At 69.6% G+C, this 115,343-nt stretch carries 100 protein-coding genes, 1 pseudogene and 1 riboswitch (2 of these 102 cut by a window edge); of the genes and pseudogenes, 46 read left to right on the top strand and 55 right to left on the bottom strand.

Annotated elements, in window-relative coordinates; translation table 11 throughout:
- The 3 genes from ATK30_RS25450 to ATK30_RS25460 form a co-directional block, all read left to right on the top strand.
- Positions 1-102: the end of a WXG100 family type VII secretion target gene (locus ATK30_RS25450; protein ID WP_101437730.1), read on the top strand. The gene continues 162 nt to the left of window position 1, outside the view; the window shows 102 of its 264 coding nt (coding positions 163-264); its start codon lies off the left edge, out of view; it ends in the stop codon at positions 100-102.
- 103 nt (positions 103-205) lie between these two features.
- On the top strand, positions 206-841 hold the full coding sequence (locus tag ATK30_RS25455; RefSeq protein WP_101437731.1) for a response regulator transcription factor: 636 nt from the start codon (positions 206-208) through the stop codon (positions 839-841).
- Positions 842-851: 10 nt separating this feature from the next.
- On the top strand, positions 852-2,174 hold the full coding sequence (locus tag ATK30_RS25460; RefSeq protein WP_101437732.1) for an amidase family protein: 1,323 nt from the start codon (positions 852-854) through the stop codon (positions 2,172-2,174).
- Between the two features lie 102 nt (positions 2,175-2,276).
- Here the strand turns inward: ATK30_RS25460 and ATK30_RS25465 are convergent, their stop codons facing one another.
- From ATK30_RS25465 to ATK30_RS25480, 4 genes are all read right to left on the bottom strand, one after another.
- Positions 2,277-3,425, bottom strand: coding sequence for a coiled-coil domain-containing protein (locus ATK30_RS25465; protein WP_101441064.1), 1,149 nt, complete (start codon positions 3,423-3,425; stop codon positions 2,277-2,279).
- Between the two features lie 119 nt (positions 3,426-3,544).
- Positions 3,545-5,536 (bottom strand): SDR family oxidoreductase, encoded by a 1,992-nt coding sequence (locus ATK30_RS25470; protein ID WP_101441065.1) that lies wholly within the window; start codon positions 5,534-5,536, stop codon positions 3,545-3,547.
- 216 nt (positions 5,537-5,752) lie between these two features.
- Positions 5,753-6,466, bottom strand: a complete 714-nt coding sequence (locus tag ATK30_RS25475) for a class F sortase (protein WP_101437733.1) — start codon at positions 6,464-6,466, stop codon at positions 5,753-5,755.
- 18 nt (positions 6,467-6,484) lie between these two features.
- Complete coding sequence (locus ATK30_RS25480; protein WP_101437734.1) at positions 6,485-7,972, bottom strand: MSCRAMM family protein; 1,488 nt, start codon at positions 7,970-7,972, stop codon at positions 6,485-6,487.
- Positions 7,973-8,291: 319 nt separating this feature from the next.
- Here ATK30_RS25480 and ATK30_RS25485 point away from each other — a divergent pair, with 319 nt between their 5' ends.
- From ATK30_RS25485 to ATK30_RS25500, 4 genes are all read left to right on the top strand, one after another.
- Entirely contained in the window at positions 8,292-9,149 is an 858-nt protein-coding gene (locus ATK30_RS25485) for a Bax inhibitor-1/YccA family protein (RefSeq protein ID WP_101437735.1), read from the top strand.
- Positions 9,150-9,296: 147 nt separating this feature from the next.
- Positions 9,297-9,914, top strand: a complete 618-nt coding sequence (locus tag ATK30_RS25490) for an LppU/SCO3897 family protein (RefSeq protein ID WP_208637424.1) — start codon at positions 9,297-9,299, stop codon at positions 9,912-9,914.
- A gap of 152 nt (positions 9,915-10,066) precedes the next feature.
- Positions 10,067-11,344: a YeeE/YedE family protein gene (locus ATK30_RS25495; RefSeq protein WP_463672409.1), complete on the top strand. Its 1,278-nt coding sequence runs from the start codon at positions 10,067-10,069 to the stop codon at positions 11,342-11,344.
- 185 nt (positions 11,345-11,529) lie between these two features.
- Complete coding sequence (locus tag ATK30_RS25500; RefSeq protein WP_101437738.1) at positions 11,530-13,062, top strand: DHA2 family efflux MFS transporter permease subunit; 1,533 nt, start codon at positions 11,530-11,532, stop codon at positions 13,060-13,062.
- Positions 13,063-13,125: 63 nt separating this feature from the next.
- Here ATK30_RS25500 and ATK30_RS25505 read toward each other — a convergent pair whose 3' ends face one another.
- Positions 13,126-14,346 (bottom strand): acetyl-CoA C-acetyltransferase, encoded by a 1,221-nt coding sequence (locus tag ATK30_RS25505; RefSeq protein WP_101437739.1) that lies wholly within the window; start codon positions 14,344-14,346, stop codon positions 13,126-13,128.
- 120 nt (positions 14,347-14,466) lie between these two features.
- Here ATK30_RS25505 and ATK30_RS25510 point away from each other — a divergent pair, with 120 nt between their 5' ends.
- From ATK30_RS25510 to ATK30_RS25535, 6 genes are all read left to right on the top strand, one after another.
- Positions 14,467-15,381 carry a pentapeptide repeat-containing protein gene (locus ATK30_RS25510; RefSeq protein WP_101437740.1) on the top strand — a complete coding sequence of 305 codons (915 nt, stop codon included), beginning with the start codon at positions 14,467-14,469 and terminating at the stop codon, positions 15,379-15,381.
- Positions 15,382-15,575: 194 nt separating this feature from the next.
- On the top strand, positions 15,576-16,946 hold the full coding sequence (locus ATK30_RS25515; protein ID WP_101437741.1) for a cystathionine beta-synthase: 1,371 nt from the start codon (positions 15,576-15,578) through the stop codon (positions 16,944-16,946).
- A 236-nt stretch (positions 16,947-17,182) separates the two neighbouring features.
- The gene (locus ATK30_RS25520; protein WP_167442222.1) at positions 17,183-18,538 is read left to right on the top strand and encodes a RodZ family helix-turn-helix domain-containing protein; all 1,356 of its coding nucleotides are present in this window, start codon (positions 17,183-17,185) and stop codon (positions 18,536-18,538) included.
- 227 nt (positions 18,539-18,765) lie between these two features.
- Entirely contained in the window at positions 18,766-19,311 is a 546-nt protein-coding gene (locus ATK30_RS25525; protein ID WP_244194721.1) for a hypothetical protein, read from the top strand.
- Positions 19,312-19,395: 84 nt separating this feature from the next.
- Complete coding sequence (locus ATK30_RS25530) at positions 19,396-20,046, top strand: hypothetical protein (protein WP_101437743.1); 651 nt, start codon at positions 19,396-19,398, stop codon at positions 20,044-20,046.
- Positions 20,047-20,148: 102 nt separating this feature from the next.
- Positions 20,149-21,306 carry a cystathionine gamma-synthase gene (locus tag ATK30_RS25535; protein WP_101437744.1) on the top strand — a complete coding sequence of 386 codons (1,158 nt, stop codon included), beginning with the start codon at positions 20,149-20,151 and terminating at the stop codon, positions 21,304-21,306.
- A gap of 855 nt (positions 21,307-22,161) precedes the next feature.
- On the opposite strand, the gene ATK30_RS25540 is transcribed toward ATK30_RS25535, so the two are convergent.
- Complete coding sequence (locus ATK30_RS25540) at positions 22,162-22,425, bottom strand: hypothetical protein (RefSeq protein ID WP_101437745.1); 264 nt, start codon at positions 22,423-22,425, stop codon at positions 22,162-22,164.
- A 95-nt stretch (positions 22,426-22,520) separates the two neighbouring features.
- On the opposite strand from ATK30_RS25540, the gene ilvA reads away from it, so the two are divergent.
- Positions 22,521-23,726, top strand: coding sequence for a threonine ammonia-lyase (gene ilvA / locus ATK30_RS25545; RefSeq protein ID WP_101437746.1), 1,206 nt, complete (start codon positions 22,521-22,523; stop codon positions 23,724-23,726).
- A 5-nt stretch (positions 23,727-23,731) separates the two neighbouring features.
- On the opposite strand, the gene ATK30_RS47530 is transcribed toward ilvA, so the two are convergent.
- The 6 genes from ATK30_RS47530 to hppD form a co-directional block, all read right to left on the bottom strand.
- Positions 23,732-25,498 (bottom strand): hypothetical protein, encoded by a 1,767-nt coding sequence (locus ATK30_RS47530; RefSeq protein WP_416332798.1) that lies wholly within the window; start codon positions 25,496-25,498, stop codon positions 23,732-23,734.
- 151 nt (positions 25,499-25,649) lie between these two features.
- Positions 25,650-26,207: a hypothetical protein gene (locus ATK30_RS25565; RefSeq protein WP_101437749.1), complete on the bottom strand. Its 558-nt coding sequence runs from the start codon at positions 26,205-26,207 to the stop codon at positions 25,650-25,652.
- Positions 26,207-30,106, bottom strand: coding sequence for a hypothetical protein (locus ATK30_RS25570; RefSeq protein WP_101437750.1), 3,900 nt, complete (start codon positions 30,104-30,106; stop codon positions 26,207-26,209). The genes ATK30_RS25565 and ATK30_RS25570 overlap by 1 nt, the downstream gene beginning before the upstream one ends.
- The gene (locus ATK30_RS25575) at positions 30,106-30,411 is read right to left on the bottom strand and encodes a type VII secretion target (protein WP_101437751.1); all 306 of its coding nucleotides are present in this window, start codon (positions 30,409-30,411) and stop codon (positions 30,106-30,108) included. Before ATK30_RS25575 ends, ATK30_RS25570 begins: the two co-directional genes overlap by 1 nt.
- Positions 30,412-30,440: 29 nt before the next feature.
- The gene (locus ATK30_RS25580; protein WP_101437752.1) at positions 30,441-30,986 is read right to left on the bottom strand and encodes a YbaB/EbfC family nucleoid-associated protein; all 546 of its coding nucleotides are present in this window, start codon (positions 30,984-30,986) and stop codon (positions 30,441-30,443) included.
- Between the two features lie 198 nt (positions 30,987-31,184).
- Entirely contained in the window at positions 31,185-32,384 is a 1,200-nt protein-coding gene (gene hppD, locus ATK30_RS25585) for a 4-hydroxyphenylpyruvate dioxygenase (protein ID WP_101437753.1), read from the bottom strand.
- A 117-nt stretch (positions 32,385-32,501) separates the two neighbouring features.
- Between hppD and ATK30_RS25590 the strand changes: the two genes are divergently transcribed.
- Positions 32,502-32,975, top strand: a complete 474-nt coding sequence (locus ATK30_RS25590; RefSeq protein ID WP_101441067.1) for an Lrp/AsnC family transcriptional regulator — start codon at positions 32,502-32,504, stop codon at positions 32,973-32,975.
- On the opposite strand, the gene ATK30_RS25595 is transcribed toward ATK30_RS25590, so the two are convergent.
- The 3 genes from ATK30_RS25595 to ATK30_RS25605 all read right to left on the bottom strand — a co-directional run bounded on the left by ATK30_RS25595 (position 32,959) and on the right by ATK30_RS25605 (position 34,991).
- Positions 32,959-33,762 carry an MBL fold metallo-hydrolase gene (locus ATK30_RS25595; RefSeq protein ID WP_101437754.1) on the bottom strand — a complete coding sequence of 268 codons (804 nt, stop codon included), beginning with the start codon at positions 33,760-33,762 and terminating at the stop codon, positions 32,959-32,961. The genes ATK30_RS25590 and ATK30_RS25595 overlap by 17 nt on opposite strands.
- 100 nt (positions 33,763-33,862) lie before the next feature.
- The gene (greA, locus tag ATK30_RS25600) at positions 33,863-34,363 is read right to left on the bottom strand and encodes a transcription elongation factor GreA (protein ID WP_101437755.1); all 501 of its coding nucleotides are present in this window, start codon (positions 34,361-34,363) and stop codon (positions 33,863-33,865) included.
- A gap of 187 nt (positions 34,364-34,550) precedes the next feature.
- A complete protein-coding gene (locus ATK30_RS25605) occupies positions 34,551-34,991 on the bottom strand; it encodes a DUF4307 domain-containing protein (RefSeq protein ID WP_101441068.1) in 441 nt (146 codons plus the stop codon).
- 195 nt (positions 34,992-35,186) lie between these two features.
- On the opposite strand from ATK30_RS25605, the gene mca reads away from it, so the two are divergent.
- Together mca and ATK30_RS25615 are read left to right on the top strand one after the other, a co-directional pair.
- Positions 35,187-36,101, top strand: a complete 915-nt coding sequence (gene mca, locus ATK30_RS25610; protein ID WP_101437756.1) for a mycothiol conjugate amidase Mca — start codon at positions 35,187-35,189, stop codon at positions 36,099-36,101.
- Positions 36,098-36,451 (top strand): hypothetical protein, encoded by a 354-nt coding sequence (locus ATK30_RS25615; RefSeq protein WP_101437757.1) that lies wholly within the window; start codon positions 36,098-36,100, stop codon positions 36,449-36,451. The genes mca and ATK30_RS25615 overlap by 4 nt, the downstream gene beginning before the upstream one ends.
- Positions 36,452-36,476: 25 nt before the next feature.
- On the opposite strand, the gene ATK30_RS25620 is transcribed toward ATK30_RS25615, so the two are convergent.
- The 5 genes from ATK30_RS25620 to ATK30_RS25635 form a co-directional block, all read right to left on the bottom strand.
- On the bottom strand, positions 36,477-37,196 hold the full coding sequence (locus ATK30_RS25620; RefSeq protein WP_101437758.1) for an ESX secretion-associated protein EspG: 720 nt from the start codon (positions 37,194-37,196) through the stop codon (positions 36,477-36,479).
- Between the two features lie 19 nt (positions 37,197-37,215).
- A complete protein-coding gene (locus ATK30_RS25625; protein WP_101437759.1) occupies positions 37,216-38,388 on the bottom strand; it encodes a PPE domain-containing protein in 1,173 nt (390 codons plus the stop codon).
- Positions 38,388-39,011 carry a DUF3558 domain-containing protein gene (locus ATK30_RS25630; RefSeq protein WP_244194722.1) on the bottom strand — a complete coding sequence of 208 codons (624 nt, stop codon included), beginning with the start codon at positions 39,009-39,011 and terminating at the stop codon, positions 38,388-38,390. The genes ATK30_RS25625 and ATK30_RS25630 overlap by 1 nt, the downstream gene beginning before the upstream one ends.
- Entirely contained in the window at positions 39,008-39,409 is a 402-nt protein-coding gene (locus ATK30_RS45105; RefSeq protein ID WP_158242500.1) for a hypothetical protein, read from the bottom strand. Before ATK30_RS45105 ends, ATK30_RS25630 begins: the two co-directional genes overlap by 4 nt.
- A gap of 231 nt (positions 39,410-39,640) precedes the next feature.
- Positions 39,641-41,119 carry a glycoside hydrolase family 55 protein gene (locus tag ATK30_RS25635; protein WP_244194723.1) on the bottom strand — a complete coding sequence of 493 codons (1,479 nt, stop codon included), beginning with the start codon at positions 41,117-41,119 and terminating at the stop codon, positions 39,641-39,643.
- 260 nt (positions 41,120-41,379) lie between these two features.
- On the opposite strand from ATK30_RS25635, the gene ATK30_RS25640 reads away from it, so the two are divergent.
- The 3 genes from ATK30_RS25640 to ATK30_RS25650 all read left to right on the top strand — a co-directional run bounded on the left by ATK30_RS25640 (position 41,380) and on the right by ATK30_RS25650 (position 45,974).
- Complete coding sequence (locus tag ATK30_RS25640) at positions 41,380-43,371, top strand: thioredoxin domain-containing protein (protein ID WP_101437762.1); 1,992 nt, start codon at positions 41,380-41,382, stop codon at positions 43,369-43,371.
- 94 nt (positions 43,372-43,465) lie between these two features.
- Positions 43,466-44,020 carry a hypothetical protein gene (locus ATK30_RS25645; RefSeq protein WP_101437763.1) on the top strand — a complete coding sequence of 185 codons (555 nt, stop codon included), beginning with the start codon at positions 43,466-43,468 and terminating at the stop codon, positions 44,018-44,020.
- 58 nt (positions 44,021-44,078) lie between these two features.
- Positions 44,079-45,974 carry an acyl-CoA dehydrogenase family protein gene (locus ATK30_RS25650; protein WP_101437764.1) on the top strand — a complete coding sequence of 632 codons (1,896 nt, stop codon included), beginning with the start codon at positions 44,079-44,081 and terminating at the stop codon, positions 45,972-45,974.
- A gap of 75 nt (positions 45,975-46,049) precedes the next feature.
- Here the strand turns inward: ATK30_RS25650 and trhA are convergent, their stop codons facing one another.
- On the bottom strand, positions 46,050-46,724 hold the full coding sequence (gene trhA, locus ATK30_RS25655) for a PAQR family membrane homeostasis protein TrhA (protein ID WP_183123907.1): 675 nt from the start codon (positions 46,722-46,724) through the stop codon (positions 46,050-46,052).
- 105 nt (positions 46,725-46,829) lie between these two features.
- On the opposite strand from trhA, the gene ATK30_RS25660 reads away from it, so the two are divergent.
- A complete protein-coding gene (locus tag ATK30_RS25660; RefSeq protein ID WP_101441070.1) occupies positions 46,830-47,588 on the top strand; it encodes an isoprenyl transferase in 759 nt (252 codons plus the stop codon).
- A 94-nt stretch (positions 47,589-47,682) separates the two neighbouring features.
- On the opposite strand, the gene ATK30_RS25665 is transcribed toward ATK30_RS25660, so the two are convergent.
- Positions 47,683-47,931 (bottom strand): hypothetical protein, encoded by a 249-nt coding sequence (locus ATK30_RS25665; protein WP_101441071.1) that lies wholly within the window; start codon positions 47,929-47,931, stop codon positions 47,683-47,685.
- Between the two features lie 735 nt (positions 47,932-48,666).
- On the opposite strand from ATK30_RS25665, the gene ATK30_RS25670 reads away from it, so the two are divergent.
- A complete protein-coding gene (locus ATK30_RS25670; RefSeq protein ID WP_101437765.1) occupies positions 48,667-49,953 on the top strand; it encodes a PhoH family protein in 1,287 nt (428 codons plus the stop codon).
- Positions 49,954-50,006: 53 nt separating this feature from the next.
- On the opposite strand, the gene guaB1 is transcribed toward ATK30_RS25670, so the two are convergent.
- Positions 50,007-51,446: a GMP reductase gene (gene guaB1 / locus ATK30_RS25675; RefSeq protein WP_101437766.1), complete on the bottom strand. Its 1,440-nt coding sequence runs from the start codon at positions 51,444-51,446 to the stop codon at positions 50,007-50,009.
- Between the two features lie 67 nt (positions 51,447-51,513).
- Here guaB1 and ATK30_RS25680 point away from each other — a divergent pair, with 67 nt between their 5' ends.
- Entirely contained in the window at positions 51,514-51,981 is a 468-nt protein-coding gene (locus tag ATK30_RS25680; RefSeq protein WP_101437767.1) for a DUF309 domain-containing protein, read from the top strand.
- Between the two features lie 255 nt (positions 51,982-52,236).
- Here ATK30_RS25680 and ATK30_RS25685 read toward each other — a convergent pair whose 3' ends face one another.
- Positions 52,237-52,860 carry an MBL fold metallo-hydrolase gene (locus ATK30_RS25685; RefSeq protein WP_101437768.1) on the bottom strand — a complete coding sequence of 208 codons (624 nt, stop codon included), beginning with the start codon at positions 52,858-52,860 and terminating at the stop codon, positions 52,237-52,239.
- Between the two features lie 94 nt (positions 52,861-52,954).
- Between ATK30_RS25685 and ATK30_RS25690 the strand changes: the two genes are divergently transcribed.
- Complete coding sequence (locus ATK30_RS25690; RefSeq protein ID WP_101437769.1) at positions 52,955-54,175, top strand: NADH:flavin oxidoreductase/NADH oxidase family protein; 1,221 nt, start codon at positions 52,955-52,957, stop codon at positions 54,173-54,175.
- Here ATK30_RS25690 and ATK30_RS25695 read toward each other — a convergent pair.
- The 6 genes and pseudogenes from ATK30_RS25695 to ATK30_RS46350 form a co-directional block, all read right to left on the bottom strand.
- The gene (locus tag ATK30_RS25695; protein ID WP_101437770.1) at positions 54,135-54,782 is read right to left on the bottom strand and encodes a Pr6Pr family membrane protein; all 648 of its coding nucleotides are present in this window, start codon (positions 54,780-54,782) and stop codon (positions 54,135-54,137) included. The two genes, ATK30_RS25690 and ATK30_RS25695, sit on opposite strands and share 41 nt — an antisense overlap.
- 135 nt (positions 54,783-54,917) lie before the next feature.
- Positions 54,918-56,219 carry a S53 family peptidase gene (locus ATK30_RS25700; protein ID WP_244194724.1) on the bottom strand — a complete coding sequence of 434 codons (1,302 nt, stop codon included), beginning with the start codon at positions 56,217-56,219 and terminating at the stop codon, positions 54,918-54,920.
- A 157-nt stretch (positions 56,220-56,376) separates the two neighbouring features.
- Positions 56,377-57,966, bottom strand: a complete 1,590-nt coding sequence (locus ATK30_RS25705; protein ID WP_167442002.1) for an ATP-dependent DNA ligase — start codon at positions 57,964-57,966, stop codon at positions 56,377-56,379.
- Positions 57,967-58,035: 69 nt separating this feature from the next.
- The gene (locus tag ATK30_RS25710) at positions 58,036-59,721 is read right to left on the bottom strand and encodes a PstS family phosphate ABC transporter substrate-binding protein (protein WP_101441073.1); all 1,686 of its coding nucleotides are present in this window, start codon (positions 59,719-59,721) and stop codon (positions 58,036-58,038) included.
- 90 nt (positions 59,722-59,811) lie between these two features.
- Positions 59,812-60,807: pseudogene (locus ATK30_RS25715) on the bottom strand (aminotransferase-like domain-containing protein); the annotation flags it as partial.
- Positions 60,808-60,840: 33 nt separating this feature from the next.
- Entirely contained in the window at positions 60,841-61,173 is a 333-nt protein-coding gene (locus tag ATK30_RS46350; RefSeq protein WP_244194725.1) for a GntR family transcriptional regulator, read from the bottom strand.
- Between the two features lie 87 nt (positions 61,174-61,260).
- On the opposite strand from ATK30_RS46350, the gene ATK30_RS25720 reads away from it, so the two are divergent.
- Positions 61,261-62,175, top strand: a complete 915-nt coding sequence (locus ATK30_RS25720; protein ID WP_244194726.1) for a DMT family transporter — start codon at positions 61,261-61,263, stop codon at positions 62,173-62,175.
- A 4-nt stretch (positions 62,176-62,179) separates the two neighbouring features.
- Here ATK30_RS25720 and ATK30_RS25725 read toward each other — a convergent pair whose 3' ends face one another.
- On the bottom strand, positions 62,180-63,577 hold the full coding sequence (locus ATK30_RS25725; RefSeq protein ID WP_101437771.1) for a class II fumarate hydratase: 1,398 nt from the start codon (positions 63,575-63,577) through the stop codon (positions 62,180-62,182).
- Between the two features lie 169 nt (positions 63,578-63,746).
- On the opposite strand from ATK30_RS25725, the gene ATK30_RS25730 reads away from it, so the two are divergent.
- Positions 63,747-64,718, top strand: a complete 972-nt coding sequence (locus tag ATK30_RS25730; RefSeq protein WP_101437772.1) for an NAD(P)/FAD-dependent oxidoreductase — start codon at positions 63,747-63,749, stop codon at positions 64,716-64,718.
- A gap of 1 nt (position 64,719) precedes the next feature.
- Here ATK30_RS25730 and ATK30_RS25735 read toward each other — a convergent pair whose 3' ends face one another.
- The 6 genes from ATK30_RS25735 to ATK30_RS25760 form a co-directional block, all read right to left on the bottom strand.
- Positions 64,720-65,481, bottom strand: a complete 762-nt coding sequence (locus tag ATK30_RS25735; protein WP_101437773.1) for a S1 family peptidase — start codon at positions 65,479-65,481, stop codon at positions 64,720-64,722.
- A gap of 19 nt (positions 65,482-65,500) precedes the next feature.
- Positions 65,501-66,559, bottom strand: coding sequence for a class II fructose-bisphosphatase (gene glpX / locus ATK30_RS25740; RefSeq protein ID WP_167442003.1), 1,059 nt, complete (start codon positions 66,557-66,559; stop codon positions 65,501-65,503).
- A gap of 89 nt (positions 66,560-66,648) precedes the next feature.
- Complete coding sequence (locus tag ATK30_RS25745) at positions 66,649-66,873, bottom strand: exodeoxyribonuclease VII small subunit (RefSeq protein WP_037367840.1); 225 nt, start codon at positions 66,871-66,873, stop codon at positions 66,649-66,651.
- A complete protein-coding gene (locus ATK30_RS25750) occupies positions 66,870-67,334 on the bottom strand; it encodes a hypothetical protein (protein ID WP_101437774.1) in 465 nt (154 codons plus the stop codon). Before ATK30_RS25750 ends, ATK30_RS25745 begins: the two co-directional genes overlap by 4 nt.
- Entirely contained in the window at positions 67,334-68,599 is a 1,266-nt protein-coding gene (gene xseA, locus ATK30_RS25755; protein WP_101437775.1) for an exodeoxyribonuclease VII large subunit, read from the bottom strand. The genes ATK30_RS25750 and xseA overlap by 1 nt, the downstream gene beginning before the upstream one ends.
- A complete protein-coding gene (locus ATK30_RS25760; RefSeq protein ID WP_101437776.1) occupies positions 68,596-69,228 on the bottom strand; it encodes a lipid droplet-associated protein in 633 nt (210 codons plus the stop codon). The genes xseA and ATK30_RS25760 overlap by 4 nt, the downstream gene beginning before the upstream one ends.
- Positions 69,229-69,378: 150 nt before the next feature.
- On the opposite strand from ATK30_RS25760, the gene ATK30_RS25765 reads away from it, so the two are divergent.
- Complete coding sequence (locus ATK30_RS25765; RefSeq protein ID WP_167442004.1) at positions 69,379-70,389, top strand: 4-hydroxy-3-methylbut-2-enyl diphosphate reductase; 1,011 nt, start codon at positions 69,379-69,381, stop codon at positions 70,387-70,389.
- Between the two features lie 286 nt (positions 70,390-70,675).
- Here the strand turns inward: ATK30_RS25765 and ATK30_RS25770 are convergent, their stop codons facing one another.
- Together ATK30_RS25770 and rmuC are read right to left on the bottom strand one after the other, a co-directional pair.
- Complete coding sequence (locus ATK30_RS25770; RefSeq protein ID WP_167442005.1) at positions 70,676-71,578, bottom strand: DUF6542 domain-containing protein; 903 nt, start codon at positions 71,576-71,578, stop codon at positions 70,676-70,678.
- 1,547 nt (positions 71,579-73,125) lie between these two features.
- Positions 73,126-74,040, bottom strand: a complete 915-nt coding sequence (rmuC, locus tag ATK30_RS25775) for a DNA recombination protein RmuC (RefSeq protein ID WP_101437778.1) — start codon at positions 74,038-74,040, stop codon at positions 73,126-73,128.
- Between the two features lie 229 nt (positions 74,041-74,269).
- Between rmuC and ATK30_RS25780 the strand changes: the two genes are divergently transcribed.
- Entirely contained in the window at positions 74,270-75,424 is a 1,155-nt protein-coding gene (locus ATK30_RS25780) for an exonuclease SbcCD subunit D (protein WP_167442006.1), read from the top strand.
- Positions 75,421-78,384, top strand: coding sequence for an AAA family ATPase (locus ATK30_RS25785; protein ID WP_101437780.1), 2,964 nt, complete (start codon positions 75,421-75,423; stop codon positions 78,382-78,384). The genes ATK30_RS25780 and ATK30_RS25785 overlap by 4 nt, the downstream gene beginning before the upstream one ends.
- A gap of 908 nt (positions 78,385-79,292) precedes the next feature.
- Here the strand turns inward: ATK30_RS25785 and ATK30_RS25790 are convergent.
- Both ATK30_RS25790 and ATK30_RS25795 read right to left on the bottom strand, forming a co-directional pair.
- Positions 79,293-79,796, bottom strand: a complete 504-nt coding sequence (locus ATK30_RS25790) for a methylated-DNA--[protein]-cysteine S-methyltransferase (protein WP_101437781.1) — start codon at positions 79,794-79,796, stop codon at positions 79,293-79,295.
- 11 nt (positions 79,797-79,807) lie between these two features.
- The gene (locus ATK30_RS25795) at positions 79,808-81,217 is read right to left on the bottom strand and encodes a DNA-3-methyladenine glycosylase 2 family protein (RefSeq protein ID WP_101437782.1); all 1,410 of its coding nucleotides are present in this window, start codon (positions 81,215-81,217) and stop codon (positions 79,808-79,810) included.
- A 114-nt stretch (positions 81,218-81,331) separates the two neighbouring features.
- On the opposite strand from ATK30_RS25795, the gene ychF reads away from it, so the two are divergent.
- Together ychF and ATK30_RS25805 are read left to right on the top strand one after the other, a co-directional pair.
- On the top strand, positions 81,332-82,414 hold the full coding sequence (gene ychF / locus ATK30_RS25800) for a redox-regulated ATPase YchF (protein WP_101437783.1): 1,083 nt from the start codon (positions 81,332-81,334) through the stop codon (positions 82,412-82,414).
- 466 nt (positions 82,415-82,880) lie between these two features.
- Entirely contained in the window at positions 82,881-83,825 is a 945-nt protein-coding gene (locus ATK30_RS25805; RefSeq protein WP_101437784.1) for an alpha/beta hydrolase, read from the top strand.
- Between the two features lie 63 nt (positions 83,826-83,888).
- On the opposite strand, the gene ATK30_RS25810 is transcribed toward ATK30_RS25805, so the two are convergent.
- Positions 83,889-84,479 (bottom strand): cysteine hydrolase family protein, encoded by a 591-nt coding sequence (locus ATK30_RS25810; protein WP_101437785.1) that lies wholly within the window; start codon positions 84,477-84,479, stop codon positions 83,889-83,891.
- A 101-nt stretch (positions 84,480-84,580) separates the two neighbouring features.
- Between ATK30_RS25810 and ATK30_RS25815 the strand changes: the two genes are divergently transcribed.
- On the top strand, positions 84,581-85,558 hold the full coding sequence (locus ATK30_RS25815; RefSeq protein WP_101437786.1) for a GlxA family transcriptional regulator: 978 nt from the start codon (positions 84,581-84,583) through the stop codon (positions 85,556-85,558).
- Between the two features lie 277 nt (positions 85,559-85,835).
- On the opposite strand, the gene ATK30_RS46930 is transcribed toward ATK30_RS25815, so the two are convergent.
- Positions 85,836-85,958, bottom strand: a complete 123-nt coding sequence (locus ATK30_RS46930) for a hypothetical protein (RefSeq protein ID WP_279630019.1) — start codon at positions 85,956-85,958, stop codon at positions 85,836-85,838.
- 395 nt (positions 85,959-86,353) lie between these two features.
- A complete protein-coding gene (locus ATK30_RS25820) occupies positions 86,354-86,644 on the bottom strand; it encodes a 4a-hydroxytetrahydrobiopterin dehydratase (protein ID WP_101437787.1) in 291 nt (96 codons plus the stop codon).
- A gap of 24 nt (positions 86,645-86,668) precedes the next feature.
- Positions 86,669-86,780: riboswitch (TPP riboswitch) on the top strand.
- A gap of 31 nt (positions 86,781-86,811) precedes the next feature.
- On the opposite strand from ATK30_RS25820, the gene ATK30_RS25825 reads away from it, so the two are divergent.
- From ATK30_RS25825 to ATK30_RS25835, 3 genes are read left to right on the top strand one after another with little or no spacing between them, the layout of a single operon-like run.
- Positions 86,812-87,879: a thiamine ABC transporter substrate-binding protein gene (locus tag ATK30_RS25825; protein WP_101441076.1), complete on the top strand. Its 1,068-nt coding sequence runs from the start codon at positions 86,812-86,814 to the stop codon at positions 87,877-87,879.
- Entirely contained in the window at positions 87,855-89,492 is a 1,638-nt protein-coding gene (locus ATK30_RS25830) for an ABC transporter permease (protein ID WP_244194727.1), read from the top strand. The genes ATK30_RS25825 and ATK30_RS25830 overlap by 25 nt, the downstream gene beginning before the upstream one ends.
- The gene (locus ATK30_RS25835) at positions 89,492-90,496 is read left to right on the top strand and encodes an ABC transporter ATP-binding protein (protein ID WP_101437788.1); all 1,005 of its coding nucleotides are present in this window, start codon (positions 89,492-89,494) and stop codon (positions 90,494-90,496) included. The genes ATK30_RS25830 and ATK30_RS25835 overlap by 1 nt, the downstream gene beginning before the upstream one ends.
- Positions 90,497-90,505: 9 nt before the next feature.
- Here the strand turns inward: ATK30_RS25835 and ATK30_RS25840 are convergent, their stop codons facing one another.
- Genes ATK30_RS25840 through ATK30_RS25850 form a run of 3 tightly spaced genes read right to left on the bottom strand, consistent with a single transcriptional unit; the run spans position 90,506 to position 93,517 of the window.
- The gene (locus ATK30_RS25840; RefSeq protein WP_101437789.1) at positions 90,506-91,384 is read right to left on the bottom strand and encodes an ABC transporter permease; all 879 of its coding nucleotides are present in this window, start codon (positions 91,382-91,384) and stop codon (positions 90,506-90,508) included.
- A 34-nt stretch (positions 91,385-91,418) separates the two neighbouring features.
- On the bottom strand, positions 91,419-92,426 hold the full coding sequence (locus tag ATK30_RS25845) for an ABC transporter ATP-binding protein (protein WP_101437790.1): 1,008 nt from the start codon (positions 92,424-92,426) through the stop codon (positions 91,419-91,421).
- Positions 92,423-93,517 carry a LolA family protein gene (locus ATK30_RS25850; protein WP_101437791.1) on the bottom strand — a complete coding sequence of 365 codons (1,095 nt, stop codon included), beginning with the start codon at positions 93,515-93,517 and terminating at the stop codon, positions 92,423-92,425. Before ATK30_RS25850 ends, ATK30_RS25845 begins: the two co-directional genes overlap by 4 nt.
- Before the next feature lie 145 nt (positions 93,518-93,662).
- Between ATK30_RS25850 and ATK30_RS25855 the strand changes: the two genes are divergently transcribed.
- From ATK30_RS25855 to ATK30_RS25865, 3 genes are read left to right on the top strand one after another with little or no spacing between them, the layout of a single operon-like run.
- A complete protein-coding gene (locus tag ATK30_RS25855) occupies positions 93,663-94,373 on the top strand; it encodes a response regulator transcription factor (RefSeq protein WP_167442007.1) in 711 nt (236 codons plus the stop codon).
- On the top strand, positions 94,370-95,695 hold the full coding sequence (locus ATK30_RS25860) for a sensor histidine kinase (protein ID WP_101437793.1): 1,326 nt from the start codon (positions 94,370-94,372) through the stop codon (positions 95,693-95,695). The genes ATK30_RS25855 and ATK30_RS25860 overlap by 4 nt, the downstream gene beginning before the upstream one ends.
- Before the next feature lie 23 nt (positions 95,696-95,718).
- Positions 95,719-96,120 carry a (deoxy)nucleoside triphosphate pyrophosphohydrolase gene (locus tag ATK30_RS25865; protein WP_101437794.1) on the top strand — a complete coding sequence of 134 codons (402 nt, stop codon included), beginning with the start codon at positions 95,719-95,721 and terminating at the stop codon, positions 96,118-96,120.
- A 21-nt stretch (positions 96,121-96,141) separates the two neighbouring features.
- On the opposite strand, the gene trpS is transcribed toward ATK30_RS25865, so the two are convergent.
- A complete protein-coding gene (gene trpS / locus ATK30_RS25870; protein WP_101437795.1) occupies positions 96,142-97,107 on the bottom strand; it encodes a tryptophan--tRNA ligase in 966 nt (321 codons plus the stop codon).
- Positions 97,108-97,283: 176 nt separating this feature from the next.
- On the opposite strand from trpS, the gene ATK30_RS25875 reads away from it, so the two are divergent.
- Positions 97,284-97,583: a YciI family protein gene (locus ATK30_RS25875; RefSeq protein WP_101437796.1), complete on the top strand. Its 300-nt coding sequence runs from the start codon at positions 97,284-97,286 to the stop codon at positions 97,581-97,583.
- 328 nt (positions 97,584-97,911) lie between these two features.
- Here the strand turns inward: ATK30_RS25875 and ATK30_RS45390 are convergent, their stop codons facing one another.
- Positions 97,912-98,070, bottom strand: a complete 159-nt coding sequence (locus ATK30_RS45390; RefSeq protein WP_167442008.1) for a hypothetical protein — start codon at positions 98,068-98,070, stop codon at positions 97,912-97,914.
- Positions 98,071-98,290: 220 nt separating this feature from the next.
- Here ATK30_RS45390 and typA point away from each other — a divergent pair, with 220 nt between their 5' ends.
- Positions 98,291-100,222, top strand: coding sequence for a translational GTPase TypA (typA, locus tag ATK30_RS25880; RefSeq protein WP_101437797.1), 1,932 nt, complete (start codon positions 98,291-98,293; stop codon positions 100,220-100,222).
- A gap of 243 nt (positions 100,223-100,465) precedes the next feature.
- Entirely contained in the window at positions 100,466-102,163 is a 1,698-nt protein-coding gene (locus tag ATK30_RS25885) for an ABC transporter family substrate-binding protein (RefSeq protein ID WP_463672428.1), read from the top strand.
- Positions 102,164-102,478: 315 nt separating this feature from the next.
- On the opposite strand, the gene ATK30_RS25890 is transcribed toward ATK30_RS25885, so the two are convergent.
- The 5 genes from ATK30_RS25890 to ATK30_RS25910 form a co-directional block, all read right to left on the bottom strand.
- Positions 102,479-103,510: an ABC transporter ATP-binding protein gene (locus tag ATK30_RS25890; protein WP_101437799.1), complete on the bottom strand. Its 1,032-nt coding sequence runs from the start codon at positions 103,508-103,510 to the stop codon at positions 102,479-102,481.
- On the bottom strand, positions 103,507-104,604 hold the full coding sequence (locus ATK30_RS25895) for an ABC transporter ATP-binding protein (RefSeq protein WP_101437800.1): 1,098 nt from the start codon (positions 104,602-104,604) through the stop codon (positions 103,507-103,509). The genes ATK30_RS25890 and ATK30_RS25895 overlap by 4 nt, the downstream gene beginning before the upstream one ends.
- On the bottom strand, positions 104,601-105,560 hold the full coding sequence (locus ATK30_RS25900; RefSeq protein WP_244194728.1) for an ABC transporter permease: 960 nt from the start codon (positions 105,558-105,560) through the stop codon (positions 104,601-104,603). Before ATK30_RS25900 ends, ATK30_RS25895 begins: the two co-directional genes overlap by 4 nt.
- Positions 105,553-106,533: an ABC transporter permease gene (locus ATK30_RS25905; RefSeq protein WP_101437801.1), complete on the bottom strand. Its 981-nt coding sequence runs from the start codon at positions 106,531-106,533 to the stop codon at positions 105,553-105,555. The genes ATK30_RS25900 and ATK30_RS25905 overlap by 8 nt, the downstream gene beginning before the upstream one ends.
- Before the next feature lie 187 nt (positions 106,534-106,720).
- Positions 106,721-108,469, bottom strand: coding sequence for an ABC transporter family substrate-binding protein (locus ATK30_RS25910; RefSeq protein WP_101437802.1), 1,749 nt, complete (start codon positions 108,467-108,469; stop codon positions 106,721-106,723).
- A gap of 658 nt (positions 108,470-109,127) precedes the next feature.
- Here ATK30_RS25910 and mshB point away from each other — a divergent pair.
- From mshB to ATK30_RS25925, 3 genes are read left to right on the top strand one after another with little or no spacing between them, the layout of a single operon-like run.
- A complete protein-coding gene (gene mshB, locus ATK30_RS25915; protein ID WP_101437803.1) occupies positions 109,128-109,955 on the top strand; it encodes an N-acetyl-1-D-myo-inositol-2-amino-2-deoxy-alpha-D-glucopyranoside deacetylase in 828 nt (275 codons plus the stop codon).
- Positions 109,952-110,353 (top strand): hypothetical protein, encoded by a 402-nt coding sequence (locus tag ATK30_RS25920; protein WP_101441079.1) that lies wholly within the window; start codon positions 109,952-109,954, stop codon positions 110,351-110,353. Before mshB ends, ATK30_RS25920 begins: the two co-directional genes overlap by 4 nt.
- The gene (locus ATK30_RS25925) at positions 110,346-111,137 is read left to right on the top strand and encodes a hypothetical protein (RefSeq protein WP_101437804.1); all 792 of its coding nucleotides are present in this window, start codon (positions 110,346-110,348) and stop codon (positions 111,135-111,137) included. Before ATK30_RS25920 ends, ATK30_RS25925 begins: the two co-directional genes overlap by 8 nt.
- Before the next feature lie 4 nt (positions 111,138-111,141).
- On the opposite strand, the gene ATK30_RS25930 is transcribed toward ATK30_RS25925, so the two are convergent.
- Positions 111,142-111,900, bottom strand: coding sequence for a site-2 protease family protein (locus ATK30_RS25930; RefSeq protein WP_101437805.1), 759 nt, complete (start codon positions 111,898-111,900; stop codon positions 111,142-111,144).
- Positions 111,901-112,123: 223 nt separating this feature from the next.
- On the opposite strand from ATK30_RS25930, the gene ATK30_RS25935 reads away from it, so the two are divergent.
- Positions 112,124-112,447: a WhiB family transcriptional regulator gene (locus ATK30_RS25935; protein WP_037355639.1), complete on the top strand. Its 324-nt coding sequence runs from the start codon at positions 112,124-112,126 to the stop codon at positions 112,445-112,447.
- A 480-nt stretch (positions 112,448-112,927) separates the two neighbouring features.
- Positions 112,928-115,343: the 5' portion of a glycosyltransferase family 2 protein gene (locus ATK30_RS25940; RefSeq protein WP_101437806.1), read on the top strand. 890 nt of this gene lie beyond the right edge of the window; 2,416 of the gene's 3,306 nt are visible here — the first part of the coding sequence; it begins with the start codon at positions 112,928-112,930; its stop codon lies beyond the right edge, outside the window.

Below are 115,343 nucleotides of genomic sequence, written 5' to 3' on the forward strand. Positions count from 1 at the left end.
CGGGAGTGGGCCACCGCGCTGGACCGGATGCCCGAATGCCTCGACCGGGCCGCGCAAGCGGTCCGCGAGATCGCCGCCGAAGACCCGAAAAGAGCTCGCTGAACAGCGAAAACCTTGGTTTTCTTCACTGGCCTTCACGAGCGCGCCAGAAAACGTGAAGTTTCGCCCGACACACTGCCTCCAGGCAATGTGGAAAGGGGCAGTCGTGAAGCTCGTCAAGGTCGCAGTGCTCGCCTCGGACCCGATCACCCGGGCCGGAGCGGCGAGCCTGCTCGGCTCGCGCCCGGAGATCGCTCTGCTCGGCCAGGACGCGGCGAGCCAGGCGGACGTGGTCCTCGTGATGGAGGAGCACGTGACCGACCGGGTGCTCTCGCAGGTGCGGGACCTCGGCAGGAAGTCCGAGCAGCTGGCCGGACCGCATCTGGTGATCGTCGTCGACCATTTCCGCGAGAGCGACCTGATGACGGCCGTCGAATGCGGCGTCGTCGCGATCCTGCCGCGCCGCGAAACCGGCGGCGGCGAGCTGGTCTCGGCCGTGCTGGCCGCCGGGGACGGCACGGCGACGCTGCCGCCGCGGCTGCAGGGCGCGCTGCTCGCGCAGGTGCAGCGGATGCGCCGCGACGTGCTCGAGCCGAACGGCCTCACGCTGTCCGGGCTGGCGTCGCGCGAATGCGACGTGCTGCGGCTGGTCGCCGAGGGCTACGGCACCGAGGAAATCGCGACAAAGCTCTGTTATTCGGAGCGGACGGTCAAGAACGTGCTGTACGGCCTGATGACCCGGTGCGGCCTGAACAACCGGGCGCACGCCGTGGCGTATGCCTTGCGCGCCGGCGCGATCTAATGTTCTGACCATGGCACAGACGGCGGTGGAGATCGCTCGCGGAGTGCGGGCAGGAGAGCTGGACCCGGTCCAGGTGACCGAGGAAGCCCTCGCCCGGCTAGCAGCGGCGGACGGCGTCGTCGGGGCTTTCCGCCGCGTGCGCGCCGCCGAGGCGCGGGCCGAAGCCGCCGAAGTCGCGGCCCGCCCGGATCTGGCTTCGCTGCCGCTGGCTGGCGTCCCCGTCGCGGTCAAAGACGTCACCGAGGTCGCCGGCGAGTACCAGGGCTGGGGCTCGGAAGCCGGCCCTCGCACCCCGGCCGATGCCGACGGTTTGATCGCCGCCCGCCTGCGCGCGGCCGGCGCGGTGATCGTCGGCCTGACCCGCGTGCCGGAGCTGTGCATTTTCCCGACCAGCGACGATCCGGACGGCATCGCCCGCAACCCGCGCAACCCGTCCTTCACCGCGGGCGGTTCCTCCGGCGGAAGCGCAGCCGCGGTAGCCGCGGGCCTGGTCCCGATCGCGCACGGCACCGACGGCTTGGGTTCGATCCGCCTGCCCGCCGGAATGTGCGGGATCGTCGGCCTGAAACCCGGCCGGGACGTGGTCCGCGAAGAAACCCCGGGCTGGTTCGGTCTCTCCACCCACGGCCCGCTGGCCACCACGGTCGCCGACGCCGCCCTCCTGATGTCCGTTCTGGCCGACCGCCCGGAATGGGCGACGCTGGCCCCGTCGGGCCCGCAACGCGTCGCGACCTCTACCCAGGTCCCCTTCACCCGGGCCCCGCTGCCGCGCCCGCTTCGCGCCGCCGTCGACCAAGCCGGAGCTCTCCTGGGCTCAGCTGGCCACTCGGTCGCTTCCGCGACGCCCGCCTACCCACTCCGTGCTCTCGGCGGCCTGCTCGCCCGCTGGTTCGCCGGTCCGGCCGAGCAGATCGAGGGGTCCTTCGATCTGTCCCGTCTCCAGCCGCGCACGCGATTCCACGTCCGCCTGGGCCGCTTGACGGCGCGCCTGGTCAACGACCGAGCCCGCGACGAATGGCAGGCGATCGCGGCGCGGTTCTTCGAGTCGCACGACGTGCTGGTGACCCCGACCTTGGCGACGCTGCCGTTGAAAGCCCGCCGCTGGCACCGGGAATCCTGGCTGGCGAACGCGGTCCCGTCGGTGCGGGTGGCCGCGTTCACCGGCCCGTGGAACCTCGCCGGATACCCGGCGCTGTCGGTTCCCGTGGCCCGCCATCCCGTCCACGACCTGGCGATCTGCGTGCAACTGGTGACGCGCCCCGGCGGGGAACCGGTGCTGCTGGGATTGGCGGGCGAGCTGGAATCGGCGAACCCCTGGCCGCGGACGGTCTAGGACTCGCCTGCCTCAACGCCGTGAAGGGCTCCTTGCGGGAATCAGTTTCCCGCAAGGAGCCCTTCACGGACTTCGTTCCAGAACCGCGGTGAGCCGCTTGGGTCAGCTGCTCGGCTTGCCCGCCGTCTGCGGCTGAGACTTCGCGCCGTTCCCGGTCGAACCGTTCTTCGCGCCGTTCCCGGTCGAGGTTTCGGCCGATCCGCCCTTCGCCGACGAACCGTTCCCGGTCGGCGCCTTGGCCGCGGAACCGTTCTCCGGCTTCGGCTTAGGCGACGGTGACGGCGCGGCCTTCGTCTCGACCGGCGCGGGCGAGGGGTCCGGCTTGGCCGGGTCGTCGCCGCCGACGAGCTTCGAGGCGGAAGGCAGCACCGATTCCGACGGCAGCGCCGTCAGCAGACTTTCGCTCCGGCCGAGGATCTCGTCCGCCAGCGCGAGGTTCTTGCGCGCCTGTTCGCGGATCTCGGCGAGCCGCTCGACCTTCCGCGTCGCCGCGGTGGTGCGCTGGGCCGCCTGCGTGGTCGCCTCGTCGAGACGGCGCTTGGCCTCCGCCGTCGCCTCCTCGACGCGCCGGGTCGCCTCCGCGGTGGCTTCCGCGATCCGGCGCTCGGCCTGGTTTTTGCTGGCCGTGCGCTGGTCGGCGATCATCTTCTCGTGCGCGGTGCGCTCGGCGGTGATCTTCGCGTCGAAATCGCGCTCGATCTTGCGGCGCTTGCGCTCGGCTTCGTTGTCGAGGAGTTCCCGGCGCTGCGCCGCCTCGACCGTCAGCCGCTGCACTTCGGCGCGGGTCTCCTTCAGCGCGGCCTCGTGCTCCGAGTGCAGCGCGTCGGCCTGCTTGTCCAGCTCCTCGACCAAGCGGCGGTACCGCTCGCGCAGCTTCGTGGACGCCTCGGTCGACGACGCCCAGTGCTTCTCGGCCGCCACCTCCGCGCGCTTGGTGATCTCCTCGGCCCGCGCCTGCGCCAGCATGACGGTGCGCTGCATCCGCTCGTCCAGGTCCTCGAGCCGCTCCGGCGGCTTCATCAGTTCCTCTACGCGGGCCTGCAGCTTCGCCGTCTCGCCGCGCGCCGCTTCGAGTTCCCGCGACAGCGTGGCGACCTGAGTCGCCGCCGCGTCGCGGTCGGTGATCAGCCGGTGCAGCTGGGCCTCGAGGTGGTCGAGGTACTGCCGCACCTCGGTGCGGTCGAAGCCGCGCCAGGCTTCGGTGTACTCGCGCCGCAGCGGGAGGAGGCCATTGTCTCGCTCGGGAACCATGTCCACGACCGTACCCGCGCACCTGGCGTGCGTGCCGCCAGGAGTGGTGAATCACCGCCCCGGGTCGAATCTTGGCGATGATCTCGCCTGAACGGCCTCACCCCCGCGCGAAGCCGTCACTACCAGTGGAACCCGCGCGAAAGCCGGGCCAGCGCCATCGCCGCGCGGGACAGGTGTTTCTCGCCCCGCCCGATCTTCAGTTTCCCGCTGCCGCCCGCCGCCGCGGAGTCCGGGAAGATCCGGAAACCCTGGTAGGCGATCGCGTCCGTCAGCCCGGGCGCGAGCGTGTAGGTCAGCCCGATCGCCTGGCCCGCCGGGGTGCCGATGTGTTTCGGCCGCCGGACCAGCGCTTTCATTACCATGTCCGCCGCCTGCTCCGGCGATTTCGTCGGGAACGCGTCGTAGATCTTCGTCGGCCGGATCATCGGCGTGCGCACGAGCGGCATGTGGATGGTGGTGAAGGTGATCCCGTCGCCGTGCGTTTCGGTCGCCGCGATCCGGGAGAAGTAGTCCAGCGCGGCCTTCGACGCGGCGTAGGCGGAAAACCGCGGCGCGATTCCCTGCACGCCGATCGAGGAAACGTTCACGATGTGCCCGAATTTCCGCTCCGACATGTGCGGGAGGACCGCCAGGATCAGCCGCACCGCGCCGAAATAGTTGATGGCCATCGCGCGCTCGTAGTCGTGCATCCGGTCGTACGACAGCTTGATCGACCGCCGGATCGACCGGCCGGCGTTGTTCACGAGCATGTCGATCCGGCCGTGTTCGGCGAGCATCGCGTCCACGGCCTTGTGCACCGAATCCTCGTCGGTGAGGTCAGCCGGGTACACCGACGCGGTGCCGCCCGCCGCGATGATCTCGTCGCGCACTTCTTCCAGTTCGTGCTGCCGCCGCGCGACCAGAAGCGGCACCCCGCCCGCAGCGGCGACCTTCAGCGCGGTGGCCCGTCCGATGCCCGACGACGCGCCGGTGATGATCACCCGGCGGCCGTCCAGCTCGCCGCGCGGACCGTGCTTGCGTGCGCGGAACGGGTCGAGGTGTTCGCGCCAGTAGCGCCACAGCGTCGGCGCGTATTCCTCGAGCCGGGGCACCTCGACGCCGCTGCCGGCCAGTGCCTTCCGGGTTTCCGCGGACGCGAACACCGACGGGAACGCCATCGTTTCGAGCAGCACCGGCGGAATGCCGAGCCGCTCCAGCACCGCGTCGCGGGCGATGGTGAATCCGGGAATGTGCTCGCTGAGCTTGACCAGCCCGACGATTCCCTTCGACACCTTGTCGCCGAGCTGCACGGTGATCGTCGGCGCCCCGGCGGCGCGGGCGAACGCGTTGTAGACCGACACCACCGGCTGCGGCTCGGGGTTCACGAGGTGGAAGGCGCGGCCGTCGAGACCCGGCGTGGTGACCAGTTCCAGCAGGGCCTTCGCGACGTAGTCGACCGGAACCACGTTGGTGTCGCCCAGATCCGGGCCCGCGGTCGGGAGGTCGGGCAGCCCGGCGAGCCTGCTGATCGCGGGGAAGAGGTAGTACGGGCCGTCGACCTTGTCCATCTCGCCGGTCTGCGAATCGCCGACGACGACCGCGGGCCGATACACCCGCCACGGCACCTCGTGCTGTTCCCGGACGAGCTTCTCCGCCTCGAATTTGGTGCGGTGGTACGGCGTGATCAGCCGCTGGCCCACGTCGAACATGTCCTCGGTGAACAGTCCCTCGTGGTCGCCCGCGACGGCGACCGACGAGACGTGGTGCAGACAACCGGCGTTCAGGTCCGCGGCGAGGTCGAGGACGTTCTGCGTACCCTCCACATTGGCCCGGATGCTGGTTTCGTCGTCGGCGGTGAGGTCGTACAGCGCGGCGAGGTGGATGACGTGGTCGACGCCGCGCAGCGCCTCCCGGTCCGCTTCGGACACTCCCATCAGCGGTTCGCCCAGGTCGCCGGTCACGAGCGTCACGCGGTCTGGATGCGGCCATCCGTCGACGAGCGCGGACAGCTTCTCCCGCGACGACGCGCGCACCACGAGCGCGACCCGTTCCACGTCCGGCCGGGTGAGCAGCTGCCGGGTGACCTGGCGTCCGATCAACCCGGTCGCACCCGTCACCAAGAACTTCGCCATCTCCATCACCCTCCGCCGTGCCGCCGCCTGGACCCATGGGCATTCTGCTGCATGGACGCCGCCCTGACCACAACGCGGCAGGGTGATGTTACTCGCAAGTAACTTAGCATCGGCAAGGATTTTCGCAGGTGACGCGGATTTCCGCGCGCGCCGGGCTCGGCGGATACTGCGCGAATGGACCCCTCGCGCGTTATCCGCGGGGCTTGAGGGGACCCCTCACTCCGGGTCCGCGATCACCACGCGGTTCTCCTCGTACCCGTCGCTCCCGCCGATCCACCGTCCGCCGCAGGTCACCAGGACCACCCGATGCGGCCCGGCCTGCCCGAAGAGATCGTCGGCGCGGCTCGGCAGATCGTCCTTGTGCACGGTGACCAGCTGCGAAATCCGGTACCGGCTCGTTTTGCCCGCGCGGTCCACGATCGTGACCACGCCGCCGATGCGTTCGCTCCACAGCTCCGAAAACGGGCCGGTCGCGCCGCGCCAGTTCACGTGGCCGGCGAACACGCTCGCGCCGCTGACCGCGTCCAGATCCGCACCCCACCAGGCTGCCTGGCCGATGTCCGACGGCACCGGAAGCGTGTTGCCGGGTCCGAGGTCCTGCCGCACCATCGCCGCGGTCCCGCCGCCGGGCAGCCGGATCGTGCCCGGCGCCTGCGGTCCCGGTTGCGGAGCTTCCCGGTGCTCCGCGGGCGCGGCGGGCGGTGCGGCCGCCGAACTGCTGGGCGGCGGGACCGAACTGCTCGACGGCGGAGGCGGCGCGGGAGCCAGCTGCTGCGGGGAAGCGGCCGGAACGGCGGCGGTGGCCGGGGACGCGCTCCCGGCCACCACCGTCGTCGGCGGCGAACTGATCACGACCGTCGCGAGTTCCACTGCCAGCACGCTCGCCGCGCCGAGCACGAACCCGCCGATCAGCCGTCCTTTTCCGCTCATTGCCCTTGCTGCTTTCGATTACCGCCGGGCCGACCGCCGAGCGGCGAACCCGACCAGCGCCGACCCGACGAGCACCAGCGCCGCGAGACCCGCGATGCCGGAGGGGGAGAAGCTCGTCTCGACAGTGCCCTTCGCCATCGTCACCGGCAGGTCGCCGGCGGGAATCGCGTGCGGCACTTCGTTCGGCGTGTTGGCCACCGTCAGCGCGAGTGTGCCGCCCGGCGTCAACGAGCCGCACGCAGCGGGCGGGTTGTTCGGGTCGAACGCGTTGGTGTAGCCCGGCGGCGCGTTCACCTCGACCACGCAGACCTCCTGCGGGGCCAGCAGGTTCTCGACGGTCGCGGTCCCGTTGTCGCCGCTGGTGGTGACCACCGCGGGCTGTCCGTCGGGTCCGGTGAGGGGCTTGCCGTTCTGGCTGGTGGCCGCGGTCTTGCGGTCCTTGCCGGTGACCCGCAGCGTCGCGCCGCCGATGCCCTTGCCGGTCTTGGCGTCGGTCTTGGTGACCTGCACCTTGCCCGGCTTCGCCACGGCCACGACGCCCTGCGCGGTCAGCTGCTTTTCGCCGCCCGTGCCGACGACGCTCTGGATCCCGTCCTTGGTGTTGACCGGGTTCTGCACGGTCGGCTTGTCCGCGGGCGCGGACAACGACGCGACGAGCTTCGGCTGGTCACCGGTAGGCGTGACCTTCACCGAGACCGTGCCGTTCGCATCGGTCTTCAGCGTCGTGTCTTTCTGCGCGGCCTGCGGCGCGGAGTTGCCGGACGAGGAATCCGCTGTCTTCTCCACGTCCGGCTGCTTGTCCGCTTGGCCGACAGTCCCGTCGGTGGCGGTCAGCTTCACCGGAACGTCCGGGATGCCCCTGCCCTGGGAGTTCTTCACCGTGACCGTCCAGGTCGCGGGCTGGCCGAGGCGCTGGTCGCCCTTCGGCACGACGACCGACGCGGTCCACGGGCCGCGGTTCGCCTCGGCCTCGGCCTTCATCTTGGCCACGTCGTTCTTGGCGTCCGGGGTAAGGGCGTCGAAGTATTTCTGCTCGGGATAGGCGGCCTTGTCCGGGGGCGTGCCGAAGTTCGTGTCGCCGGGCGTGTGCGTCGGGGCGGTCCACGAGTGCAGCAGGTGGGCCAGTGCGGCGGCCTCGTCGTCGTTCGTGGTGCTGCCGTAGCGCAACAGCAGGTACGAGATGTTGCCCGCGACGTCGGGCTTCAGCTTGTCGCCCCACTTCGTCAGCAGTTCATCGCCCGGCTGGTACGCCTCGTCGCTGCCCGGCGCCTTCAGATGGAACCGGACGCAGAACACGTTCTTGCCGCCCACCTGGTACGAACCAAGCCAATCCTCGTACGTGGTGCCGTTCTCGGTGTGCTCGATGTTCCGGCCAGGGCCTTTCACCGGGCTCGCGGCAGCCGAGGCAACCCCCGGCGTGGTTACGGAGAGTGCGCCGAGCAGTGCGGTCGCGACCAGCCCGGTGGCCGCGCGCCAGCGAGCGCGCGGGCGTGAGATCCACCCCATGGTGTGTTGGCTCCTTCGACGTGCCTGCCGACGCCTCAGCGGCGTCCTCGCAGTTCACCTGATCGAACAACTCCCCGACACGCGTTCGGTCACTTCCCGGACACGCGATGTGAAGGTTCGCGGGTCACCATGGGGGTTGTCTAGAGACCATCGGGTGACCTGCGGTGAACGGTCGTGACCTTCATCGCCTACGGTGGCCGTAACGGGGGTCGCCCACCCGTGCGGGTGATGAGTAAAATCGGCTTTACCCGAACGGGAACCAGCGAGCCGTCGCGGTCGTTGAACCCGATGCAAGGTGCCAGAAAGTCCAGGAGGACAGGTGCGTTCCAGCAGCAACCCGGCGTTCCGCAATCTCCCGCGCGGCGGGGCCGCGACCGGGCAGTACGGGCCGAACGTCGGCTTCGACCAGCCCTACGGCCAGCCGCAGGGCCAAGCCGTCCCGGGTTACGGCCCTGGGCAGATGGGTGCCGCCTCCGCCGACCGTCCGATGACGGTCGACGACGTCGTCATCAAGACCGGCATGTCGCTCGGCGTCGCGCTCGTCATCGGCGTGCTCACGGCGATCTGGGCGCAGACCCAGCTCGTGCGCGATGCGCTCGGCAGGCTCACGCCGACCGGTCCGCTCCTCGGCGCGCTGCTCGGCGGGTTGGTGGTGGGCCTCGTCGTCTCGCTGGTGATCATCTTCAAGCAGAAGCCGAGCGGTCCGCTCACGCTCGTCTACTCCGGCGCCGAGGGCCTCTTCCTCGGTGCGATCAGCGGCCTGCTCGAGGTGTTCCTGCCGGGCATCGCCCTGCAGGCACTCATCGGCACCGCCGGCGTGTTCATCGCGATGCTGGTCGTTTACAAGACCGGCGCGGTGAAGGTCACGCCGAAGCTCACCAAGTGGATCGTCGGCGCGGTCGCCGGCGCGGCGATCCTGATGCTGGTCAACCTGATCACCGCGCTGTTCTTCGGGTTCAACCCGCTGCGCGACGGCGGCCCGCTCGCCATCGTGTTCAGCCTGGTGGTCATCGGCATCGCCGCGTTCAGCTTCCTGCTCGACTTCGACCAGGCCGACAAGATGATCCGCGCCGGCATGCCGTCGAAGTGGGCCTGGTACGCCGCCTTCGGCCTGATGACCACGCTGGTGTGGCTGTACCTGGAGATCCTGCGCCTGCTGTCTTACCTGCGCGACTAGCCGTCGTACAGGTTTCCCGGGAAGGGGCGCTCCGCGTTACGCGGAGCGCCTTTTCTGTTTTTCTGCCGAGAATCTCTGCGAGCCCCCTCGGCCGTCGTGTTGGATATGCCCGGTCGGAATCTTTCTTTCGGGTTTTCGAGGTACCACGTGAGCGTCCCCCCGCACGGGCACGGACCGCAGCCGGGCTACGGCCAGAACGGCCCGTCGCCGTTCCAGCAGCACTACGGCCCGGGCGGGATGCCGCCGCAGCCAGGCCCGCGGCGCAAGTTCCCGACCCGGATCGCGGTCCTGATCGCCGTCGCGGTGGCAGTCGTGGTCGCGGGCGTCGCCATCGGTTTCTTCACGTTCGGCAACTCGACCAGCAACACCCACGCGAGCGACTGCATGCACATCGAGAAGTCCGGCTCGACCACGACGACGAAAACCGTCGACTGCACGGACCCCGGCGCGAACGTCAAGGTCGCGGTCACCCGCGCCAACCGGAGCGGAAGCTGCCCGCGCGGCGACTACTACCGCTACACCACGGGCGGCAAGAACCGCCGCGTGCTCTGCCTGATTCCCAACGTCCAGCAGGGGGATTGCCTCTCCGGGCTGCAGACGGCCACGACGACCTACCAGAAGGTCGCCTGCGCGGACCCGCAGAAGAACGCGGAAATAGTCAAGGTGGTGCCCGGCGCGAAGGACCGTTCGGCGTGCGAGGGCAGCGGTTCGACCGCGGCCCGCTGGTACTCCGACCCCGAGGAAGCCATCTGCATCAAGAGCTGACCAGGGCGGTACAAAGGGGCCGTCCGGACGCCCGGTTTCGGCCGTTCGTCGCACTCCGTGAGACAGGCTGCGTCGGGGCCGCACCGGGACCTAACGTGGATCGCCGCCCGCTGCCGGGCGGGCCCCGTTAATCCCCGACACCCCCAGGAGACGTGGTGGCGACCACTGATTCCCCTGTCGACGAGCGAAAGCTCCTCGATTTTCCAACCTCCTGTGCGGCTCCGGCGCCTAAACCGGAAGAGCCGGTCAAGGTCGTCCCGCTGGTCGTCGCCGCGGTGCTCGCGGTCGGGCTGACCGCCTACGTCTGGGCCGCGCACGGCGCGAAGTTCGGGGTCCTGCTCGTGCTGGGGCTGTTGCTCGGCCTGGCTCTTTTCCACTCCCGTTTCGGTTTCACGTCCGCCTGGCGGCAGTTCATCGCCGTCGGCAACGGCCAGGGCCTTCGCGCGCACACCCTCCTGCTCGGCACGGCCGCGACGCTCATCGCCCTTATCTGCGGCACCGGCGCGGGCCTCTTCGGCAGCAAACCGCTGCCGGTGGCGAACGTCGGGCCGATCGGGCTCGCGTTGTTCGTCGGGGCCACGCTGTTCGCGATCGGCATGCAGCTCGGCGGCGCGTGCGCGTCCGGGACGCTGTTCGCGGTCGGGGCCGGGCAGTCGACGATCGTGCTGACGCTCGGCGGGTTCGTCACCGGCTCGGTCCTCTACACGTGGGGCTATCCGCTTTTCACCGGCTGGCCGCAGGTTTCCGGTTTCCTGCTGTCGGACCACGTCGGCTGGTTCGGGTCGTGGGCGATCACGATCGCGGTGCTCGTCGCGATCGTCCTCGTGACCCGGCTGGTGCAGAAGCGCCGGGTGCCGCCGCCGGTCGACACCGTGCCGACGGCACGCGGGTTCGCCCGGATCTTCCGCGGCTCGTGGCCGATCCTCGTCGGCGCGGTCGTGCTCGGCGTGCTGGCCGGCGCGGTGTACCTGGTTTCCGGCGGCATCTGGGGCGTGACGAGCGCGTTCAGCCTGTGGGGCGCGAAAATCCTCCAGGTGTTCGGGCTGCACCCGGAGCACTGGGAGTTCTGGCGGCTGAAGGCGAACGCGGTGTCGCTGTCCAAGCCGATCTGGCAGGACAAGACGAGCCTCACCGACATCGGCATCATGATCGGCGCGTTCGTCGCCGCCGCGGCCGCGGGCGCGTGGAAGATCCACAGCTCGATCCCGTGGCGCACCGCGGTCGCCGCGATCCTCGGCGGAATCCTGATGGGCATCGGCGCGCGACTGGCGAACGGCTGCAACATCGGCGCGTACCTCGGCGGCATTTCCGTCGGCAGCCTGCACGGCTGGCTGTGGGGCGCGTTCGCGCTTTTCGGCACCTGGATCGGGCTGAAACTGCGGCCGTTGTTCGGTTTGGGCAACCCGGTGCGCACGGACAGTATCTGCTGACTCGCGCGGGGACTTTTCGCAGGTCATCGCGGCTGCGCGAAAAGTACCCACGCGGTTCGTCCGCCAGCGAAAAAGGCTGCGTCGCCGCTTGCCGCTCGGCTAGTCTGGAGCGTGCGCAAGGGGGAACCGCGGTCGTATTGTCGCGTCGCGGGCTTGCGCTTCACCACTCACAGATGGGGTTCCGCATGTCCGCACCAGCGGATCCGGCCGTGCCGGATGCCGGTGACAAACTCGACCGGGGAGTGCTGAAGGTCGCTTCCGTGGTGGTGCTCGGCGCCATCATGGCGATCCTCGACACCACCGTGGTCAACGTCGCTCTCCAGAAGCTCACCATCCAGTTCACCACGTCGTTCGACACCATCCAGTGGGTCGCGACCGGCTACATGCTGGCGCTCGCGACCGTCATCCCGGTCACCGGATGGGCGTCCGACCGGTTCGGCACGAAACGGCTGTACCTGCTCGCGATCGGCACCTTCCTGGTCGGGTCGATGCTGGCCGGGCTCGCCTGGAACGTCGAATCGCTGATCGCGTTCCGCGTCGTGCAGGGCCTGGGCGGCGGCATGCTGATGCCGGCCGGCATGACGATCCTGACCCGGGCGGCCGGTCCGCAGCGGATCGGCCGGGTGATGGCCGTGCTGGGCGTCCCGATGCTGCTCGGCCCGATCTGCGGCCCGATCCTCGGCGGCTGGCTGGTCGATTCGGTGAGCTGGCGCTGGATCTTCTACATCAACGTCCCGATCGGCGTGATCGCCTTCGTGCTCGCGCTGCGGCTGCTGCCGAAGGACAACCCGGAACCGGGCAACCCGTTCGACTTCCTCGGCATGCTGATGGTGTCGCCGGGGCTGGCCGCGCTGATCTTCGGCGTCTCGCGGATCCCGTCCACCGGCACCGTCGCGGACCTCGAGGTGTGGCTGCCCGCATTGGCCGGGCTGGTGCTGCTGGTCGCGTTCGTGCTGCGGGCGCGGACCATGGAGCATCCGCTGATCGACCTGAAGCTGTTCCGCAACCGGTCGTTCTCGGTCGCGATGATCACGATGTCGGTGTTCTGTATCGGCTTCTTCGGCGCGATGCTGCTGCTGCCCACGTATTTCGTGCTGGTGCGCGGCGAGACCGCGCTCAACGCGGGTCTGCTGCTGGCCCCGCAGGGCCTGGGCGCGATGCTGGCGATGCCGGTCACCGGACGGCTCGCGGACAAGATCGCCGCGCGCAAGATCGTGCTGCCCGGCCTCGTCTTGATCGCGCTGGGCATGGTGGTGTTCACGCAGGTCAGCGCGACCACGCCGTACTGGCAGCTGTTGTCCGCGCTGTTCGTGATGGGCATCGGCATGGGCTGCACGATGATGCCGATCACCTCGGCCGCGCTGCAGACCTTGCGGCCCAAGGACATGGCGAAGGCCTCGACCGCGACGAACATCCTGCAGCAGACCGCGGGCGCGATCGGGTCCGCGGTGATGTCGATCATCCTGGCGGCGCTGCTCGCCGGGAAGTTCGGCGTCCCCACGAGCCAGGGCCAGCTGGTCGCCACCGCGGCGACGATGAACCCGGCGACGCACGACGCCGCGGCCGGCCTCGCGGGCGAGTCGTTCGCGACGACGTTCCTGTGGGGGACGATTCTGCTGGCGCTGTGCCTGGTGCCCGCGTTCTTCCTGCCGAAGAAACGCGTGGTGCCCGAGGCGGCGGAATCCGGCGAGACCGCTCCGCCGGTGCTGATGCACTGACGTTCTATCCGACGAGAAGGGCCGCCCGCGAAACCCCGCGGGCGGCCCTTCTCGTTGCCGGAACTAGGAAAGCCGCTCCAGAACCATCGCCATGCCCTGTCCGCCGCCGACGCACATCGTCTCGAGGCCGAACTGCTTGTCGTGGTGCTGAAGGGAGTTGATCAGCGTCGAGGTGATCCGCGCGCCGGTCATGCCGAACGGGTGGCCGACCGCGATCGCGCCGCCGTTGACGTTCAGCCGGTCCAGGTCGATGCCGAGGTCGCGGTAGGACGGGATGACCTGCGCGGCGAACGCCTCGTTGATCTCGACCAGGTCGATGTCCGAAATGGACAGACCGGCGCGGGACAGCGCCTGCTTCGACGCCTCGACCGGGCCGTAGCCCATGATCTCCGGCGACAGCCCGGTGACGCCGGTGGACACGACGCGCGCCAGCGGCGTCAGGCCCAGTTCGCGCGCCTTCGTGTCGGACATGATCACGACGGCCGCCGCGCCGTCGTTGAGCGGGCAGCAGTTGCCGGCGGTGATCCGGCCGTCGGGGCGGAAGACCGGCTTCAGCCCGGACACGCCCTCAAGCGTGACGCCCGCGCGCGGACCGTCGTCCTTCGACACGACCGTGCCGTCCGGGAGCGTGACCGGCGTGATGTCCTTGGCCCAGAAGCCGTCCGCGATGGCCTTCTCGGCGAGGTTCTGCGACCGCACGCCGAACTCGTCCATCTCCTCGCGGGTGATGCCCTTGAGCCGCGCGAGGTTCTCCGCGGTCTGGCCCATCGCGATGTAGACGTCCGGGAGCTGCCCGTTCTCGCGCGGGTCCTGCCAGCTGTCCGCACCGGACTCGGCGGTGGCCTGCGTGCGCGCCTCGGCCTCGGCGAACAGCGGGTTGTGCGTGTTCGGCCAGGAGTCGGAGCTGCCGTTGGCGAACCGCGACACGGTCTCGACGCCCGCCGAGATGAAGACGTCGCCCTCGCCCGCCTTGATCGCGTGCAGCGCCATCCGGGTGGTCTGCAAGCTGGAGGAGCAGTACCGGGTGATCGTGCAGCCGGGCAGGTGGTCGTAGCCGAGTTCGACGGCCACCGCGCGGCCCATGTTGAAGCCGGACTCGCCGCCGGGCAGGCCGCAGCCGAGCATCAGGTCGTCGATGTCGGCCGGGTCGAGCTGGGGCACCTTGTCCAGCGCCGCGCGCACCATCTGCACGGCCAGGTCGTCGGGACGCATCCCGACCAGCGAGCCCTTCCCGGCGCGTCCGATCGGGGAGCGGGCGGTGGAGACGATGACAGCTTCGGGCATGACAGACACATCCTCGGGTCGGCGGCACTAAGCGGTTGCTCACCATCTTGCCGCGTCCGGCGTCCGATCGAAAGCCGAAGGCGACATGCACCACCTTGCTCCCGTGGGAGGATTTCCGCCGTGACAGAGCGCAACCGGGTGTTGTCCACGCGCACCATCGCGTGGTGGGGGACCGGCATCGTGCTGCTCGCGGCCGTCGCGGCGGCTCTGCTGCTGTGGCTGCTCGGCGGCGGCACCCCGGCGGATTCGTCTCGGCTCGACGCGTTGCGCACGGCCTCGAGCATCGTCGTCGGCACCGGCGGCGCGGCCGCGCTCCTGCTCGCCGCGCGACGCCAGCGGTCCGCGGAACTGAATCTGGAACAGAAGGACCACGACGCAACCGAGCGCCGGATCACCGACATGTACGGCAAGGCCGCCGACCAGCTCGGCAGCGACAAGGCCCCGGTCCGGCTGGCCGGGCTGTACGCGCTCGAACGGCTCGCGCAAAGCCACGCGGACCAGCGGCAGACCATCGTCAACGTCCTCTGCGCGTACCTGCGGATGCCGCTCGACGGCACGGACGAAGAGGTCCAGGTGCGCAAGGCCGCGCAGCGGATCCTGATGCTGCACCTGCGCCCGGGCGCCGGGGAGGAACCGAACGGGTCGTACTGGCCGGACATCGACCTCGACTTCTCCGGAGCCAAGCTCATCGCGCTGACCCTGTCACACTGCCGGATCCGTTCCATTGTTTGCTATCAGACCGAATTTCAGGAAATCGCGACCTTTCGCGGTACGGAATTCGGCACCAAAGCCGATTTTCATGAAGCCACGTTCCACGACCGCGCGGACTTCCGCGGCACCGTCTTCGGCGGCGAGCGCGACGTTTTCCGCGGCACGAAGTTCGAACAGCACGCGGAATTCGGGATGAACTCGGAAGCCCGGCTGGCCGGAGCGCTCGCGAAGCCCGGATACAAACGCTCCTGGCCGCCCGGCTGGACCGAGGAACCCGGCGACGACGGCTGGCTCCGCGTGGTCCCTTCGAGCGTTCCGGAATAACGGCGGAACCACCAAGATTCGTGGAGAGTCAACGCGCAGTGGATCCCCGACCAGGAGGTGAACCGGCAACGGGGGCCATCAAGCGTTGGGGTGCGGCACCGCGGGCCGGGACGGATCTCCGGGACGGGATCACGGATCGGCGTGCGGCGGTCCCGAGCTAGCCGGTCCGGCACCCGCCTGTTTAGGCTGGCCGGGTGGAGTACGCAGAACACATCGTGGACCTCGTGGGCAACACCCCGCTGGTCAAGCTGAATTCGCTTACGCGGGGGCTCAAGCCGCTCGTGCTCGCCAAGGTCGAGTACGTCAACCCGGGCGGCAGCGTGAAGGACCGGATCGCGCTGCGGATGATCGAGGCCGCCGAAGCCTCCGGCGAACTGCGCCCTGGCGGCACGATCGTGGAGCCCACCTCGGGCAACACCGGGGTCGGGCTCGCCATGGTCGCCCAGCGCAAGGGCTACCAGTGCGTGTTCGTCTGCCCGGACAAGGTGAGCGAGGACAAACGCAACGTGCTGCGCGCGTACGGCGCCCGCGTCGTCGTATGCCCCACCGCGGTCGCTCCCGAGCACCCCGACTCCTACTACAACGTGTCCGACCGGCTCGTGCGCGAGATCGAGGGCGCCTGGAAGCCCAACCAGTACGCCAACCCGGAGAACCCGGCCAGCCACTACTACTCCACCGGCCCCGAGCTCTGGCGGCAGACCGACGGCAAGATCACCCACTTCGTCGCGGGCGTCGGCACCGGCGGCACGATCTCCGGCACCGGCAAGTACCTGAAGGAGGTCAGCGACGGCCGCGTCCAGGTCATCGGGGCCGATCCCGAGGGCTCGGTGTACTCCGGCGGCAGCGGCCGGCCGTACCTGGTCGAGGGCGTCGGCGAGGACTTCTGGCCGGAAACCTACGACCGGAACATCGCGGACCAGATCATCCCGATCAGCGACGCGCACTCCTTCGAGACCACGCGCCGGCTCGCGACCGAGGAAGGCCTGCTCGTCGGTGGTTCCTGCGGGATGGCCGTGGCCGCCGCGCTGAAGCTGGCCGAGGGGCTGACCGAGGACGACGTCGTGGTCGTGCTGCTGCCCGACGGCGGCCGCGGCTACCTCACCAAGGTGTTCAACGACGGCTGGATGTCGTCCTACGGCTTCCTCCCGCCGGACTCCTCCGGCGCGACCGTCGGCGACGTGCTGACCCGCAAGTCCGGTGCGCTGCCCAGCCTCGTGCACTCGCATCCGAACGAGACGGTCGCCGAAGCGGTGGCGATCCTGTCGGAATTCGGCGTGAGCCAGATGCCCGTGGTCAGCGCCGAACCGCCGGTGATGGCCGCCGAGGTGGTCGGCGCGGTCAACGAGCGCGATCTGCTCGACGCGCTGTTCACCGGCAAGGCCCAGCTGGCCGACCGGCTGGAGACGCACATGTCGCCGCCGCTGCCCACGATCGGGGCCGGCGAGCAGGTGAGCGCCGCGATGAAGGCGCTCGAGGGGGCCGACGGCGCGCTGGTGCTGATCGACGGCAAGCCGGCGGGCGTCGTCACCAGGCACGATCTGCTCGCGTTCCTCGCGGGCCGGTAGGCCGGACCTCGCGGAAGGCCGGCCGGGGCGTCTGCGAGCGTCCCGGCCGGGCATCCGATAGCGTTACGGCCGAATAGAACTTTTTCGCGTCCTCGTCAAGGGGGTTCAAGACCCACATGAGTGCTCCGCAGCCACCGAACCAGCCCTGGGACGGCGGCCAGCAGCCGCCGCAGGGCCCGTCGAGTGGTCCTACACCGCAGCAGGACAGTCCCTTCGGCGCGTCGGAGCCGACCCAGGTGGTCCAGCCGGGCCAGCCGCAGCAGCCCTCCCATGGCGGCGGCACCTTCGGCGACACCCCGGAACCGACGCAGGTCGTGCAGCCGGGACAGCCGGCTGACTCGAACGCCACCCAGGTGGTCAACCCCGTGAGCGCCGAGGGCAACGCCGAGTCGACGCAGCTGGTCCCGCCGAGCCAGCAGCCGCAGAACATCCCGTACGCCCCGCCGCCGAGCGCGGCGGACAACCCGGCCGCGGTCGCCGGGTTCGGCGCCCCGCAGGGCTTCGGCCAGCCGGGTCAGCCCGGGCAGCCGGGACAGCCGGGACAGCCGCCGCAGGGCTTCGGCCAGCCGGGCGGCTACGACCAGGGCGGCTTCGGCGGCCCGCCGCAGGGCGCGTTCGGCCAGCCCGGGCAGCCGGGTCAGCAGGGCTTCGGCCAGCCCGCACAGTTCGGCGCGTCCCCCGCGCAGTCCTCGGGCGGCGGCAACGCGCTGTACGGCTACATCGCCGGCGGCATCACCGCGGTGCTCGGCCTGGTCGCGCTGATCGTCTCGTTCGGCTACATGAGCGACACCAGCGACTACTCGAAGATGTACGACAGCTCGAGCCGGTACCAGAAGCTGTTCGACGAGGCCGGTCTCGCGTCGCCGGGCACGCTGTGGTTCTACGTGATCATGATCCTGGTCGGCGCGGTGATCGCGCTGGCAGGCGGCGTCGCGCTGGCGCTCGCCTCGCGCGCCGCCGTGCTGCGCAAGCTCGCCCCGATCGGCGTGCTCGTCGGTGGCGTGCTGCTGCTGCTGTTCTCGATCCTGGCGAAGTCCGGGACCTCGGTCAGCAGCTCCTTCGCCGACAAGTACGGCGGCGCCGGCTCCAGCGCGACGAGCGGCGGCGGCATGCTGACGCTGATCCTCGGCATCATCATCCTGATCATCGGCGTAGTCGCGATCATCCCGGCCACCTCGCAGTACGTCGGCCTCGGTTCGTCCTCGGGCGGCTCCGGCGGTCCGGGCGGCCCCGGTGGGCCGGGTGGCCCTGGTGGCCCGCAGCAGCCGGGCGGCTTCGGCGGACAGCAGGGCTTCGGCCAGCCGCAGTCCGGCGGTTTCCCGCCTCCGGGCGGACCCAACCCGGGCAGCGGCGGCTTCCCGCAGCCGGGCCAGCCGGGCGGTCCGAACCCGGGCAGCGGGGGCTTCCCGCAGCCGGGCTTCGGCCAGCAGCCGCCTCCCGGTTACGGCCACCCGGGCCAGCAGCCGGGCTACGGCCAGCCGCCGCAGCAGCCGGGCGGTTTCGGCCAGCCGGGCCAGTACCCGCCGCCGGGCGGGCAGCAGCCCCCTCCGGGCTACGGCCAGCCGGGCCAGCAGCCGCCGCAGCAGTGGTGACTCGCTGAATCTCCGCGAAGGGCGTCTCCGTCTCGCGACGGCGGCGCCCTTCGTCGTTTCCGGTCCGTTTTTCGCGGGATTCGCGAAAAGGTGGTGGCCTTTTCCCGGCGGTTCCGGCAGCCGGGGGAATTGCGGCGCCCATGCGCTCGCGCCGGTCCCTCATCGCGCATTTCCGGGCTAGGGTGGGCGCCGTCCGAATCGCCTTTCCAAGCCAGGGGGGATCTGCCGTGAGCGGCCTGCACGGACTTCCGGCACGGCAGCGGGAACGGGAATCCTCCGAGGCCGAGCCGGTGCCGTACCGGCCGAACGGGAGCACCGCGATCGCGGCCGGGTTGTTCGGGCTCGTCGCCGCCGCGACGTCCGGGTACCTTCCGGCAAAGCTGTTCCTCGACATTCCGTCCGGGTTCAGCCTCGGCGACCTCCCGCCGTTGACGCTCGCCGATCTCGCCGCGTACCTGGCCGCTTCGCTGGTCTTGCTGCTCGGTGCGATCGCGACCTTTTTCCGCGCCACAGCCGGCGCGGTGCTGCTTATCGCGGGCTCGTTGCTCGCACTTAGCGCGCTTCTGCTGGAGCCCGCGCAGGGCGGTTCGCCGGCGTATCTCGCCTACTTCCGGACGCTGCTGCGGTTCGAGAATTTCGCCGCGCTCGACCGCGTCGCGCTGGCGGCGGCGGTGCTGCTCGTGCTGGTGCTGGCGGGCCTGCCGCGGACCTTCGGCTACTTGCGCTATCGCGTACCCGTCGTACCCGTTTCGTCACCCTCGCGACAGTGGTAATTCCGCCCCGAAAACGGGGCGGACCTGGCACGATACAAGCACTCCACCCGCCGCCCGGCGGGCCCGATGCACCGAGGACTCCCCGTGACTTACCCCCAGAACCCGCAGGGCCAGCCCCAGCAGCCGCAGAGCGGCCCGTTCCCCGGGCAGCCGTATCCGGCGAGCCAGCCGTACCCAGGCGCGCCGCAGCAGCCGTTCGCCCCGCCCGCCGCAGGTCAGCAGTACCCGGCGTACCCGGGCGGGCCTGGCGTGTACCAGCAGAAACCGAACGGCGCGACCGCGATCATCGCGGGGATTCTCGCGATTCTCGGCGGGATCTTCGCGATCATCGGCGTGATCGCCTCGGTCGTGGTGATCGCGAACGTCCACACGACGATGTGGCAGTTCTACCTGACGCTGGTCGTCGACGCGGTCCTCGTCGGCCTGCTGTTCTTCGGCGGCATCGGCCTGTTCCTGCACAAGCCGGCCGCTCGGCTGTGCACGATCATCGGCTGCGGGCTGACGATCGCGCTGGGAATCGTGTCGGTCATCGCCGCGTCGGCCATGACCTCGAGTCTCCACACCAGCAGCAGCGCGCAGATCCTGGGCGCGGGCATCGGCGGTGCGTTGGTCGGGATGATCCCGCCGGTCGCGACGCTGGTGCTGGCGATCGTGAAGCCCACCGCCGACTGGGTCAACTACCGTCCGGGTGCGCCGGCCCAGCAGGGCGGCTACCCGGCGCCGCAGGGCTGGTGAGCGACGGGCTGCCGGTGCGGGTTTTGTGCCGGCAGCCCTCCCGCATGGTGAGTTGCCTCCCATCTGATGGGATTGTCGGGGGTGCCCCGTACCCTGGGAACCATGGCCGACGACTACTCCGTCCTGGGTTTTGAAACACGCGCGATCCACGCCGGGCAGCAGCCCGATCCCCGCACGGGTGCGGTCATCGTGCCGATTTACCAAACGTCCACGTACGCGCAGGACGGCGTAGGCGGCACCCGCGAGGGCGGCTACGAGTACTCGCGCACCGCGAACCCCACGCGGACCGCGCTGGAGGAAGCCCTCGCGTCGCTCGAAGGAGCCCGGCACACGCTGGCGTTCGCGTCCGGCATGGCCGCGTCCGACGCGGTGCTGCGCACGGTCCTGCGCCCCGGCGATCACCTGGTCCTGGGCAACGACGCGTACGGCGGCACGTTCCGGCTGATCGACAAGGTGCTCAGCCTGTGGGGCGTCGAGCACACGGTCGCCGACCTGAGCCGCAACGACGAGGTCCGGGCCGCGATGCGCCCGGAGACCAAGCTGATCTGGTGCGAGTCGCCGACCAACCCGCTGCTGGGCGTCGCGGACATCGCCGCGCTGGCCGGTGTCGCCCACGACGCGGGCGCGCGGCTGGTCGTGGACAACACCTTCGCCACGCCGTACCTGCAAACCCCGCTGGCCCTCGGCGCGGACATCGTGGTGCACTCGACCACCAAGTACCTGGGCGGCCACTCGGACGTCGTCGGCGGTGCGGTCGTCACCAACGAGGACGAACTGCGCGAGCAGCTCTTCTACCTGCGCAACGCCGCCGGTGCCGTCCCCGGTCCGTTCGATGCGTGGCTGACCCTGCGCGGTCTCAAGACGCTGGCCCTGCGGATGGAGCGGCACAGCGACAACGCGGATCTGGTCGCCCGCACCCTGGCTAAGCACCCGAAGGTCACCAAGGTCTACTACCCCGGCCTGCCGGAACACCCCGGCCACGAGGTAGCGGCGAAGCAGATGCGCCGCTTCGGCGGAATGGTGTCGTTCCGCGTAGCCGGCGGCGAGAAGGCGGCGCTGGAAGTCGCGTCTCGCACGAAGCTGTTCGTACTGGCGGAGTCGCTCGGCGGCATCGAAAGCCTGATCGAGCACCCAGGCAAGATGACGCACGCCTCGACGGCGGGCTCGACGCTGGAAGTCCCGGAGGACCTGATCCGCCTGTCGGTAGGCATCGAAGACGGCCGCGATTTGGTAGCGGACCTTACCCAAGCGCTGGGCTGACCCCGGCTTGGTGATGGGGCGCTGGTTTCCGGAGTCCCCGTCACCGCCGAGAGGAGCCAGCGGGCCGATCTTGCCCTCGTGTTGGTGAGGCGCTGCCTCTTCGTGAGCCGATTCGGCGTGGCCGGGGCGCGCTTGCCGGAGCTTCCGAGCTGAATGGGTGCGAATCTGTCCGGTGGCGTCGCCGGGATTGCTCAGCTGGGCCGATTTCCGGTGCGGGCTTCGCGCTGGGGTCGTTTTGTGTGGTTGGCGCGCTGGCAGCTTTGCTGGTGAGGCAGCCTGCCGATTGAGGCGGGTGGGCCCGGTCTGTGTGATCGCGTGCGGGTGCTTCCGAGCTGGACGGCTGCGAATTTGCCCGGTGGCGTCGGCCGGGCTGCCCGGCTGTGCCGATTCGGGTGCGGGTTTCGCGCCGGGGTCGATTTCGCGTGGTGCGCTGGCTGCTTCGGGGGTGAGGCGGTGCGCGGTCGGGTTGCCGGTTGAGGCGGGGTCGGCCCGGCCTGGGTGATCGCGTGCGGGAGCTAGTGAGCTGGCCGCGTGGGAGTCGTCATCGCTGGGCGGCCTCGGCCGCGGGAATCTGCCGAGCGGCGTCGGCTGGGGCCGATTTTCAGCTCGGAGGGCGCGGACTTCGCGCTCGGGATCGAATTGGTCTGGTTAGCGCGCTCGCGGCTTTGGGCTCGAGCTGAAGCCACGCGGCCGTTCAGCGTTACGAAGATCCGAGCTTGCCCTGGTCAGAGCCGTTCGGCGCAGGGAGTCCAGTGCCGCCCCATCGGCTCGAATCCCGCATAATCCGCCACCCGGCGAACCGTTTCCCCGACCGAACTCGCCGAAACCCCTTGCCGTCCAATGGCCCAGCGCCGCTCAGGGTTTGCTGTTCTCCGGGAGCGCGTTGGACGACCGGGTCCCGGTCGTTGCCGGGAGTTCGCTGCCGCTGATGCAGCCGCCGATCAGCTCGATGTGGTTGTCGTGCCGGATGTACTGGGCGGGGCCGGTGCAGGCGGCCGCCTCGACGGTCGCGAAGGCGGCTCCGGTGAGGGCCACGGCGGACAGGATTCCCGCGGCGAGCGGCAGCAGACCGGTGCGGGACTTCGCCCGTGCGGTGGTCCCGTGCTGCGCGCGTGCCATGGTCGCACTCCCTGATCATGTGTGGCTGCCGTTATCAGGGTACCGGTCCGGCGGGCGGCGCACCCCGGCCGTCCGTCGGTGGCATCATCGGCGCCATGGAACTGGTCAGCGTCGAGCGCATCCAGGAAGCTCGGAAGCTTCTCGAGGGCATCACCCGCGTCACGCCGATGGAGCACGCCCGCGACCTGCGCCGGCTGCACGGCGGCCCGGTGTACCTCAAGTGCGAGAACCTGCAGCGCACCGGTTCCTTCAAAATCCGCGGCGCCTACACCCGCATTCACGGCCTGACCGCCGAGGAACGCGCCCGCGGCGTCGTCGCGGCCAGTGCCGGCAACCACGCGCAGGGGGTCGCGCTGGCGTCGTCGCTGCTCGGCATTTCCTCGACCGTCTTCATGCCGCTGCGCGCTCCGCTGCCGAAACTCGCCGCGACGCGCGGTTATGGCGCGGAGGTTCACCTCCACGGCGCTGTCGTTGACGAAACCCTCGCCGAGGCCATCGCGTTCTCGGAGCGCACCGGCGCGGTCTTCATCCATCCCTTCGACCACGTCGATGTCATCGCTGGTCAGGGCACCGTCGGCCTCGAGATTCTCGAACAGGTGCCGGGGGTGAAAACAATCCTTGTGCCGACGGGCGGCGGCGGGCTGGTCGGCGGCGTCGCGGCGGCGGTGAAGGCGGCGCATCCGGAGATCCGGGTGATCGGCGTCCAGGCGGAGGACGCCGCCGCGTACCCGCCTTCGCTCGCGGCCGGCGCGCCCGTCCGGCTGCGCGACGTGCACACGATGGCGGACGGGATCGCGGTCGGCGAGCCGGGCAAGATCAGCTACGCGCACATCCAGTCGTTGGTCGACGACGTCGTGACAGTCACCGAGGAATCCCTCTCGCGCGCCGTATTGCTGTGCCTGGAGCGGCGAAAACTGGTCGTGGAACCCGCCGGTGCCGCGGCAGTGGCCGCGCTCCTGCAGCACCCCGGCGCTTTCGAACCGCCGGTGGTGGCGATCCTCTCCGGCGGCAACGTGGATCCCGTGCTGCTGCAGCAGATCATCCAGCACGGCATGACCGCTGGCGGCCGCTACCTCAAGCTGCACCTGCGCGTGCCGGACCGGCCGGGCTCGCTGGTTTCGGTCCTGTCGTGCGTCAAGGACCTGGGCGCGAACGTCCTCGACGTCGAGCACTCCCGCATCTCCGGCAGCCTGGCCCTCGGCGAGGTCGACGTCGCCCTCGCCCTGGAAACCCGCGGCCCGGAACACTGCAAGGAGGTCGAGGCGGCCCTCGCCGACGCCGGGTTCACGATCGTCAGCTGAAAAGTCTACTGTGGACTGTTCGGCAGCCGGGCGCTGAACCACGGCGGCAGATAGTCCTCGTCGCGCGGGTAAAGTTCCTGGTCCAGCGCGTAATCCTCGGGGCGGGGCGGCGTGTGGAAGGCCGGTTCGTCGTCCTCGTTGAAGCTGGCCCGGTAGTGCGCCGGCGGGTCGATGACCAGCGAGAGCGTGTACCAGGTGCCCCGGCCCTGGACGTATTTGCTGCGTCGCAGTTCAGCCAACGGCCTCGACAGTTCCCGCGGAACGGAAACCTGCTGCGTGCTCCCGTCCGCCATCAGTGCGCCGCACGCGAGGTTCGCGTGCCTGCCCAGCGCCATGAAATCGAAGACGATCCGCTGCCATCCCTGCGGAGCCGCCGCGACGAGTGTCGCCGAGATTTCGCTCAGCAGCTGCTCTGGATCTTTCGGCTCCGCCTCCCGGGGACGGCTCTCCTCGGCGGGCGGGCTGGTCATCGCCGCGAGCATCCGTGCCTGCGTCGCCTCGTCCACCTCCGGCACGGCGTACCCGGCCGTCCGGATGTGCTCGACCAGTTCCGGATCCGGCGAAATCCCGTGCTCACGCAGGTAATAGGCGACCGCGCCGGGCCACACCCAGCGGCCGTCGGTCCGGAAGTTCAGCGGGACAGCGTCCGTGCGGGACGGATCGAAAGCGTCGGTGTCTTTGCTGCGGGACGCCAGGATGACCGGCGCGCTGTCGAGATAGGCGAGAACTCGCTCGCGCTCCTCCTGCGGCAACACTTCCCGTTCGACGACCGGATTCCCCGCCTCGTCGAACCCGTCGTACACGCGCGGAGTACGCAGCTCGACAGCGTCGCTCGCTGAATCTCCTTCGGAGACAGCGGCTTCCGGTTCAGGAGCGGCCGGTTGTGCTTCCTCGGGAACCTCTTCCGCCCCGGAACTCTCGGGAGCGATCTCGGCCGCCGCGGCTTCACTGGGCTCGGATTGCGCCTCGTCGCCAGCAGATGCCGACGCGGCCTGGTCCAGGTCGGGCAGCGGCGGAGGAGTGGCGGGCAAGGGAGGAGGCGTCCCCGGCTCGTCGACGGGGAGCGCCGGAACAGCGTCCGAGGCCTGCTCTGGAGGTGTGGCAGGCCCAGCCGAGGACGGCGGGTTCTCCGCGCCCGGCAACGGCGGCGGCACCTGCCCCGAGCCCGGCGCCGGCGGGGGCGTCGCAGGGCTCGCACCAGGAACCGGCGGGGGTGCCGCAGGGCTCGCGCCAGGAACCGGCGGGGGTGCCGCAGGGCTCGCGCCAGGAACCGGCGGAGGTGTCACAGGGCTCGCACCAGGAACCGGCTGTCCAGGAGCAGCCCCGGGCGGAGGAACCGCACCAGCCCGCTGCCGCAGCCACGGCGGAATGAACCGGTCCTCACGCGGGAAGAACCGCAGCTCGTCCTGGAAGCCGATCGGCGGAGGCATCTGCCGCCACCGCGGTTCGACGTCCGGCTGATAGTCCATGAACGGCGGCCGCTGCGGCGAGAACACCAGCGTCGCGGTCAGCCACGTGCCGCGACCCGGCTGGTACATGCCGGTGCGCAGCACGCCGAACAGCCGCGGCAGCTCCGGATGCGGCTGGACCGGGTACGTCCGGTTGTCCGGGGCGAGCACGGTGACGTCGACTTCGACGTGCCGTCCCGCGGCGCGGCAGACGACCTGCAGCTGCTGCCAGCCCGCGGGCAACGCGGCCGCGGCCGCCTGGCCGATCTGCTGGACGAGCTCCTGCTGCTGAGCAGCGGTGAGCGGCACCGGTGGCCGGGTCATGAGTTCAGTGGCTCCTCGCCGGGCGAACGCGTCATTTCGATCAACCGTTCCGCGGAGTGGCCGCGAGCAGGTCGGTCGGTGGCCAACCGTACTGCGCGTCGAACGTCAACGCGACCGTCCGGACCGGTGGCGCGACACACGACGTCGGCGATCATTCGCCGAGGACGATGTCCTGCGCCCACGGCGGCAGGAAGTCGGACCCGGTCTCGCGCATGATCTCCAGCCGCTCCCGGTAACGCTCGACGTCCGGTGTGATGGCCTTGAACCACGCGCTGACCGAAGTCCAGGCGACGCGCGCGGGCTCGTCCTCGGTGACCAGCCAGACCGGCGGGTCGTCCTGGTCGGTGTCGGACCCGTCGACCACGTGGTAGGTGTACCCGCCGTGCGCGGCCAGCACCAGTGCGCCGTCCACATCGGACAGTTCGGCGTTCTGCGCGTTCGCGGTGGCCGCGGCGTGGTTCTTGGCCTCGCCGCGCACCGCGTGCACGCCCAGCGAACTTCCGGGCAGCCACAGGCCGTGCGTCGTGCCGATGAGGCGCAGCACTTCCCTGGCGGCGGCGGGCACGGCCCGGGCGCGCTGGTCTTCCGCCATCGCGTCGATCTCGGCATCGGACGCGCCGCGCACCGATTCCGCGCGCAAACCGGCTTCGACCGCACCGGCGAAGATCGCGCGAACCAGTTCCGCGCCGTCGCCCGCAGACGCCGTCATCACATCAACCTTTCACCGGCGAGGTTGACGACCTCGACCCGGACATTCGGGAAAAGCTGCTTGTACTGCAGGATAACATCGGTACAGGAGTCGCAGATCTGGTACTCGTTCGGAATCATGTCCCGCTTGGCGGACGGCAGGTCCACGACCATCCGCAGGTCGCCGCTGATGTCCTCGCGCGTGACCGGCGTATAGGTCCGCCCGTTCTGGTGCGCGCGTTCCGCGCCGCGCCGGTTGATTTCCTCGAGGGCGCCGTCCATTCGGTCCCGGGCGCGCGCCGTATCGCCGCGAAGTCCTTCGCGGTACATGCTTTCGTTGTTGTTCTTGAGGTACGCGGCTTCCTCGCGCCGGGATTTCTCGATTTCCTTCTTGACGATGTCGTCGATTTCACCGCGGTCGAGACCGGAGCGTGACGCGAAATTGTGCCGCACCATTTCTTCGAGCAGTTTCGGTTCCGAGTCGTGGGTGCGGCCGAACTTGCCCTCGGGGTCGGGCATGCCGAGTTCGGGCCGGTACGGACCGGCGTCCTTGGTGCCGAACAACCGCTCGGACTTGGGCCACTCGGGGCCGTCCTTCGCCGGCGCCCAGTCGTGGCTCTTTCCGCTGAAACTGTAGAGATCGACAGTTTCGCCGTTCGCGTCGCGGAACCTCGCCGTGGTGAGGGCCCGTTCGTGCGGACGGCGCACGTCGTCGATGAGCGGGTTGCGATTGCCGTTGAGCTCTCGCACGCCGTCGAGACCCTCGGCGCGGCGGTCGCGGTTCTCCTGCCGGAGGTCGCGCACGTCCTGGTCCCGCTGTTCCTGGTTGAACGGCGGCTGTCCGCGGTCGACGGCACTGTCCGCGTCGATGTCGTGCGGGTCGTGGTGCTTGCCGTCCGGGGCGAACCCGTCGTCGCCGACGTGGTGCGACGTGCCGTCCGGGCGGTGCACCGACCATTCGCCGTCCGGCGGGATCCGCGGCCGCATCCGTCCGTCGGGGCCGATTTCGTAGTCGGTAGAGAAGACGCGGCCGTGCGAATCGGTCCACGCCGGTTTGCTCGGGGCCATCACCTCGGTGTCGAGCTCACGCGACAACCGGTGCGCGAAGTCGTTCGACCCCGCGTCGCAGCCGATCAGCCGGATCGGCCTGCCGTCGTAGTTCCCGTTGCGCCGCAGGATGTCCGCGAACTCTTCCGGCGTGTACCGCCGGTCGCCGATGCGGGCGTGGCCGTCCGCCGTGACGTGCACGTCCACCGTGTAGCGCCCGTCCGGGTCCGGCTGGACGCGGTGCGGCAGGTCGCCGAGTTCGGGGTCGCCGCGGTGGTACGAGCTGCCTGCCGGGGTGTCCTCGGCGTGCCGGTGGTTGACGTCGTCCGGCGACAGCGGCTCGTCGTGGTGCGGTGGGGCACCGTCGTGGCCGGGGTTGTCGTGGTGGTCCGACCCTTCCGAATCGTGGCGCTTCGGATCCTGGTGCTCCGGGTCGGCGTGGTCCGGTTTGTGGTCGGGGTTGTCGTTGCCCGGCTTGTTTTCCGCCTCGCTCTGCTGCCCTGGCTTCTTCTCCGGGGCACCGTCCTTCGGCTTGCCCGGCTTGGCGCCGTCCTTCGGCTTCCCGGATTCGTCGGCGTTCGTTTTGCTGTTCTGCGCCGGGGATTCCTTTCCCGTCCGTTGTGGACTGTCGCCGGGTTTGGCGGGCGGCGCGTCAGTACGAGCGCCGCCGCGTGCGACGGGCTCGGGTGAGCCGTCGGGACGCCCCGCGCCGCGCTGGCCTCCTCCGGGACCGGTCGCGACGGCCGCCGCGGCCGGGGGCGCGTCGCCGGATCCGCGGTTGCCCGACGCGGGCGATCCGCCGCCGGACGCCGGTGCTGGCTCCGTACGGCCGAGACCTGGTTCCGTACCAGGCCGTTTGGGCTGCCCGACGTCGCCGCCGTCACCGGGGCGCTGCGGACCGCCGCTGGACGAATCCGCCGGACGCTGCGGCGAAGAACCGCCGCCACCGGGGCGTTGCGGGGCGGAGTCGCCAGTGCGGTTGGGTGTCGAGCCGCCGTCCGAGGGCCGCTGCGGAGCGGACGCGCCGCCGCCACCGCGCGACGGGGTCGAGGAACCGCCGTCGCTGGGCCGCTGCGGGCCAGGCCCGGATCGGTCCGGAGTACGAGTCGGCCCGCCGCTGTCGGCCGGACTCGGGCCGCCGCTCGGCCGCCGGCCCGAAGGACCGCTGTCGGGAACCCGGTTCGGCGCCGCCTCGGGAGCCCGCGTCCCCGGCGTTCCGGTCCAGCCGCCGCCGCTGGGCCGAGGCGCCGGACCGCCGCCGCCAGCCGGGGCATTCGTCGGACCGCCGCCGCCACCCTGCTGCGGGAATCCTCCGCCCGCCGGACTCTGGTTCGGTGCCGAACCGCCGCCGTCATTCGAGCGGAGGTGCTGCGGGGGCGCGGATTCCGGAGCGGGAGCGTCCGTGCGAGGCGGCGCGTACCCGCTCGCCGACGTCGAGTCGTTGCTGCTCGCATGATGCGGACTCGGCTCGTCGCCACCGGTATGCGTGCCGCCGCCCGGCGACGAGGACCCGCTGGAGTGCGGAGTACTGGGCGGAGCGCTGACCGAGGACGGGGCGTCGCTGTGCGGAGAGCTTTGCGGCAGGTAGGTGCTGTCCGGGGGATTGCTTCCCCCGCCGGACGTCGGGCTCGAATCACCGGCGAGCGTCGACGGGCTGGAGTCGGTGTGGCTCCCGCCCAGACTGTCCGACACGCGCCGGGTCGACGACGTCGCAGTGTCGATGGTGGACGGTCCCAGGTCGTCCGTCAGCACCGAAGGCGAGCCGGGCGAAGACGGACTGTCGCTGCTCGGGCTGTCGGATCCGTTGGAGCCGCTGGAATCGCCCGAGTGGTCACCGGGTGCGTCGGGGCTGTCCGAACCGTCGTGGCTGCCGTTCGGGCCGTCGCCGCTCTCAGGATCCTCCGATCCGGGGGAGCGGCGCGAACCGGCCGGCGAGCCAGGGTCCACGTCTCCTTCGCCGGATCCGCCGTGCGGGCCGCCGCCGGAACCGCCCGCACCGCCGCCGGAGCCGCCGCGGTGGAAGAAGCCGCCCGCCTTGATGTTCTTCGTGCTGATCACGTCGAGTCCGGTGGCCTTGCCGGCCAGCTTGCCCAGCACCTTGATGATCTTCGTGAAAACCTCGGCGAGCTTGCCGAGCAGCGGCGAGACCCGGCGCATCGTCTCGCACAGCTTCGTCAGCAGCTCGCTGATCTTCTCGCCCCATTTGGAGATCGCCGTGACGGCCTGCGCGACCACCAGCGGCGTCCCGAACCCGAGCGAGAACACCGCCTCCATGACCCAGGAGATCAACTTGCCCACCAGGTCCGCGATGAGCTGGCGCACCAGACCGCGCACGAAGGCGACGACCTGGCCCATGATCATGGTGACGGTGCCGATCGCGCTCGCGACCGTCGCCGCGCCGCCGATCGCCTCGGCCGCCTCCGCCGCGGACTTCCGGTAGGCGTCCGCGCCGTCGCCCTTCCACTCCGCGGTGCCGGTCTTGACCGCGTTCTCGAGGTCTTTCTGCCGTTCCTGCAACGACTTCGCGACGTTGCCCCAGGTGTCGGCATAGGACTGGATCACCGGCGGGTTGCCCGCGACCGAGTCCAGCATGTCCTTCAGCGGCTGCACGTGCTCCATCAGGAAGGACGCCACCGACGACATCAGGTAGCCGAACGGGTCGATCGCCGCGCCCGCGATCTCGCCGGCGAGGCTCGCGACGCCCAGTCCGCCGGAAACCCAGTCGCCGTCCGCGATCCCCTTGAACGCGTCGGTCGCCGATTCGGCGATGTTGATGCCGGTGGCGTAGCCGTAGTCGCCGTTGCCCTCGGTGAACGGCCCGGGCCCGTCACCGTCCTTTTTGGACTCGGCGACCAGCGGATTGGCGTCGGCCATTAGTCGCTCGCCTTCATCGAACCGGCGGCTTCGCCTTCGTAGCTGTCGTACGCCTTCGCCGCGTCGCGCACCTTCTGCGCCTGCGCGTCCATCGCGGTGACGGTGTTCTGCAATGCCTCGATCCCGTAGTTCTCCACCGGATCCAGCATCATCCGGAACGGCTGGCAGAGAATGCCGTACGCGTCGGTGGGCATGCTGACCTGGTGCGCGGCGTCGGCCGCCTGCTTGAGCCCGTCGGCGAGCGCGTCGAGCTGGCGCGCGTGTGCCTCGAGATCGCCGCCGATCTCATAACCCCTGGGTGCCATGGTTTTTCTTCCCCTGGAACGGCTTCCGGTCAGGACAGGATCGATCCGCCGAAGTCGTCGTCCTCGTCCGACGAGTTCCGGCGGCGGCGTTGCTGCTGAGGCGGAGAGGGCGGGCCCGCCGGGGGCGGTGCGGCGGCACCGGTTTCCTCGACGTCCTCCGGAAGGAACCGGCGCACCCGGTCGGAGGCGGACTCGGCCGGTTCCTCGGGCGGCGGAGCGGGAAACGTCCGCTGCGCGTCGGCCACCAGCGTTTCGGTGGTCTCGTCGCCGCCGACGGTCTCGGCCGCGGCCTGCTGCAACAGTTCGGGGATCCGGGCCTGCGCACGCTGCACGAGCCGCATCACCTCGGCGGAGACGTCGGCCATCTTCTTGCCTGCCGCGGAATCCGCGAGCACCAGGTTCTTCAGCAATCCCTTGGCGTCCACGGTGACCTCGACCGCGCCGTCCTTCGACCGCTCGGTGACGGTCTGGCCCTGCATGCGCTCGGCCATGGCCTGGTAGCGGGCAGCGGTCTGCTGGAGCTGCTTCGTCCAGCCCTCGATCATCTGCTCGCTGGCGTCGATGCTGTCAGGCATCGGGCCCCTTTCTCCGCGGTGACGTCTTCAGAATGACGGACGCGCGACCCCGTCGGTTCCGCGCGGTTCCGAATTGTCCGCACGGCGCGGTTTCCTACCTGATGTCGACTACTGTACGCGAACTTCCGGTAGCGCGCCGTAATATAAACGGCCCGCCCGCGAAGTTCGCGGACGGGCCGGAGAAAGGGAGGAAGCGGGTCAGAGGTTGCCGCGGCGCTCCTGCTCCCGCTCGATGGCCTCGAACAGGGCCTTGAAGTTGCCCTTGCCGAAGCCGAGCGAACCGTGCCGCTCGATGAGCTCGTAGAACACGGTGGGCCGGTCGCCGATCGGCTTGGTGAAGATCTGCAGCAGGTAGCCGTCCTCGTCGCGGTCGACCAGGATCCGGTGCTCCTTCAGCGTCTCGATCGGCACGCGCACCTCGCCGATCCGGGCACGCAGCTCCGGGTCGTCGTAGTAGGAGTCCGGGGTGTCGAGGAACTCGACGCCCGCCGCGCGCATCGCGGTGATGGTGGCGATGATGTCGTTGGTGGCCAACGCGATGTGCTGGCAGCCCGCGCCCTCGTAGAACTCGAGGTACTCGTCGATCTGCGACTTCTTCTTCGCGATCGCCGGCTCGTTGAGCGGGAACTTGACCCGGTGGTTGCCGTTCGACACCACCTTGCTCATCAGCGCCGAGTAGTCGGTGGCGATGTCGTCGCCGACGAACTCCGCCATGTTCACGAAGCCCATGACGCGGTGGTACCAGTCGACCCAGTAGTCCATCTTGCCGAGTTCGACGTTGCCGACGCAGTGGTCCACCGCCTGGAACAGCCGCTTCGGCGCGCCCTCGGGCCGCTTGACGGTGCCCTCGCGCGGTTCGAAGCCGGGCAGGTAGATGCCGCTGTAGCGGGACCGGTCGATGAGCGTGTGCCGGGTCTCGCCGTAGGTCGCGATGGCCGCGCGGCGGATCGTGCCGTGCTCGTCGGAGACGTCGTGCGGCTCCTCGAGGATCGTCGCGCCCTCCTTGCGGGCGTGCTCGACGCACTTGTCGACGTCGGTGGTCTCCAAGGCGAGGTCGATCACGCCGTCGCCGTGGCGGCGGTGGTGGTCGAGCAGCGGGGAGTCGGGCTTCACGCCGCCGGTGATCACGAAGCGCGCGGAACCGGACTTGAGCACGAAGGCCTTGTGGTCGAGCTGTCCCGTTTCGGGACCGGAGTACGCGACCAGCTGCATGCCGAACGCGACCTGGTAGAACCACGCGGTCTGGGTGGCGTTGCCCGCGATGAACACCACCGCGTCGAGGGCCTTGACCGGGAACGGGTCGGTCGAGGCGTCGTGGTCCACCAGTCCGACGAGCTGGCGGAGCTGGTCATAGCTGACGTCGTCGAGTGCGCCGTGCGGATCCATCGTGGAGGTCATGCACTGAGCATGAGTCGCGCCCGGCAAGCTGCGCAACGGTTTCCGTTTCAGCTGGACAATATGTTCAGCATATCCTGGAGAAGCTCGGTCATCTTGGACAACCTGCGCAGGGAGAAACTGGTGCTTGACTCGCTCGACGCGCGGCTGCTGTTGTTGCTCACCGACTCGCCCCGGCTGGGCGTGCTCGAATGCGCGCGCCGGCTCGGCGTCGCGCGCGGCACCGTGCAGGCGCGGCTGGACCGCCTCACCGAACGCGGCATCCTCGGCGGTTTCCCGCCGGAGCTCGATCTGGCCGCGATGGGATACAGCCTCACCGCGTTCGCCGTGCTGGAAATCGCGCAGGGCAAACGCGCCGGCGTCGCGGAGGCACTGGCTGCGATCGACGAAGTGTGCGAAGTGCACGCCACCACCGGACAAGGCGACCTCTTCGTACGCCTTGTCGCGCGGGACAACGATGATCTGCAACGCGTCATCGACGAAGTGGTCAGCGTGCCGGATGTCTTGCGTACGTCGACTTCGATCGCGTTGTCGACACCAGTGCCGCCGCGAGTGCGGCCCTTGCTCGAACGGACGGCTAGGACACGTACGTGAGGTAGCGCTTCGCGGAGCGCTGTACGACGTTGTGGCCGTCTGTACGCACGATTGCGTTCCACCACGCGCCGTAAATGGCTTCGAAGGCGTACGGCTCCAACAGTTCCGCGGCGTGCCGTACGACGCTCGGCCGCTCTGGGATGAAGTTCGGGTAGCTGTACATGAAACCGACGTGCGTACGGTCCGGCACGACCTGCACGATGTCACCGGACAACAGCGCTCCGCGGCCGTCCTCGCCGTCCGGCCAGTGCATTACGGTGCCGCCGGCGAAATGCACGCCGAGGTTGATCAGTTGCAGATCCGGCGACACGTCGAGCGTCGTCCCGGTCCACAGCTGGATCGACGGGTCCGGCCTGCCGATCCACTGCTGATCGTTCTCGTGCAGGTAGACCGGTACGTCGAAGGCGTGCGCCCACTCGACCATCGTCGTGTAGTAGTGCGGGTGGCTGATCGCGATGCCGGTGATGCCGCCGAGTTCGGTGATCTTGCCGATCAGCTCGTCGTCGAGGTAGGCGGCGCAGTCCCAGAGGAAGTTGCCGCTCGCCGCGCGGACCAGCAGCGCGCGCTGGCCGATCGCGAATTTCGGATCCGAACCGACGCCGATGAGGCCCGGCCCCTGCTCCTCGACCCGCGGTTTGAGCTCGCCGTTCGAGCGGAGCGTGGCCAGGTCGGTCCACTGCTGCCCGCCCGGCGGCACGTACTGCCGCTCGTCCTCGCAGATCGGGCAGTCCGCTCGCGGGGCGGCGTACTGCGTCCCGCAGGTCAGGCAGAGCGGTTCCGTGCTCATCGGTGTCCTCCCAGTGGTTTCGCTGGTAGACACGCTAGACCGCCGAACGCGCGCCGGGCCACGGAGAAAACCGGGCGGGCGCGCGTTCGGCGGAGACGAGTCAGGACTCGCTGTAGGGCACCGCCTTGATCAGGGTGACCTTCATGGTCTTGCCGTTCGGCAGCTCGTACTCGCGGGACTCGCCCTCCTTGGCGCCGAGCAGCGCCTTGCCGAGCGGCGACTCGGGGGAGTACACGTCGAGCGCGCCCTCCGCGCCTTCCTCACGGGTGGCGAGCAGGAACTTCTCCTCCTCGTCGTCCCCGTCGTACTTGACGGTGAGCACCTTGCCGGGGCCCGCGGTGCCGTCGTCCTCCGGCGCCTCGCCGACCTTCGCGTTGCGCAGCAGCTCCTGCAGGTGCCGGATGCGGGCCTCGGCCTGGCCCTGCTCCTCGCGAGCTGCGTGGTAGCCGCCGTTCTCCTTGAGGTCGCCCTCTTCGCGGCTGTCGTTGATGCGGGCGGCGATGACCGGACGATTCTCGATCATTTCGTCGAGCTCGTGCTTGAGCCTGTCGTAGGCATCCTGGGTCAGCCAGGTCACCTTGGTGTCGCTCACGGTCACCATCTCCTCGTAGGGCCTGCCAGGCTTGGGTGTACAAGCCGGCCACCGCGTACGCACGCGGCTGAGATAAAGGAAAAACACGGCCCGTCGGGGGCCGTGCTGGTAAACGAGCGTATCACGGCAGGACAGGTCGACGCCGGTCCATTTCACGCCGCGCGGACGCTCGCCGCGCATTTCACTCCGTTGGCCGCTACGGGGTTGACAGATAGCGTGGTATGGAATACGAGCAGCCGAACACGTCGGCGGTCACCGGTGTCCCGATGCTCTTCACCACTGTGTTCACCCTGCTGTGGCTGGCCCCGGCGGGAACCAGCACCTCCCGGCGGCCGCTTTCCGCGCCGGACTTGTCGCGCACCCGGACGACGCATACGCCGGGCTTGCTGTCGTCGTCCCGGGTGACGTTGAGGGTGACCTCCATCGCGTCGCCGGGGAGCTCCTGGAAGCCGATGCGTTCCGCGTCGATCGGAGTCTTGCCGAGGTTGAGGTAGTAGACCCAGGCGATCGCGCAGCTCACGACCAGCGCGACGGCCACGAAAAGCCACCTCCGCCAGCGCTTCGGCGCCTTGCCCTTGCCCGCGGTGCCGTACCGGTCCTCGGGCCGCGCCGGCACGGCGCCGCCCTCGGCGGTCACGGTCTCCCCGCTCTGCAAATCCGGGCCTCCGGTCAAACTTGTCGTACCCCTGGGGACAATAGGCAGTGCGGCCGGTCCGGGGCACCACCCTGGTCGAGTATCCGCGACCCGTTCCGGCGGCGCGGAGCCGGGGCGGTTTACCGCGGCGCAACCAGGTGTCACGGAATAACAGGACAGGAAAGGGCCGTTCGGACCATGGTGGGAGCCGACGAGCTGACAACAGAAGACCGCAAGCAGCGACTGCGCCTGATGGCGGTGCACGCCCATCCCGACGACGAGTCGAGCAAGGGCGCCGCCACGATGGCCAAATACGTCGCCGAAGGGCACGAGGTCATGGTGGTGACCTGCACCGGAGGCGAGGCGGGCAGCATTCTGAACCCCGCCATGGACCGGCCGGACGTGCTGGCGAACATGAGCGAGATCCGTCGCGAGGAGATGGCGCGCGCGGCGAAGATCCTCGGCGTGAGCCACCGCTGGCTGGGGTTCATCGACTCCGGGCTGCCCGAGGGCGACCCGCTTCCGCCGGTGCCGGAGGGCTCGTTCGCGGTGGTTCCGCTCGAGGAGTCCACCGAGGCGCTGGTCCGCGTGATCCGCGAGTTCCGCCCGCACGTCATGACGACCTACGACGAGAACGGCGGGTACCCGCACCCGGACCACATCCGCACGCACGAGGTGTCGATGGCGGCCTTCGACGCGGCGGGCGATCCGGAGCGGTTCCCGCAGGCAGGCGAGCCGTGGCAGCCGCTCAAGCTGTACTACACGCACGGGTTCTCCAAGGCCAGGATGGTGGCGTTCGACACCGCGCTCAAGGAGGCCGGGCTGAAGTCGCCGTACGAGGAGTGGCTCAAGTCCTGGGACCCGGACCGCGCCGACATCATGGAGCGGGTGACGACCCGGATCGAGTGCGGGGAATACTTCGAGGTGCGCGACGAGGCGCTGAAGGCGCACGCCACGCAGATCGACCCGACCAGCCGCTGGTTCGCCGTTCCGCTGGAGATCCAGCGCGAGGTGTGGCCCACTGAGGAGTACGAGCTGAACCGCTCCCTGGTGGACAGCACGCTGCCGGAGGACGATCTGTTCGCAGGCATCAAGGAGAAGGTGAGCCCATGAGTTTCGGTGTGCCGGCCGTCGCGGTCGTCCCGCTCACCGCGTCGGCGCTGGTCCTGGCCCAGCAGCCGGACAGCGGGGACAACGGCGGCCAGGGCGAGGACTTCGGCAAGTCCTCGCCGGTCGGCCTGCTGGTGCTGATCCTGTTCCTGGTCGCGGTCGTCTTCCTGGTCCGGTCGATGAGCAAGCACCTGAAGAAGGTGCCGCCGACGTTCGACCAGGAAGAGGCCGGAGCCGAGACTGGCGCTGAGGCTGGTTCCGAGCCGACTGCCGAAGCCGGGTCGGAGACCGCGCCGGAGGCGTCGGCCGCGGAGAAGAAACCGGACGCGGCGGCGGCCAAGAAGAGCGACTGACCTCCGGCGACGGTGACCGCGTGGGCTAGCGAGCCAGCCCGTCGCGGAGGGCAGCGAGCTTGTCCGTGAGCAGGCTGTCCTCGCCGGGCAGCACTGTGAGGTACCGGTTTCCCTCGGGCCCGGAAACCTCGAACGCGACGCGGCCGTCGGTGAGGTCGAGATAGCTCAGCGGTCCGGCTTCCGCGCGCCCTGGCCGGGCCCGTTCGCGCACGACGACGGTCATCTCGCCGACGCCGAACCAGGTCTGCTGGAACAGGGCGTCGACCGCGCGGGCGGCCGGGCCGCGGTTGTCGGCGAGGTCCTCCCGGAAGTCCTCCTGAGGCAGGGAGAAGGCGGTCAGCCGGGCTGGCCGGTACCGCGGCAGGCTCGCGACCAGCGCACCGGCCGGGGTACGGGCTCCGTCGAGCACCTTCAGCCGCACCCGGTCGCCGGAACACAGCGCCTTGACGCCGGTCCGGCCCCGGACGGCGACCAGCACGCCGTAGCGGACGTCCTGGTTCTCGACGTGGGCGACGTATTCGGTGTCGGCGCGGCCCAGCGCGTAGAGAATGTCCTCGAATTCGTCGACGAACCGTCCGTGCTCGGTCAGGCCCAGCCAGGCCAGCTCGGCGCGGACATCTTCGTCGAGCCGCCGGTCGTCGGGCGTGAACCGGAGCCGACCCGAGAACACCGGATGCGGCTCGTCGAACCCGGCTTCCCGGAGCGCTCCGAGGAGGGCGTCGAGGGAGAGCTCGGTCGCGCGCACCGCTGATCCGCCCGACGGCCTAGCGGGCCGGCCGGTCCCCGATCACCGGCGGCGTTGGTTTGAGGTCGCTCCCGCCGAACACGTCCGGATCGGTCTCCCGGAGATAAGGCGGAGCGGTTTTCTCCTTGTCGTTTTCCTTGCTCTTGCCGGGAATTCCGCCGCCGAGCATGCTTCCGGGTTTCCCCGCCGCGCCTGGACTGCCGGCGCGGCCGCCGCGTGCTGGCATCTGTTCGCCGGGGCCCCGGGCTCCGAACCGGTTTCCCGCGCCAAGACCGCCGTTGGTGCCGTTGAGCCCGCCTGGTCCCGGCTCGAAAACACTGGTGCCGAGAGGGTTGGTCGGCTGGCCGGACGGACCGAATTGATATCCGGGCGGCAATACGGGTGAGCTGGGGCGGTACGAACTGGTGCCCGTCGAATCCGGTCGCGCGGCCGGTTCGGACAGCACCGTTGAGGGTCTGCTCTCCGTCGCGTCAGGCGCGCGGCTGCCGGGATGCTTCTCTTCGTGGCTGCCTGTCCCTGGCCTTGGCTCCCGTGGTTCGGGAACCGGGCCGACCGGTCTCGCTGCACCAGGAGGCGGCTCGACCACGCCAGGTTGGCGGCCGTCGGGCGGTTTGCCGCTCGCCCCGCCCGGACCCGCGACCGGTTTCCGCGGAGCGCTGGTACTCGCGAGTCGGACCGACGCATCAGTGCCGCTCAGCTCGGCGTAACGCGCCGGAATCCGGTCGGAGTTCGTCCTCGTCGTGGAGTGATAGCAGGTGTAGGCATCGATATTGTGCTGGGCGTCGGCCTGCCACTGGTCAAGTCGGGCGAAGTAGCCAGGCTTTCCGTTGAGCAGGTCGTACACGTCTTGCGCGGTGATTTCCGGTCGGTCGCCGATCGGTTTCACCGTGTTCTTGACGGTCTGGAAGGCGGACATTTGCGCGTCCGCCGCGGTCTGGGCGAACACAAGGTTCGCGCTGTGATCCGCTGCGGCAGCCATCAGCGGGGAAGCCGAATTCGCGGCCGCCTCAGCGGAGACGCCATGCCAGCCCGCGCGCACCTTCTTCACGAGCCGGGCGATTTCGTCGACCCGGTCAATCAGCCGCGCGCTGAGGTCCTTCGCGCATTTCTGAGTCGCTGCCAGGGATTCCATGCCTTGCCCGCCGGTGACCTGGTGGTAAATCTCCGCGGGGGTCATCGACTGATCGGCCATCAGTGTCCTCCTCGCAGATTGCCGAGTACTTTCTGTGCGACGTCCCGGGCGGAATCGCACGGGTCCTTCTCGCCTTGATGCGCCGGCGACTGCCTGATCGACACGACTACCGTTTCGCGGTCGCTGATTCCCACCGCGATATCGCATTCGCCGCGACTGGCCCGATTGTCGTCTTCGCCGTAGGCCACGGCGGGATACCCGTCGACCGGGGCCAGGGCCAGGAAGAACCGGTAGATCCGGTCCTTGGCGCGATAGAACGACGTCAGGCCGAGGTTGTTGATGTCCGGGAACACGACCGCCACCTGCGCCTGGGCGAACCAGCCGCATCCCGGCCCGCCCGCGCCGTGCGGCTCCGGTTTGACGCGCGGATTGTCGCCGAGGAGGTCGGTGATCTGAGCCGAGGTCAAGGATTCGCAGGGATTCTGCTTCAAGCGGGTGGCATCGAGCGGGCTCGGCACTTTCGGCACGCCAGGGCCGGGCACTTCTTCGGCCGCGGGACTGTTCGGTGCTGAGGAGGCTGGCCGGCCGGCCTGCTCGCTCGGGCTGGCGCGGCCGGTTGTCGTGCTGGAACAGCCGGCGAGCGCGCACAGGCCGAGCGCGGCGAGCGTGAGCGCGCGTCTCACAGACTTCCCCCGGCACGGTGGAGGTCGGCCGAGTGCGTGTCCTCCGCGGCCGAGTATTTTGTGAGCGCGGTGCGGTATTGCGCGGCCTGGTCTCGGCAGTACTGCTCGCATTGCTCCAGCGACTTGAGCAGTGCTCGTCCGGAACCTTGGAACGCGGTCGCGTTGCCGACGCTCGAAAAATCCAGGCCGGGTGACCCGGTTTGCGCGATGATGCGTGCGCGGACTTGGTCCAGGCGAAAATTGTCGGCGAGGCTTTCGTAGGTTTCCGCGATTTCTTTCAGCGTCGCTTTGTCGTACGAGTACCCGTCGCCCAGCAACGGCGCGATCGCGATCGTCTCGATCGACGCGCCGCCGTATCTCCGAACCGGAGGCAGGCTGGACTGCTGATTGTCGGCCACGATGTACGCCTCCCCGTGCGTAGACCGTCCCGGGTCCGCTGGGCCCAGGTGTGGTTCGTCACCCTGTGGAGCCGGGTAGTTACTCTAGTCGCCGCGATTAAGCCTGTCTGCATTTGCTAACTGCAACTCGCAGGGGAGTTCGCGTTTTACCGACTTGAGCAGGGCGACTGTCCTGGTGTCAACGGCAAGTATCACTCGAATGTCTTAAGCCGCTGACAGGGACAGAACGGGTCAGCGCCGTTCAGCAAGTTGCTCGTCGTAAAGGCTTTCCGGCGGCAGATGCTTGCCGGGCGAGACGATCTCGCCGGTCCGATGGCCTGCCGGCGGCTTGCTCTGCGTTCCCGTGCACCCGAGGGCCCAGTTGTGCGCGGTCGGCGGGTTTTCCACGAGATACGAGCCGGTGCCGCAGTTCCACAGCACCGAATTCGCGCCCGCCCAGCCCTGGCCGCTGCCCATCCACTGCCGGTCGGAAAGCTGAAGATGACCGGACGGCGGGCTCACCGTGAGGTCGTCGTACAGAGTGCCGCTGGCCCAGCGCTGGTGCGGGCCGGCGTCGAGGATCCGGGAGCCGGTGTTGGTCGCGGTGCAATGGCTGATGACGTTGGGGCCGGGCACCCTCGCCTGCGTGATCCAGGCGTGCACGTTGCTGCCGGTGACCACGCATTGCCGCACCAGGGTTTCCTGGCCGCTGATGGTGTAGGCGGCCGGCTGGTCGTGGATGTCCTGGGGCACGGATTCGTCGAGGGACGAGGTGTTCAGCAGGCTGATCCGGAGCGCGTTCTCTCCGGTCCCGAAGGCCGAGCCGAAATGGTCCGCGACCACGTCGTTCACCCAGCTGTCCTCGGCGGCGTCCACGGAGACCAGCTGGGATGTGAAGAAACCGTCGTTGTGCCAGGCGGGATCCTGTTCGAACTCGGAGCCGTCCGCGGACAGGTGCGCGAGGCCGGAACCGCTGATCCGGCCGGGATACGAATAGCGCGTGACGGTGGCGTGGGTGTACTGGCTTTCCAGCGCGTTGGTGAGCGGCACGTCGAAGCGCACCGTTTTGCCGTTGACGGCGGTGATCGTCCGGTCGAACTGCAGGCCGGCGTTCGGCGTCCACTGCTTGCTCGGCGTGCCGTCCGGCCGGGGCGGGATCTGGTCCATGCCGATCGCGTGAATCCACGCCTGTTCCTGCGGACGCTGCACGATGACGTGGTCGCCGACGTGCAGGGCCGAGGCATCGCTCACGTCCAGCTGATCCGCGCCGACCGGGACGTACCCGCTGGCGACCGGGACCGGCGAACCGGCGGAGACGCGCGAGCCGGTTCCGGCGATCGTGACCAGCGTGTGCAGTTTCCCCGCCGCGACCAGCCTGGTCCCGTGCGCTCCGCTGCCCGCGCCGCGCAGCTCGACGTTGCTGGTGCTGATCCGCAGCGTGCCTTCGAGCCGGTAGTCGCCCGCCGCCAGTTGCACCGCACCGGGTTTGCCGCTGTTCGCCACCTGGTCGATGGCCTGCTGAATGCGCGCGGTGTCGTCGCCGGACAGCTGCGGCCCGACGGTCGTCGCGACCGGCAGTTCAGGCGGCGGAGCGTCGCCGTTGCGGTAGCCGACGCGGGAGAAGTCGGGGATCCGGTTGCCCTGCGCATCGGTGCCGTAAGCGAGGCGGCCGTTGGCGAAGCTGATCCAGTCCGGTGCCGTGGATGCCGCATGGGCGCTGCAACCCGACAAACCAAGACATCCGATGAATATGAGCGCAGGAAGATTTTTCAAGGGGCCAGCACCACCGGATCGCCTCATGGAAGCGGACTGTAGCGATCTTCCTGCCGTGCAGCCAAGGACAATGGTCGGATTTCTCAGCATTCCTTCAGCGGGTCGGTGCGGGCGAGCCGAGGTCTCGCGCGCTAGGCATCTTCCGGTCGCGTTGCGCGGCGTTACCGGCGGTCGGCCGTCTTCGGTGTCGGCTGCCGGAATGAGGCACACTCGGCACCATGTCGAACCGCCTCGCCGAAGCGACGTCTCCGTACCTCCTGCAGCACGCCGGCAACCCGGTCGATTGGTGGGAATGGGGGCCGGAAGCGCTGGCCGAGGCGCACCGGCGCGGGGTGCCGATCCTGTTGTCCGTCGGGTACGCCGCCTGCCATTGGTGCCACGTCATGGCGCACGAATCCTTCGAGCACGAAGGCACCGCGGCGCTGATGAACGCGCACTTCGTCAACATCAAGGTCGACCGCGAGGAGCGGCCGGACATCGACGCCGTCTACATGGCCGCCACGCAGGCCATGACCGGCCAGGGCGGCTGGCCGATGACGTGCTTCCTCACGCCCGAGGGGGAGCCATTCCATTGCGGCACTTACTATCCGCCCGCGCCGCGGCCTGGGATTCCGTCGTTCACGCAACTGCTGGTGGCGGTCGCGGAGGCGTGGGAGGAGCGGCCGGACGATCTGCGCGAGGGTGCGAAACAGATCGTCGGGCATCTGGCCGAGCAGAGCGGTCCGCTGAAGGAGGCCGCCGTCGACGCCCGCGCTTTGGCGGAAGCGGTGTCGAAACTCGCGCAGGAGGCAGACTCCGTGCACGGCGGTTTCGGTGGCGCGCCGAAGTTTCCGCCGTCCATGGTGCTGGAGTTCCTGCTGCGCCACCACGAGCGCACGGGATCGGCGCAGGCGCACGCGCTCGCCGAGTCCGCAGCGGACGCGATGGCGCGCGGCGGCATTCACGACCAGCTGGGCGGCGGGTTCGCGCGCTACTCCGTGGACGCGGAGTGGATCGTTCCCCACTTCGAGAAAATGTTGTATGACAACGCGTTGCTGCTTCGAGTGTACGCGCATCTCGCGCGTCGCGGCTCGACGTCGGCACGGCGGGTGGCGGAAGGGATCGTCCGGTTCCTCGAGCAGGATCTTCTTACGCCACAAGGAGGTTTCGCGGCTTCACTCGACGCGGACACCGAAGGCGTCGAGGGGTTGACCTACGTGTGGACTCCCGCGCAGCTCAACGAGGTTCTCGGCGAGGACGGCCCATGGGCGGCTGAGCTGTTCAGCGTCACCGAAGAGGGCACGTTTGAAGAAGGCGCGTCGACTCTCCAAATGCGGACAGATCCAGACGACTTCGACCGCTTCGAGCGCGTCCGGCAGGCGTTGCTCGAAGCGCGGGCCGAGCGTCCGCAGCCGGGACGGGACGACAAGGTGGTCGCGGCGTGGAACGGTCTCGCGATTTCCGCGCTGGCCGAAGCGGGCGTCGCATTGGAGCGTCCACAGTGGATCGAACTCGCCCGTGGCGCGGCTTCTCTGCTGCTGGACCTGCACATCGTGGACGGACGGCTCCGCCGCAGCTCGCGCGACGGCGCGGTGGGCGCTCCGGTCGGCGTGCTGGAGGACTATGCCTGCCTCGCCGACGGTCTTCTCGCCCTCCATCAAGCCACCGGCGAGCCTCGCTGGCTCACCGAAGCGACCCGGCTGCTGGACGTCGCCCTGAGGCATTTCGCGTCGGACTCCGCGCCGGGTGCGTATCACGACACCGCTGACGACGCCGAAGTCCTGGTGCAGCGCCCATCCGATCCGACGGACAACGCGAGCCCGTCCGGCGCTTCGGCGCTGGCCGGTGCATTGCTTGCCGCCTCCGCGCTGGCCGGACCTGACCAGGCGGCGCGCTATCGGGACGCTGCTGAACTCGCGCTGCGTCGCGTCGGTCTGCTGGCCGCGCGCGTGCCGCGGTTCGCTGGACACTGGCTGTCGGTGGCGGAAGCGGCGCAGTCCGGGCCGGTGCAGGTCGCGGTGGTCGGCGCGGACCGCGCGGAGCTGGTGACCGCCGCTGCGCAGCACATCCATGGCGGTGGCATCGTGCTCGGCGGCGAGCCGGACGCGCCCGGTGTCCCGCTGCTGGCCGACCGGCCGTTGGTCGACGGCAAGGCGGCGGCGTACGTCTGCCGCGGCTATGTCTGCGAACGCCCGGTGACCGCGGCGGACCAGCTCATCGCCCAGCTCTGACGAATTCCGCCCCTGGTGAACGCGCTACCCGCCTAGATGAAATGGGCGTAGCTTCAGTAGTGACGTAATTATGTAATCAAGGACGGTGGACGTCATGGGGCGAGGTTGGAAAGGCCGGGGCTGGCAGCAGGCCGAGGCTCCGTCGGCGGACGACGCCGCGGCGTGGTTCGGCGGACGGCTCCCGGACGGCTGGTTCACCGGCGACCCGGAGATCACCGTCGACCGCGAAGAGATCCTGGTCGTCGGCGAGCTGCCCGCGCTGACCGGCGATTACGCCGACGAAGCGGCCCGCGCGGCCGCTGAAGACGGGCGGATCAGCCGGTTCCGCGAGGAAACCCGCGACGAGCGGATCGAGATCGCCCGGCAGGCCGAGCATCGCTACCAGCGCAAGGTGGCGTGGGGCGCGAAGCTGGGCGGCACGACGGTGCATTTCACGACGCTTTCCGTGCCGGTGATGACCCGGCTGCGGCAGCCCGAACGGCTGGTTCTCGACACGCTCGTGGACGCCGGCGTCGCGCGGTCGCGGTCCGAGGCGCTGGCCTGGGCGGTGCGGCTGGTCGGCGAGCACGCGGACACGTGGCTGACTGAACTGCGCGAGGCGATGACCAAGGTCGACGACCTGCGGTCCAAGGGGCCCGATTTGGGCTGAGCTGCGGGACTTCCTCCGCTGCGGCAGGCTGGTGGCAGCCTGCTGTATCGGAGGAACCGTGGACGTCCCTGCTGTGCCCGACAAAGTGGATCCGGACGCGCTGACCGCAGTCCTCGACGGACGCTGGGCCGGCCTGAAGCGCGACGTGCGCGCGCAGATGAGCGCGGAGACGTTCCGGGACACGACCGGTCTCGACGTCGAGGCGCACCGCGTCCAGGTGCTGGACCAGCTGCGGAAACTCGCCGAGACAGACCGTCCCGCCCTGGGCTTCGACGCCGCGTACGGCGGGCTGAGCGACGTCGGCGGGTCGGTGATGTCGTTCGAGATGCTCGGCTACGGCGACCTGTCGCTGATGGTCAAGGCCGGGGTGCAGTGGGGCCTGTTCGGCGGTGCGGTGCAGCTGCTGGGAACTTCGGCGCACCATGAGAAGTACTTGCGCCGCATCATCAATCTGGACCTGCTCGGCTGCTTCGCGATGACCGAGCACGGCCACGGCTCCGACGTCCAGCACCTGCGCACCACCGCGACCTACGACCCTTCGACGCACGAATTTGTCGTGCACAGTCCGGATCCCGGCGCCACCAAGGAATACATCGGCAACGCCGCCCGCGACGGACAACTCGCGGTGGTTTTCGCGCAGCTGATCACCGGCGGCGAATCCCGTGGCGTACACGCGTTCCTGGTCCCGATCCGCGACGATTCGGGAGCTCCGGCCCCCGGCGTCACCATCGCGGACTGCGGCCTCAAGGCTGGTCTGAACGGCGTCGACAACGGACGATTGACCTTCGATCAGGTCCGCGTGCCGAGGGAAGCGCTGCTGAATCGATTCGGCGACGTAGCCGAGGACGGCACCTACACGAGCCCGATCGAAAGCGACGGCCGCCGGTTCTTCACGATGCTGGGCACGCTCATCCGCGGCCGCGTGAGTGTCGGCGGCAGTGCCGGATCCGCCACCCAGCGAGCACTGACGCTGGCGGTTCGGTACGGCGATCAGCGGCGGCAGTTCCAGCGTCCGGAAGGCGACGAGGTAGTCATCCTCGATTACCTGGGACACCAGCGGAAACTGCTGCTCGCGCTGGCGAAGACCTACGCTCTGCACTTCGCGCAGGAGGAACTGGTTGCCGCACTGCATGACATCGCTCCCGACGCGCCGGAAGAAGAACAGCGCGAGCTCGAATCCCGCGCCGCGGGCCTGAAGGCGTTGAACACCTGGCACGCGACCTCGACCATCCAAACGGCCCGCGAAGCGTGCGGTGGCAGCGGATATCTGTCGGAGAACCTGCTGGCCGGTTTGAAAGCTGACACGGACGTCTTCACCACCTTCGAAGGCGACAACACGGTGCTGTTGCAGCTGGTCGCGAAGGGCTTGCTGACGCAGTACAAGGAACACTTCGAGGACCTCAGCCCCCTGGCGACCGCCCGCTTCGTCGCCGAACAGCTGGTGGACACCGTCATGGAACGCTCAGCCGCGTGGCGGTTCCTGGAACGCCTCACCGAGTCCGACGACGCTTCGGTGCTCTTCGACCGCGAGTGGCAACAGCGTCTCTTCGAGGACCGCGAAGAGCACGTACTGAGCGGCGTGGCCAACCGACTTCGCCGTGCTGCTTCGGATCCCTTCGGTGTCTTCAACTCCGTACAGGATCATGTGCTGCTCGCTGGCCGCGTACACGTGGACAGGGTGATTCTCGACGCCTTCGCCCGGGCTTTGGACACCTGCAGCGACCCGGACGCGAAGGTGCTGCTGGACCGCGTGTGCGACCTGTACGCCCTGTCGACGATCGAAGCGGACCGCGCATGGTTCCTGGAACACGGTCGGATCTCCGCAACCCGCTCGAAGGCAGTGACCGCGGCGGTCAACGCACTGTGCGGTGCGTTGCGCCCACACGCGCGGACGCTGGTGGACGGGTTCGCGGTACCGGAGCAGTTCCTGGCAGCCCCGATGCTGAACGGCTGAGCCTGCACAAAACGACTCAGGCCGTGCCCAGGCCGCATGACGGCCTGGGCACGGCCTGAGAGGGTAAAACCGCAGCTAGGCGTACATGGCCAACCAGATCGCTATGTAATGCGAAACCGCGGCCAGCACCGTGCACGCGTGGAAGAACTCGTGGTATCCGAACGTCTCCGGCCAGTGGTTCGGCCACTTCACCGCGTAAAAAACCGCCCCGACCGTGTAAAACAGGCCGCCCACGCACAGCAGCACCAAAGCCGCGACTCCGGCGTGGCTCAGCAGTTCCGGCAGGACGAACACCGCGACCCACCCGAGTGCGATGTAGATCGGCACTCCCAGCCAGCGCGGTGCGTGCGGCCACAGCATCTTCATCGCCACACCGAGGACCGCGCCGCCCCAGACGATGCCCAGAACGATGTATCCGGTCGGCTTCGACATGGCCAGCAGGGTGAACGGCGTGTAGGTGCCGGCGATGAAGAGGAAGATCATCGAGTGGTCGGCGCGCTTCATCCACTTGTACGCGCGCGGGCTCCACAGCCTGCGGTGATACAGCGCGCTCACGCCGAACACGCCCAGCACGGTGAGGCCGTACACGGACGTCGCCAGCGCGGCGACCGGCGAAACCGTCGACGCGGCGAGGCTGATCAGCGTGGCGGCCGCGGCCACCGCGCCGAAGAACGACCAGAAGTGGATATGGCCGCGCAGCCGGGGGCGGGTGTCCTCGGGGAGGGCTGGGGGCTCGATCGTCACGCTCACCGTCCCAAGGTTACGGAACCGTAGGTTTTTCGCCAGCCCCCGTGGCGCGTCACACCCCTGATTCGAGGGTGCGTACGCTCGGGCGACGTGAGCCTCCGGTCCTTCATGTCCGACGTCGTCTACAGCATCTACAGCCGCCGGCTGATCCAGCAGTCCGCCGGCCGTCATCCTCGGCATATCGCGATCATGCTAGACGGCAATCGCCGCTGGGCTCGCGAGGCCGGGTTCGCCGACGTGGCCGACGGGCATCGCGCCGGGGCCAAGAAGATCGCCGACTTCCTCAGCTGGTGCCAGGAGGCCGAGGTCGAGGTCGTGACGATGTGGCTGCTCTCCACCGACAACCTCAACCGCGATCCGGACGAGCTCACGCCGCTGCTGAAAATCATCACCGACGTCACCGACGAGCTCGCCGGGGCCGAGGTGCCGTGGCGGTTGCGCATCGTCGGCGCGCTCGACCTGCTGCCGCTCGAGGTGGCGCAGAAGCTCACCGCCGCCGCGGCGCGCACCGAGAACCACTCGGGCATGGAGGTGAACATCGCGGTCGGCTACGGGGGCCGTCAGGAGATCGCCGACGCCGTCCGCAAACTTCTCCTGCAGCACGCCGACGAGGGCACTTCGATTCGCGAACTCGCGAAAATCCTCGATGTCGACCACATCTCGGAACATCTGTACACGTCAGGTCAACCGGATCCGGATCTGATTATCCGAACGTCCGGTGAACAGCGGCTTTCCGGATTTCTGCTCTGGCAGTCCGCGCATTCGGAATTCTGGTTCACCGAGGCTTACTGGCCGGCATTCCGGCGCGTCGACTTTCTCCGCGCGCTGCGCGACTACGCCTGGCGGCACCGCCGGTTCGGGGCCTGACGCGGCGAACCGGCCCGGCGGACCCACCCAGCCGGGCCGGAAGACGCCGCGAAGGCCCCGGAGCCGCGCTCCGGGGCCTTCGCGTCAAGACGGCTCAGCCGTGGTGGTGCTCCATCGAGTGGGCGATCAGCGCCGGCGTCGTGGCGATGCCGGTGTAGGCACCGGCGACCAGCGAAGCGGCACCGTAGCCCAGCGCGCCGCCGCCCTCGATGAAGGTGGCGTAGGCGTCGCCGAACGTCGGGTCCGGAGCGCCCTGCGTCGCGGCCGGGGAGGCGAACGCCGTCCCGCCGATCATCATCAGGCCCGCGGCCGCACCGGCGACAATTCCAGCCTTCTTCAGCACTTCGCACACTCCTAGGTAGAGATACTGGGATTCGGGGCACCGGAGTGTTCCGGTGGTGTGTCCCGCAGTAAGGAAATTACCCCCGAATGGCCTCTAGCGAATGGTGCGTACGCCCATTGTGTGAGCGCTGGAAGGCCCAGTTCACTCGGTCCGGTTCAGTGTCCAGGACGCGAAATGCATTCCGGTCTGCGTCGTGGTACAAGGCCCTTTACCTGGGAATTGCCTGCACTCGGTGATTAATTTTCCAAGATCATTCGTCCGCGTGACCCCCCGATCGCCGGACCCCGTGACGCTGAGTGAGCACTGTGGACACTCTGTTTCGGGCGACCGACGGTGGGATGACGAATCGGCGAATCACCTGTGTGGCTGCCTGCACGACCGGGCCGACGTAGGTACCTTCCGGAATAGAGGGCTCGCGTTCCGTGCGGGTCCTCGCGGGAGGCCCTGGTCGTGGCGTTGATCGAGGGGGCGGCTCAGCCGCCCACGAGATGCACGAGGGGGCCGGCACCCGGCCCTCGTGGCCGTGCCGCCTGACGCAGCCAGCGTCAGGGAGTGCGGACCCAGCCAGGGAGGTGCCCGGCCCAGCGAGTGCGGGCGTGGGGTGCACACGCCCTCGAGGGAGATGCCGTCGTGACTGCGCAGCGTTCACCCCGCAAGGCCTCAGGCCGTTCTTCGACCGGTGCTTCAGCGCCGGAGAAAGCCTCGATCTCGCCCGAATCCCCACGCATCACTTATGTGCTCGACACGTCGGTGCTGCTCTCCGACCCGTGGGCGGTCACCCGGTTCGCCGAACACGCGGTGGTTCTCCCGCTGGTCGTCATCAGCGAACTGGAGGCCAAGCGCCACCACTCCGAACTGGGCTGGTTCGCCAGGGAATCCCTCCGGCTGCTGGACGACCTCCGGCTCAAGCACGGCAGGCTCGACGCCCCGATCCCGATCGGCGACCAGGGCGGCACCCTGCAGGTGGAACTGAACCACACCGATCCGTCCGTCCTCCCGGTGGGCTTCCGCACCGACTCGAACGACCACCGCATCCTCGCGTGCGCGCTCAACCTCGCGACGGAGCGTCCGGCGGTCACCTTGGTGACGAAGGACATCCCGCTGCGGGTCAAGGCGGGTGCGGTCGGGCTCACCGCGGACGAGTACCGGGCGCAGGAGGTGACGCCGTCGGGCTGGACGGGCATGGCGGACGTGGACGCCCCGCAGGAACTGATCGACACGCTCTTCTCGGGCGGTTCGGCGGATCCGGCGGAGTTCGGCCTCGGCGAGGTGGGCGAACTGCCGTGCCACACCGGGCTGCGGCTGCTCGCGGGCAGCTCCAGCGCGCTCGGCCGGGTCACGGCGGACAAGCGGGTGCGGCTGGTGCGCGGCGACCGCGAGGCGTTCGGCCTGCACGGCCGCTCGGCTGAGCAGCGCGTGGCGCTCGACCTGCTGCTGGACTCCGACGTCGGCATCGTGTCGCTCGGCGGACGCGCGGGCACCGGAAAGTCGGCGCTCGCCTTGTGCGCGGGCCTGGAGGCGGTGATGGAACGCCAGCAGCACCGCAAGGTCGTGGTGTTCCGCCCGGTCTACGCGGTCGGCGGCCAGGATCTCGGCTATCTGCCCGGGTCCGAGAGCGAGAAAATGCAGCCCTGGGCGCAGGCGGTGTTCGACACGCTCGGCGCGCTGGTCAGCCAGGACGTCCTGGACGAGGTCTTCGACCGCGGGATGCTCGAGGTGCTGCCGCTGACTCACATCCGGGGCCGCTCGTTGCACGACACGTTCGTGATCGTGGACGAAGCGCAGTCGCTGGAGCGCAACGTGCTGCTGACCGTGCTGTCACGGCTGGGTTCGGCGTCGCGGGTGGTGCTCACGCACGACGTGGCCCAGCGGGACAACCTGCGGGTCGGCAGGCACGACGGCGTCTCGGCGGTGATCGAGAAGCTGAAGGGGCACCCGCTGTTCGCGCACGTGACCCTGACCCGCTCGGAGCGCTCGCCGATCGCGGCGCTGGTGACCGAGATGCTGGAGGACCACGGCTGACCTAGTAGTGAGCGGCGGCACCGGTTCTCTCCGGTGCCGCCACTCACCAGGTCTCACCAGCCAGCAGGCAGTGGGCGTCCCTCAGCGAAACCGGCCGCCGACTGCACGCCCAGGACCGCGCGCTCGTGGAACTCCTCGAGCGTGCGCGCGCCCGCGTACGTGCAGGACGAGCGGACGCCCGAGCAGATCGAGTCGATCAGGTCCTCGACGCCGGGTCGCGCCGGGTCCAGCGCCATCCGCGACGTGGAGATGCCCTCCTCGAACAGCGCCTTGCGCGCGCGGTCGAAGACGTTGTCCGTGCGCGTGCGGGCTCCGACGGCGCGCTTCGACGCCATCCCGAACGACTCCTTGTACGGGCGGCCCTGCTCGTCGTACCGCAGGTCGCCGGGGGATTCGTGGGTGCCGGCGAACCACGAGCCGACCATCGCCGCCGACGCGCCCGCGGCCAGTGCCAGCGCGACGTCCCGCGGATGCCGGACGCCACCGTCCGCCCACACGTGTTTGCCCAGTTCACGGGCGGCGGCAGCGCATTCCGCGACCGCGGAGAACTGCGGTCGGCCGACGCCGGTCATCATCCGCGTGGTGCACATCGCGCCGGGCCCGACGCCGACCTTGATGACGTCCGCGCCCGCGTGGATGAGGTCGCGGGTGCCTTCGGCGGTCACGACGTTGCCCGCGACGACCGGCACCTTCGGCGACACCGAACGGACCGCCTTGAGCGCGGCGATCATCTTTTCCTGGTGCCCGTGCGCGGTGTCGACGACCAGCGTGTCGACGCCCGCGGCCAGCACCGCTTCGGCCTTCGCCGCGACGTCGCCGTTCACGCCGATCGCGGCCGCGACCCGCAGCTTGCCCTGCGCGTCGGCGGCCGGGGTGTAGATCTCCGAGCGCAGCGCGCCCACCGCGGTCAGGACGCCGGCGAGGCGACCGTCGGCGTCGAGACCGAGAGCGAGCCGTCCGCCGTGGCTGTGCAGGAGCTCGAAGACCTCGCGCGGCGGCGTGTCCAGCGGCACGGCGACGACGGCGGGCTCGGCGACGTCGGCCAGCCGCGCGAAACGGTCCACGCCGGCGCAGGCGGCCTCGTCCACGACGCCGACCGGCTTGCCGTCACCGTCGACGATGACGACCGCGCCGTGTGCTCGCTTGTGCACGAGGTTGAGGGCATCGGCCACCGCGTCGCCGCCGGTGAGGACCAGCGGCGTGTCCCAGACGACGTGGCGGGACTTCACCCAGGAGACGATTTCGGCCACCGCGGCCGTGTCGACGTCCTGCGGAAGCACGACGAGCCCGCCGCGGCGAGCCACCGTCTCGGCCATCCGCCGCCCGGCGACGGCCGTCATGTTGGCCACCACCAACGGGATCGTCGCGCCGGTGCCGTCCACAGTGGACAAGTCGACGCCGAAGCGGGATTCCACGTCCGAACGGTTCGGCAGCAGGAACACGTCGTCGTAGGTCAGGTCGTGAGCGGGCACGTGCCCATCCAGAAAGCGCACGAGTCACCAGGCTACGTGGCTTGCGCGCGGGACGCTAACCCGGCGTGGCCCGTGGAACAATGGCCAGGTGGACAGCCGTGATCGCGACGACCAGGGGCGGGCCCGCAACGCCCGCCCGCGTGATGGTCTGGGCCGCCCGCTGCCCTATGGCGCCGACGGCGTGCCGCGCCAGCCCGAGGGCGTGCAGCGGACCCCGGAGGAGACCCTGGCGGAAGCGCAGGACCTGCTGGACGCCGGCCGCCCGTTCCACGCCCACGAGGTCTTCGAAGACGCGTGGAAGGCGACAGACGGGCCCGAACGGGAGCTGTGGCGCGGCCTGGCCCAGCTGGCGGTGGGGCTGACGCACGCGTTGCGCGGGAACGGCAACGGAGCGGTCGCCCTGCTGGAGCGGGGCGCGGAGAACATCGCGCCGTTCCGGGAGAAGCCGCCACACGGGGTGGACGTGGCCGGGTTGGAACGGTGGGCGCAAGCGCTTGCGGCGGAGGCCCGGGAACGGGCTCGGGTGATGCCGGAGGTTCCTCGGCTGGCCCGATAGGGGTTTCTGGGCTGCGGGGTTCCCGATCTTGCTGAGTTCTTGCCTGCGCCGAGTGGTTTCGGTGGGTTGCCAGGCGCTCGGCTTATGCGGTGCGGATGGTCTCGAAGTCTCGGCGGCGCGGGTCGGGCATCGAGCGGCGAACTAGCTGGTCTAGTCACCCGCAAGCGCTTGCGGACCGGCCTGGCAACCCGAATCCGGACCTCGCCGGGCGGGCCGGCAACGGTGCCGACTCGCCCTGGCGAGGTTCGGGGCGGGTCAGGCGGCGGGCCAGTCGGCCGACGCGGCTTTTTCCTTGCCGATCGTCGTCGCTTCGCCGTGGCCGGTGCGGACGATCGTCGCGTCGGGGAGGGGGAAGAGGCGGTCGCGGATGGATTGCACGATGGTCGGGTAGTCGGAGTACGAGCGGCCGGTCGCGCCGGGGCCGCCGTTGAACAGGGTGTCTCCCGTGAAGAGGACTTCCAGGTCGGGGCTGTGCAGGCAGATCGCGCCGGGCGCGTGGCCGGGCGTGTGCAGCACGGTGAGGTCGGTGCCGGCGACGGTGAGGACCTGTCCGTCGGCCAGGTCGCCGTCGGGGGCGCGGTCCGGGTGAGTCAGGTCCCAGACGACGCGGTCGGCCGGGTGCAGCAGGATCGGCGCGCCGGTGCGGTCGGCCAGCGCGGGGGCGGCGTTGACGTGGTCATTGTGCGCGTGGGTGCAGACAATCGCGCGGACCGTGCGGTCTCCGACTACGTCCGCGATCGCGTCCGCGTCGTGCGCGGCGTCGATCACGATCACCTCGGAGCCGTCGCCGACTATCCAGACGTTGTTGTCCACGTACCAGCTGCCGCCGTCGAGCTCGAACACGCCCGACGTGACCAGGTTCTGCACTATCGCCGTCATGCCGCAGACCCTAGTGGCCCGCGAGGCATACCGCCGGTACTTACTTTCGAGTATTCTTACTCACGGTAAGTTAGCCGCGACGACGGGACTGCACATGACCGATCCCCGGGATCTGCTCGCCGAACCGCTCAAACTGCAGTGCGGGGCCGTGTTGCCGCATCGCCTCGCGAAGTCGGCGCTCAGCGAGCAGCTTGGCGACCGTCGGAACGCGCCGTCTGCCGAACTCGCGCGGCTGTACCGGACCTGGGCGCGCGGGGGTGCTGGCCTGCTGGTGACCGGCAACGTGATGGTCGATCCCACCGCGCTCGGCGAACCGCGCAACGTCGCGATGCCTGCCGTGCCAGATCCGGCGGCGTACCGGTCGTGGGCGCGGTCCGTGGACGGCACGGACGCGCAGTTGTGGGTGCAGCTCAACCATCCCGGTCGGCAGAGCCCGCGGTACTTGTCCCGGCAGCCGGTCGCACCGTCGGCGGTGCCGTTTGGCGATCGAGGGGTGCGGACGGCGTTCGCGACGCCGCGGGCGTTGACCGGGGACGAGATCGAAGCGGTGGTGGCGAGGTTCGCGTTATCGGCGCGGACGTTCGTCGACGCTGGGTTCGCCGGGATCCAGATCCACGGCGCGCACGGGTATCTGATCTCGCAGTTCTTGTCTCCGTTGGTGAATCGGCGCGACGACGAGTGGGGGCGCGACCGCAGCCGGTTCCTGCTTGAGGTGGTGCGCGCCGTCCGGGGTGCGGTGGGGGATCGCGTGCCGGTTTCGGTGAAGCTCAACAGCGCTGACTTCCAGCGCGGCGGGTTCGACGAGGACGAGTCGCTGCAGGTGGTTCGCGCGCTGGGCGAGGCCGGGATCGATCTGCTGGAGATTTCCGGCGGCACGTACGAGCGAGCCGTGATGATGGGATCCGGCCGGGCGAGCACGCAGCGGCGGGAAGCGTATTTCCTGGACTACGCGGCGAAAGCGCGGCAGATCAGCGACGTCGCGCTGATGGTCACCGGCGGGTTCACGACGGCGGCGGGGATGGCGGAGGCGCTGGAATCCGGTGCGCTGGACGTGATCGGCATCGGCCGTCCGTTCACGGTGGACCCTGCGCTGCCGGGGCGGCTGCTCGCGGGCGAGGACGTCCGGGCCGAACGGCGGTGCCCGCACACGGGAATCCGGCTCGCCGACAGCTTGCTCGAGATTCAGTGGCACACGCAGCAGATGCACCGCGTCGCCGCGGGCAAACCGGTCGACCTGAAGCGCGGCGCGTGGCGGGCGCTCGCTCAGGCCGGGCTCAGCGATCCGCTGAACGCGTTTCGCCGGGTGCGCGCGTGAGCCGCCGGTCGGCGACCTGCGCTCCGCTGGCGAGCACGATGAAGAAGACGCCGATGAGCAGGCAGTTCAGCGCGACCTGTCCGTAGCCGAGGTGGTCGGCGTTGACGAACGGGTACGGGTAGTAGCCGTCGATTGCACCGCGGACGAGCGTGAAAACCAGCCACACCAAGGGGTAGACGAGCGACCACCAGACCGTGCGCCATTCCAGCACGCGTGGAGCGAAGATCAGCCAGCCGAGCACGCACAGCACCGGGCTGACGCGGTGCAGCAGGATGTCCGCGGCGAGGCCGAGCCCGTGCAGCTCGTACAGCCCGGCGAGCGCGACCTGGTAGACCACGCCGGTGACCACGATCCCGACCAGCGCGTCGAGCCACAGCACGCGCATCAGCCGGGAGCGGCCGCGCCCGCGGGCGAAAGCCGCGCTGGTGACGAGGACGAGCACGTTCGAGAGGATCGTGAAGTAGGTGAACAGGTTCGCCACCCGCCCGCCGAAGCTGGCGTACCGACCCTGCGGGGCCACCAGCGCGACGATCTGGATCACGAGCGCGGCCAGCACGACGACCGCGGTCACCCCGAACCACAGCCGGGCCAGCGCTTTCGAGGACATGCCGCTGACATTACGGCTCGATTGGGGTCCGCCCGGCCCGACACGACCAGGATCGATCGCGCCGGGCCGAGTGAACTTGCTCAAGCCGAGAGCCGCCTGCCCTCCGGAGGCAGTGCTCGGGCGTTGATTACCGCATCACCGCACCGCCTTCACCAAGGCCGGGACGAAGACCGACGCGTCGACCGTGCCCCAGCCGCTCGCGATGTCGTAGCCCGGACCGGCCTTGAAGCCCTCGACGCCGTACTGGCTGTTGTCGCCCTTGGTGACGTCGACGATCCCGGCCGCGGTGCCCTTCGGACCCAGCTTCGAGTACAGCGCCGGGTTGATCTGGCCCAGCCGGCCGTGGTTGGCCTGCACCGCCAGCGCCAGCACCCCGGCGAACAGCGGTGCCGACTGCGACGTGCCCTGGACGCCTTCCATGCTGATGTCCGGGTACGCCCGCATCGTGCTGCCGGTGATGTTCTTGACGCGGTTCTGCCAGGACGGCCGCGCGTACGCCTTCGACAGGCCCGCGCCTTCGCTGAATCCGTTGTCCGCCACGTTGACCAGGTCGTCGGGCTGGGTGCGGTTGCCGTTCGCGTCCAGGTGCAGCTGGGTGCCGCCGAGCGCGGTGACGTTCGGGTCGCTCGCCGGCCAGCTCGCCACGCGGTACGGGTACTTGCCGGGCCCTTGCAGGTACGACCCGGACGGCCCGTCGTCGCCGGACGACGCGACCAGCGTGACGCCCGCGCGGCTCGCCCGCTCCAGCGCCGGGTCGAGGGTCTTGATGGACTCGAACGACGGGAAGTTCTCCTCGGTGGTGCCGAAGCTCATCGAGACCACGTCGGCGATCCGGTGCTCAGTCAGGTAGTCGACGGCGTGCATCATTTCCGGCAATCCGGCGAAGCCCTGCGTCTCGGCGACCGGCGTGGCCGCGACGACGATCTTCGCGGCCGGAGCCATCGCGTGCATCATCGTGACGTCGAGATCGGTCTCCCCGCCCCAGGACTGGCAGGTGGCGGTGTCCACCCCGGGGTCGGTGCACGCGGGCACCGCACCGGACGGCTGCAGCACCTCGACGTTCGCCGGCGGCAGGCCGTGCTGCCGCGAATACTCGTCCAGCACCTGCTTGACCTTGTCGTCGCCGAACGACACCAGCGTGGCCACGGTGGACCCGGCGCCGGTGATGCCCTGGTTCCACAACTTCGTGGCGTTGTACGCGCCGGCTTCCTTCGGCAGCTTGGCCATCGCCGCGTTGAGTCGTGCCACCCGCTCGGGCACGGTGGTCGCGCCGACGAACGACTGCGCGGCAGCCGAGAAGTGGTGTCGCGACGGCTGCGGCGGCGCCGGCGCGGCACTGGCCGGTGCCGCCACCACGGTGGCGGCGAGCGCCACGCCCGCCAGCAGGGTCATCGGCCGCCCGAATCCCCGGACGGCTGATTTCACCCGGAACGTCATGCTTTTCTCCCATCGACACAGGCCAGTGCTCCCACTCTCGGGCACGCGGCCACGGGCGCGACATCGACTTTCGTCGGGCGTTTTCCCGAGTACGGCGGGGAAAACTGCCCGATGTCCGTAATGTGCCCACTCATTCCGACGGCGGGTGCGGCGATCGTCATCCGGACGCCTCCTCGGAACCGGGCTGGTCTTCGGCACCGGACTGCTCCGCTTGGCCGGGTCCTACCGCCGGACGGCTGCCGCGCAGCAACCCCCGGACGGTGTCGATGGTGTCGGCCTCGCCAGGGTCCTTGTCCGGCCGGTACCGCACCACCCGCGCGAACCGCAGCGCCAGCCCGCCCGGATACCGCGTGCTGACCTGTGCCCCGTCCAGTTCGATCTCGACCACCAGCTCCGGCCGGACATGGACGGTCCACCGGTCGCGGTGCGTCTCGATTTCCTGGAACCGCTCGGTCTGCCAGGCCAGCAGTTCGTCGGTGAGGCCCTTGAACGTCTTGCCCACCATGATCGGCGGTCCACCGTCCGGATCACGCGCGCCGAGGTGCAGGTTGGACAGTTTCCCGGTGCGCCTCCCGTGGCCCCATTCCGCCGCCAGCACCACCAGGTCGATGGTGTGCACCGGTTTCACCTTCAGCCACGCCCGGCCGCGCCGCCCGGCCGCGTAGATCGAATCGAGGTCCTTCACCATCACGCCCTCGTGCCCGGCGTCCATCGCCGCGTCGAGCACCGCCGCCGGGGATTCCGGCCGGACCGAACCGGGGATCACGTGCTCGCCCGCCACGCGGCGCAGCGCCTCGTTGCGTTCGGACAACGGCGCGTCGAGCAGATCGACCCCGTCCAGATGCAGGCAGTCGAAGAAGTACGGCCGCAGCAGCAACGCCCGCACCTGTTCGTCCCGCGTGCTGCCGAACCGGCTCATCGTTTCCTGGAACGGCCGCGGCCTTCCTTCGTCGGTGAGGGCTAGGGTTTCGCCGTCCAGCACCACCGATTCGCACGGCAGCGCACGCACCAGTTCGACCAGTTCGCCTACGCTGCCGGTGATTTCCCGCAGCGTGCGCGTGTACACGTGCACTTCCGAACCTTGCCGGTGCACCTGGATGCGCGCACCGTCCATTTTGTACTCGACGATCGCGTTCCCGTGCTCGGTCACCGCTTCCTCCAGCGATTCCGCCGGGGACGCGAGCATCGGCCGCACCGGACGGCCCAGCTCCAGCCCGAATTCCGCGAGCGCCGCCGCGCCCCCGGTCAAGGCCGCCTGCCCGGTGACCGGCAGGCGTCCGGACAGCATGAAGGCGCGCCGCACCTGGTCGACCTCCACCTCGGCCGCCGCCGCGACCGCGTCGACCATCACCCCTTCCAGCGCGCCTTGCCGCAGCTCCCCGGTGACGAGCCGGAACACGAACTCCTGCTCGGCACGGGTCAGCCGGGAGAACAGCGCGGTGAGCGCCTCCGCTCGTCGCTTCACCGAACCCGCGCCCGCCGCGGCCGCGACTTCGGTGAGCGCGACGTCGACCTCCGCCACGGAGACGGCGGGCACGGCCGCGGGTTCGACGGCGAGGTCGGCGAGCGTGCGCCAGCCGGCGCCGAGCCGGTCCTGCGCCGTCTGCCCGGTGAGATACGCGATCACCGCGGGCAGCTCGCCGGGCTCGGCCGCGCGCAGCACCTTGGCCAGCACGGCGATCTTCGTTTTCCGTGACCGCGTGGCCGCCAGTTCGGCGGAGGCGGTGACGAGGTCGGTGAACAACACCCGGCCATCATCGCCCCCGTCACCGACAAAAACTCCAGCCCCAGCCTCGACCGGGTGAAAAAGAGCTGGTCAGGCATCCGGACGAGTGCAGTACTGGTCCAGCAGCCCCTGTTTCGTCACACACGGCGTGTACCCTGCGTCCTGCAGTTCCGCCCGCGCCGTGCTGCTGCGCAGATAGTCGATGAACTGCTTCAGCAGCGAATCGTTCTCCGGCACGCCCTTGGTGTAGAGGTACTCCACCGTCCAGAAGCGATAACCGGCGTCGATGCTGGTCACGTCGGGGTAGCGGTCGTCGAGTTTCGCCATCGCGACCTGGCCGCCCGCCGCGGCGATCTTGGCCGCGGGCACGTCGGCGTAGCCGATCGCGCCAGGTGTTTCGCCTACGGCACGCAGCAGATCGTCGGTCGTGCCGCGCTCGCAGCGCACCACCGCGGCGTGCGGGTCGCGGATCGGCGTCCGGCAGTCGTCCGACGACAGCCCCGGTTCGGCCGCACCCAGCACTTTCTCCTCGAAAGTCTTGCGCGTGCCCGATTCCTGCCCGCGCCCGACGACCCGGATCGGGACCGACGGGCCGTCGCGCAGCTGAGCCCAGTTGGTGTACTTCCCGCTGAAGATGCCGCGGACCTGCTCGCTCCTCAGATGGTCGACACCGACGGATTTGTTCACTACCAGGCTGTACACGAGCACAGCGACCGGTTGCATGACCAGATCCGGCCCGGCGTCGGGAGCCTTGCCGTCGGACAGCACTGCCAAACTGTCTTTTTGGTCTGCTGGCAACGGCCCCAGTTCGCGCACCGCGGACACGCTGCCCACTGCTTGCGTCGTGATCGTCGCACCAGGACACTGCCCGTGGTACTCCGTCGCGACACTGTTCATGATCCGCGCGAACGCGCTGGATCCGTGCACCGCAAGGGTTCCGCTGCCGCAGCCGGGCGCGGGACCGCGCGACGCGGCCACGATCAGCGTGCTCAGCAACACCCCGCTCAGCAGTACTCCGATCGCCACGGTCACCACCGGCCACGACAGCCAGCGCTGTTTGCGTTCGTCCTTGATCCGTCCGCCGCTGAGCCGTCCGACGACGTCCAGTTCCTTGGACAACGACCCGCCGCGCCAGTCGTCCGGCTCGCGCAGCACGACGACGAGTTTGAACTTTTCCCTTCGCTTCAACGAAAGCTGTTCGAGCCGGACACCGTGCCATTGCGGGGTCTGCACCGCCGGAACCGGGGATTCGGGCTGGCGCAGGAAACCGGACAGCCGCTGCGACAGCAGGGCTCGCACACCGGACAGTCGCGCGGTGTCGGATTCAGGCGTAGGCTGATCATGAGTGAAGAATTCAAGGCCGTTCCGGACCACCTCACGCAGCCCGTCCTTGGCGTCAGACACGCGCGCGTCCCACACCACCCTCCGGCCGAAGGTGAACTGCAGCGGGTGTTCCCAGTCGTCCGGGCCGATGTCGAAGCTGCCCGTGTTGCGGATGCGGATCACGACCACGCTGAGCGGTTCCAGGAGCCGCACCGTGCGCACGAGCTCCGGATCCGCTTGCACCGCGCCGTTTTCCTGATCGCTCAACGTCACCGGGTTGAGGCCGATCTTGGAGTTGTACAGCTCCCGGTAGATGACGCGCCTGCGGCGGACCACGTAGCGGTCGACGATCGGGGCGAGGATCGTCGCGCCCGCGACGACCGCGATGGGCACGATGCCGCGATCGGACGTGAGCACCTCGGCGAGCGCTCGCAGGACATCTCCGAAGCTCACGGTCGCCTCCCCCTTGCCGCTCCCGAGAATGTCCACCCTAAGCGTCCGCCACGGGACCCTTCCCCGGTGCACCAGGTGTTCACCAGCGCTTCAACCCGCCGATGCGATCCGCTCGACGGCGGCGCGGAGCCGGTCCGGCGGGAGCGCGGCGTACCCGAGCACGAGGCCCGGATATCCCGCTGAGGCATGGGAATAAGTCGACAAAGCCGGAGCATGCACGCTTGCCGCGGCGAGCTTTTCCTGCAGCCGCAAGTCATCGGTGCCGTCCGGGAGCCGGACGACCAGGTGCAGTCCGGCTGCGATCCCGACCGGCTGCCACTGCGGCAACCGCTGGGCGAGCGCTTCGATGAGCGCGTCACGACGGGCGCGATACAGGCGCCGGGTGCGGCGCAGATGCCGGTCGTAACCGCCGGTGGCGATCAGATGCGCGAGTGCGGCTTGCGGGAGCGGCGGGCATCCCAGGTCGTGCATTTCCTTGACCCGGGCCACGGCGTCGCGCAGTCGTCGCGGTGGAATGAGCCAGCCGATCCGCAACGCTGGCGCGAGCACCTTGCTGACGCTGCCGATGTACGCGACGTGATCCGGCGCGAGCGCGCGCATCGCGCCGAGAGCGGGACGGTCGTAGCGATGCTCGGCGTCGTAGTCGTCTTCCAGGATGAGCCCGCCGGTTTCCGCCGCCCACGCCAGCAGTTGCCGACGGCGTTCCGGATGCAACGCGACGCCGAGCGGGAACTGGTGCGCAGCGGTCACCAGCACGACGGAGCAGTCTGAAGTGGACAGTGCGTCGACGTTGATGCCTTTGTCGTCGACCGGAATCCCGATCGGACGCAGTCCGTGGTCTCGCAGCAGGTTCGCTTGGCCGTGGTGGCTCGGGTCCTCGACCGCGATGCGCTGGTCCGGCAAGGCCTCGGCCAGCAACGACAGTGCTTCGGCGGCACCGCTGGTGATCACGATGTCATCCGGGTTCGTCGGCAAGGCCCGGACCCGCCCGAGGTAGGCGGCCAGTTCCGCGCGCAACGCCGGATGGCCGGTCGGATCGGGGTAGCCGAGACCGAGATCAGGCGTCGCGTTCAGGGCTTCTCGTTCGGCGGCAAGCCATTCGGCTCGCGGAAACGCTGACTACGCGGGCAGTCCGGGACGCAGGTCGAACTCCCAGGCCGGAGATTTCGCCGCACTGACCTCGGGTTTCGGCGCAGGACCGTCGATCGGCGCGACGCGAGTGCCCGAACCATGCTTGCTCAGCAGGTAACCCTCGGCGGTGAGCTGCTCGTACAACGCGGTGACGGTGCCGCGCGCGACTCCGAGCTGGCGCGCGAGATCGCGACTCGACGGCAGCCGGGTGCCGACAGCCAGCCGTCCAGTGCGGATCGCATCGCGCAACGCGGCTTCGACAGCGCGACCCCGGCGTCCGCCAGTGGCAGCAGGCAGGAGCAGCTCACGGATGGTTTCCACGGCCCGACAGTACGGCAAAGTGGTCCAATTAGGCCAGTGTCGAGTGGTCCTTCTGAATGGACCACTCTCCGCTGAAGACTGAGCGGCGTGAAACGGTCGATGGTGCTTTCAGGGGTGGCCGGCGCGGTGCTGGTCGGCGGATCGGTGCCGGTCACCGGCATGCTGGACGGGTATCCGGTGATCACCGGGCAGGCGCTGCGGTACGCGCTCGGCGGCCTTCTGCTGCTGGGCTGGGCGAAGGTCACGCGCAGTCCGCTGCCGCGGCCGAACCTGGCCGATCTGCCGACCCTGCTCGGTCTCGCCGCGACCGGGATGATCGGGTTCCAGGCCTGTCTGCTGCTGGCGCAACGCTACGCGGAACCCAGTGCGGTAGTGGCGTTTCTCGGGGCCAGTCCGCTCGTGCTCGCGTTGATCGCGCCGATGCTCGACGGTCGCCGTCCGTCCGCCGCTCCAGTCGTGGGATCGGTACTGGCCGGACTCGGCATCGTGGTGCTGTCCGGTGGCGGATCCGCTTCCGCGCCAGGGCTGTTGCTGGCTGCGCTGGCGATGTTGTGCGAAGCGTCGTTCACCCTGCTCGCGGTGGGATTGCTGCGCCGGCTCGGACCGTTGGCGACCTCGACGTGGGGCTGTTTCACTGCTGCGGCAAGCGGTTCCGTGGTCGGGACGGTCGTCGATCCAGCCGGAGCGTGGCGGTGGCCGAACGCACGCGAACTCGTCGCGTTGCTGTTGCTGGCGATCCTGGTGACCGCGGTGGCGTTCGTGCTCTGGTACAGCTGCGTTGTCGGGCTGGGCGCGGACCGGGCGGGCGTGTTGATCGGGCTGATGCCGGTGTCCGGACTGGTCGTGGCGGTGCTGATCGGCGCGCAACGGTTCGAGTTGGCGGACCTGGCCGGGGTCACGCTCGTCGCCGCGGGTGTCGCATGCGGACTGCGCCCGGAAAGGTCCGTGAAGGACTCCTTGGGGGAATCAGGTTCCCTCAAGGAGTCCTTCACGGACAGCTGAGGCGTTACTTGCCGCCGCGTGCCATCCGCAGCACGTCGAGCGCCTCGTCCAGTTGGGCTTCGGTGAGCTTGCCGTCGCGGACATACCCGCGCTCCAGCACGACCTCGCGGATCGTCTTGAGTTCCTTGAGCGCCTGCTTCGCCACCGCGGCAGCTTCCTCGTAGCCGATGTACTTGTTGAGCGGCGTGACGATCGACGGCGACCCCTCGGCGTACTGTCGCGCGCGCTCGGCGTTCGCGGTGACCCCGGCGAACACCTTGTCCGCCAACAGCCGCGAGACGGCCGCGAGCAGCCGTGCCGATTCGAGCACGTTGCGCGCGATGACGGGCAGGTTCACGTTGAGCTGGAAGTTGCCCGCCGCACCGGCGAACGCGACTGCCGCGTCGTTGCCGACGACCTGCGCGACGACCTGCAGCGTCGCTTCCGGGATGACCGGGTTGACCTTGCCCGGCATGATCGACGAACCCGGCTGCAGGTCCGGCAGCGCCAGCTCGGCCAGCCCGGTGCGCGGGCCGGATCCCAGCCAGCGCAGGTCGTTCGCGATCTTGTTGAGCGACACCGCGACCGTGCGCAGGTGCCCGGAGGTTTCGACGACGCTGTCCTGCGTCGCCTGCGCCTCGAAGTGGTTGCGCGCCTCGGTGAGCGGCAACCCGGTGATCTGTGCCAGCTCGGCCGACACTGCCGCGCCGAACCCGTCGGGCGCGTTGAGACCGGAGCCGACCGCGGTGCCGCCGATCGGCAGTTCGCCCAGCCGCGGCAGACCGGACTGCAGCCGCTCGATGCCGAACCGGATCTGCGCGGCCCACGCGCCGGCCTCCTGGCCGAGCGTGATCGGCACGGCGTCCATCAGGTGCGTGCGGCCGGACTTGACGACGTCCTGCCACTCCTCGGCACGCGCCTCGATCGCGCCGGCGAGGTGCTCCAGCGCGGGGATGACGTCGGTGAGGACGGCCTCGGTGGCGGCGACGTGGATCGTCGTCGGGAAGGTGTCGTTGGACGACTGCGACGCGTTGACGTGGTCGTTCGGGTGCACGTCGCGGCCGAGCGCGCGGGTGGCCAGCGTCGCGATGACCTCGTTCGCGTTCATGTTGGACGACGTGCCCGAGCCGGTCTGGAAGACGTCGATCGGGAAGTGCTCGTCGTGCTTGCCCTCGGCGACCTCGTCGGCGGCCTTCGCGATCGCGTCGGCGACGTCGGCGTCGAGGACGCCAAGACGCGCGTTCACGCGGGCGGCGGCGGCCTTCAACAGGCCCAGCGCGCGGATCTGGGCGCGCTCGAGACCGCGGCCGGAGATGGGGAAGTTCTCGACGGCACGCTGCGTCTGCGCGCGGTAGAGCGCGTCGACCGGGACGCGGACCTCACCCATCGTGTCGTGTTCGATCCGGTATTCCTGTTCAGCCATACCCCCGATTCTGGCCCCGTTTCGCGCACGTGGCCGGGTGTTGTCGCCCACCCCGGCGACTAACCCGCGCCCGCCCCGCCACCACCCTCAACGGAATGGCTACGCCATACTGGTTACGACCAATGTGTTCTCGATCACCGCCACCCACCACTGGCATGGAGCGAGCCTCATGGATTACGACCTCGTCGTCATCGGAGCCGGTCCCACCGGCCTCTTCGCCGCCTACTACGCGGGATTCCGCGGCCTGTCGATGGCCGTCGTCGATTCGCTGCCCGAACCCGGCGGCCAGGTCACCGCGATGTATCCGGAGAAGATGATCTACGACGTCGGCGGGTTCCCCGCGGTTCGCGGCCGCGACCTCGTGCAGGGCCTGGTGGACCAGGCCGCGCCGTGGAAGCCGGACTACCTGCTCGGCCGCAAGGCGGAGAAGCTGGAGAGCGTCGACGGCGGGCTGGAGCTGACCCTCGACGGCGGTGACGTGCTGCGTGCGGGCGCGGTCCTGATCACCGCGGGCATCGGCGAGTTCACGCCCCGTCCGCTGCCCGCCGGGGACGGCTGGCTCGGCCGGGGGATGGTCCATTTCGTCCCGTCGCTCGCGGCCCACGCGGGCCAGCACGTCGTCGTGGTCGGCGGCGGGGATTCGGCGTTCGACTGGTGCCTGGCGCTGCACCCGGTCGCGGCGAGCGTGACGCTGGTGCACCGCCGCGCGAAGTTCCGGGCCGCGGAATCGATCGTGCGGCAGGTGCGGGAGCTGGGCGTGCGGCTGGTCACGGACGCCGAGGTGTCCCGGTTCGTGGAAGCCCCGGACGGTTCGCTGACGGCGGTCGACGTGACGGTAAAGGGCGGCGGGGAAGAGCAATTGCGCGCGGACGCTGTGGTCGCGGCGTTGGGATTCACCGCGGATTTGGGCCCGATCGAAAGCTGGGGGCTGGAAATCGATCACCGCGCGATTTCGGTGGACTCGACCATGGCGACGGCCCGGCCGCGCGTTTACGCGGCGGGGGACGTGGCGGCGTATCCGGGAAAGGTGAAGCTGATCGCGACGGGATTCGGGGAGGCGGCGACGGCGGTGAACAACATCGCGGTGGCGTTGAATCCCGAGGCGCATTTGTTCCCCGGGCATTCGAGCAACGTCGAGTGACTCAGCCGGTTTTCTCCGCCAGCCAAGGCTGATACGCCACCGCCGAGGTCGCGATCGACGGTGCCGATCCGCAGGCCGACGACCGGTTTCCCGGGCGGCTGACCATCCCGGCCAGCACCCACCGGTCGCCGTCGCGGAGCAGCTCTGGGCCTCCGGAATCGCCGTAGCACGAGCCGGATCCGCCGGGGCTTTCCGTGCACAGCTCGGAAGTTCCGTCGAACGTCGACGTGCATTTCGCGCCCGGCACCAGTTGCGTGTCGAGCTGGCGCAGTGTCTTCGACACCGGGCCGCAATTCGGCGTCGCGCATGTCTGGCCCCAGCCGATTACCCGGACCGCCGTGCCTGGTGCGGCCGAACCGGCGATCGCGATAGGCGCGGCTTTCACCGGAGCGGTCAGCCGGATCAGGCCGATGTCGCCCGTTTGCGTTTCGGCATTGAAATGCGGGTGCAGTACGAATTCCGCCGCTTTCGGAGTTTCCCCGCCCTCGTCCGCGTCGTTGCTGCCGACGCGCAACCCGAGCGTCGCCGGGTCCTTCGCGGACAGGCAATGCGCCGCGGTGACCACCCACGTGGGCGCGATCAGCGAGCCGCCGCAGAACAGCGCGCCGCCCGAAGTGTGCAGGGACACCGCGAACGGGTACGGCTGGTCCGCGTCGGTCCCGCCGACGATCGACGGCGCAGCGGGCCCGGCCGAAGCGCTGCCCGCGCTGAGCACGACTCCGGTGAGGACAGTCAGCACCAGCGCGAGCAGCCGTTTCGACACCGGGAAACTCCTTGGCAGATCAGGGCAGCGGAGGCACCACGTGGTCGTCCTCGTCGAGGTCGAGGTTGCCGTCGAAGTTGACCGACGAGTACGCCCGCAGCTTCTCGAGCCGGTGGTAGCCGTCGATCATTCTGACCGTCCCGGACTTCGACCGCATGACGATCGACTGCGTCGTCGCGCCGCCCGCCCGGTAGTGGACGCCGCGCAGCAGGTCGCCGTCGGTGACGCCGGTCGCGCAGAAGAACACGTTGTCGCCGGTGACCAGGTCGTCGTTGAGCAGGATCCGGTCCAGATCGTGGCCCGCCGCGAGCGCCTTCTCGCGCTCCGCGTCGTCCTTCGGCCACAGCCGGCCCTGCAGCTCGCCGCCGAGGCACTTCATCGCGCAGGCGGCGATGATGCCCTCGGGCGTCCCGCCGATGCCGAGCAGCATGTCGACGCCGGTGGTCGGCCGGGCCGCGGCGATGGCCCCCGCGACGTCGCCGTCCGAGATGAACCGGATCCGGGCCCCCGCCTCGCGGACCTCCTTGACCAGCTGCTCGTGCCGCGGCCGGTCGAGGATGCAGACCGTCACGTCGCTGACGCTGGAGTTCTTCGCCTTCGCCACGCGCCGGATGTTCTCCGCGACCGGGGCGGAGATGTCCACCTTGCCCGCCGCGTCCGGGCCGACGGCCAGCTTCTCCATGTAGAACACCGCGGACGGGTCGAACATCGCGCCGCGCTCGGCGACGGCGAGCACGGCCAGCGCGTTCGGCATGCCCTTCGCCATGAGCGTGGTGCCGTCGACCGGGTCGACCGCGACGTCGCAGTCCGGGCCGTCGCCGTTGCCGACTTCTTCGCCGTTGAACAGCATCGGCGCTTCGTCCTTCTCGCCCTCGCCGATGACGACGACGCCGCGCATCGAGACGGTGGAGACGAGCTGGCGCATCGCGTCGACGGCAGCACCGTCGCCGCCGATCTTGTCGCCGCGGCCGACCCAGCGGCCGGCCGCCATCGCGGCTGCCTCGGTCACCCGCACCAGTTCCATGGCGAGGTTGCGATCAGGCGCTTCGCGTCGGCTGCGGTCACTGGCGGTGGTCATGGTGGCCTCCCGGAACACGGTTCGTCAGCGGGTGCCCAGTCTGTCAGATCCCGGAACCACCTGACCGATTCAGCCACGCATGGTGCACGTCACTCTGTGTCGTCGTCGGTCTCGACCGAGGCCAGCGCGGCCTCGATCCGCTCGCGGGCGCCTTCCAGATGCCGTTCGCACACCTTGGCGAGCCGCTCGCCCTTCTCCCAGAGCTCGAGCGACTGCTCCAGGGACAGCCCGCCGGCCTCGAGTTCCTTCACCACTTCGACGAGCTGGTCGCGGGCCTGCTCGTAACCGAGTCCGGCGGTGTCTGCTTCGCTCACGTTCTCCGACCTTGTGGTGCACGGGGCTGTCGGCGCAGACTACCGCGTTCGGCGGCGGTTCCGGGCTGGCCGGGGACGCTGGGGCGAGTCCGCCGCGGGCAAGCCACCACCGCGCTGGCCATCGCGTGGTCGTACCCGACGAAAGCCAGCGCGAACTCTTGCCCGTCACCGTCCGCGATGGCGTCTTCGAGGTTCTCCTGCGCGCTCGCCACCCGTCGCCGGTGCCCGGTCCCTTCGGCGAACCACCACCGGACGCCGACGTGCTCCGACGTCGCCTCGGACAGTCGCCTGAGCTGCGGAGCCAGTCCGCGCCGGGCGGCGGTGCCGCAGCCCGCGAGCAGCGCCGTCCAGCATTCGTCGGCCGCGCGGTCGGTGACCAGGGCCTGCCGCAGCAGGAGACCGGCGTCGAGCCGGGCGGCGGCGTCCACCGTGAGCGGGAGGAACGCCGGGGCCCGGTGCATCACGGCCGCTCTCCTTCCGGTACGGGTGTCGTCGGCTCGACGGATTCGGCCACCGCGTGGACCGCCCCGTCGGCGACCCGCACGCGCAGCCGCGCACCGTCCTCGATCTGGGAGACGGAGCGGAGCACGTGGAGGTTGCCCGCGGAATCAGTGAACTGGACAACGGCGTATCCGCGCTCCATCGTGGCCGCCGGGCCGAGCGCGGTCAGCCTGCCCCGCGCGTTCGCGACTTCCGCCTGGTCCTTGGCGAGCAGGCTGAGCATCGCGCGACGGCCGCGTTCGCGGTGCATCTCGACGTCGCTGAGCCTGCGTTCGATCGGACCCAGCGGATCGGCCAGCGACGGACGGCTGCGGAGCTGGGTCAGCAGCCGCGTCTCCCGGTCGACCCAGCCGTGCAGCGCGCGACGGCCGCGGTCGCGCATCTGCCGCACCCGGGCGGTTTCCTCGCGGACGTCCGGCACGATGCGCTTGCTCGCGTCGGTCGGAGTGGAGCAGCGCAGGTCGGCGACGTGATCGAGCAGCGGCGTGTCCGGCTCGTGCCCGATGGCGCTGACGATCGGCGTGCCCGCGGCCGCGACCGCCCGGCACAGCGCTTCGTCGGAGAACGGCAGCAGGTCCTCGACGCTGCCGCCGCCGCGGGCGATGACGATCACGTCGATGTCCGGATCTTTGTCCAAGATGGACAGTGCGCGGAGGATTTGCGGCACCGCCTGCGAACCCTGCACGGCGGTGTTCAGCACCTTGAACAACACGTGCGGCCAGCGTGCCTGTGCGTTCGCCAGCACGTCCCGCTCGGCCGCCGACGCGCGTCCGGTGATCAGGCCGATTCCCTTGGGCAGAAAGGGAATCGGACGTTTCCGCTCCCGGGCGAACATGCCCTCGGCGGCCAGCAGCTTGCGCAGCCGTTCGATCCGCGCGAGCAGTTCGCCGATGCCGACCGCGCGGATCTGGTCCGCGCGCAGGCTCAGCGTGCCGCGGCCGAAGAAGAACGACGGCTTGGCGTGGATGACCACCCGGTCGCCTTCGCGCAGCGGCGTCGGCAGTTCGCGCACCAGCCACATCGGACAGGTGACGGACATCGAGACGTCCGCGGACGGGTCGCGCAGGGTCAGGAACGCGGTCTGCGTGCCGGGCCGCGCGTTCATCTGCGTGACCTGGCCTTCGACCCAGACGTCGCCGAGCCGGTGGATCCAGTCGCCGATTTTGCGCGCGACGGTGCGGACCGGCCACGGATTCTCCGCGCTGGTGGCGGGGTCGTTGCTCACTGGCCTTCCGCGGGGTCGCCCGGCTGTTCCTCGGCCTTGCGCGCGTTGCCGATCCGCCGCGTCAGCATGCCGACGAACGACGCGCGGTCGGCGTGGGCCTTCTCGTACTCCAGCAGCTCCTCCAGCTGGGGCACGGTCAGCCGGCGCAGCCGGGCGCGCAGCTGCGGCAGGGTCAGCTCGTCGTAATTGCCCAGGCCAGCCGGGCCGGAGCTGTCGTTCTCGCCCTCGGAGTGCTCCTCGGCGAGCGCGCGGGTCTCCTCGACCCACGGATCGTCGATGGTTTCCGCGGGGAGATCCGGCGGCTGCGTGCGGTGGCCGTTGGTGCGCGGCTCGGGCAGGTCGTCGACCGGCACGAGCGTGGGCCGGGGCCGGGCGAACTCGGGCTCGGCGTCCTCGTCGAACGTGGCCCAGCTGGGGGTGTCCTCGACCGGGCGCAGCATCGACAGCGCGTCGTCGCCTTTGATGGCCAGCTCGGTGACGTGCTGCTGGACGCGCATGGACAGCTGCAGCACCTGGCTCACGACGGTGACCGGCAGGCCGGTGAGCTGCTTCGGGAGCTCACGAACCCGCTCGGCGGTGGTGACGGCGAGGCCCGCGGCGACCCGGAGGGGGAGCGGGAGTGGCTTCATGGGTCCAGCGTGCCGCATCCAGGCCGTCCTGCCCAACCGAACGGGTGGCCAGAGGCACCGGACGTGACGCCCGGCACAGCCTGAATGGCCGCGGCGGTCATCCGAACGAGGACTTCAACCCCGGATCGGCACTGCCCGTACCCTGGAGGCATGACTTCTGCGAGTCCCGGAACCGAACCCGCCGGTACCCCGACGATCACCCGGTCCGGCGCCGCCAAACGCGTGCTGCTCGCGAAGCCGCGCGGTTACTGCGCCGGCGTTGACCGCGCTGTCGTCGCCGTCGAGAAGGCGCTCGAGCTGTACGGGCCGCCGGTGTACGTGCGCAAGGAAATCGTGCACAACCGGCATGTCGTCGACACCCTGCGCGAACGCGGTGTGATTTTCGTCGACGAGACCTCCGAGGTGCCCGAGGGCGCGCTCGTGGTGTTCTCCGCGCACGGCGTCTCGCCCGCGGTGCACGCCGAGGCCGCGGAGCGGAACCTGCGCACCATCGACGCGACCTGCCCGTTGGTCACCAAGGTGCACAAAGAGGTCAACCGGTTCGCGAAGGACGACTACGACATCCTCCTCATCGGCCACGAAGGCCACGAGGAGGTCGAGGGCACGGCCGGTGAGGCTCCGGAGAAGGTGCAGCTGGTCGACAAGCCCGAGGACGTCGACAAGGTCGACGTGCGCGATCCGTCGAAGGTGATCTGGCTGTCGCAGACGACGCTGTCGGTGGACGAGACGATGGAACGCGTCGACCAGCTGCGCGACCGCTTCCCGACCTTGGCCGACCCGCCCAGCGACGACATCTGTTACGCCACCACCAACCGCCAGGTCGCGGTCAAGGCGATGGCCCCGGAGTGCGACCTGGTGCTGGTCGTCGGCTCGAAGAACTCGTCGAACTCGAAGCGGCTGGTAGAGGTCGCGTTGAAGGCTGGCGCGTCGGCTTCGCACCTGATCGACTTCGCGTCCGAGGTCGACGAGGCGTGGCTGGAGGGCGTGTCGACGGTCGGGGTCACGTCGGGTGCCTCCGTGCCGGACGTGCTGGTGATGGACCTGCTGAAGTGGCTGGCCGAGCGCGGGTACGGGCAGGTGGACGAGGTGACCACGGCGAACGAGAAGATCGCGTTCGCGTTGCCTAAGGAGCTTCGGAAGGCTGTTAAGCCGGAGTCCTGAGGGCAGGTTGTCTTCCGCATGTCTCTCCTCGCGGTGATTTCTGGCGAGGGAGTTCGGATCGGCGGGCTTTCGTTTGGTGCTGCGATGTTCGGCCGGGCGCGCGGTGCGCTTTGCCGCTGTACCGATTAGTCGAGAGCGTCATGCCTGGCAACTCCGCGTGAAGCTTGTCCACTGAGCAGCCACGGCGCTGGGAATCCCTTTAGCCACAACGAAAAGGCCGCCGACCCCGGTGAGGGGATCGGCGGCCTTTTCGTTTGCCTGCGGAGTGCCTGCCTTGTGCGCTCGGTCAGCCTTCGTCTTCCCAAGGACGCTGGCGGCGGGGCGGTTCCCGGCGAGGCGGACGCGGACGTCCGGGCGGCGGCTCGTCCCCGCGCGGCCGACGACGCGGCGGCGGTGCGTCGCCCCGCGGATCACGACGGCGCGGATCGCCTTCCGGCGGCCGGGGACGACGACCCTCCGGAGGCGGCTTGCGGCCACCGCGCGGAGCGTTCGGATCCAACGGCTCGCGCCGCGGACGGGCACCCGGGTCGGCAGGCGGACGCGGACGGCGCGGCGGCGGAGCGTCGAGATCCCGGTCCCGAGGCGGACGGCGACGGTTGCCCGGAGGCGGCGTCTGACCGGACTGCCCGGTGCGACCGGCAGGCGGACGCGAGCGCGGACGGCTGGCTTTGTCGTCGTCCTCGTTCCGGCCGCGCGGGACCTTGCCGTCCTTGATCTTGACGGGAGCGTCCGGGTCGCGTTCGCGGTAGATCCGGAAGAAGCCGAAGAGCAGCGTGACGCCGGTGGTGACCGCCATCGTCGGGAAGCCCTTGATCAGCGGCGTGCCGATGTTGAGCAGCTTCGACAGAGTGTCGCTGGCCTCCGAACCCCCGCCGGTCAGCAGCACGACGCCCGGCACGGTGACGGCGAGCACCAGCGGCGGCTGCACCATCGGACCGAACAGCCCGCGTCTTTGCACCGCACCGACCGCGATCACGGCCCCGAGGAAGTAGCCGGCCTTGAAAACAAAACCGAGGCTGCCGGAGGACTTCTCGTCGATGATGGCGCCGAGCACTGCCAAGCCGAAGCCCACGAGCACGGCCGCCCACCAGGGCAGGCCGCGCCTCGTGCCGACGACGAGACGCTCGTCCCACGGCACGGGGGCGTCATCGGCATCAGGATCGCTCTGGCGATCGCGTATCGCGGTCACGAGGCACACCGTAGCCCGTACTTGTCACGATCTTGTTGGCACTGCCGAGGACAGCACGAAGCAGCCACTCGACCGCATGACATTTCGTACGGTCGAGCGGTACCCGCGGTACGGCCTGTCCGCCCCGCTCCGCCGGACGGGGAACCAGTGGACCAGACCTCTGACCAGCGGTGATACCGACGGTATGGTCTGGCTGCCCGTTTCCCGGCCCTGCGCTGACCCCAGGCTAGGCCACCAGCCGACAACGGCAACGGCGGCATCGCCGGTCCCGTTCCGGAACATTCGCCGTTCCGGAACTTGACCAGGAATTGACGTTCCCGTGAGCCGCCTGAGCGTTCAGACCCTGCCCGTGCGACGTCGGAACCCTGCCCTTTCGCCCGCCCGGGCGGCAGTGTCCAACCTGGACTCCGCCGTTGGTTCCGGGCAATCCGGACTCCGGCGCGCGCTCGCTCGACGCGCGCCACCGCCGAAAGCTGCCGACGGCGGAGGACGTGATCACGCGGACCGCGGCCCCGCCTTGCCTGCCGACACACTCTCGCGGCTCGCCGCTCATCGGGACGGCGCTCAGCGGACGTTCGACGCCTGCCGCCTCGCTGCGGTGCGCTACCGCTCCCGGCAAACGCCCGTGCGAGACCGCACTCCGTAGGCAAGTCGTCAGGGCAGCCGTGCCAGACGTCGCTGGGACGCTCTGCCGATCCGGCTGCCAGCTCACGCCCCGCCGGACCGAGCCGACCGCGCTCGCCCCGCCAGGCTGTGCCGCCGACGTTCGCCCCGCCAGGCTGTGCCGCCGACGTTCGCCCCGCCAGGCTGTGCCGCCGACGTTCGCCCCGCCAGGCTGTGCCGCCGACGTTCGCCCCGCCAGGCTGTGCCGCCGACGTTCGCCCCGCCAGGCTGTGCCGCCGACGTTCGCCCCGCCAGGCTGTGCCGCCGACGTTCGCCCCGCCAGGCTGTGCCGCCGACGTTCGCCCCCGTCAGACTGCGCCGCCAATGCTCGCCCCACCGGGCCGCGTTGGCGAGGCTCACCCCGCCGGTAGGCGCTGGCGAGGCTCACGCCGCCGGGCCGTGCCGCTCAGCTTGCTCCGTCAGGTCAGGCTGCCAAGGCTCACGCCGTCGGGCGCCGCCCTGTCGGAGCTCACGACCGCCGGGCCGCGCCGCCCAGCCTGGATGCACCACATCGCACCCGCTGAGACCTACGCCACGGGATCGCGCCGCTGAGACTCGCTCCGCCAGTTCGCGCTTCCGCGCTCGTTCCGCCGGGCCGTGCCCGCCGGGACTGTGTCATCGGATCCGTGTCGCAGTCTCATACCGTCGGACCGTGCCGCCACACCCAAGGCCCGCCACACAGCGCTGGCGTCGCGTCACCACCCCGCCTGACCGAACTCCGCTCGACCCCAAAGCCCTGCCAGGCTCCAAGCATCAGCTCGCATCCAGCGAACCTGAGGCCGTCATCCCGACGCCCGCAAGCGACGCTGCCAGACCCGTCCCGCGAAAGCAGGCGTCGATCGTCCGATCGCGACTGTCGAGCCTGCGGCCATCGCACCGCTCCCTCAACCAGCTGCCACCTCGTCTCCCTTCCGAAGCTGCGGCACCGGTGCCGGACTGCCCGACGCGTCGGTGAGCGGCGCGACTGTCGCACGGAACGACTCCAGTGCCTCGAGTTCCCGACGACGGGCCGAGACGAAGCGCTGCAGGTGCGTCGTGGACAGATTCAGCGCCTCGACCGCATTGCCCGCGGCGCGGTGCGCGGCGGCGGCGCCCGCGCGCACTTGCTCGACGTCCTCGACGAGCGCCCGGTCGCTGGCGGCGAACAGCGCAGCCGACGCGAGTACCCCGAATCCCGTTGGGCCGCACAGGAAGACGCGACGGTCGATCAGCCAGCGCAGCAGTTCGGGATCGGTGTCGAGAGCGGCGACCACGGCAGCGTCGGACGGGATGAACATGATGGTGCCGTAAATCGCGTCCGCCCAGCGCTGGTAGCCCTTGCCCGCCAGCTCCGCCGCGCGGGAGCGCAGCTGCCGGACGTGGACGCGCAGCGCGTCGAGCCGTTCCTCCGGGTCGTCGGTCTCGACCGCCTCCGCCCAGATGGCCATGCTCGCCTTCGCGTCGACCGGAACTGCGCGGCCGCCGCCGACATTCAGCACCAGGTCGGGCTTCGCGCTCCCGCCGCCGCCCAGATCGGTCTGCAGGGTGAAGTGCAGTCCCTCCCGCAGTCCGAGAGCGCGCGCGGTTTCCACGAGCACCTGCTCGCCGAGTTCGCCGCGGCCGTGGATCGACGCGAACGCCACCTCGTACCGGCGCAGCGCGAGCTGCTGCTGGTCGCCTTTCGCGCGCTCCGCCGCCACGAGCCGCGCGGCCGCGTCGGCGCGGCGCATTCCGTCGTTGTACAGCCGCCACAGTGCGACTACCGCGACGCACAGGAGCAGCGCGAGCACGACGGCCGCGGTGGTGATCACCGTCTCCACCCGGTCCTCCTCTCCGTCGGGTCCGGCGGGTGTCCGGACGCGAGACATCATGGCGGACCGCACCGACAAAAACCGGCACCCGCGGTCGCGCTGCGTAGCTGACCTGCGACTTTCCAGATCCGAGGCTGGGCGTGTCCGCAGTGGACCTGATCGGCTTCGTACACACGTTCGAGTGGGGTACCGGCGTGCCTCCGGGATTTCGTCGGGGTCTGCTCCTAACGTGGTCGCCGTGAGAGTCCTCCATACGTCTGACTGGCACGTCGGCCGCACGTTCCACGGTGCCGATCTGCTCACCGAACAGGAGGCCGCCCTCACGCACATCGCCGAACTCGTCGACCGCGAGTCGGTCGACGTCGTGGTGGTGGCCGGTGACATCTACGACCGAGCGGTGCCGTCCGCCGAAGCTGTCCGCGTCGCCACGGCCGCGATGACCCGCATCCGCCGGGCCGGCGCGGAACTCGTGGTCACGCCGGGCAACCACGATTCGGCCGCGCGGCTGGGCGCGTTCGCCGAATTCGCGGCGGCGGGCGGGCTGCACGTCCGCGCGACCGTCGAAGGCATCGCGGAACCTGTTGTGCTGCACGACGAACACGGCGAGGTCGCGTTCTACGGCATCCCGTATCTCGAACCCGAGCCGTCGCGGCACGCATTGGGCGTGCCGCAGGCGCGCGGCCACACCGGTGTGCTCGGCGAGGCGATGCGGCGGGTGCGGGACGATTTGGCCACTCGTCCAGGCACTCGATCCGTAGTGCTGGCGCACGCTTTCGTCACCGGCGGCGAGGCCAGCGAATCGGAGCGCACCATCGCGGTCGGCGGCGTCGAGCAGGTTCCCGGCTCGGTCTTCGACGGCGTGGACTATGTGGCGCTCGGGCATTTGCACGGACCGCAGACGCTCGCGGACCACCTCCGGTATTCCGGAAGTCCGCTGGCGTACTCGTTTTCCGAAGCGCGGCAACGGAAATCGGTATGGTTCGTGGATCTCGACGCCACCGGCCTGGCCGAGGTCCGCCGGCACGAGCTGCCGGTGCCGCGTCCGCTCGCGACGCTCTCCGGCGAGCTCGCCGCCTTGCTCGAGGACCCGGAGCACGAGCAATGGCGCGAGCATTTCCTCTCGATCACCGTCACTGATCGAGTGCGCCCGATCGATGCGATGCGGTTGCTGCAGGGCCGTTTTCCCTACGCGGTGCACATGGATTGGCGACCCGATGGCGGGGTCGCCGGCACCGAACTGAAGTATGCCGAAGCAGTGCGCGGGCGCAGTGACATCGAGATCGCGCGCAGTTTCCTCGACGACTGCCGCGGCGCTCCGCCGACTGAACGCGAGGAGCGGCTCGTGCACCTGGCGCTCGAAGCAGCGAACCGGGCGGCGGTGGAGAAGCTGTGAGACTGCATCTGCTGGAGGTAGAAGCCTTCGGCCCCTATGCGGGGCGGGAGGTGGTGGACTTCGACGCCCTTGGCGCCGACGGTCTCTTCCTTCTCCACGGCGACACCGGCGCGGGCAAAACCACGCTGCTCGACGCGATCGCGTTCGCGTTGTTCGGCGTGGTGCCGGGCGCGCGCGGCGACGTCAAGCGGTTGCGGTGCGATCTCGCTGAGCGCGATCGGCAAACCGAGGTCGTGCTGGAGCTGACCGTGCAGGGTCAGCGGCTGCGGATCGTGCGCAGCCCGGAGTACCAGCGGCCGAAGAAACGCGGCGACGGATTCACCACGCAGCAGGCTCGGGTTTCGCTGACCTGGGTCGGCGAACCGCCCGCCGGGCTGCCGCCCGACGGGAGCATCCGCATCGACGAGGTGGCGCGCACCGTCGAGCGACTGCTGGGCATGACGGCGGCGCAGTTCTTCCAGGTCGTGCTGCTGCCGCAAGGAGAGTTCGCGAAGTTCCTCCGCAGCGACACCACGGAGCGCGAGAAGCTGCTGGAACGGCTTTTCGGCACCGAGCGGTTCTCCGACGTCGAACGCTGGTTCGCGGACCTTCGCGCGGAACGCGGTCGGGCGCTGGAAAAGCGGCAGCAGGAGGTCCGCGAGCTGCTCGCCCGCTACGCCCAGGAAGCGCAGCAGGAACCGCCGGAGGAAGGACAGCCGGAGTGGGTCGAGGCCGTGCTGACCGAGGTCGCTGCCCGGGCCGAGGCAGCGGAAACCGAGGCGGCGCAAGCACGTTCGGCGGCGAAGGCCGCTGAGGTCGCTTTGCGCGAGGCGGAGGAGGACGCGGAAAAGATCCGCCGGGTCCGCACCGCGCACACCCGGCTGACGCAGGTCGCCGAGCAGACGGCCGAACGTGCTGAGTGGACGGAAGAGATCGCGGCGGCTCGGCGCGCTGCCGCGGTGGTTCCTGAGGCCGAGCTGATGGACCGGCGCACCGCCGAACTCGGTGATGCGCAGGTGCTGGTGGCGGACCGGATCCGAGACCTCGCCGACCTCGGTTTCGACGCGGTCGGCCTCGCCGTCGCCGACCTTCGCGAGCGCGCGGGTTCCGTCCGCGAGGAGGCTGGTGCTCTCGCCGAGTTGGCGGCGGAGGCCGACCAGCAGAAGAGCGACGAACAACGCCGTGCGGAGCGGCAGAAAGTCGCGGAGAAGGCCGCCGAGCAGGTTGCCGGGCTCGCGGAGCGATTGGCGGAGTTGCCCGGTCTGATTTCCGCTGCGCGTACCGAAGCGACAGTGGCTGGCGAAGCGGCGGCGAAGCTGGACGGTGCGAGGTCTCGCGTCGAAGAGCTGACAGCGCTCACTCGTGCGGCCGAGGAGTTGCCGCCGGCTGAAGCCAAGGTCGCGCGCGGCGAAGCGAAGCTGCGCGAAGTAGTCGACGAGCACCATGCGGCTCGGCAGCGTCGGCTCGATCTCCGCGAACGGCGTCTCGACGGAATGGCAGCAGAGTTGGCTGCTGGCTTGGCCGAGGGAGCGCCGTGCCCGGTGTGCGGGTCGGCCGAACATCCGGTACTGGCGAACCATGACGCGCCTCTGGTGGATGCGGATGAGGAACGCGCTGCCGAAGAGGCCGAGCAGAAGGCGTCGGCGTTGCGTCAGCGCGTGGTGTCGGCGTTGGAGGAGGCCAAGGCGCGGGTTGTCTCCTTGCGCGAACGGTTGGACGGACGCACCGCGGAGGAGATCGCGACCGCGCTGACCGAAGCCCGTGCGGTCGTCGCGGAACTCTCCGGAAAGGCGCAGCGCAAGGATCAACTGAACGCGAAGGTCGCTGAACTGGAGCGCAGCGCCGAGCAGTTGGCCGGACAGCAGCGCCTCGCTGAGCAGACGGTCACCGAGGCGAACGCCGAGATCCGGGCGTTGGACGTGCGGATGGCCGAGCGCGAGCAGCGGCTGGTCGCAGGCAGGGGAGAATTCCCGGACGTTCCCGCCCGGCGGCAGCATTTGCTCACGCTTGCTGGTGCGCTTGACTTGGCGGCGGAGGCGCACACCGCGGTGTCCGGAGCGGAGGCCCGGCTCGCGGAGCAACGGGATCTGGTGGAAATCTCGTTGCACGCCAAGGGGTTCTCGACCCTCGAAGAAATGCGCGCCGCGGTCCGGACCGATGAGCAGGTCACGAAGCTCGAACAGGGCCTCGCTGAGGCGGAAGCCATGGCCGCCGGTGCGCGGGAGATGCTCGCGCAACCGGAACTGTTCGGGATCTCGCCGGACGACACGGTGGATGTCGCGCCGCTGGCCGAGCGAGCGAAGGAGACGCGGGCTCGTGCGGACACCGCTTTCGCCGCGCAGCAAGCGGTTTCGGCGCAACACCGCGAACTGGTGAAGCTGGCTGGGCGGTTGAGCACAGCGCTGTCGGAGCTGCGTCCGCTGGAGGAGGAGTACGCCGAACTTCGGGCACTGTCCGAAGTGGTCAACGGGCGGGGGCAGAACGCACGGAAGATGTCGTTGCGCTCGTACGTCCTGGCTGCTCGGCTGGAGGAGGTCGCGCTCGCGGCGACGGCACGGCTGCGGACCATGAGCCAGGGCCGCTACTCGTTCGTGCACTCGGACGCGGCCGGTGCGCGTGGTACCCGGGGCGGCCTCGGCCTCGACGTGCTGGACGACTACTCCGGCACGGTGCGCCCAGCGAAAACGCTGTCGGGCGGCGAGTCGTTCCTCGCGTCGCTGTCGCTCGCGCTGGGCCTGGCCGACGTGGTGGCAGGCGAAACCGGCGGTGCGCTGCTCGACACCCTTTTCGTGGACGAGGGTTTCGGCACGCTGGACGCCGAGACGCTGGACGTGGTGATGAACATCCTCGACGAACTCCGTGCTGGTGGCCGCGTGGTGGGCCTGGTGTCGCACGTCGAGGAGCTCCGCCAGCGCATCCCCACGCGCCTGCGGGTGCGGAAGTCCCGCACCGGGTCGAAAGTGGAGCTGCAGATGGCCTGACGAGAGGAGGATGCTCCTGCGCCGTGTCGACGGCTGCGGCTCCTTCGCCGAGTTGCTGCTGGCCTGGCCGGGCGGCTCGCGACGACAGTCGCATTGCGGTGCTCGCGGCAGGGCTAGCCGGGATGTGGTTGGCCGGTGAGCGGCTGGCTGGATGTGGTTAGCCGGTGAGCGGGCTGAGCGCTGCGGCTGGCGGCTGTTGCGGTGGTGCCCGAGTCGGGCGCTGTCAGTGGTGGGCAGTTGGTGCAGTCGTTGGGTGGCCGATGCGGTGGTGGGCCGAGCTGGCTGCTGTGGTCGTGGTTGAGCCGGGTGCCGTCGGTGGCAGCTGTGGTCAGCTGCCGTGCCGATGGCGGGCTGTGGCTGCCGTTGCGGTGGTGGGCTGTGGTCGGTGGCCGCAGCGGTCGGGGCCCGAGCCGGGTGCTGCGGTGGTCGGCGGTCGCAGTGGAGGTGGGCCGAGCAGCGCTGTCGGCGGGAACAGACGGCCGTCAGGCGCGGTCGGCCAGCAAACTCCGCCACGCGCGGCGGCTCCGCGCCGCCACCTTGACCGCGTTCGCCCGCGGGCGAACGCGGTCGAAGCCAACCGCAACGCGGCCCGAGCCAACCGCGACGTCGTCCGAGCCAGCCGTGACCGGCCCGAGCGAACTGCGACCTGGCCGGAGCCAGCCGCGACGCGGCCCGAGCGAACTGCGACCTGGCCGGAGCCAACCGCGACGTCGTCCGAGCCAGCCGTGACCGGCCCGAGCGAACCGCACCCTGGCCCTAGTCAGCCGCAACGCGGCCCGAGCGAACCGCACCCTGGCCCTAGTCAGCCGCAACGCGGCCCGAGCGAACTGCGAGCTGGCCCGAGTCAACCGCGACCCGGCTCGAGCCAACTCCAACGACCTCAGCCGACTCCGGCCTCTCGTGAACCGTCAGGCTGACTCTTCGTGGTGCAGAAGCCACCGCTTCGCGTCCACGCCCCAGCGGAAGTTGCCGATCGCTCCGCCGGTCCGCACGACTCGGTGGCAGGGCACGAACAGGGCAGCCGCGTTGCGGGCGCAGGCGGTCGCTGCCGCGCGGACTGCGGAGGGGTTGCCGGAGAGGGCGGCGTACTCCGCGTAGCTCACTGGGCTTCCTGCGGGGACCTTGCGCAGCATCTCCCACGCGTGCTCGCGGAAGGGGCCGGATCGTTGCCGTACCTCGATGTCGGCCACGGCGTCGAGGTCGCCGCCGTGGTAGCGGCGGATCGCGGCGGTTACCGGGCCCAGGTCGCGGCGTTCAGTGAGGGTCGTCGGGGCTAGGGACGGTGAGATGAGCGGCGTCAGTTCGGCGACGTCGCCTGTCCAGCCGGAGGCCAGTACGGCACCGTCGCCGGTTGCGACTGCGGTGAACGGGCCGATCTTGGTGTCCAAAGTGGACCAGAAGGCGGTGGGCACGGAAAGTCTCCTCAAGCGGTTCGGGAACTGAGATAGCGGCTGGCGTAAGAACTCCACGGCTGCCAGTCGCGCGCGGACGTCGCCACGTCGATGCCCAGCTCGGCTGCACCGCGGCGGACGGCTGGGTCGGCGGTCAACAGGACGTCGGGGGCGCTGAGCAGGCGCATCACGACGTAGTCGGCGGTGCCGGGATCGACGCCGGCTGCGAGCATTTCGGCGCGCAACTCGTCGGCGTCCCGGCCCACGTGCAGGTCTAGTTCACCGGCGACGATCGCGGCGGCGACCTCCTTGACCAGCGGCTTCACGTCGGCCTCGGCGATGGCTGACGGGCTCGGGAACAGGGTCGTCAGGGCGTCCATGGGCGGGTCGGCGGGCGGGACTGGCTCGCCAAGTTCGACGACGTCGGCCACGTCCTCGCCCAGCAGGGCGCGGAGCAGAACTTCCGGGCCGTCAACGGCACCCGGTACGCGGATGCCTGGAGTGGCGGCGACCAGCGGGGCCAGCGCCGAATCAGCGGAGAGCACGCGTGAGACGGCTTCCGGGTCGGCGTCCAGGTCCAACAGCCGCCGCACTCGGCTGACGGCGCTGCTCAGGTCGCGCAGATCCGAAAGGGCCAGGTCGCACTGCACGTAGCCAGCGCGCGGGCTGACCCACACCGAGCCCGGGCCGTGGGGCAGCCGCAAGGTGCGGCCGTAGCCGTCGTCCGAGACGGCTTCGATGCCCGGCAGCGCCCGGGAGGCGTGGTAGTTCAGCACGCCCGCGGCGTCGAATGGGGCACGGAACGGCAGGCGGAGGCTGAGCCGCGTCGCGCCGGTGGGTTCGCTGCGGTTTCCGCGGCGCAGGCTCGCCGCGCGCAGCTGTGACGGGGTTGTCGCGAACACCTCGCGGATCGTTTCGTTGAACTGCCGGATGCTGGAGAACCCGGCTGCGAACGCGACGTCCGTGAGCGGCAGTTGCGACATCTCGATCAGCAACCGCGCCGAGTGGGCGCGATGGGCTCGAGCGAGGCGGATCGGACCCGCGCCCAGCTCGGCCGTCAACACGCGGCCGAGCTGGCGTTCCGAGTAGCCGAGCTGACGGGCCAAGCCGGGCACACCCTCGCGCTCGACCAGGCCGTCCGAAATCAGCCGCATCGCGCGGGCGGCCAGGTCGGCGCGCACGTTCCAATCCGGCGAACCCGGGACCGCGTCCGGCAGGCAGCGGCGGCACGCGCGGAAACCACCGGCCTGTGCGGCGGCCGAAGTGGGGTAGAAACGGACGTTCTGCGCCTTCGGCGTGAGCGCCGGGCAGGACGGGCGGCAGTAGATGCCCGTGGTGCGCACCGCCATGATGAACTGGCCGTCGAACCGCTGGTCGCGGGCGGTCACCGCGCGGTAGCAGCGCTCGGTGTCCCGCCAGATCGGGATGGTCGAGGTAGCCATGCCGTCGATGATGCCAGCAGGTGAGAGCCCTGACTGGCGGAAAACCGACACGACGTTGCGGCCGCGCTCACCGGGTCGGCGGGGGCCCGCGCGCAGCACGTAGACTTACCGGCCGTGAGTCTCACCCTCGGTATCGTCGGCCTGCCCAACGTCGGCAAGTCCACCCTGTTCAACGCGCTGACGCGCAACGACGTGCTCGCCGCGAACTACCCGTTCGCCACGATCGAGCCCAACGTCGGCGTCGTGCCGCTGCCGGACCCGCGGCTGGACAAGCTGGCCGAGGTCTTCTCGTCCGAGAAGATCGTGCCCGCCGTGGTGTCCTTTGTGGACATCGCGGGCATCGTGAAGGGCGCCTCCGAGGGGGCCGGGCTCGGCAACAAGTTCCTCGCGAACATCCGCGAGGCCAACGCGATCTGCCAGGTCATCCGCGTGTTCGACGACCCGGACGTGGTGCACGTCGACGGCCGGATCGACCCGATGTCCGACATCGAGACGATCAACACCGAGCTGATCCTCGCCGACCTGCAGACGCTCGAGAAGGCGCTGCCGCGGCTCGAGAAAGAGGCGCGCACCAAGAAGGAAGCGCGGCCGGCGCTCGAAAACGCCCAGAAGGCCAAGGAAATCCTCGACTCCGGGCGCACGCTGTTCCAGGCGCAGAAGGACGTCGACGGCGAGGCGCTGCGCGAACTGAGCCTGCTCACCACGAAGCCGTTCCTGTACGTCTTCAACGCCGACGAGGCCGTGCTCACCGACGAGGCGCGCCGCGAGGAGCTGGCGAAGCTCGTCGCGCCGGCGGACGCGGTGTTCCTCGACGCCAAGGTCGAAGCCGAACTGCTGGAGCTGGACGACGAGGAGTCCGTCCGCGAGCTGCTGGAGTCCGTCGGCCAGATGGAACCGGGCCTGCACGCGCTGGCCCGCGCCGGTTTCCACACGCTCGGCCTGCAGACGTACCTCACGGCCGGCCCGAAGGAATCGCGCGCCTGGACGATCCCGCAGGGCGCGACCGCCCCGCAGGCCGCCGGCGTGATCCACACGGACTTCGAGCGCGGCTTCATCAAGGCCGAGGTCGTGTCGTTCGAAGACCTCGTCGAGGCGGGCTCGATGGCGGCCGCGCGCTCGGCGGGCAAGGTCCGCATGGAGGGCAAGGACTACGTGATGGCGGACGGTGACGTCGTGGAGTTCCGCTTCAACGTCTAGCCTCGCCAAAAGGCGTAGCTGTCGCTTCCGGCACGCATAACCGAGCAGGCATGACTTCAGGTCGGCAACCGGGGTCTCTGACGGGAGGTAGCCCCGCCGTTAGCGCCAGCACGCTTTCGCAGTTTCTGGCACTGCTCGGACTCACCAGGTGCTGACGAGCGACCTGGCCGCGGCGTCGGCATCCCGGCCCGAAAGCCGCGCGGCCATGGCGGTTTTCAGCAAGGTTGCCGCCTGCGCGAAGATCATTTCAGACGAATCGACCAGGTCGAAGCCTGCGCGGTCGATTGTGAGTGTCCCGGCTGGGAGGCCGGGCCTTCCGCTTCAACGTTTGAGCCGCGCCGCCGCGCATGTTCTTTCCTGGGAAGGATCCTTCCTAGGAAAGAACCCGAACTGGTACCCCTTCGCGCCTTGAACGACTGTGGAAGTCAGACCGGGGAAACGCCCCGGGCCTGACTGAGGAGGCTTCATGGCCACCGGCACCGTCGAGCACGTCAAGTTCCGTAATCGCGACATGTACTGGGACATCGCGGCGGATCTGCATTTTCCGCCGGGCTTCGACGAGTCCAAGACCTATCCCGCGATCGTCGTGGCGCATCCGATCGGCAGCTGCAAGGAGCAGACCTCCGGCAACGTCTACGCACCTGCCCTCGCGGAGGCCGGGAACGTGGTCATCGCGTTCGACGCCAGTTTCCAGGGCGCGAGCGGCGGCGAACCGCGGTTCCTCGAGGACCCTGCTCAGCGTGTCCAGGACTTCAGCCGCGTCGTCGATTACCTCGTGACTCTTCCGTACGTCGACGCCGACCGGATCGGCGTGCTCGGCATCTGCGGCGGCGGTGGGTACACCCTCGCGGCAGCGAAGACCGAGAAGCGCTTCAAGGTCGTGGCGTCCGTCACCGGTGCCAACTTCGGACGGCTCCAGCGAGAGATGGCGGGGCAGAACGGCGGCGTCATCCAGGCGCTCAGCACGATCGGCCAGCAGCGCACCGCGGAGGCGCGCGGCGAGCAGAGCGCGGTCAACGGGTTCCTGCCTGAGACGGCTGAGGCCGCGAAGCAGACCGGAGACATCGACATCATCGAGGCTTTCGAGTACTACCGCACCGACCGCGGGCAGGCGGAGCACGGCTGCGTCCTGTTCGAGGCCGCGCACGGCACGGCGGTGCTGGGCTGGGACGCGTTCTACCTGGCCGAAGAACTGCTCGACCAGCCGCTGCTGATCGTGATCGGCGACAAGGATAAACAGGGCGCGTTCGGTGCTTACCGCGACGGCCACGAGATCTACGAGCGGGCCGCGTCCGCCGACAAGACTCTCCTTGAGATCGACGGTGCTTCGCACTACGACCTGTACGACCGTCCGAACGGGGCGGGCGAGGCGTTGAAGACGATCGTTCCCTTCTTCAACGACAAGCTCTGACCCGCAGTTCCGAACGAGTCGACCATCGCCTCGGCAGGACGGCGGTCCTGCCGAGGCCAGTGTTCAGCTCAGTTCGGCGACGCTGGGAACGACCACGCCGTACAGATCTCCGATGGTCGCCAGCGCGCTGGCGTGCAGCTGGTCAGCGCTCACTTCCCCGGCCGGAGTCGGCAACGGCCGCGTGGCGCAGGCGTCGGCGACGACGGTCGGGTGGTTGCCTCGCAGGAACGCGCCCTCGGTGGTGAACGTGACGCACATGTTGGTCATGAACCCGGCGATCACCACGTTCTTGTGCCCGGCCGCGTCGACCTTCTCGCCTAGGTCGGTGTTCACAAACGAGTTCGGCGCGCCCTTGACGACGACCGGTTCGCCCTCGATCGGAGCGACGTCCGGGTGGATGTCGCCGATTTCGGCTCGGATGTCGTACGGCGTGCCCTCGCCGCTGTCGTGGGCGACGTGGATCACCTTCGCTCCGGCGGCGCGGGCCTTGGCGAGCAACTCTTTCGCCGCGGTCAGTGCCGGCCGCCAGCCTTCCAGCTCCATCACGCCGCGGGTGTAGGTGTTCTGGTAGTCGACCAGGATCAGCGTCGCGTCGGCCAGCGTCGCCGGGGTCTGGTCGAGACCGCTTAGCTCCCGCAGCGTTTTCCTTGCCATAGTGGGGTTTCCTCTCGTTTCCGTTCCGCACGACCGACGCTAGACTCGGCGTCGGATGTCGGCAATGACATGCGAAGCGCAGAAACCGACATGGGAGTGCGATGAAGAGGCTGCTGGTCGTCGTCCTGTTCGACCAGATCGACCTGCTCGACGTGACCGGTCCCGCTGAGGTGTTTTCCTTGCTCCAGCGGGAAATGAGCCGTCCGACCGGCTACGAGGTGGTGCTCGCGGCGGAGACGCTGGAGCCGGTGACCACCTCGGCCGGGGTGCGCGTCGTGCCGGACGTGACCTTCGCGGAGCTGTCCCGGAAGGCGATCGACACCCTGATCGTGCCCGGCGCGGTGACCACCAGGGAGAACGGGAAGGTCATCGCCCGATGCGACCCAGCGGTGGTCGAGGAGGTCCGTCGCCTGGCCGCGCGGACGCGCCGGGTGGCGTCCGTCTGCGTCGGCGCGCACATCCTCGCGGCGGCGGGGCTGCTCGACGGCAAACGCGCCACTACGCACTGGTCGACCGCCCGGCAGCTTGCCGCGGAGCATCCAGAGGTGACCGTCGACGCGGACCCGATTTTCATCCGCGACGGTTCCGTGTGGACCGGTGCCGGGCTGAGTGCTTGCCTCGATCTCGCGCTGGCCTTGGTGGCCGACGATTTCGGCCCGAAATTGGCTTCGCGGGTGGCTCGTCAGCTGGTGATGTTCCTGCGGCGGCCGGGCGGGCAGAGCCAGTTCAGCGTGTCACTGGAGCCCGCGTCCGCGACCCGGCGGGTGGACGAGCTGCGGCAGTACATCGCGGCTCATCTGGCCGATCCGCTGACGGTGTCCGATCTCGCCGCGCATGCGCACGTGACGGATCGGCAGATCACGCGGGTGTTCAAGGCGGAGTTGGGGATGACGCCCGCCGCCTACGTCGAGCACGCGCGGGTCGAGGCGGCGCGGCACCGGCTGGAGACGACTGACGAGACGTTGTCACGGATTGCCGGGGTGTGCGGATTCGGCACTGTTTCGACGCTGAACCGGTCTTTTCGGCGGACTCTGAACACGACGCCTAATGAATACCGAGAGCGGTTCCGGATCGGTTAGTGGCAGCGGAATATTCCTTGCCACGGCCGCGCCGCCCTGGAGGTATCGCGACGACGTGCTGAGTTACACCTGCCACCTGGCGGCCTTGATGGCGGACGGCACCGATCTCAGCCAGGTCGAGGAAGTGCGCGCGCCGTCGGGCAGGACGCTCCCGTCGGCTCCGTGGCGTTCATGATCGCCTTCGCGGCGACCGTCGTGGTGCAGCTGAGGAAGGCCCGGCGGCGCAAGATCGCGGCGCTTCCGAAACCGACAGCTCGCCTCGTGAAGGGGCGACGCTTCAGGTGGCGGTGAACCCCGAGAACCCGGCCGAATCAGTCCCCGAGGGGACGACCGGGTCCGGGGTGATCGGCTGCGCGTCGATCGCGATCGGGATCATCGGGATCGCCATGTTCTGGTTCATCCGGATGTTCCCGCTGCCGTAACGGCTCAGCCGAGCAGGCCGAGCACCACCATCGACAGGAGGACGACGGTGGGCGCGAACACCGCGACCCAGGTGCGCTGTGCGGCGGTGAGCTGGGCGGATGTGCTGTTCATGGCGGGTCCTAGCGGGGCGAGTGCCGATGATTACCGCTGGGTTAGCGCCTTGATCTAGCTCACCGTTACCGCTTGTGATCAAGGTCACGGCGGTTGCGCGCGGTGTGCCACAGCACCCCGCCCGCGGCGGCCACCATCAGGCCGAACGAACCCATTCCCACCACGAGTGCCTGGACCATGCTGGCCTCCTTTCGTCGCGTCTGTTCGGAAGACGCGCGAAGGGGCCGTTCATGGTGCCAGGGTTGCCGACGTCACACCTGGTCAGCGGGCCGCCACGACCTCGTCGATCTGCTTGGCCAGTGCGAAATCGCGTTCGGTCAGGCCGCCTTCGGAGTGGGTGCTGAGGCGGAAGGTCAGGGTGCGCCAGCGGATGTCGATGTCGGGATGGTGGCCGGCCTCCTCGGCCAGTTCGGCCACCCGGTCCACCACCTCGATCGCCGCCGGGAAGGACGGGAGTTCGGTCGTCCGCACGATGGTGTCGCCCTCGCGCCGCCACTCCGGAACGGTGCCGAGGGCCTTCTCCACTGCCGAGTCGTTCAATAGCTGAGTCATCCCTCCATGGTGTCGGCTACGCTGCGGCATTGCCACGGGAGTCCGGTACGCCGGGCTGAGAGGCGGGCCGTCAACCCGCGACCGTTCGCACCTGGATCCGGATCATGCCGGCGTAGGGAGGCCGTATCGCTCTCCCTTATCCGGCGCAGTGCAGGAGGGGAAGAATGATGTCGCGGACCGTCCGCACGGTGGTGGGCCTCGCCACGGTCTCGGTGCTCGCCAGCGCCTGCTCGCTGTCCGGCGGCGACTCCGGCGGGTCGTCCGCGAGCTCGGACCAGCAGACGCCGACCGTCACGCTGGTCACGCACGATTCGTTCGCTGCCCCGCAGGACGTGCTCGACGCCTTCCAGCGCCAGTCCGGGATCAAGCTCAAGATCCTCAAATCCGGCGACGCCGGCGCGCTCACGAACAAGCTCGTCCTCACCAAGGGCAGCCCGATCGGCGACGTCGCGTACGGCGTCGACAACACCTTCGCCTCGCGTGCGCTCAACGAGGGCGTCTTCCAGCCCTACACGAGCCCCGAGGCCGACCGCGGCCCGCAGCGCTACTCCGTGGACCCGCAGCACCGGCTGTCGGCGGTCGACCTCGGCGACGTCTGCGTGAACATCGACCCGGCGTACTTCGCGAGCAAGGGCCTCCCGGAGCCGAAGAGCTACGACGACCTCGCCGACCCCAAGTACAAGGACCTGACCGTCGCGGAGAGCCCGGCCACCGCGTCGCCGGGGCTGGCCTTCCTGCTCGGCACGGTCGCGAAGTACGGCGAGGACGGCTGGAAGGGCTACTGGCAGAAGCTGAAGGACAACGGCCTCAAGACCGTCAGCGGCTGGGAGGAGGCCTACACCAAGGACTTCTCCGGCTCGTCGGGCAAGGGCCCGCGGCCGATCGTCGTGTCCTACGCCTCGTCGCCGGCCGCGGAGGTCGGCGAGGACGGCAAGCCGCGGACCAAGGCGCTGCTCGACACGTGTTTCCGCCAGGTCGAGTACGCAGGGGTGCTCACTAACAGCAAGCAGATCCCGCAGGCGCAGAAGGTCGTCGACTTCCTGTTGTCGCAGCAGTTCCAGACCACCGTCGCGGCGAACATGTACGTCTACCCGGCACGCCAGGGCGTCGAACTGCCCGCCGGCTGGGCCACCGCGGCTCCGCTGCCGCAGGCGCCGGCCACCATGCCCGCGGACAAGGTGCAGGCAGGCCGGGAGAAGTGGATCGGGGAATGGCGCTCGCTCATGGGCGCGTGATCCCCGCGCGCACTATCGGGCTCACGCTGCTCGGCCTGCTGCCGGTCGCGTTCCTGGTGGTGTTCTTCGCCTGGCCGGTCGTCGCGATCGTCGGCCGGGGGTTTTCCGCGGGCGGCGTCGACACCGTGCTCGGCGACCCGCAGACGTGGCGGCTCGCCGGATTCACGCTGGCCAGCGCGGCCGCGTCGACCGTGGTCGCGGTGCTCGCCGGGCTGCCGGTCGCGTATCTGCTGGCGAGGGTCCGGCTGCCCGGGGTCGGATTGGCGCGGACGATCGTGCTGGTGCCGTTCGTGCTGCCGACCGTCGTCGTCGGCCTGGCTTTCCGGGCGATCTGGCCGGACGGCGGCGTGCTGCCGCTCGTCCTGGCCAACGCGTTTTTCAACGTCGCGGTCGTTGCGCGCACGGTCGCCGGGCTGTGGACGCACCTCGATCCGCGAGCGACCGAGGCCGCGCGGGCACTCGGTGCCTCGCCGTGGCGGGCGTTCCGGTCGGTGACGTTGCCCGCGCTCGGCCCGGCTGTCGCGTCTGCCGCCGCGGTGGTGTTTTTGTTCTGCGCCACCAGTTTCGGTGTGGTGTTGATCCTCGGCGGCGGGACTTACCGGACGCTCGAAACCGAGATTTACCTCCGGACGGTCGACCTGCTCGACCTCTCCGGCGCGGCTGCGTTGTCGTTGATCCAGTTCGCGGCCGTCGTCGCCGCGCTGGTGCTGGGGGCGATGGCGCGCCGGAAGCGGGAGAACGCGGTGAAGCTGCGGTCCGCGCAGGTGACCGCACGTCGGCCGCGCGGCGGGGAGTGGTGGACGGTCGGTGCCGCGGTCGTGGTGCTCGGTCTGCTGCTGACGCCGATCGTCTCGCTGCTCGTCGAGTCGGTGTCCGGTTCGGACGGATGGAGTCTCGCCGGATACCGGGCGCTGAACACCGTCGGGCAGAACGGCGCGCTGCAGGTATCCGGCTGGATCGCGGCACAGAATTCGCTCGCCGCGGCCACCGACGCGACGCTCCTGGCGATGGCCGTCGGGCTGGTCGCCAGCGTCGTGCTCGTGGCGCTTCGCCGTTCGCCGGGCGGGCTCGCGCGCGGGATGGGCGAGACCATGGACATCGCGTTGATGCTGCCGTTGGGCGTCTCCGCGGTGACCGTCGGCTTCGGTTATCTCGTGACGCTCGACGCGCTGCCCGGCGACCTGCGCACGTCGCCGCTGCTCGTGCCGTTCGCGCAAGCGCTGGTGATCATGCCGCTGGCGGTGCGGATGATCCTGCCGGTGCTGCGCGCGGTCGACGTCCGGTTGCGCCAAGCCGCGGCGACGCTCGGCGCGAGCCCGCTGCGAGTGTGGCGGGAGATCGACTTCCCGCTGGTCGCGCGGTCGGTGGTGGCCGCGGCGGGCTTCGGGTATGTCGTCGCGCTCGGCGAGTTCGGCGCGACCAGCTTCCTCGCCCGGCCGGACGCGCCGACGCTCCCGGTGGCCGTCGCGACGCTGATCAGCCGGCCGGGGGAACTGAACAACGAGATGGCGTACGCCTCGTGCGCCCTGCTCATGGTGGTGACTGTGGCGGCGGTGGCGCTGATCGACCGGTTCGGTTCGGTCCGCGGCCGCAGTACGGTCGGGGAGTTCTGATGGCACTGACGGTACGGGACCTGACTGTCCACTATGGATCGTTCGCCGCGGTCCGCGACGCGAAGCTGGACATCGCCGACGGCGAGGTGCTGGCGTTGCTGGGCCCGTCCGGGTCGGGCAAGTCGACGTTGCTGCGCGCGATCACCGGGCTGGAGCCGGTGTCGTCCGGTTCGGTGTCCTGGGACGGCGCCGATCTCGCCGCGGTGCCGGTGCACAAGCGCGAATTCGGTCTGGTGTTCCAGGACGGACAGCTGTTTCCGCACCGCGACGTTGCCGCGAACATCGCGTTCGGTCTGCGGATGCACGGCGTGCCTCGCGAACGGCACGCGGCGCGCGTCGAGGAACTGCTGAAGCTGGTCGGCTTGGAAGGATACGAACGGCGACGGGTGACCGAACTGTCCGGCGGCCAGGCGCAGCGGGTCGCGCTCGCTCGCGCGCTGGCTCCGGAACCGCGTTTGCTGCTGCTGGACGAGCCACTGTCCGGATTGGACGCTGGACTGCGCGAGCAGCTGGCGATCGATCTGGCGGATCTGTTGCGGCGCAGCAAGATCACCGCGCTGCTGGTGACGCACGATCAAGAGGAAGCGTTCACGCTCGCCGATCGCGTGGCGGTGCTCGACGCCGGGGAAATCCGGCAGGAGGGCGCGGTCCGGTCGGTGTGGAACAGGCCGGTGGACGACACCGTGGCGCGCTTCCTCGGCGTCACTACGTTCCTGGACGGCACCGCGGTCGAGGGCGTGGTGCGGACCGAGCTGGGCACCGTTGAGCTGGAAGTGGACGACGGCCCCGTCCGGCTCGGCTTGCGCCCGCACGGCTTGAAGGTCTCCGCCGAGGGCGTGCCAGGCGAAGTGACCGCGGCGGTGCACCGGCGGGAGCATTTGCGGCTGGTCGTCCGGTGCGGCGAGTCCACTGTGGACGCGATCGCCCCGGCCGGAGCGGACTTCCGGGCGGGCGACCCCGTCCGGCTCGAGCCGGATCCGGACGGGATCGCCGTGGTGGGCTGAACCCCCAGGTCAGCCGTCCCGGGTGGCGAGGCGCCCGTAGGCGAGCGATAGCCCGACCACGATGTAGCAGAGCGCGCGGACCGCGCCCTCGCCGATCATCGACAGCGACATCGGATCCTGCAGGACCGACGCCGGGGCCAGCGTCCAGTTTTGCGTGAGCAGGAACGGGTGCAGCCACTTCAGCGAGTCGAGGAAGCCGAGGATGGTGAACACGATGTTCGCGGCCAGCACCGAGGCGACCACGAGCATCGGATGCTCGGTCCAGCTCGACACCGCCAGCGCGATCGCGCCGACCGCCCACAGCTGCAGCACGATCCAGCCGCCGACGAGCAGGATCCGCAGCAGCGCCTCGCCGAGCGACAGCGTGGTGCCCGACAGGGTGAACAGCGAATCCGTGCCGTTGATGATCAACCCGGTGGCCACGCCGGTCACGCACATCGCGAGCACCGCGACCACGGACACCGTCGCCACGCCGAACGCCTTGACCGCCAGCAGTCGTCCCCGGCTGACCGGCGCGATGAGCCAGCCGCGGAGCGTGCCGTGCGCGGCCTCACCGGCGATCGCGTCCGCTCCCGCCATCGCGGAAGCGAGCGGCAGCAGCAGCGTCAGCGTCATGACCATCGCGGCGATCGGCAGCACGAACGCGTTGTTGACCGCCGACACCAGCAGCGCGCCGCCGCTGTCGTCCGGTGCGTTGCTCCCGGTGTTCTGCCCGACCAGCGTGAGGCCGATCCCGATCACGATCGGCACCAGCGCCAGCAGCCCCAGCACCGCGAGCGTGCGCGGCCTGCGGAAGATCCAGCGCAGTTCCGCGGCGATCAGCCGGGTCACCGGCACCGTGTCGTGCCCGGTCCGGCTCACCGGCACCGCAACAGCCGCGGCAGTCATTTCGCCTCCCCGGGAATAAGTACGTCGGTGGCAGTCATGACTGATCCCCCTCGGCTTCGTCGCCAGCCGCCGATTCCCCTTCGGTCAGCCGCGCGAACAGGTCCTCCAGCCCCGTCCGCGCCCGGGTCGCCTCGTGCACCTCGACCCCCGATTGCACGAGCACCTGCAGCACTCGCGGCGCGGGCGTCGCGGTGAGGTCGGCACGGACGCCGTCCGGAGTGAGCCGGGCCCCGATCCGGTTCTCCCGCAACACTTCCACCGCCTGCTCGGCGTCCGGCGTGCGCACCAGCAGCGCGGCGTTCCCGGACTCCAGCAGATCCGCCAGCTCGCCCTGAGCGACCACCGTGCCGGACTGCAACACCGCCACGTGCGTGCAGGTCGCTTCGACCTCGGCCAGCAGATGCGAGGAAACCACCACGGTCACGCCGTCAGCGTGCAGATCGGCGATGATACGGCGGATCTCCCTGGTACCCGCCGGATCCAGACCGTTGGTGGGTTCGTCGAGCACGACCATCCGGCGCGGCACCAGCAGTGCGCTCGCCAATCCGAGCCGCTGCTTCATGCCGAGCGAATAGCCCTTGTACCGGCGGCGCGCGGCGGCCGTCAGCCCGACGCGGTCCAGCGCGGCGTCGACCGCGCCGGGGATCGCGGACGACGCCAGCCGCGGTTCGGCGGCGGCGAACCGCAGCAGGTTGTCGCGTCCGGACAGGAACGGGTGGAAGCCCGGCCCCTCGACCAGCGCGCCGACGTCCGGCAGTGCGTGCGCGGACTCCTCGGGCATGGTGTGCCCGAGCAATTCGACCTCGCCGGCGGTCGGGCGGACGAGCCCGAGCAGCATCCGGATCGTCGTCGTCTTGCCCGAACCGTTGGGCCCGAGCATGCCGAGCACGGCGCCCTCGGGCACGTCCAGGTCCACGTGGTCCACCGCGACCGTGCTGCGGTAGACCTTGCGCACCCCCCGGGTGCGCGCGGCCAGCGGGACCGCCGGGGCGGGCACCTCGTCCGAGATGCCCGCCCCGGTTTCGACCGCGGTGCTGGTCACTTGGCGCCCAGCGCTTCGTAGAGAACCTGCTCCGGGACCGCGCCGGCGGCGAACCGGCCGTCGTCGGTCAGGACCGCGCCGCCCACCTTCGTGGTGAAGAGGTAGCCGCTGCCCCACGGGCCGTTGACCCGCTTGGCGAACCGGCTCAGCATCTTCTGCACGTCAGGGCCCTTTTGCTCGCCCTGCGCCTGCTTCTGCTTCATCAGGTCCGCGGGCACCTTGCCGGTGACGACGGTGTCCCAGCCGTCGCCGACGACCTTGGTGGCCTGCTTGGCCTCGTTCGCGAGCGCCTTGTCGCGCTCGTCGATCTTGGCCTGCTTCTCGGTCACCTTCGCGCCCTTGGGCGGGGTGAAGGCGAACAGGTCGGGCGACTGGTCGGCGAACTCGATCTTGCTGAACGCCAGCTCCAGCGCCGGGGAGGTGGTTCCGTTGCTCAAGACCGAAAGCCGCAGCGGCATCCGGGTCTGCGAGTCGATCGCGACGCGGATCTCGCGCAGCAGCGTGCGTTCGGACGGCTTCGGCGTCAGGACCAGCTCGTAGGCCGGCCGGTCGGCGACCGTGGCCGTGCCGTCGACCGCGACGTTGCTGCTCTCGCGCACCTTGGCGAGCAGTTCCTTGGCCGCGGTGGACGGGTCGGCGCCCTTGCCCTCAGCGCCCTCGGCCGCCTTGTGCTTGGTCGCGACGTCCGCCGGGACCGTGGTCTTGGTCGCGCTGTTGGTCTTGGAGTCGTAGTCCCACACGGTGTTGCCGTTGTGGATGATCGTTTCCTGCGCCTGCCCCTTGGTGAGCGACACCTTCGTCTTGCCGGCGCCGTCGCTGAACACCTGCGCCGAGTCGACGCCCAGCGCGCTCGCCCCCGGGATCGCGCCCGTCGCCATCTTCGGCAGGCCGAGGTCGTTGCTCACCGTGACCGTGCCGTCGAACGGCACTGGTTTCGCGGTGGCCACCGACTGGACCAAGTCCTCCGCGCTGACCTGCGGCAGCTTCGGCGCGTCCCCCGCCGAGGCAGGCATCGCCACGACAACCAGCCCGCCCACGCCGAGCGCGGTGCCGACGACGGCCGCGGTGATGGCCTTCTTCTTCGGATCCATCTCGTCTCTCCCTGTGTTCCCGGGCTTTGGTGGGCCCGGCTCCCGGTGCAGACGTTCCCCTGCCGAGGCTGAGATACCCCTGAATGGTCGGCCCGTTCAGCTGAGATGGCACTGAGAGTACGCGCGTCAACTGCACAAACCGGCCATGATGAGGATCGTGAAACCTCGGGTGCTGGTGGTCGACGACGAACCTGGCGTGCGCAAGGCGCTGCAACGCGGCCTGCGCGCGGAGGACATGGACGTGGTCACCGCCGCGGACGGGCCGACCGGGCTGCAGCTCGCGCGCACCGGATCGTTCGACGTCGTGCTGCTGGACATCATGCTGCCCGGCTTGTCCGGCTATCGCGTGCTGGAACGCTTGCGCGCGGAGAACGTGGCCACGCCGGTGCTGCTGGTGTCGGCGAAGGACGGCGAGATCGACCAGGCCGACGGCCTCGACCTCGGCGCGGACGGTTACCTCGTGAAGCCGTTCTCGTTCGTCGTGCTGGTCGCGCAGGTGCGGGCGGTGCTGCGGCGCGTCGGGCCGGACGCCTCGCGCGGCGCGCTGAAACTCGGTGCGCTGGAGGTCGACCGGGCGCTGCGGCAGGTGCGCTGGGACGGTCAGGAAGTGCCGTTGAGCCCGCGCGAATTCGGCTTGCTGGAGGTGCTCGTCGGCCGCGCGGGGACGGTCGTGACGAAGGACGAATTGCTGCGCGCGGTGTGGGGCGAGGAGCAGGCTGTCACGCGGAATCTCGTTGAGGTGTACGTGGGTTACGTGCGGCGCAAGCTCGACGCGGTCGGCGCGGGTTCGATTCTGCGGACGGTGCGCGGGCACGGCTATCTCGCCTCCGACGACCAGCTTGACGAGGTCATGTGACCGGCTCGCCGTCGTCGTGGTGGAGCCGCCGTTCGCTTCAGGTCCGGATCACCGTGCTGGCCGCGGCGATCACCCTCGGCTGCCTGCTGGGCCTCGCCGCACTGGCGGCGAACAAGCTCGACCCGCTGCTCACTGATTCGGTCGACAAGGAACTGATCGCCGCGCTCGGCCCGGCTACTCGAGCGGTCTCCGCCGGGACACCGCTGACCTCGGCGGACCCGGTTTCGGTGCGGGTGCTGGACATCTCGGGTGATCCGGCGGACGGGCAGGCCCGGCCGAAGCTGAGCGAGCACGACGTCTCGCAGCTCAAGGCGGGTTTGCCGGTGCAGTCCGACGGATCGCGCTGGCGCGGCCAGGTGGTCAGCACGCCGAACGGGAGCCAGCGGCTGGTCGTCGCCGGGGCCGGGCTGGTCGGCTTCGCCGCCGCGGTGCATTACGGCGGGTTGTGGCTGGTCGTGGTCGCGCTGGTCGGAGCGCTGGTCGCGGGGCTGGCGACCTGGTTGGTCGTCCGGCTCGCGCTGCGGCCGGTGGCGCGGATGCGCGGGCTGGTGCGTGCGTTGCCGCCGGGCTCGCGGCTGCCGCTGCCGACGTCGCACGACGAAATGCGCGCGCTGGCCGAGGAATTCAACGCGCTGCTCGAACGCCAGGAAGAGGTCAGCCAGCGGCTGCGCCGGTTCACCGGCGACGCGGCGCACGAGCTGCGCTCGCCGGTCGCGTCGATCCGGGTGCAGGCCGAGGTGGCCGTGACAAACCCCGATCCGGAGCTGGCGCAGGAAACGCTCTCGGACATCCTCGAGGAGTCGGAGCGGCTGTCCGGGCTGCTCGACGGTTTACTCGCGCTCGCTCGTTCCGACGCGGGCGAGGTGCCGCCCGCGGAACCGGTCGAGGTGGTGTCCGAGGTCCGCGCGGCGGTGCGGCGGCTGCCGCCCGGGACGCCGGACACGCGGGTGAGCAGTGCGGTGGCTCAGGCCTGGGCGTCGGCAGCGCACCAGGAGGTCGAACTGGTGCTGGACAACCTGCTGCGCAATGCCTGCCGGTACGCGTCCGGGCAGATCGTGGTGTCCGTGCTGGCTTCGCGTTCGAAGGTGCGGGTCGTGGTGGACGACGACGGCCCGGGCATCGCGCCCGAGCACCGGAGCAAGGTGTTCGACCGGTTCTACCGGGTGTCCGACGACCGGGCGCGCTCGTCCGGCGGAACCGGGCTGGGCCTGGCGATGGTCGCCGAAACAGTGCGCCGCCGAGGCGGTCAGGTGCGCGTCGGCGAATCGCCGGACGGCGGCGCGCGGTTCGAGGTCACCTGGCGGGCGGGCGCGGACCGGTGAATCCGGTGGGGGAGACTGAGCGCATGGACGCGGTCATCGTCGGGGCGGCACTGGTGCGCGACGGCAAGCTTCTTGCCCAGCAGCGGGCTTGGCCGCCGCATCACGCGGGACAGTGGGAACTGCCGGGCGGGCGCGTCGAGGAGGGCGAGACCGAGGCCTTCGCGCTGGCTCGGGAATGCCACGAGGAACTGGACGTCGTGGTCACCGTCGGCGACCGGGTCGGCCCGGAAATCCCGCTGCCGGGCGGAAAAGTGCTGCGCGTGTACTCCGCCGCGCTGCTGTCTCCTGGAGACGAACCGCGCGCGGTCGAACACACCGCACTGCGCTGGGTCGGAGAAGACGAACTGGACGATCTGGACTGGCTCCCGGCGGACCGGGACCTGCTGCCCGCACTGCACGCCCTCGTGAGTGCTGATTCCCAGTAGAACCAGCACTCACGAGGCTCTTCAAGCAGCCCCGACCATCCGCAGCGCCGCCGACACCCGGTGCGAGCTGCGATCGATCGCCCGTTCCGCACCCGCCTTGCGAACCCGCTCCAACTCGGCGACGTCGTCCAGCAACGCACGCGTGCCCTCTCGCACCGGACGCAACTCCTCGATCACCGCGTCAGCGACAGCGTCCTTGAGCACGCCGTACGACGGGTACTTCTCGGCCAGCTCCGCAGGTTCGCCGCCCACGCAAGCGGCCAGGATCTCCAGCAAATTCGAAATCCCCGGCCGGTTTTCCGGGTCGTACGCGGGTGCGGAATCGCCGTCCGTGCGCGCCTTGCGAATCTTGCGCCGAATCTGGTCCGGCTCGTCGAGCACGAACACGACCCCCGCGGAATCCTGCGCGGACTTGGACATCTTCCGCGTCGGCTCAGCCAGGTCCTTCACCCGCGCACCAGCAGGCGGCAACGTCGCCTCCGGAACGACGAACACCTCGCCGTACGTGGAGTTGAACCGCCGGGCAAGCGTGCGCGCCAACTCGACGTGCTGCCGCTGATCCTCGCCGACCGGCACCTCGTCCGCGCCCTGCAGCAGAATGTCGGCCGCCATCAGGACCGGATAGGTGAGCAGACTGAGCCGAACACCGGCCTGTCCCTTGGATTTCTCCTTGAACTGGATCATCCGCGCGGCCTCGCCGTAGGAGCAGGTGCACTCCAGCACCCAGGTCAGCGCCCCGAGCTCCCGCGCGAGATCGGACTGCACGAACACCCGCTCCGGCGCGATCCCCGCGGCGACCAGGACGGCCAGCTGTTCGGTCGCCAGCGACCGCAACTTCGCCGGATTGTGCGCGGTGGTCATCGCATGCAGGTCAGACACGAAATACAGATCGTCCGGCCCGCCTTCAGCCGCCCAGCGACGCAACGCGCCGAGGTGGTTGCCGAGCTGAACGTGACCGGACGGCGTGATGCCGGACAACTGGACCATCGGGTTTCCTCTCCCTGGATGTTCTGACCCCGGGAGCAGGCACGAAAAAAGCCGCCCACCGGGGCGGCCTTCGCTGGATTTTTCAGCGCAGAGCTACGGGGCCGCCACGAGGCGGCCACCACTGAGTGCTCTGGAAACGCATGCGGCGAGCCTAGCACCAGGCTACGGTTCGAACCATGTTCGTCGTCGTGCTCACGTACATCGTTCCGCTAGAGGAAATCGACCGCGCCCTCCCGGCCCACAACGAGTGGCTCACGAAGCAGTACGAAGACGGCCATTTCCTGGCCTCCGGAGGCCAACGGCCCCGCACCGGCGGCGTACTGATCACCCGCCCGATGGAACGCGCCCAGCTGGACGCGATCCTGGCCACCGACCCCTTCGCGATCGGCAAGCTGGCCACCTACGAAATCATCCACTTCCAGCCCACCCGGACCGCCCCGGAACTGAACCTGGTGAACGAACTCCTGGACAAGTAGCGCGGACCGGGAGGGGCCTCTTCACGAACCACCCGCCCACCCCGGAAACGACCGGATTGCGCGCTATCCCGGCAGCCGCGCAACCAAGCACCCAACCCGCGCACCCGCACGACCAAACCGCCACCGACGCCCGCCAACCATCGGTGCACCCACACCCTCCCCCGCACCCCGATACGAAGCCTCCTCTGCGGTCTGGGGGTGCTTGTCAAGGCATCTTTCCCGCCTTGACAAGCACCCCCAGACCGTCAGCACAATCCAGCTTCGGGCTGCCCCACGCACACGAACCGACAGCAATGTCGCCCTCAGGGCGACGAGCCGAAACCCCGACTCAAGCAGCCTTAGCCACCCCAGCCTTGGCCTTCTTCAAAGCCAAAACCGGACACTTCTTGCACCGGTCCTTGGACCGGCAGCACTTCTTCTTGACCTTCCCGGCCTTCATCAGCTTCCGCACCACAGCCCGAGGGTCGTCCGCGTGCTTCTTGCCCATCGCGCGCTCCTCAAACCGGCGGCCAGCAGTACCCATAAGGTTAGGTGAGCCTAACCGATCATGGGGCGTGGCGCTCCTCACACCGACCGAGCAGGTATCCTGATGAAGTCCGCGTGTGGCCAAAGCCGGTCAGCGAGAGCCGGTCTCTGTGCCCGGAGCCCGTGATCTCTTCTTCGCCGCGCGGCGCCACCCGCCTTCTTTCGAGTTCAGGAGTCTTCGCGTGCCCGCAGCCAGCGCCACCGCGGTCGAAACCGGCCGCGCGTCCGGCAAGACCCGGCCCGACCTGCGCAACGTCGCGATCGTCGCCCACGTCGACCACGGCAAGACGACCCTGGTCGACGCCATGCTCCGCCAGTCCGGCGCCTTCGCCGAACGCGCCGAGCTGGTCGACCGCGTGATGGACTCCGGTGAGCTCGAGCGGGAAAAGGGCATCACCATTCTCGCGAAGAACACCTCCATCCACCGCCAGACCGCCGACGGCACGGTCACCATCAACGTGATCGACACCCCGGGCCACGCCGACTTCGGCGGCGAGGTCGAGCGCGGCCTGTCCATGGTCGACGGCGTCGTGCTGCTCGTCGACGCGAGCGAGGGCCCGCTGCCGCAGACCCGCTTCGTGCTGCGCAAGACGCTCGAGGCGAAGCTGCCGGTCATCCTGCTCGTCAACAAGGTCGACCGGCCGGACGCGCGGATCTCCGAGGTCGTCGAGGAGACCCACGACCTGCTGCTCGACCTGGCGGGCGACATCGAGGACGCCGACCTCGACGCGATCCTCGACCTGCCCGTCGTCTACGCCTCCGCGCGCGCCGGCAAGGCGTCGCTGGAGCAGCCCGAGGACGGCGGCCTTCCCGACAGCGAAAACCTCGACCCGCTGTTCGAGACCCTGCTCCAGCACGTCCCGGCCCCGGCCGCGGACCTGGACGCCCCGCTGCAGGCGCTCGTCACCAACCTCGACGCGTCGAACTTCCTCGGCCGCATCGCGCTGATCCGCATCCACGCCGGCAAGCTGCGCAAGGGCCAGACCGTGGCCTGGATGCGCGAGGACGGCACCGTGCAGAACGTCCGGATCTCGGAGCTGCTCGTCACCGAGGCGCTCACCCGCGTCCCGGCGTCCGAGGCCAGCGCGGGCGAACTGGTCGCGATCGCGGGCATCCCGGACATCACCATCGGCGACACCCTCGCCGACCCGGAGAACCCGGTCGCGCTGCCGCGGATCACCGTGGACGAGCCCGCCATCTCGATGACCATCGGCGTCAACACCTCGCCGCTGGCCGGACGCAACGGCGGCGACAAGGTCACCGCGCGGCTGGTCAAGGCCCGCCTCGACCAGGAGCTGATCGGCAACGTCTCGATCCGCGTCCTGCCCACCGAGCGCCCGGACACCTGGGAGGTGCAGGGCCGCGGCGAGCTGGCGCTGGCCATCCTGGTCGAGCAGATGCGCCGCGAGGGCTTCGAGCTGACCGTCGGCAAGCCGCAGGTGGTGCTCCGCACGATCGACGGCAAGCTGCACGAGCCGTTCGAGCGGCTGTACATCGACTCGCCCGAGGAGCACCTCGGCGCGATCACGCAGCTGCTCGCGTCCCGCAAGGGCCGCATGGAGGACATGAGCGGCAATGGCACCGGCCGGATCAAGCTGGTCTACGTGCTGCCGTCGCGCGGCCTCATCGGCTTCCGCACCGACTTCCTCACCGAAACCCGCGGCACCGGCATCGCGAACCACGTGTTCGAGGGCTACTTCCCGTGGGCGGGCGAGATCCGCACCCGGCACAGCGGCTCCCTGGTCGCCGACCGTTCGGGCCCGATCACCGCGTACGCGATGATCCAGCTCGCCGACCGCGGCACGTTCTTCGTCGAGCCCGGCGCGGAGGTGTACGAGGGCATGGTCGTGGGCGAGAACCCGCGGTTCGAGGACCTCGACATCAACATCACCAAGGAAAAGAAGCTGACCAACATGCGGCAGTCGTCCGCCGACGTGATGGAGACGCTGGCCCGCCCGCGCAAGCTCAGCCTGGAAGAGGCGCTGGAGTTCTGCGCGAGCGACGAATGCGTCGAGGTCGCGCCGGAGGTCGTGCGGGTCCGCAAGGTCACGCTCGACATCAACACCCGCGCCAAGGAGCGCTCGCGGGCCAAGAGCCGCGACAACAACAGCTGAACCTCGCTCAGGTGAAAAAGGGCGCCTCCCATTCCCGGGAGGCGCCCTTTCGCGTGAACCCCGACGGCCCTTCGCGCGTCCACTCTTATGGCGGTATCCACTCCGATGTCACGGAGTGAAGGCCGATGTGGGAATCTCGATGTCGGCCCCCGCCCTGGCATGGCAGCATGTCCGCTCGGACCACGGAGCGCGGCGGGAACTTTCAGGAGGACGAGCGTGCGATTCGGACGCCGGCTGGGGCCGGTGCTGGCGCTGGCGGGGGTGCTGCTCGCCGCGTGTTCGAACACCCCGCCGCCCCCGGTGGTCACGTCGGCCCCGCCTTCGAGCACGACCAGCGCGGCGGCGCAGTCGCAGATCGTGGTCGGCGTGGACGACGTCGTCGGCGGCTACAACCCGCACAGCATCGCGGACGCGTCGACGATCACCACGGCGCTGTCGCAGCTCCTGCTTCCCTCGGTGTTCCGGCAGTCCGACGACGGCACGCGCACCCTCGACAAGACGCTGATGGTCTCCGCCGACGTCGTGTCGCAGGTGCCGTTCACGGTGAAGTACGTGATCCGCCCGGACGCCTCATGGTCCGACGGCGCTCCGATCGCCACCGAGGACTTCATCTACCTCGCCAACGCGATGAAGACGAACCCCGGCGTGATCGAACCGGCCGGGTACCGGCTGATCTCGGACATCGAATCCCGCGACGGCGGCAAGGGCGTCGAGGTCACCTTCAGCAAGCCGTATCCGGCGTGGCAGACGCTGTTCGACAATCTGCTGCCGCAACACCTGCTCAAGGACTCGCCCGGCGGCTGGACGAACGCCCTCGCGACGAGCTTCCCCGCGGTCGCCGGACCGTTCGCGATCAAAACGATCGACACCGCTCGCGGTGAAGCGACCCTCCAGCGCAACGACCGCTACTGGGAAAAGCCGGCCGCAGTCGACACCTTGATCCTCCGCCGCTCCGACGCGTCCGGCATCGCGACGGCCCTGCGCAGCGGCAACGACCAGTTCTCCTTGACCCACACCGATTCCACCGGCCTGCAGCTGCTGAACGACCTGGGCTCCGCGGTCAAACTGCATACGCTGCCGCGTCCGTTGACCGCGTCGGTGCTGCTGCGTCCCGTGAGCGCGACGCTTTCCGATCCCCAAGTCCGCGCGGGAATCGCCGCACTGCTGGACCGCGGAAAGCTGATCACCGCCGGGGCGAAGGGCGGCCCGTCCGCGACGCTGAAAGCGGACGCGCAGGTCCTGCCGCCTTCGGCAAAGGGTTACGCGGCCACCATTCCGGCTGGCCCGCCCGCCGCGCCGGACCTGGCGAAGGCCGAGCAATACTTCACCGCCGCCGGGTACAAAAAGGAAGCCGGCGTGTGGCGCAAGGGAAACGAGACGCTGTCGATCGTGCTCGCGTCGCCCGGCGAACAGGAACCGTACGCGTCGATCGCGAAGGAACTGGCGTCGGAGCTGGTCGCGGGCGGCATCGAGGTCAACCAGATCACACCGCAGCCGCGCGACCTGTTCTCGTCCCTGCTGGCCATGCCGGTGGTGAACGGAAAACAGCAGGCGAGCCCGGACTCGAACAGCACCGTCGGAGTCGACATCGCCGTCGTGGGCCAACCTGTCGACGGCGACCCGGCGACGGTCCTGGCGTCCAACTACGGCTGCGCCCCCGAGGCCGCGCCCGTCGACAAGACAAAGCCCGTGATACCAGCCAATCCCGCGGGCCTGTGCGACCACGGCCTGCAAGCGACGATCGACTCCGCGCTCACCGGCTCCGTCACCGACTCGCTCAAGACGCTGGAACCGCAGCTGTGGTCCCAGAACGTCGTGATCCCGTTGTTCCAGGAAGCCGAGACTTTGGCCATCGGCAAGGGAATCTCCGGCCTGACGCCGGGGCCGCCGATGCAGGGCCCGTTCGGCTCCGCCGTGAACTGGACCCGCGGCGCCACCTGATCGGGCCTGCAATCAGGTGTTCTCAGTAGCGCGGCGCGCGATGGGTTCGCTGTCGCGATGCTTGCCGAGGGCGATGCGGAGCACCGGCTGTGGCGAGACAGGCCGTGCGGCTCCGCTCCCCAACCCGCTCCCGGCCGCCGGGCTCGTTCGCCACAGCCAGCGCACCGGGCCTGCGAGGACGACCGCCCGCGCACCACGGAGAAAACCCTCAACGCCGCATTAAGTGCCCCCGATTAGGGGCAAGCCCTGCCGAACCGGCCGGACATGCGAAAGGGGCCCCGCACGGACAAGTGCGAGGCCCCTTTCGTCGCCGCGTCAGATCAGCTGCAGGCTTTCCGCGAAGTGGCACGCCACCGGGTGCGCGTGCCCGCGGTCGATCAAGGCCGGCTCCTCCGTCTTGCACTTCTCGCGACCGGCGTCGTCCAGCTCGTTGGCGAACTTCGGGCACCGGGTGCGGAACCGGCAGCCGGACGGCGGGTTGGCCGGGCTGGGCACGTCACCGGTGATCACGATCCGCTGCCGCGTCCGCTCCTTGCGCGGATCCGGCACCGGGATCGCCGAAATCAGCGCCTGCGTGTACGGATGCGCCGGAGTCTGGAACAGCTCCTCCGACGGCGCGGTCTCCACGATCTTGCCGAGGTACATCACCGCGATCCGGTCCGCCACGTGGCGCACCACCGAAAGGTCGTGCGACACGAACAGGTACGACAGCCCGAGCTCCGCCTGCAGGTCCTTCAGCAGGTTGAGCACACCGGCCTGGATCGAGACGTCCAGCGCGGACACCGGCTCGTCCAGCACCAGCACCTTCGGCTTCAGCGCGAGCGCGCGGGCGATGCCGATGCGCTGCCGCTGCCCGCCGGAGAACTCGTGCGGGAACCGGTTGCCGTGCTCCGGGCGCAGGCCGACGGTCTTCATCAGGTCGCGGACCTGTTGTTTGCCGCCGTTCTCGTACAGCCCGTGGATGCGCAGCGGTTCGGCGATGATCTCGTTCACCGGCAGCCGCGGGTCGACCGAGGCGTACGGGTCCTGGAACACGATCTGCATGCTGCGCCGCAGCCGCTGCAGTTCGCGCTTGCCCATCGTCGCGAGGTCTTTGCCCTCGTAGGTCACCTTGCCGCCGGTGAGCGGCTGCAGGGCCAGCGCCACCCGGGCGGTGGTCGACTTGCCGCACCCGGACTCGCCGACCAGTGCCAGCGTCTCGTGCGGGTAGATGTCGAACGACACGTCCGACACCGCCTGCACCGCGCCCGAGATGCGGCGGATCAGGCCGCCGCCGCGGATCGGGAAGTGCTTGACCAGGTTCTGCGCGGAGAGGACGGGCGTCTTTCCCGCCGTGGCCTCGCTCATCGGTTCGTCTCCGTGTCGGTCGCGACGGCGTCCACGGCGACCGGGACGGCTGCCGCGTCGGCCGAGGTGGCGCTGAACAGCTCGGCCGGGTTCTTCCCGACGACCTGCTCGGTGAAGTGGCAGGCCGCGTGCTGGCCGTTCGGGCCCGCGACCAGCGCGGGCTCCTCCTCGTCGCAAATCGGCTGCGACAGCGGGCAGCGCGGGCTGAACGGGCAGCCCGGCGGCATGTTCTGCGTGGCGGGCGGCGAACCGGTGATCGGCGTGAGCCGGTCGGTCTTCACGTCCAGCCGCGGAAGGCTGCCGAGCAGGCCCAGCGTGTACGGCATCCGCGGGTTGTAGAAGATGTCGTCGACCGTGCCGGACTCGACGACCTTGCCCGCGTACATCACGTGCACCCGGTCGGCCTGGCCGGCGATCACGCCGAGGTCGTGCGTGATCAGCACCATCGCCGCGCCGGTTTCCTTCTGCGCGGCCTGCAGCGCCTCGAGGATCTGCGCCTGCACGGTCACGTCGAGCGCGGTGGTCGGCTCGTCCGCGATGATCACGTCCGGGTTGTTGGCCATCGCGATCGCGATCACCACCCGCTGGCGCATGCCGCCGGACAGCTGGTGCGGGTACTCGTCCGCGCGCTGCTTCGGGTTCGGGATGCGGACCAGGTCGAGCAGTTCGACGGCCTGCTTCTTCGCGACGTCCTTGCGCACGTCGTGGTGCGCGGTGATCGCCTCGGCGATCTGGTCGCCCACCGTGTACACCGGGTTCAGCGAGGTCATCGGGTCCTGGAAGACCATCGCGATGCCCCTGCCGCGGACCTTGTTCAGTTCCTTCTCGTTCGACTTCAGCAGGTCTTTCCCGCCGAACCGGATCGAGCCGGTCACCCTCGCGGTCTTCGGCAGCAGGCCCATCACCGCGAGCGAGGTCACCGATTTGCCGGAGCCGGATTCGCCGACGATGCCGAGCACCTCGCCGCGGCGAAGCTCGTAGTTCACGCCGCGCACGGCGCTGACCACGCCGTCGCCGGTCGGGAACTGCACGGTCAGGTCCTCAACGACGAGGACGGGATCGCCGCCGCGTCCTTGCGAGCCGTTCTGGGTCATGCGCGCACCTTCGTCTGCTGGGGGTCGAACGCGTCCCGCAGGCCGTCCCCGATGAAGTTGATCGTCAGTGCGATCAGGATGATGAAAATGCCCGGGAAGTAGAACAGCCACGGCCGCGTGTCGATCGCGGTCTGCGCGCTGCTCACGAGCAGCCCGAGCGAGGTGTCCGGCGGCTGCACGCCGAAGCCGAGGAACGACAGCGCCGTCTCGAGCAGGATGGCGATCGACACGAGGATCGTCAGGTTGACGATGATCGCGCCGAGCGCGTTGGGCACCAGGTGCCGGAAGATGATCCGGCTGTCGCTCGCGCCGAGCGCCTTCGACGCCTCGATGAACTCCTTCTCGCGCAAGGAAAGCACGACACCGCGCGCCACTCGGGACACATACGCCCAGTAGAGGCCGCCGATGACGACCGCGATCAGCCACCACGTGCCGCCGGACTGGTGGCCCAGGACCGCGGCCACCGCGAGCAGCGGCAGCGTGAGCACGAGGTCGGCGATGCGCATCAGGATCGTGTCGAGCCAGCCGCGGTAGTACCCGGCGACCGCGCCCCAGACAGTGCCCACGACGGTCGCGAAGATCGCCACGAGGATCGAGATCTGCAGAGAGATCTGCGTCCCGCGCATCACCTGCGCGAGGGTGTCGTGGCCGACCGCGTCGGTGCCGAACGGGTGGTCGCCCGAGGGCGGGGCCGAGTTCTGCTCGGTGATGTCGGCCGCGTTGTACTTCCAGATCGCCGCGCCGACGTAGGCGAACAGGATGATCAGCACGAACACGACGAGGCTGATCATCGCGAGCCGGTGCTGCAGGAACCGCCGGAACACCAGCTGCGACTGGCTGCGTTCCTTGACCGTGAACTCGCGTTCCGGCGCGCCCTGCGGGGTCTGCGGGTCGTCCGGAGCGAACCGATCGCCGCCCAGGGTGGTGGGCGGGGTGTCGAATACGTCGTTAGGCATAGCGGATCCTCGGGTCGAGCAGGCCGTAGAGCAGGTCGGCGATCAGGTTGAGCAGGATGATGAACGTGGCCGCGATGAGCAGCCACGCCTCCACCGCGTACACGTCGCTGCGCTTGATCGCGTCCAGCAGGAAAGCGCCCGCACCCTGCCATTGGAACACGGTTTCGGTCACCACGGCGCCGCCGAGGATCGAGCCGATGTCGAGTGCGGTCACCGTGGTCAGCGGGATCAGCGCGTTGCGCAGCGCGTGCTTGCGCGTCACCGTCCAGCGCGGCAGGCCCTTGGCCCTCGCGAGGCGGACGTAATCGCTGTTGAGCACTTCGAGCATCGACGCGCGCTGGTAGCGGCTCCAGGCCGCGTAACTGGTCAGCGCGAGCGAGATGGTCGGCAGGATCAGGTGGCCGAGCACGTCGCCGAACTGGGTCCAGAACCCGCCCGCGGCGACCACCGACGAGGAACCGATCGTGTAGAAGACCTGGTCGCCGACCGTCGTGTTGATCGAGATGCCGATCTGCTTCAGCACCAGCGCGAACCAGAACGACGGCATCGACAGGAAGAGGAAGCCGAAGAAGGTCGCGGTGTAGTCGAACTTGGAGTACTGCCGCGACGCGCTGATCACGCCGATCAGCACGGCGAGGATCAGCGCCACCACCATGGCGAGCACGATCAGCCGCAGCGTCACGCCGAACCGGCCGAACACCTCGCTGCCGATGTTCATGGTGGACTGGACCGAGGGGCCGAAATCACCGTGCAGCACGCCGGTGATCCAGTGCCAGTACCGCTCGAGAATCGGCTGGTCGAGATGCAGCCGGATGCGTTCGAGTTCGATGGTGCGAGGGGGCGGCGGCGGGTTTCTCGCGATCAGCGGGGTCAACGGGTTGGCCGAAAGCGACACCATCACGAAGACGACGAACGTCGACACGATGAGGATCGGCACCGAGACGAAAAGCCGGCGCAGTGCGAAGGCAAGCATGGAGGTCTTCCTGCTCTGGACGGTGTTCTGCCGGCGCCCGCCGCTCGTGGTGGCAGGGCCTTGGCGACGTAACGGGGCAATCGTGGTGTTCGGGAACTAAAGGGGCACTAGCTGGCGGATACGGTGAAGGGCCGGCTTCGCGGCCGGCCCTTCACCGGGTGTCCTGCGGGAATCTACCGGTCGTTGATCACTTCCGGATGCCCCACTCCGCCATGTTGTACACCGGCCCGTCGAGGGTCGAGTTGTTGCGGATGTTCGCGATCTTGTCCGACGACGCGATGAAGGTCGGCTTCTGGTACAGCGGAAGCACGTACGCGTCGCTCGACATGATCTGGTCGGCCTGGTTGAGCAGGTCCGCCGCCTTGGTCTGGTCGGTCTCGGCGTTGGCCTGCGCCATCAGGCTGTCGACCTGCGGGTTGCTGTACTTGCCGTAGTTGTTGCCCTGCCCGGTGCCCCAGTTCTGGATGGCGCCGCCGAAGGGGAACGGCGAGGCGACCCAGGCGAACACGATGACGTCGTAGTCGCCGCTGGTGGTGGTCTGGCCGAGGTCGTCGGTGGACTGGACCTTCACCTTGACGCCCAGCTGGGCCGCGGTCTGCGCGAACAGCTCGCATTCGTTCTGCCGGATCTGGTTGCCGACGGTGTAGCGGATGCGCAGCTCGGGGATCGGCTTGCCGCTCGGGTCGGACAGCTGGTTGTTGTTCAGCTTGTAACCCGCGTCGGTCAGGATCTTCTTGGCCTTCTCGATGTCACCGGAACCCTGGCCGGTCGAGCTCACCGTGTCCTTGTAGCCGGTCTGCTGCGGCACGAAGTTGTGGTTGTTGAGCGGTTCGACCTTGTTGGTGAACTGGCCGACGGTCTTGGCGATCATGTCCTTGCGGTTGATCGCGGTGAACAGCGCCTGGCGCAGCGGCTTCTGGGACAGCGCCGGGTTCTTCAGGTTGAAGTCGAAGTGCTCCCAGGTCAGGCCGAGGCCGATGAACGAGGAGATGTTCGGCATCTGCTTAACCTGGTTGATCAGGTCGACCTGCGGCTGCGGGTAGATGACCTGCACCTCGTTGTTCTGCAGTGCGGTCGGCTCCTGCGTCGCGTCGGTGATGACGCGGAAGATGACGCTGTTCAGCTTCGGCTTCGCGCCCCAGTACTTCTCGTTCGGGACCTCGGTGATCGACTGGTTGTTGACGAACTTCGAGATCTTCCACGGGCCGCCGGACCAGGTCGGGACGGTCGTGCCGAACCACTTGAACGACTGCGCGAGGCCGGCCGGGGTGTTGATGTCGCCGTGCTGCTTGGCCAGGTGCGCCGGGTACATCGCGCCGCCGGAGCTCCAGAGCAGCTTCCAGTCGGTGAACGGCTTGTCGAACACGACCGTGACGGTCTTGCCGCCGTCGGAGCCGGTGACGGACTTGACCTGGTCGTAGCCCGCGGAGCTGGCCGCGGCGCAGTCGGGGCAGTCCTTGCCGTTCTGGACCTTGTAGTTGTAGATGAAGTCGTCGGCGGAGAACGGCGTGCCGTCCGACCACACGGCCTTCGGGTTGAGCTTGTAGACCACCGTCTGCGGGCTGGTGCTGGTGACCTCGGCCGAATCGACGAAGTCCTTGTTCAGGACCGGCTTGAGGTCCGGCGTCGCGTAGAAGGTGTAGGGCAGGAGGCCCTTGGTGACCTCGCCGGTTTCGAAGACGTTGCCCTCGGCCGAGATGACGTTCCAGTTCGGGACGTTCTTCTCGATGGCGTAGGTGACGTCGCCGCCCTGCTGAAGCTGATCGGCCGGGGCCGAGTTGCACGTGTTCGGGTTCTTGTCGCAGTCGGCGAATGCCTGCCCGGTCTGCACCGCGCTGTTGCCGCCTCCGCCACCACCGCATGCGGAGAGCAGAAGGGCCGCGCCCGCGACGAACGCGCCGAGTTTCGCGGCGCGCGACCTAGTCGTCACTAACATTCATTCTCCTTGCTCGACGCCTTCGCGGGTTTGCGAGGCGGCTCTTCCTGACGCGCAAGCACCGATCTGTATCGCGTTGCTCACCGTAGCCGTGAAACTTAGGCATTGGACAGACGCCAAACCTATCGATCCGGACACTCTCAGTGAGATCGTTGCGGAACAGATATCTCGTGCCCCCTGGTTGCATCGTGGTTTCCGCACTTGATCGACTACGGTTAGTAGTTGATCACGAGAAATCGCGACCGGTTCGGGTGGCAGTTCAGTCCCGTGGGCCGGCCGGCCCGGCGGACAATAACCGCCCCGTTCCGTATGCGGTGCCCCAGCTAATGGAGCAGTCGCGCGGCCGCGACGAACCCGAAGTGACAAGAAAATGGTCCGATCTCGTGAAGCGAAACAATGCGCCCGCCGCCGGGCACGGGCGCGGACGCCCGCAACGGCGGCGGATCCCGGTGGGTGTTCCGAGCATCTTGCGTCCTCGCCTCCGTATTCCGAACCGCGGAACGTTCCGCGAACGGGAACGCCCACGGGCCGGGACGCTGATCCGACTTTGTGGGATGCCAATGCATTTTCCCGTGCACGCTGCGGTTTTCCGGTTCCGGAACGCCGCGCCGGGGGTCGGCCTCCCGGGCGCGGACCCGGCGGTCACTAACCTGAGGGCGTGAAGCGGAAGCTGCTCCTGGTCCACGCGCACCCGGACGACGAAAGCATCGCCACCGGCGGGACCATCGCGCGTTACGCGGCCGAAGGCGCCGAGGTGTGCGTCGTGACCTGCACGCTCGGCGAAGAGGGCGAAATCGTCCCGCCGAGGCTCGCGCTGCTCGTCGCGGCCGAGGCCGACCAGCTCGGCGGGTACCGGTCGGGGGAAATGGCCGCCGCGGCCGCCGCGCTCGGCCTGACCCGGCACGAGTACCTCGGCGGCATCGGCCGGTGGCGCGACTCGGGCATGGCGGGCACGCCCGCCGCCGGGCATCCGCGCGCATTCACCGGCGGTTCGGCCGCGGAGCAGACCGCTCAGCTGCGCGAACTCATCGACGATTTCGGCCCGCAGGTCGTCGTCACCTATGACTCCTTCGGCGGCTACGGCCATCCCGACCACATCCGCGCGCACGAGATCACCATGGCGGCGGCTCCGGACGCCCCGTCGGTCGAGCGGGTCTTCCACGTGGTCCAGTCCGAGGCCGCGCTCACCGTCGGGCTCGCCGAACTGCGCGCCGACGGGACATCACCGTTCCGGGTGGCCGCCGACGGCGAGCTTCCGTCCACTCCGGACGGCAAGATCACCACTGTGGTCGACATCTCCGCGCACCGGCAGGCGAAGCTGGCGGCTCTGCGCGCGCACGAAACCCAGCTGACCGTGGTCGACGGCGCGGTTCCGCACTTCGCGCTGACCAACAGCATCGCGCAGCCGATCCCGTCGGCCGAGTACTTCGTGCTCGCCCACGGCGACGGCAGCGGCGCCGAGACCGATCTCTTCGGCGGGTGGTGACCGTGTCCGCCCCGCTCACCCGCGACCAGTGGCTGATGCTGGTGCTGCTGGCGCTCGACGCGGTCGTGCTGGCACTGCTCGAACTGTTCTTCCTCCCGCTCCGGGTCGGCCCGCTCGGGGAGGTGCCGTTGCCGATCACCGCGGTGGTCGGGGCGGTCACCACGCCGTGGCTCGTGCTGACCGCGGGGAAGCTCGTGCGGCCGGGGCTGTCGTTCGTGCCGTTGCTGGTGTGGGTACTCGTCGTGTTCGGCGTCGGTCTGTTCGGCCCGGGCGGCGACGTCGTGCTCGTCCAGGACTGGCGTGCGCTGCTTCTGCTCGGCGCGAGCGCGCTGCCCGCCGCGCTCGTCCTCGGCGGCGGGCTCGGCCGGGCCGCGGCGAAGGGAGGGATGAGTGGCTGAGGCCATTTCGGACCGTCAGGTCGTGGCGATTCTGCGCCCGTTCGTCCGCGCCTGCGCCCCGATGCTCGACGCGTTGCGCGAGGCGGACCCGTTCGGCTTGCAGGCGCGTGCCCGGCGCGGCGAGGACGAATTCGCCGACGCCGGCTTCAAGAAGAAGATGCTCCACGCGCTGACGACGGTGAAGGTGCCGGGCACCGCGGGGTGGGCGGCGATGGACATCGACCAGCGCGCGAGCTGGTGGGTCAATCGCGTCGGCAGGCTCACCTCGTTGCTGACGTCGATCCCCGGACTCGGCGGCGCGCTCGCCGACCGGCTGCCGGTGCAGGACACCCTCGGCGCCGCGTCGCAGGGACTGGTGCTGTGCGCGATCGCGGGGGAGTACGGCGTGACCGACGTCGGCAGCCGCGTCCGGCTGATCGCCTCGGTGCTGTTCGAACGAGACATCGACGCCGACCTCGCGGCGGGAGCCGGCCACGACAAGTCCGCGAAGTCCGCAGAGGACAGTGAGACCGCGCGGCTCACCGAGGAACTCGACGAATCCCACCGCAAGCACGGCAAGGTCACGGCGAAAGCCGTCGCGCGGACGCTCTGGCACCTCGGCAAGTCGCTGTGGGGGATCACCGGCGAACTCGAGAAGCGCCCGCGCGGCCGGTGGATCCACCGGGCACTCGGGATGCTGCCGGTGGTCGGCGCGGCGGGCGACTATCTCGGCGAGCGCTCCGGGCTCAAAAAGGTGTACAAGCGCGCGCACGCGTGGCTCATGGCCCACCGGCAGTGGGCCTGAGCGGTCACCGCCAGAAGAGGAACGCCTTCTGCCCGATGGCGGACGCGGTCGCGTTGCCGCCGAGCGGCTCGTAGATGCCCTCGGCGATCGTCCAGAGCAGATCGGACAACGGCCGGAAGAGGAAGAACAGCGCGAACAGCGCCAGCGGCGCCCACGGCCGCACTCGCGCGCCGAACGCCCGCGCCTGCGGGGAGAGGTACGGCTCCAGCGCACCCCAGCCGTCCAGCCCCGGCACCGGCAGAATGTTGATCAGGAACGTCATCACCTGCAGCAGCGCGAGGTACGACATCGCGTAGAAAAGACCGGTCGCCATCGGGATCAGCATCGTCGCCAGGCACAGCGCGGCTCCGACGGCGAGGTTGGCGAGCGGGCCGGCCAGTGACGTCCACGACGCGGTCGCGCGGTTCCGCAGCGAGCCGCGGTTGATCCACACCGCGCCGCCGGGCAGCGGGATGCCGCCGATCAGCAGGAAGATCAGCGGAAGCACAAAGGACAGGACGGGGTCGGCGTAGCGCCGGACGTCCAGCGAGAGGTACCCCTTGTGAGCGATCTCGTGATCCCCGCCGCGGAAGGCGACGAAGGCGTGCCCGAACTCGTGGAGCGTCAGCGAAGCCATCCAGCCGCCCAGGACGAGCAGCACGACGCCCGCGATGAACATCGGGTCGCGGGAACTGAGAAGAGTCGTGGAATCACCGTATGCAGCCAGGAAACCACCGGCGACGGCGACGGCGAGGATGCCGAGGAAGATCGGGCTCGGGCGCACTGCTGATCTCTGCACCCCACCAGTCTTCCGTATGCCCGGTGTGAAGTCTTCGGCGTGTCCCCTTGCGCACCCGGGCACGGAGATCCCCCGAACTCGCTACTCGGCTTGACCTGGCCGACCTACACAGGTGTAATCACAGTGATGTCATTCGCTGTCGGAGGGGGCAGCGGGTGTCGTTTCACCACCGCCAGCCTGGGGAGTGCGTAGGAGCGAGGAGGCGGACGTGCGGTTGGAAGCGGACAACAGGGAATGGGGGCACGTCGTGGGTTGGGGAGAGAACCCGGAGCAGCAGCTCGGGGATCTGACCGACCTTTTCGACGTCCCCGAGGAGCAGGACTGGCAGGAGCGCGCCCTGTGCGCGCAGACCGACCCGGAGGCGTTCTTCCCCGAGAAGGGCGGCTCGACCCGCGAGGCCAAGCGGATTTGCCTTGGCTGCGAGGTCAAGGACGACTGTCTCGAGTATGCGCTGGCGCACGACGAGCGCTTCGGCATCTGGGGCGGACTGTCCGAACGGGAACGTCGCAAGCTGAAGAAACGCGCGGTTTAAAGGGTTTCGGCCCCCCGGTCTCCGTGGGCCGGGGGTGCGTCCCGCCGCCGCGGCAGTTGTTGCCGCGCCGGCGAGCGAGTGATGCGGCCGGTGCGACGCGGGCGGGATGGGGAGTCCTCGCCGGAGTGGTGCCGGGCACATTCGACGGATTCGCGCGGCCCGGTTCGGCGATGCGGTGAGGGCAGAAGTGCCGTCACGGCGTCGGAAAATCGGTGCTGTGCCGTGGTTCTCTTTGTGATCTTCGTCTTCTGCCGCGGAAACCTCGGCGTGCCGGGGATCTCGCGGCCGGACCGGGTGCCGCCGGTTCCCGCTGGAGCGCGCTCGCGGTATTTCGCTTGTGCCTGCCCGATCGGCCGGGACTGATCCCAGGCCGGTCCACGCGGTGGGATCCGCCGGACGCGCGGCGTGGGCCGGTGCCGGCGCGACGGCGCAGGCCGTAGGGTGACCGCACCTATCGTCCCGTCCGAGCAGGAGCCGTTCTTGCCTCGCACCGTCGTTCCGCCCGCTGTGCGGACGTTGCCCGTTCTGGCCATTGTGGTCTGTCACGACGGCGAGGAATGGCTGCCGCTGGCGCTTTCCGCGTTGCGGCGCAGCACAGTCCGTCCGCGGCACGTGCTCGCCGTGGACACCGGGTCAACAGACCGTACCCCGAAACTGCTCGCCGACGCAGCGCAGCCGGGCGCGGCCGCCGAGGAACCCGTGCTGTCCGGAGTTGTCACTCTGCCGAGTGAGACCGGGTTCGCGGAAGCGGTCGCCGAGGCCGTCGCGCACGCGGTCGAACGGTGGGGCGATCCGGGATCGTGGCTGTGGATCCTGCACGACGACTGCGCCCCCGAAGCCGACTGCCTCGACCAGCTCCTCCGCGCCGCGGAGGAAAACCCGTCCGCGAAAGTGCTCGGCCCGCTCGGCACCGACTGGACCGATCCGCGGCTGATCGTCGAGGCCGGGCTGTCCACTGACGCCTCCGGGCACCGCCAGCAGATGGCCGCGCCGGACGGCGAACCCAGCGAGGTTCTCGCCGTGCCGAGCGCGGGATCGTTGGTGCAGCGGGAACTCTGGGAAACCCTCGGCGGCTACGACGAGGACTTCCCGTTGCTGCGCGAGGATCTCGACTTCGGCTGGCGTGCCAACGCGGCCGGCTCGCTCGTGCTGTCCGTGCCCGCCGCGCGCGTCCGGCACGCTCGCGCCCTGTCCACCGGACAACGCACCCCGGACGCCGCCGGCCGTCCGCTCGCCGCGCTCAACCGTTCGCACGGCGTGCGCGTCTTTCTCGTGAACTGCTCGACGCCGTCGTTCTGGTTCGGGCTCGTCCGGCTGCCGGTCATGCTGGTGCTGCGCGCGTTCGTGTTCTTCCTGCTGCGGCGCACCACCGAAGCCGGGGCGGAACTGGCCGCGCTCGGATACGTGTGCGGGGGCAAGGGAAATCTCCGCGCGGCGCGGGCCTGGCGGCGCGATCAGCCGCGGCCGGGCACCGTCCGCGGGCTCTTCACGAGCCGGATCACGAGGCTGCGCAACGCGATCAGCGCCGGGGTGGTCGGGCTCGTCCGGCGCGGCGTGCAGAGCGACGTCGCGCTCGGGACGGTGCCGGAGAGCGTCGAGCAGGAGTCCGCGTGGATCCCGCCGGAGGCGCTCGCCGCGTCCGGCGCGCGGCCCGTCGGTCCGGACGCGTTGCCCGCTGGCGCGCTGCGCGGCCTGAGCACTCGCGGCCGGGGACTGCGCCGGCCGGGCACGGTCGTCGCGGTCACGCTGCCGGAAGCTCCGGTGTCCGAAGAGGACACTGAACCGGTCGAAGAGGTCTCGGACCACCCGTCGCCGTCGCCTCGCCCGGAACCGGCGGCTCCGGAACCGGATCTGGTGTTCGTGGAGGTCAACCGGCGACGCGTGCTCGCCGCGACCGTCTTCGCGCCGCCGGTGGTGCTGGTCGTCGTGCTGACGGCGCTGGCCTTGGTGCTCAACCGCGGCCGGCTCGGCCTCGACCTGTGGGGCGGCCAGCTGCTGCCGGTCGGCGGGCTGAGCGAGATCTGGTCGACGTACCTGTCGCCGTGGCACTCGATCGCCGGCGGCACCGGTGCGCCCGCCCCCGCGACGCTGCCGGTGCTCGGCACGATCGGCGCGATCTTCGCTCCGATCGGCGGTCCGGCCGCGCTCGTGGCGATCCTGCTCATCGGCGACATCCCGCTCGCCGCGCTCAGCGCCTACGTCGCCACCCGCAAGCTCGCCGTACGCCGCTGGGTGCGCGCCGCTGTCGCCGCGGTGTACGCCTTGCTGCCCGCTGCTACCGCGTCGGTCGCGCAGGGGCGGCTCGATGTGGTTGTGGTGCACCTCGTGCTGCCCCTCGTGATCGCGGGCATCGTCCGGTTGCTTACCCGGCCGGGCACGCGGTGGCTGCACGTCTCGGCGCTGTCCGCGTTCGGCGTCGCGCTGCTCGGCGCGTTCTCGCCGCTCGCGCACGGGCTCGCGCTCGTCGGCCTGCTGGTCGGATTCGTGGTGCTGCCCGCGCCCTCGGGCCTGGCTCGCCGCGTCGCGTCGGTCGGGATCGTGGTGCTGTTGCCGCTGGTGCTGCTGCTGCCGTGGCCGACCGTGCTCTTGCGGCATCCGGAACTGCTGCTGCAAGGCCTCGGCGGTCCGGCCGCGCCCGCGTCCACGACGGATCTCGCGGGCCTCACGCCGGGCGGTCCGGGTGCCTGGCCAACTGGGGTCGTGGTGCTCGCGGCGACGGTCGTCGCGCTCGTGGTCCGGCCGCGGAAGCAGGTCGTCGGCGGGCTGGCTCTCGCGGTGCTCGGTCTGGTCGGCGTGGTCCTGGTCCGGCAGGTGCAGCTGACGCCAATGCAGGGCGGCGCGCCTGCGTCCGGGTACGCCGGGGTTCCGTTGCTCGTGGTCGGAGCCGGGCTGCTGT

The sequence above is a fragment of the Amycolatopsis echigonensis genome (assembly GCF_002846615.1).
GTDB lineage: Bacteria > Actinomycetota > Actinomycetes > Mycobacteriales > Pseudonocardiaceae > Amycolatopsis > Amycolatopsis echigonensis.

What these genes read in the sequence shown, in the direction of transcription:
- ATK30_RS25460 (WP_101437732.1), top strand. Translation starts at nt 852, where the DNA reads ATGGCACAGACGGCGGTGGAGATCGCTCGCGGAGTGCGGGCAGGAGAG.
- ATK30_RS25465 (WP_101441064.1), bottom strand. Translation starts at nt 3,425, where the DNA reads ATGGTTCCCGAGCGAGACAATGGCCTCCTCCCGCTGCGGCGCGAGTAC.
- ATK30_RS25470 (WP_101441065.1), bottom strand. Translation starts at nt 5,536, where the DNA reads ATGGCGAAGTTCTTGGTGACGGGTGCGACCGGGTTGATCGGACGCCAG.
- ATK30_RS25475 (WP_101437733.1), bottom strand. Translation starts at nt 6,466, where the DNA reads ATGAGCGGAAAAGGACGGCTGATCGGCGGGTTCGTGCTCGGCGCGGCG.
- ATK30_RS25480 (WP_101437734.1), bottom strand. Translation starts at nt 7,972, where the DNA reads ATGGGGTGGATCTCACGCCCGCGCGCTCGCTGGCGCGCGGCCACCGGG.
- ATK30_RS25500 (WP_101437738.1), top strand. Translation starts at nt 11,530, where the DNA reads ATGTCCGCACCAGCGGATCCGGCCGTGCCGGATGCCGGTGACAAACTC.
- ATK30_RS25505 (WP_101437739.1), bottom strand. Translation starts at nt 14,346, where the DNA reads ATGCCCGAAGCTGTCATCGTCTCCACCGCCCGCTCCCCGATCGGACGC.
- ATK30_RS25535 (WP_101437744.1), top strand. Translation starts at nt 20,149, where the DNA reads ATGGCCGACGACTACTCCGTCCTGGGTTTTGAAACACGCGCGATCCAC.
- ATK30_RS25540 (WP_101437745.1), bottom strand. Translation starts at nt 22,425, where the DNA reads ATGGCACGCGCGCAGCACGGGACCACCGCACGGGCGAAGTCCCGCACC.
- ilvA (WP_101437746.1), top strand. Translation starts at nt 22,521, where the DNA reads ATGGAACTGGTCAGCGTCGAGCGCATCCAGGAAGCTCGGAAGCTTCTC.
- ATK30_RS47530 (WP_416332798.1), bottom strand. Translation starts at nt 25,498, where the DNA reads ATGACCCGGCCACCGGTGCCGCTCACCGCTGCTCAGCAGCAGGAGCTC.
- ATK30_RS25565 (WP_101437749.1), bottom strand. Translation starts at nt 26,207, where the DNA reads ATGACGGCGTCTGCGGGCGACGGCGCGGAACTGGTTCGCGCGATCTTC.
- ATK30_RS25570 (WP_101437750.1), bottom strand. Translation starts at nt 30,106, where the DNA reads ATGGCCGACGCCAATCCGCTGGTCGCCGAGTCCAAAAAGGACGGTGAC.
- ATK30_RS25575 (WP_101437751.1), bottom strand. Translation starts at nt 30,411, where the DNA reads ATGGCACCCAGGGGTTATGAGATCGGCGGCGATCTCGAGGCACACGCG.
- ATK30_RS25580 (WP_101437752.1), bottom strand. Translation starts at nt 30,986, where the DNA reads ATGCCTGACAGCATCGACGCCAGCGAGCAGATGATCGAGGGCTGGACG.
- hppD (WP_101437753.1), bottom strand. Translation starts at nt 32,384, where the DNA reads ATGACCTCCACGATGGATCCGCACGGCGCACTCGACGACGTCAGCTAT.
- ATK30_RS25595 (WP_101437754.1), bottom strand. Translation starts at nt 33,762, where the DNA reads ATGAGCACGGAACCGCTCTGCCTGACCTGCGGGACGCAGTACGCCGCC.
- greA (WP_101437755.1), bottom strand. Translation starts at nt 34,363, where the DNA reads ATGGTGACCGTGAGCGACACCAAGGTGACCTGGCTGACCCAGGATGCC.
- mca (WP_101437756.1), top strand. Translation starts at nt 35,187, where the DNA reads ATGGTGGGAGCCGACGAGCTGACAACAGAAGACCGCAAGCAGCGACTG.
- ATK30_RS25615 (WP_101437757.1), top strand. Translation starts at nt 36,098, where the DNA reads ATGAGTTTCGGTGTGCCGGCCGTCGCGGTCGTCCCGCTCACCGCGTCG.
- ATK30_RS25625 (WP_101437759.1), bottom strand. Translation starts at nt 38,388, where the DNA reads ATGGCCGATCAGTCGATGACCCCCGCGGAGATTTACCACCAGGTCACC.
- ATK30_RS25640 (WP_101437762.1), top strand. Translation starts at nt 41,380, where the DNA reads ATGTCGAACCGCCTCGCCGAAGCGACGTCTCCGTACCTCCTGCAGCAC.
- ATK30_RS25645 (WP_101437763.1), top strand. Translation starts at nt 43,466, where the DNA reads ATGGGGCGAGGTTGGAAAGGCCGGGGCTGGCAGCAGGCCGAGGCTCCG.
- ATK30_RS25660 (WP_101441070.1), top strand. Translation starts at nt 46,830, where the DNA reads ATGTCCGACGTCGTCTACAGCATCTACAGCCGCCGGCTGATCCAGCAG.
- ATK30_RS25685 (WP_101437768.1), bottom strand. Translation starts at nt 52,860, where the DNA reads ATGACGGCGATAGTGCAGAACCTGGTCACGTCGGGCGTGTTCGAGCTC.
- ATK30_RS25690 (WP_101437769.1), top strand. Translation starts at nt 52,955, where the DNA reads ATGACCGATCCCCGGGATCTGCTCGCCGAACCGCTCAAACTGCAGTGC.
- ATK30_RS25695 (WP_101437770.1), bottom strand. Translation starts at nt 54,782, where the DNA reads ATGTCCTCGAAAGCGCTGGCCCGGCTGTGGTTCGGGGTGACCGCGGTC.
- ATK30_RS25700 (WP_244194724.1), bottom strand. Translation starts at nt 56,219, where the DNA reads ATGACGTTCCGGGTGAAATCAGCCGTCCGGGGATTCGGGCGGCCGATG.
- ATK30_RS25725 (WP_101437771.1), bottom strand. Translation starts at nt 63,577, where the DNA reads ATGGCTGAACAGGAATACCGGATCGAACACGACACGATGGGTGAGGTC.
- ATK30_RS25730 (WP_101437772.1), top strand. Translation starts at nt 63,747, where the DNA reads ATGGATTACGACCTCGTCGTCATCGGAGCCGGTCCCACCGGCCTCTTC.
- glpX (WP_167442003.1), bottom strand. Translation starts at nt 66,559, where the DNA reads ATGACCACCGCCAGTGACCGCAGCCGACGCGAAGCGCCTGATCGCAAC.
- ATK30_RS25750 (WP_101437774.1), bottom strand. Translation starts at nt 67,334, where the DNA reads ATGCACCGGGCCCCGGCGTTCCTCCCGCTCACGGTGGACGCCGCCGCC.
- ATK30_RS25760 (WP_101437776.1), bottom strand. Translation starts at nt 69,228, where the DNA reads ATGAAGCCACTCCCGCTCCCCCTCCGGGTCGCCGCGGGCCTCGCCGTC.
- ATK30_RS25765 (WP_167442004.1), top strand. Translation starts at nt 69,379, where the DNA reads ATGACTTCTGCGAGTCCCGGAACCGAACCCGCCGGTACCCCGACGATC.
- ATK30_RS25795 (WP_101437782.1), bottom strand. Translation starts at nt 81,217, where the DNA reads ATGGCTACCTCGACCATCCCGATCTGGCGGGACACCGAGCGCTGCTAC.
- ATK30_RS25805 (WP_101437784.1), top strand. Translation starts at nt 82,881, where the DNA reads ATGGCCACCGGCACCGTCGAGCACGTCAAGTTCCGTAATCGCGACATG.
- ATK30_RS25810 (WP_101437785.1), bottom strand. Translation starts at nt 84,479, where the DNA reads ATGGCAAGGAAAACGCTGCGGGAGCTAAGCGGTCTCGACCAGACCCCG.
- ATK30_RS25815 (WP_101437786.1), top strand. Translation starts at nt 84,581, where the DNA reads ATGAAGAGGCTGCTGGTCGTCGTCCTGTTCGACCAGATCGACCTGCTC.
- ATK30_RS46930 (WP_279630019.1), bottom strand. Translation starts at nt 85,958, where the DNA reads ATGAACCAGAACATGGCGATCCCGATGATCCCGATCGCGATCGACGCG.
- ATK30_RS25820 (WP_101437787.1), bottom strand. Translation starts at nt 86,644, where the DNA reads ATGACTCAGCTATTGAACGACTCGGCAGTGGAGAAGGCCCTCGGCACC.
- ATK30_RS25825 (WP_101441076.1), top strand. Translation starts at nt 86,812, where the DNA reads ATGTCGCGGACCGTCCGCACGGTGGTGGGCCTCGCCACGGTCTCGGTG.
- ATK30_RS25830 (WP_244194727.1), top strand. Translation starts at nt 87,855, where the DNA reads ATGGCGCTCGCTCATGGGCGCGTGATCCCCGCGCGCACTATCGGGCTC.
- ATK30_RS25835 (WP_101437788.1), top strand. Translation starts at nt 89,492, where the DNA reads ATGGCACTGACGGTACGGGACCTGACTGTCCACTATGGATCGTTCGCC.
- ATK30_RS25840 (WP_101437789.1), bottom strand. Translation starts at nt 91,384, where the DNA reads ATGACTGCCGCGGCTGTTGCGGTGCCGGTGAGCCGGACCGGGCACGAC.
- ATK30_RS25850 (WP_101437791.1), bottom strand. Translation starts at nt 93,517, where the DNA reads ATGGATCCGAAGAAGAAGGCCATCACCGCGGCCGTCGTCGGCACCGCG.
- ATK30_RS25855 (WP_167442007.1), top strand. Translation starts at nt 93,663, where the DNA reads ATGATGAGGATCGTGAAACCTCGGGTGCTGGTGGTCGACGACGAACCT.
- ATK30_RS25865 (WP_101437794.1), top strand. Translation starts at nt 95,719, where the DNA reads ATGGACGCGGTCATCGTCGGGGCGGCACTGGTGCGCGACGGCAAGCTT.
- trpS (WP_101437795.1), bottom strand. Translation starts at nt 97,107, where the DNA reads ATGGTCCAGTTGTCCGGCATCACGCCGTCCGGTCACGTTCAGCTCGGC.
- ATK30_RS25875 (WP_101437796.1), top strand. Translation starts at nt 97,284, where the DNA reads ATGTTCGTCGTCGTGCTCACGTACATCGTTCCGCTAGAGGAAATCGAC.
- ATK30_RS45390 (WP_167442008.1), bottom strand. Translation starts at nt 98,070, where the DNA reads ATGGGCAAGAAGCACGCGGACGACCCTCGGGCTGTGGTGCGGAAGCTG.
- ATK30_RS25890 (WP_101437799.1), bottom strand. Translation starts at nt 103,510, where the DNA reads ATGAGCGAGGCCACGGCGGGAAAGACGCCCGTCCTCTCCGCGCAGAAC.
- ATK30_RS25895 (WP_101437800.1), bottom strand. Translation starts at nt 104,604, where the DNA reads ATGACCCAGAACGGCTCGCAAGGACGCGGCGGCGATCCCGTCCTCGTC.
- ATK30_RS25900 (WP_244194728.1), bottom strand. Translation starts at nt 105,560, where the DNA reads ATGCCTAACGACGTATTCGACACCCCGCCCACCACCCTGGGCGGCGAT.
- ATK30_RS25905 (WP_101437801.1), bottom strand. Translation starts at nt 106,533, where the DNA reads ATGCTTGCCTTCGCACTGCGCCGGCTTTTCGTCTCGGTGCCGATCCTC.
- ATK30_RS25910 (WP_101437802.1), bottom strand. Translation starts at nt 108,469, where the DNA reads ATGTTAGTGACGACTAGGTCGCGCGCCGCGAAACTCGGCGCGTTCGTC.